Here is a 111,077-nt window from a genome sequence, read left to right on the forward strand (position 1 = left end):
CGGGTCGGAACTGTCGTTGGACGTGATGGATCGGCAGGCGGACGCTGCGGTCATGACCACCACCCTGCCGGCCCGTACCACCGCGAGGATGGCCGCCCTCGTCCGTGAGATCCGTTCCGTCGTCGACCGGGGTCTGGCCCCCGACCTGACCGCCTACCTGGTCGGTGAGCTGCTCTCCCCGCACCTGGGCCGGGGCGACCTCCTCGCCCCGGCCCAGCAGGAGGGCGATCCGGAGCGCTACCGGCAGCACGTCCTGCACGCCGAGCCGGACGGGTCCTTCTCCGTGGTCGCGCTGGTCTGGCTGCCCGGCCAGGAGACCTGTATCCACGACCACGTCTCCTGGTGCGTGGCCGGGGTCCACGAGGGCCAGGAGAGCGAACGGCGCTACCGGCTGGCCGCCTCGGCGGGCGGCGCGGCCCGGCTGGTGCCCACCGAGGACGTGGTGAACGGACCGGGAGAGGTGTGCGGGTTCGCCCCGCCCGGTGACATCCACCGGGTGCGCAACTCCTGTACGGACAAGGCGATATCGATCCACGTCTACGGCGCGGACGTGTCCCGGCTGGGCACCAGCATCCGTCGCGTGTACCGGCTCCCGGCGGAGTGACGGCCCTGATGGCCCTCCTCAACAGGCCCCGGAGCAACGGGCGGAGCGCGGGAGTTCGGCATGTTTCACGTGAAACACGCTCGCCCTGGCCGGGGTTGGCCATGGCTGCCGGAGGTGTCCTCGTGGCCTGGGGCGTCCACCGGATCCTCCCCGCGGTGCCGATGCTGACCGCCTCGGTGGTGCTGGGCATCGCGGTGGCCCATCTCCCCGGGGTGCGCACGGTCGTCCGGGGCCCCGCGCGCCCGGGGCTCTCGCTGGCCGGCCGGCGGCTGATGCGGATCGGCATCGTGCTGCTGGGGCTCGGCCTGGGCCTGGACCAGGTGCTGCGGCTGGGCTGGGCCACGGTGGCGATGGCGGCCGGCGTGGTGACCGCGACCTTCCTGGGCACCCTCTGGCTGGGCCGGCGGCTCGGGCTGCGCGGGGACCAGCCCCTGCTGATCGCGACCGGCTATGCGATCTGCGGGGCCTCGGCGATCGGGGCGGTCAGCGAGGTGTCGGGGAGCGACGAGGAGGACGTGGCGGCCTCGGTGGCCCTGGTGACCCTGTGCGGGACCCTCGCCATCGCCGTCCTTCCGCTGCTCCAGGGCCCGCTCGGGCTGTCGGACCCGGCCTTCGGCCGCTGGGTGGGGGCGAGCGTCCACGATGTCGGCCAGGTGGTGGCCACGGCCCAGACCGCCGGGCCCGGGGCGCTGGGCGAGGCGGTTCTGGTCAAACTGATGCGGGTGGCGATGCTCGCCCCGCTGGTGGCCGCGGTGGCCCTGGCCCTGCGGGCCCGGCGGCGCGGGACGCGGACCGCCTCGGGGCGCAGGCCGGCGCCGGTGCCGCTGTTCGTCGCCGGGTTCCTGGCGGCCGCGGCCCTGCGGACCACCGGCGCGGTGCCGGCGGAGGTCCTGCACTGGTCGCGTACGGCCCAGGAAGCGCTGCTGGCGGCGGCGCTCTTCGGGCTGGGGAGCGCGGTGCACCTGCCGACACTGGCCCGCACGGGCGGACGGGCCGCGCTGCTGGGGCTGGGGGCGTGGGTGGTGGTGGCCGGGGCGTCGTACGCGGGCGTGCTGCTCACCGTATGAGGGGGCCGGGGCAGGGGGCATGAGGGGCGGGCAGGACGCCGGAGGGCGCGGGGCAGGACGGCGTACCCCCGTCCTGGCCTGAACCCACCACCCCGCCATGACGCGGGCATGACAATATCGGGAAAGCCGTGTCACTCTGCCCCGGCAAGCCGATCCGCACCGACAGCACTTCATCCCCCACCCTGCCCGGACCCGACCGGTCCGGCGTGGCAGAAGGAGTCCTGCGTGAATCGACACCGCAAAGCCGCCTCCGTCCTGCTGGCGGCGGGCGCCCTGATCGCCGGCGCGCTGTCCTCCGCCACCCCCTCGGCGGCGGCCGCCGCCCCGGCGTCCTCCACCCCGCGGCAGACCGCGGGCTTCTGGACCGCCGAGCGGATGCGCGGCGCCACCCCGCTGGACGTGGACCCGGCCGCGGCCGGCCGTGCGGCCGCGACCGGCTCGCAGTCGCCGCCGGCGCGGGCGGCCGACCCGGTGACCATCGCCCCGACCGCCCCCTCCGCCGTTCCCGCCGCCTCCGCTCCGGCCTCGCCCACGGCGTTCCCGCAGGCCGGCGGCGCCTGGACGGGCGGCGGCGCGGTGGTGCGGACCTCGGGCCGGGTGTTCTTCACCTTCCAGGGCCGCACCGCCTCCTGCTCCGGCGACTCGATCACCAGCGCCAACGGCAGCACCGTGATCACCGCCGGGCACTGCGTGAAGTACCAGGGCTCCTGGCACACCGACTGGGTGTTCGTGCCGGCGTACGACAACGGCAACGCGCCCTACGGACAGTGGACGGCGACCAAGACCTTCGCCACCGACCAGTGGGCGGCGAACGAGGACATGAACAACGACGTGGGCTACGCCGTCGTGGCCCCGCAGAACGGCCGGACCCTCAGCCAGGCGGTCGGCGCCCAGGGCCTCCTCTTCAACGGTGGCTACACCAAGCGGATGTACTCCTTCGGCTTCCCGGCGGCCGCGCCCTACGACGGCACCAAGCTGGTCTACTGCAGCGGCACCAGCGGCAAGGACTTCCTGCTGACCAAGGACCACAGCCTGTCCTGCAACATGACGGGCGGCTCCAGCGGCGGCCCCTGGTTCCAGGACTTCGACGAGGCCACCGGCCTGGGCACCCAGGTCTCGGTGAACAGCTTCGGCTACACCTTCCTGCCGAACCGGATGTACGGGCCGCACTTCGGCCCGGAGGCGAAGGCGGCCTACGACAAGGCGCAGACCGCCTGACCCGCATCCGCGGGAGGCACCGGCCCCCGGAGCCCCCGGAGACCCCCCCGGACACCCCGGAAGCCCCCCGTGCCCCGGCCGCCCCGATCAGCGCGTGGCGCGATCGGGTCGGCCGGCAGTGCGGACTACCGGTGGGGTATCCGGGGCACGAGGTCCGACCGTCCGGCCACGACCTCGGCGATGTGGTCCCCGGAGACCTGGTTGTCCCCGTCCTCCACGGTGAAGTAGTCGCTGTGGCCGATCGGCCCGGTGGGAAACCTCTCCGCACCGAAGGCGGAGGAGGACGGGTCCTTGCCGAACCACACGTCGTCGTTGTCGTCGTCGAAGATGTCCCGGCCCAGGTCGACGCCGAGCTCTGCGCCCGCCTGCGCCATGCCGGGGCCGCCGGCGATGAACCCCGCGACCGCTCCGGCGAAGCCGAGCACCGAGGACGTCCCCGCCTCCTCCCTCGACGGAAGGTCGGTGATCGGGTCCTTGTCCGAGGAGCCCACGAAGACGTGCTCCCGGCCCACCTTCAGCTCCTCGGCGTCCTGGAGGCCGACCCCCGGACTGCCGACGAGCACGATGTCGTCGACGTACGGGATGCCTCCCGGCCGGTCCCGGGTGGCCTCGCCGATCACCAGCGTGCCGTACGAATGGCCGATGGCGGTGAGGTGCGGTCCGGCGTAGGTGCTGGTCGCGCCCAGACCCTCCACGAACGAATTGAAGGCCGGTGCCGCGGTCCGGGCGTTGTCCCTGTCCCCCACGTCGAGGGCGCCGTACGACGGTGTGCGGACCTGCGGGGTGTCGTAGCCGAGCCAGGCGATCGTGGACGTGGTCGAGTCCGGGTTGACCTGACCGGCCTTGATGGCGATGCCCTTGGCCCGGTTCAGGTCCCCGCTGGCGAAGCTGGTGTCCAGCCGGGTGTTGGTCCCCGGCACGTACACCCCCACGTTCTGCGAGGTGTCCGGGTTGTTGAAGGCGACGATCGCCCGGCCGCCGCCCTCCGCCCCGATGCCCAGCAGGAACATCGGGGGCACGCTGCCCTCGTTCAGCTTCTGCTGGATCCTCTCCAGGCCGGCGATCTTGGTCTCGGCGCTCGGGTCGCCGCTCGCCTCCAGCTGGAGGATCAGGGCGGGGAGGTACGCCCGGTTCGCCTCGTCACGGGCCGCCGCCGGTATGCCGTCGAGGTTGCCCACGATCTGCGGATAGAGCGCGATGTACTGGTTGCGCTGTTCCTCGGTGAGGTTCTCCCACCAGACCCTCCGCTCGTTCGGGGTCCTGTTCTGCGGGATGTCGTCGATCACGACGTCCCCGGCGGCCCACTTCAGAGCGGTCCGGTCGCCCGCGACATCGGCCCAGGTGTTCCGTGTGACGTCCAGCCCCGGCTCCGCCCTCAGCCGTGTGATCGACTGCTTGTACAGCCCATCCACGGCGCTCGCGGTCCTGAGCTCACGGGCGATCCGGACGGCCAGCTCGCGTGCCAGGGAGGCATGCGGATTCTTCCGTCTCGCCAGGTCCTCGAAGACGCTGCTGCCCATGCTCCCGCTCGACGTCCCGTCGACGGTGCCGGCGGGCTGGGGCTCGGCCCCGGGGTCCCCGGAGGTGAAGCCGGGGTAGCTGATGCTGCCGTCGTCGTGGACGACCAGCCCGGCGGTCTGGGCCTCGGCCAGGGCCTCCAGGACCCGGCGCTGGGGCCCGGTCAGCTCCTCCACGATGCCGTTCAGCGCGGTCTGGAGCATCGCGCACTCCGTGTGCACGTACTGGAAGTTGTCCTTCAGCCGGCCCAGCTGCCGGTAGGCGCCCGTCGCGGCCTCACCGTGCTGGCTGTCCCGGAGCGCATTGATCATCCGTGAGGTCACGAGGTCCCGGGCGGAGCGCGCCCGGTTGGCCGCCTCGGCCCATCCGTTCGCGGCCTCGGTCAGTTCACCGAGCCGCAGGTCCCGTAAGTCGGGCAGCGATACCATTCCCACCCCTCCCTGGTCAGTCCCGGGCGGCCGTGTGCCGGATCCGGGTGAACTGTCCGCCGATCTCCCGGTCGAGCTCCCCGAGCGTCAGGGCGACGCCCTTGAGGATCTCGCTCAGCCCGGCGCACTCGTCCCGGACGGCCTTCAGGCGGGTCTCCCACGAGTGCCGTACGCCGTCCAGCGCGAGCGCGGCGCCCAGCCCGCGCGTGTGCTCGGACAGGCCCTCGTGTGCCCGGGCGAGGCCGGTGATCGCCGCGTCGGTGCTGAACCGCAGGTCGGAGGCGGTGAGGGCCGCCGTGGTCCAGGGCTTGGGGCTGTGCTGGAGATCAGTGGTGCCGGGGCTCGCCGGCGATGTCCGCCCGACTGGTTCGGGTGCCACTTGTTGCCACTTCTCGGGAAGTTCCGCGGGCATGCGAAGGTCCACCTCTCGTCGGGGGGTCGAACGCGGATCCGGGCACAACGGCCCGACCGTACCGGCGATCGCGCCTCTCCGGACCCGGATCACCTCCCTCCGCACCCCCGGAGCCCGGTACTCTGTACCGGCCAGGTGGGTTGCCCGAGCGGCCTAAGGGAACGGTCTTGAAAACCGTCGTGGCGCGAGTCACCGTGGGTTCAAATCCCACACCCACCGCATGAGGCCGGCGAGCGTGCCGGCTCGAAGGGGTGTCCCCGACAGGGGGGCACCCCTTCGTCGTGTCCGGGGCCTGGCAGACCCTCAAGTGGAGTCGTTGCTTGTGACAAGCAACACGCGTAGATCCCTGTGTGACCGTACCAACGGTTTTGCGCCATATGGCCAATTGACATCCCGTCATGTGGACTGCCACTCTCCGCATGATCATTTTTCAGATGATCGTCATGCACGAAAAGAAAGAAGAGTGCAGTGCAGATCAAGCGCAGCATGAAGGTCGCGGTCGCCACCGGCGCCCTGATCATCGCGGGTGCCGCCCCGGCCCTGGCCACCACCGTCAACGTCAGCGGTGGCACGTGGGACTACGGCGCGGGCACCGCCACCGTCTGGTCGGACTTCTACCACGGCAGCAAGTGCCACGGCTCGACCTCGGTCGGCTCCTACATCGACAGCGACGAGGCCTCCGCGGGCTCGTGGTCGATCACCGCGGCCCCGGTGAAGCTGAGCGGCAACAAGTCGTACTACAACACCACCTGCTGATCCGGGGCCGGTCTCAGGCCCCGGCCCACTTCAGCGACGAGCCGTCCGTCCCGCGCCGCGCGGGGCGGGACGGACGGCTCTCCCCCTCCCCCCACACGAGCCGCGCTTCCGAAGTGCCCCAAGCCAGGTCGTAGATGCTGCACCGAGGTATCAAGTTCGCCCACGCCGTCGTACTGGCGTTCTCCGCGACCCTCTCCTTCCTGTTCCTCCGGAGCCTCGACGAGGACTGGGCCCTCGGGCACTCCGCCGTCGTCTGGGTGACGGACTCCGACGGCTCGGCCGGCGGCGCGCAGGTCGCCCGCGAGGTGGCCGCGTTCGCCGAGCGCAACCATGTGACGGTCGCCCGCGAGGTCCCCGACCTCAGGGCCCCCGCCGACCGGCGCCACCTCTACCTCGCGCCCGGAGGCCCGTACTCGGACTGGCTGCGGGACGGCTATCCCGAATTCAGCCGCGGCTTCACCACCGAGGTCCACCCCGTCGCCGACCTGGGGCAGCGCGACCCGCGCGGCTTCTACTACGTGTTCGGCAGCGAGGCCGCCGCCGACGCGCTGACCAGGACCTTCACCGGCCTCGGCCTGGTCGCGGCCGTCCACCAGCCCTTCTCCCTCGGTCAGCTGTCCATCGTCTACGCCGACGGCGCGCTGTACCGCTCCTTCTTCGTGGTCGCCCTCGCCATCGTGACGATGACCGGCGCGAGCGTCCTGCTCGGCGCCAAGGGCTACGGGGTGCAGCGGCTCCAGGGGAAGTCGTTCGGTCAGATCCTGCTGCGCGACATGCGGCAGCTGGCCGCCTTCTGGTCGGTCGCCGCGGCTGCCGTGTGCGCCGTGACCCTGGCGCTCCTCGGCCTCTACAACGGGCTGGCCTGGATCGGCCGGTTCGCGCTGATCGCCCTGGGCAGCACCCTCGCGCTCGGCCTCGTCGCCCTGGTCACCCACGCCGCCATGCTCTGGCTGACCTTCCAGACCGATGTGCTGCGGGCGCTCAAGGGCGAGCTGCCGGCCCGGGCCGCGTCGGTGAGCGCGTACGCCGTACGGATACCCGCGCTCGTCCTCGCGCTCGGCATCGCCACGTCCGTGGTCACCGCGGCCCAGGACGTGCTGGCCCGGCAGGAGAGCCGGGAGGCCTACGCGAGGATCGGCGAGGCCACCTCGATCCGCTTCAACGGCAGCCTGGCCAGCGACACCGCGCTGCGCGCCCTGGACGACAACGTGGGCCCCTGGCTGCGCCAGGCCGACCGCGACGGCCAGGTCGTCGTCGCCGGCCACCGCGACCTGCGGATGTCCGCGGGCATACCCGGGCTGACGGCGGGCGACCTGCTGATCGTCAACGAGACCTTCCTCGCGGAGCAGCCGCTCCTCGACCCGGCCGGGAAGCGGATCGCGCCGAAGGCCGCGGGCCGCGACCGGGTCCGGCTCCTGGTGCCGGAGAGGCTCGCGCAGCACACCGCCCGCCTCAAGGAGCTCACCCCGACCTGGCTGAGCCCGAGCGCCCCGGACAAGGTCGCCGCCGACCGGGTGACGGCCGTACCGTCGAAGGACGGACAGCGCGTCTTCACCTACAACCCGCGCGGCAAGTCGCGTACGTCGGCCAACCCCGGCGCGGACGACTCCCTGGTCACCGACCCCGTGGTCATCGTCTTCCCCAACGGTTCGCCCTACCTCAGCAACAAGGGCTACACCGGATACGCCTCCCAGCGCAGCGTCGTCTTCCACGACCCGGAGGACGTCACGGCCGGGGTCCGCAGCCGGCACCTCGAGTCCTACGTGACCGCCGTGACCCCCGTCGCCCAGGACGCCGCGCTCGAACTGCGCAAGGTGGTCGGGGAGTTCCGGCTCCAGCTGTTCAACCTGGCGGTGGCGGTCTCGGTGCTGCTGATCACCGGGGTCGGCGTCTGCATCGTCCACTCCCGGAAGAACGCGCAGGCGGTCTTCGCCCGGCACATCAGCGGCTGGACCTTCGTGGCCGTCCACCGTCCGGTCCTGCTGCTCGAAGGTCTCCTGGCCGTGCTGCTCGCCGTCTGGGTGCCCTTCCGGCTGTGGCAGCAGAACCAGGACGCCGCCCGGTACGAGGCCCTCGGCATCCCCGCGCCCCACCCGCCCGCCGAGCTCACCGGGCTCGACCTCGGCGTCACCGGTGTGCTCGTCGCCGTCGAGGTCGCGGCGGTGCTCGTGGCCCTCGCCGTGTTCCACCGCCGGATCGTCAAGGAAGGGGCGAGCGAGTCGTGACCCCCCACCCTCCCGCAGGAGTCTTCGCGTGATCGAAATCGAGAGTCTGTCCAAATCCTTCGGCCCGCGCACCCTCTGGTCCGGTCTCTCCTTCACGGTGGCGCGCCGCGAGATGCTGGCCCTCACCGGACGCAGCGGCTCCGGCAAGTCGACGCTGCTCAACTGCCTGGGACTGCTCGACGCCCCCAGCTCCGGGGCGATCCGCCACGAGGGCCGGGACATCACCCGCTTCGGCCCGCGCGCCACCCGGCACTACCGGCGCGACGTCCTCGGCTACCTCTTCCAGAACTACGCGCTGATCGAGAACGCGACCGTCGCCGCGAACCTGGAGGTCGCGATGAAGCCGCGGCGCGCCCGCAAGGGCGCCCCGACCGTCGCGGAGGCCCTGGAGCGGGTCGGACTGGGCGGCCGGGAGAAGGAAACGGTCCACCGGCTCAGCGGCGGGGAGCAGCAGCGCGTCGCCCTGGCCCGCCTCATCGTCAAGCAGCCCGCCCTCGTCCTGGCCGACGAACCCACGGGTGCGCTCGACCACGACAACACCACCCTGGTCGTCGACATCCTCCGCACGATGTGCGAGGAGGGCTGCGCCGTCGTCATCGCCACCCATGACGACGCCGTCCGCGACCGCTGTGACACGGTCCTGACCGTCGGGGACGCGACCCGCCCCGTGGCAGTGCAAGAAAGGCAGTCCGCATGAACGCCCGAGTCATCCGCCGCGCCGTCCTCGGCGCGGTCCTCCTGGCCGCCATCACGGCCTTCGCCCTCTACGGCACCCACGCCTTCACCCTCCTGGGCCGCCTGGGCCTCCATGCCCTCTGACACCGCCGCGGTCCTCCTTGCCGCGGTCCTCCTTCCCGTGCGCGGGACCGCCCGCTGACCTGGGCGTTCGGCGGAGTGCTGGGCCGGGCGGGTGGTGTTTGTCGGAAGATCGGCGCGGAAGGCGTTGATCGTCGGGTTGCATCCGCATCATGACGAATGTATGCAGATCCGCCCGTCCGAACATCGGGAAGTGAGGGGCCGTCATGGCTGGCAGCAGCAGGCTCGTGTCGATCCGGAGCGCCGTCACCGCCGTACTCGCCGCGCTCGTGGCGTTCTTCACCTCCTTCGTCTCCTTCGCCTTCGGGCCCTTCGGGGTCCTGGGGGCGGCGGCCGGCCGCAAGGCCGCCGTTCCGGGCGTGGCCGGCGGGGAGGAGGGGCTCGTGGCGGCCGGCACCGTCTACGGTGCTCCGCACGTCGTGCGGGTTCCGGCTCCGGTGCGGGTCCCGGCTCCGGTGCCGGTTCCGGCTCCCGCCCCGCTGCCGGTCCCTTCTCCCGCCGCGGCGGCCGACGAGTCGCCGGTCGGCTGTTCCGCCGCCCCGACGGGACGGGTGGGCGTGCCCCGGCAGGCGGGCGTACCGGCGCAGGGAGCCGTACCCGCACAGGCGGCCGTACGGGACCGGCGGCGGCGCCGGCGTGAGGCACTGCGCGGCGGCGGCTCGCTCCCGCCCACCCTGGCTCAGCGCATCCGGGCCGAGGCGCACGGCTCCTCCCCGGCCACCAGACGTCCGCTCTCCGGTGCCGATCTGCTGGACCTGTTCCGCTTCGACCGGATCTTCAGGCCCGTCGAACCGGAAGCCGCACCGGCGGCATAGCCCGGGGTGCGAGCCCCGGCGTGCGCCCGGGGCGCGCGGGGGGTGTGAAGCGTGCTGTTGCAGGGTCGTGGGCCCCTGGAGGTGCTGTTCCTCCGGGGCGATCGCGGCCCTTTTCGGCATGTGAGGGCCCGGTCCGTTGCCGGAACGCTTCACCCCTTGTGGGGCAGGGGTTGCCAGGGTGACAGGAGATCTGAACTGAGGCTCTGGGGGCGTGAATGAGGTTTATCCGATGTTGCTCATGCTTGCGGGGGAATAGCGCCGTCCGGGGTGGTTCGCCGGGGATTCGGTGGGCAACTCTGATCTCGCGACGTCGTCACCAACGACCGAGGCGGTCGGCCAACTGCCTTGGAATCAGCCCCACTTGTCCCACTTCGGGTCTCTGGAGGATATAGACATGGCAAGCATCCGTACCGCCCGCGTCATCGCAGCCGTCGCCGCTCTCCCGCTCGCCGTCGCCCTCTTCGGCGGCGTGGCCCAGGCCGACAACGGCTCGTTCGCGAACGACGGATCGAATGCGAGCGTCGCCAGCATCGTCGGCAGTGGTGTCGGCGGGAACAACAACGGGAACTCCGCCACCACGCAGCAGGTCGCCACCGGCTCGGGTGCGAGCAACCAGAACAACACCGCGCAGGTCAACGGCTCGGCGTTCACGGCCATCGACCAGTCGAACTCCAACGTCGAGGTGAACTTCTTCCCCTGGTGGTAGAGCACCCGATTCCCTGAACTGCTGCGAGCGCCCGTGCGACCGGACCGGCTGGGGTCCGGTAGCGCGGGCGCTCCGCCGTTCCCGTCACCCGCTTTCCGTGCTGCTGTTCCCGCTCCGCCCTTCCCGTCCTGCCGTATCCCCGGTTCCCGTTCCCTCCTTGACATCCCCGAGCGATCTGACGGACAGTCAGATTCACTCGTCCGATGCCGGGAGGCCCGTGCCGTGCACCTAGCCCCGACCGAAGGCCAGCTCCGGCTGCGCGCCGAACTGCGCGACCACTTCCGCCGCCTGATGCCGGACGGCCCGCCCCCCGCCCAGGACCCGGACGCCCAGCGCGCCCTGCTCCGCCGGATCGGCGCCGACGGCCTGCTCGGCCTCGGCTGGCCCGTCGAGTACGGCGGCCAGGGCCGCGGCCCCGACGAGCAGTTCGTCTTCTTCGACGAGGCGTACCGGGCCGGCGCCCCCGTCTCCATGGTGACCCTCAACACCGTCGGCCCGACCCTGATGAAGTACGGCACCCGGGAGCAGAAGGACTTCTTCCTCCCCCGCATCCTCCGGGGCGAGCTGGTCTTCGCCATCGGCTACTCCGAGCCCGAGGCCGGCACCGACCTCGCCGCCCTCCGCACCAGAGCCGTCCGGGACGGCACCGACTGGGTGATCGACGGGCAGAAGATCTTCACCTCCAACGCCCAGAACGCCGACTGGATCTGGCTGGCCTGCCGCACCGACCCCGGAGCCCCCAAACACAAGGGCATCTCGATCGTGCTGGTCCCGACCGACGCCCCCGGCTTCTCCTGGACCCCCATCGACACCGTCGGCGGCCTCACCACCACCGCCACGTACTACGACGCCGTCCGCGTGCCCGCCGGCCACCTGGTCGGCCCCGAGCACGGCGGCTGGGGACTGATCACCAACCAGCTCAACCACGAGCGGGTCGCCCTCGCCGCCATCGGCATGCAGGCGGAGGACTTCTACGCCGCCGCGCTCGACCGGGCCCGTACGCCCGAACCGGACACCGGGGAGCGGCCGGCCGACCGGCCCTGGGTGCAGGCCCGGCTCGCCGAGGCGCACGCCAGGCTGGCCGCCGTACGACTGCTCAACTGGCGGCTGGTCCAGGACGTCGGCGCCGGCACCCTCGCGCCCGGTGACGCCAGCGGGGTGAAGTTCCTCGGCACCGAGACCACCGTCGACGTCTACCGGATCTGCCAGGAGGTCGTCGGCGAGGAGGCCCTGGTCCGCGGCCCCGGGGGCTTCGGCGGGGGCGAGCTGGAGCGGATGAACCGGGCCGCCCAGATCAACACCTTCGGCGGCGGGGTCAGCGAGGTCCAGCGGGAGATCGTCGCGATGATGCGGCTGGGGATGAAGGGACGCAAGCGGTGAGCGACGGCCTGGAACAGCGGCGCGACGACCTGTACGAGCGGCTCCGCGCCTTCGAGGGGCGCGCCGCCGCCACCGGCGGCACCGGCAAGGACCCGGTCAACGAGCCCATGATCCGCCACTGGTGCGAGGCGATGGGCGACGCCAACCCCGCCTACACCGGACCGGACGCCATCGCCCCGCCGGCCATGCTCCAGGCGTGGACGATGGGCGGCCTGTCCGGCCACACCGACGGAACCGGCCGCTCCACGGCCTACGACGAACTCCTCTCCCTCCTCGACGGAGCCGGCTACACCTCCGTGGTCGCCACCGACTGCGAGCAGGAGTACCTCCGCCCGCTGCGCCCCGGGGACACGGTCACCTACGACGCGGTCATCGAATCCGTCTCCCCGCGCAAGACCACCAAGCTGGGCACCGGCCACTTCGTGACCACCCGCATGGACATACGCACCGCCGGCGGACGGGAGCTCGCCGGGACCCACCGCTTCCGCATCCTCAAGTACGCCCCGGCCGCACGCCCCGCCAGGCGCCCGCTCCGCCCCCGCCCCGTGATCAACCGCGACAACCGGGGCTTCTGGGACGGGGTCGCGGAACACCGGCTGCTGATCCAGCGCTGCGTCGCCTGCGCCGCCCTCCGCTTCCCCTGGCTGCCGGGCTGCAACGACTGCGGCAGCCCCGACTGGGACACCGTCGAGGCGTCCGGCGCCGGCACGGTCTTCTCCTGCGTGGTGATGCACCACCCGCCGTTCCCCGCCTTCGCCCCGCCCGGCCACGACTCCGGCGCGCCGGGGGGCGGCCCCTACGCCGTCGCGCTCGTGGAGCTCGCCGAGGGCGTCCGGATGATCAGCAACGTCACAGGTGTCCCCTACGACAAGGTGCGTATCGGCATGCCCGTCCGGCTGGAGTTCCTGCGCGTGGACGAGGAGCTCGAACTCCCCGTGTTCCGGGCGGAGGAGGACTGATGGACTTCCGTCCGACCGAGGAGCAGGCCGCGGCCGCCGGCCTCGCCGCCCGGATCTTCCGGGACCTCGCCACCCACGAGCGGCTCGCCGCCGCCGGCACCGGCAGCGACGCCGAACTGTGGAAAGCCCTGACCACCGCAGGACTGCCCGCCGCCGTACCCGACATCGGCCTGCTCGGCCTGGTCCTGCTGCTGGAGGAGCAGGGGCGCACCACCGCCCAGGTGCCGCTCGCCGCCACCTGCGCGTACGGGATCCTCGCGGTCGCCGCGCACGGCAGCGCCGAGCAGCGCGCCCGGCTGCTGCCCGCGTTCGGCGAGGGCGCGGCCGTCGCCACCGGGGCCTTCCCCGCCCGCGGGCGCATCCGGTCCGACGGTGACGGCCGGCTCACCGGCACCGTCCCGGCCGTCCCGTGGCTGCGCGACGCCACGCACGTCCTGGTGCCGGACGCCGACCGCGCGCTGTGGCTCGTACGGACCGACGCGCCCGGGGTGGCCGTCGCGGAGGTGGACACCACCGCGCCGTGGTCGGCCGGCCGGCTGACCCTGACCGGTGCGCGGGGCGAACGCCTCGGGACGGGCCCCGACGCCCACGACCAGGTGCTCCGCACCGCCCGGACCGCCTTCGCCGGACTGCAGGCCGGGGTGTGCGCCGGGTCGCTGGCCCGTGCCGTCGAGTACACCTCCACCCGCGAGCAGTTCGGCCGGCCGCTCTCCACCAACCAGGGGGTGCAACTGCGCGCCGCCGACGCCCACATGGACACCGAGGCGATCCGGGTCACGGCGTACGAGGCGGCCTGGCGCTCGGACGAGGGCCTGCCCTTCGCCGAGCACGCCCTGACCGCTGCCTGGTGGGCCTCGGAGGCGGGCAAACGGGTCGTCCACGCGGGCCAGCACCTGCACGGCGGCATGGGCGCCGACCTGGACCATCCGGTCCACCGGCACTTCCTCTGGGGACGCCAGCTGGACGCGTACCTGGGCTGCGGCAGCGAGCTGCTGGCCGAGCTTGGCGCCGTACTCGCGGACGCTCCGCACGACGCGGACGCCCCGCACGACGCGAAGGCCGCGCACGACGCGAAGGCCGCGCACACCCCGGACACCCCGCACGACGCGAAGGAGCAGCAGCGATGAACGTCGGCGACAGCCTGCCCCCGCTGGAGATACCGGTGACCCGCACGCTGATCGTCGCGGGCGCCATCGCCTCCCGCGACTACCAGGACGTGCACCACGACGCGGAACTCGCCCGGCAGAAGGGCTCCCCGGACGTCTTCATGAACATCCTGACCACCAACGGCCTGGTCGGCCGGTACGTCACCGACCACCTCGGCCCGCACGCCGTCCTCCGCAGGATGGCGATCCGGCTGGGTGCGCCCAACCACCCCGGCGACACCATGGTCCTGCGCGGCACCGTCACCGCCGTCGACGGCGGCACCGTGGAGATCCGGGTCACGGGCGCCAACGGCCTGGGCCACCACGTCACCGGCACGGTCACCGCGGACATCACCGCGGAGGTGGCGGCATGAGCGTCCGCACCCGGGACTCCCTCGGCGGCCGGGCCGCCATCGCCGGCATCGGAGCCACCGAGTTCTCCAAGGACTCCGGCCGCAGCGAACTCAAACTGGCCGTCGAGGCCGTGCACGCAGCGCTCGACGACGCCGGGCTCGGCCCCGACGACGTGGACGGCATGGTCACCTTCACCATGGACACCAGCCCCGAGATCACCGTCGCCCAGGCGGCCGGGATCGGAGAGCTGTCCTTCTTCTCCCGGATCCACTACGGCGGCGGCGCGGCCTGCGCCACCGTCCAGCAGGCGGCACTCGCCGTCGCCACCGGAGTCGCCGAGGTCGTCGTCTGCTACCGGGCCTTCAACGAGCGCTCGGGCCGCCGTTTCGGCTCCGGGGTGCAGCAGCGCGAGCCCTCGGCGGAGGGTGCGGCGCTCGGCTGGTCGCTGCCCTGGGGCCTGCTCACCCCGGCCTCCTGGGTGGCCATGGCCGCCCAGCGCTACCTGCACCACTTCGGTCTGACCCCGGACGCCTTCGGCCATGTGGCGGTCACCGCCCGGCGGCACGCCGCCAACAACCCGGCCGCGTACTTCCACGGCAAGCCCATCACCCTCGCCGACCACGCCGCCTCGCGGTGGATCGTCGAGCCGCTCCGCCTGCTCGACTGCTGCCAGGAGACCGACGGCGGACAGGCGATCGTCGTGACCACCGCCGAACGGGCCCGGGACCTGCGGCACACCCCGGCCGTGATCACCGCCGCGGCGCAGGGTGCGGGCCGCCGCCAGGAGGGCATGACCTCCTTCTACCGCGACGGCCTGACCGGCCTGCCGGAGATGGACGTGGTCGCCCGCCAGCTGTGGCGGACCTCCGGACTGCGGCCCTCGGACATCGACGTGGGCATCCTCTACGACCACTTCACCCCGTTCGTGCTCATGCAGCTGGAGGAGTTCGGCTTCTGCGCTCCGGGCGAGGCCGCCGACTTCGTCGCCGCCGGGGCGCTGCCGCTCAACACCCACGGCGGCCAGATCGGCGAGGCGTACCTGCACGGGATGAACGGCATAGCGGAAGCCGTCCGGCAGCTGCGGGGGACCTCCGTCAACCAGGTGGCGGACGCCGCACACGTCCTGGTCACGGCCGGAACCGGCGTGCCCACCTCGGGTCTGGTCCTGGGTCGCCCCTGAACGCCGCGGCCGACCCGCCCACCCCGCGGCCGACCCGCCCACCCCGCGGCCGACCCGGCTCCGGGGCGGAGCAGGACCCATCAGGAGACAGACCCCGGAGAAGTCCCCGAAAGAAGACCGGGGGGCGCGTTCCCCTCCGACTTCAGTAGGTGGGGCAGGCCCTACCCCTACAACCTGAGACGGACCCCCCTTCGGCACCTGGGGCCGATCCCAGGGGGGTGCCCCGCCTCCTAGCGTGGAGCCATGACCACGCCTGTGTGTACAGAAGCCTCGCTCCCGGCGACGTACCCGACGTTCCCGGCCTATTCGTCGTTCTCGTCGTACGTACGGACCCGCGGTACGGCCCTGATGCGCACCGCGCGCTCGCTCACCGCGAACCCCTGCGACGCCGAGGACCTGCTGCAGACGGCCCTCGCCAAGACCTATGTCGCCTGGGACCGGATCGAGGACCACCGGGCCGTCGACGGCTACGTCCGCCGCGCCCTGGTCAACACCCGCACCTCGCAGTGGCGCAAGCGCAAGGTGGACGAGTTCGTCTGCGACGAGCTGCCCGAGACCGAGGTCCCCGCGGCCACCGACCCCGCCGAGGCCCAGGCCCTGCGCGACGCGATGTGGAGGGCGGTCACCCGACTGCCCGACCGGCAGCGCGCGATGGTCGTCCTGCGTTACTACGAGGACCTCAGCGAGGCCCAGACCGCCGAGGTGCTCGGGGTCTCCGTGGGCACGGTGAAGAGCGCCGTGTCCCGGGCCATAGGCAAGCTCCGTGAGGACCCGGAGCTGAACCTGGAGTGCTTCGCGTAAGTCGCGGAGTGTTTCACGTGAAACGTCGCGTGTTTCACGTGAATCGTCGCGTGAAACAGGGTGCCGTCTGATGCGAGGAAGCGGAACGGCGCACCGGCTCGTACCCCCCGTTCATACTCCTGGGTAGTGACAGACCAATCGGTATGTGAGCAGAATCTGCACGACGGCAGAGCCGCCGCAGACCGCCGTGAAGTCGCAGCGCCCCCGGGAGGACGCTTTGCTGAGCACCATGCAGGACGTACCACTGCTCGTCAGCCGCATACTGCAGCACGGCATGACGATCCACGGCAGGTCCCGGATCACCACGTGGACCGGCGAGGCCGAGCCGCACCGGCGCACCTTCGCCGAGGCCGGCACCCGTGCGCACCAGCTCGCCCACGCCCTCCGGGACGAGCTCGGCGTCCGGCCGGACGAGCGCGTGGCCACCCTGATGTGGAACAACGCCGAGCACGTCGAGGCGTACTTCGCGATCCCGTCCATGGGCGCCGTTCTGCACACCCTCAACCTGCGGCTGCCCCCGGAGCAGCTGGTCTGGATCGTGAATCACGCGGCCGACCGGGTGGTCCTGGTCAACGGCAGCCTGCTGCCGCTGCTGGTCCCGCTGCTGCCGCACCTGCCGACGGTGGAGCACGTGGTCGTCTCCGGCCCCGGCGACCGCTCCGGCCTGGACGCGCTGCCGGTGCGGGTGCACGACTACGAGGACCTGATCGCCGGCCGCCCGACCCGCTTCGACTGGCCGGAGCTGGACGAGCGCCAGGCCGCCGCCATGTGCTACACCTCCGGCACCACCGGCGACCCCAAGGGCGTGGTCTACTCCCACCGTTCGGTCTACCTGCACTCCATGCAGGTCAACATGACCGAGTCGATGGGCCTGACCGACCGCGACACCAGCCTGATCGTGGTCCCGCAGTTCCACGTCAACGCCTGGGGCCTGCCCCACGCCACCTTCATGACCGGCATCGGCATGCTGATGCCCGACCGCTTCCTCCAGCCCGCCCCGCTCGCCGAGATGATCGAACGCGAGAAGCCCTCGCACGCGGCGGCCGTCCCCACCATCTGGCAGGGCCTGCTGGCCGAGGTCACCGCGAACCCGCGCGACCTGACCTCGATGAAGCAGGTCACCATCGGCGGCTCGGCCTGCCCGCCCGCGCTGATGGAGGCGTACGACCGGCTGGGCGTCCGGCTCTGCCACGCCTGGGGCATGACGGAGACCTCCCCGCTGGGCACCATGGCCCACCCGCCGGCCGGCCTGTCCGCCGAGGAGGAGTGGCCGTACCGGATCACCCAGGGCCGTTTCCCGGCGGGCGTCGAGGCCCGGCTGGTCGGCCCGGGCGGGGACGTCCTGCCCTGGGACGGCGAGTCCGCGGGTGAGCTGGAGGTCCGAGGGAACTGGATCGCCGCCGCCTACTTCGGCGGGGTCGGCGCGGAACCGGTGCGCCCCGAGGACAAGTTCAGCGAGGACGGCTGGCTCAAGACCGGCGACGTCGGCGTGATCACCTCGGAGGGCTTCCTCACGCTCACCGACCGCGCCAAGGACGTGATCAAGTCCGGCGGCGAGTGGATCTCCAGCGTGGAACTGGAGAACGCGCTGATGGCCCACCCCGAGATCGCCGAGGCGGCGGTCGTCGCCGTCCCCGACGAGAAGTGGGGCGAGCGGCCCCTGGCCACGGTCGTCCTCAGGGACGGCGCCACCGCCGACTACTCCGCCCTGCGCGAGTTCCTCGGCGGGACCATCGCCAAGTGGCAGCTGCCGGAGCGCTGGACGGCCGTCGACGCGGTGCCGAAGACGAGCGTCGGCAAGTTCGACAAGAAGAAGATCCGCGAACTGCACCGGCTGGGGCAGCTGGAGGTCACCACGCTCGACTAGGCCGGGCGTACGGTCCCAGCCCCGGCCGTACGATCCAGCCCCGGCCGTACGGTCTCAGCCGCGGGTCAGCCAGCCCCGCAGCAGCCTGCTGACCGCGGGCATCGCCACGTACGTCATCAGGGTGCTGAAGACGACGGTGAAGGCGGCGGTCCGCAGCACGAAGTTCAGGTCCACCAGGATCGGTCCGAGCACCGCGTTGCCCGCCAGCGAGATCGGGAAGATGGCCAGCCCCGAGCTGATCGCCATCTTCCAGCGGGGCGGCGCGGGCCGGACCGATCCGGGCTTGGCGAACCAGGTCTCCATGCCGTGCAGTTCCCGGCGGGCGATCTCGGTGTGGTGGTGGCCCTCGCAGTTCGCGAACCACACGGCCCGCTCGGGCGAGTCCTGCCACGCCTCGAACGCCGCCTGGTCCCGGAACCGGTGCACCAGGAACCACGGCGCGCCCTCGGCTGCCGGCCGGAACAGCCCGTACCCCAGGTGGTCGGGGAAGCCCGCGGCGGTGTCCAGGATGCCGCGCGCCCACGTCTCGAAGGACTCCTCGTAGCCCGGCTCCACCTGCCGGGCTATGAGGAGGGTGACCTCGCCGTTGTCGGCGGGTACGGGCTTCTCGGTGCGATCGGTGATGGCCATTCCGACAGAGTGGCTAATTCGTTCCGATCTTGGCCAGTAGGTCCACGATGCGGCCCTGCACCTCGGCGGTGGTCGACCGCTCGGCGAGGAACAGCACGCTCTCCCCGGAGGCCAGCCGCGGCAGCGCTTCCGCCTCGATGGCGGTGGCGGTGTAGACGACCAGCGGAGTGCGGTTCAACAGTCCGTTCGCGCCCAGCCAGTCCACGATCCCGGCCCGTCGCCGGCGGACCTGCATCAGGTCCATGACCACCAGGTTCGGGCGCATCCGGGTCGCCAGGTCGACGGCGTCGGTGTCCGCGCCGGCCCGGCCCACCTGCATGCCGCGCCGCTCCAGGGCGGCGGTGAGCGCCCCGGCGACCTCGTCCTTCTCCTCGATCAGCAGGACCCGGGAGGGGTGCTGTTCGCTGTCGCGCGGTGCCAGCGCCTTGAGCAGTACGGCCGGGTCCGCCCCGTACGCCGCCTCCCGCGTGGCATGGCCCAGTCCGGCCGTCACCAGTACGGGCACCTCGGCGGCCACGGCCGCCTGCCGCAGCGACTGCAGCGCGGTCCGGGTGATCGGCCCGGTCAGCGGGTCGACGAACAGCGCGGCGGGGAACGCCGCGATCTGGGCGTCCACTTCCTCGCGGGAGTGCACGATCACCGGGCGGTAGCCGCGCTCGCTCAGCGCCTGGGTGGTCGCGACGTCCGGCGCGGGCCAGACCAGCAGCCGGCGCGGGTTGTCGAGCGGCTCCGGGGGCAGTTCGTCGTCCACGGGCTGCGGCACCGGCCGGTTGACCACTTCCACGGCTCCGCCCGGGCCGTCCAGCGGCTCGGGCCCTTCCGCGGCCCCCGCCTCCGGGGCGCCTATGGCGAAGGCGCGGCCCTGCGGGGCGGGTTCGGCGAGCCGCCGCCGCCGGCCGGAGCCGGAGGCGGGCGCGGCGGACGCACCGGCCGGGGCGGCCGCCGCGGGGTCGCTGCCACCGCCCTGCCCGAGCGTTCGGACGGGGACGGGCACGGACCGGTCCGGGTCGTCCTGCGGCTGCCGGGCCGCAGGTACGGCGACGTGCTGCGTGGCGGGTCCGTCCTCGGTCGCGCTACGGGCGGCCGGCACCGGCCACACCGGCGCGTCGGGCGTGCCGTCGGTCGCGGGCAGGGCGCGGCGCCGGCCGGTTGGGTGCGGCCGGTCCGGGCCGTGCGGGTCCTGGCCGGTGGTCCCGTCGGCGCTCGCGTGGGTCTCCTCCGGGGCCTCGGGGCTGGCGAGTGCGCGCCGGCCGCGGCGCCCGCCGGGGCCGGTCTCGCCCGCGGCACTGCCGGCGGAGGCACCCGCGGAGGGACCGGCCGGGGGCAGCGCGAACCCGCCGGGCGGCGCGGCGGCGGGGGCCGCGGCGGTACGAGCCTCCGCGGCGCCCTGCGGACCGGCCGGCAGGGCGAAGCCACCGGGGGGTGCGACGGGCGCGGAGGCCGGCGCGGGTACGCCGACGGGGCTCATGCCCTGCGGCGCCACCGGCTGCGGACCCGTGGCCCGGGACCCGTCGGGCCCGGCGGACGCCGGCTGCTGCGGTCCGGCGGGCAGCGCGAAGCCGCCGGGCGGCGCGATCGGAGCCGCGCCCGCCTCGGGACCCCCGGCGGACGAGGGCGACGACGAGGACGGGGAGGACGGGGAGGACGAGGAAGACCGGTCCTGGGTCGGCGCCAGGGCACGCCGCCGCCCCACCGGCGGAGCCACGGCCTGCGCGAGCACGGGGCCACCGGGAGGCACGGGCGCTCCGGGAGGCACGGGCGCTCCGGGAGGCACGGGGGCACCGGGAGCCACGGGCGCACCGCCGGATACGGGCGCGGCCGCACCCGGAGGCACCGGCGCACCGAGCGGTACGGGAGTCCCCGGCGGTACGGGCGCTCCCGGCGCTACGGGCACCCCCGGAGGCACCGGCGTCGCCGGAGGCACGGAGCCCGCAGCGGGCAGGGCCGGCAGTGCCCGCCGGTCGCCCCCGCCGGGGCCCCCGGCCGCATGGCCGCTCTCCAGGGCAGTGCCGGCGCCAGTGCCGGTTCCGGCGTTGTCGCCGTCCCGCCCGCGCCGCCGCCCGGTACCCAGCCCGGCCGGGTTCACCGGCGCCTGGGCGAGCTCGGGGCCCGTCGGACCGGCCGCCCGGCGCCGTCCCGACGGCAGCGCGAGCGCGCCCCCGCCGGACTCGGGCTCCGGGTTCCGGTCGTCCACGCCGTCCTCCAGGAAGGCGTCGACCCCGCGCCGCCCCCGCCGTCCGGACCCCTGCGCGGGCCCGCCGGGCACCCCGGCTCCGTCCGCGGGCTCCGGTTCGGGCTCCGGTTCGGGCTCGGGCTCCGGCTCGGGCTCCGGTTCCGGGTCGGGCAGGGTGACCGTCCCGGCCCCCTTGCCCAGCGGCAGCTCCAGCACGTACGCACCGCCCGGCGCGCCCGGCACCTCGACGGTCTGCAGCACACCGCCGTGCGCGGCCACCACACCCCGCACGATCGGCTCGTGCACCGGGCTCCCGCCGTCGTAGGGCCCGCGCACCTCGATCCGCACGGCGTCCCCGCGCTGGGCGACCGCGACCACGATCGTCGAATCCGTGTAGCCGCTGCCGGCCGGTGTCTTGCCCGTGGCGTCGACCCCGGCCACATCCGCGATCAGGTGCGCGAGCGCGGTCGAGATGCGGTCCGGGTCGATCTCGGCCTCGATGGTGGGCGCGTGCACCGCGAACTGCGCGCGGCCCGGCCCGATCAGCTCCACGGCGCCGTCGACACCGGCGGAGACGACCTCGTTGACCATCACCTTCCGCTTGGTGAGCCGGTCCCGGCCCGCGTCCAGCCGCTGGAAGCCGAGCACGTTGTCCACCAGCGTGGTCATCCGCGAGTACCCGGCGGCCAGGTGGTGCAGCAGCTGGTTCGCCTCCGGCCACAGCTGGCCGGCGTCGTCCGCCGCCAGGGTGGCCAGCTCGCCGCGGAGCTCCTCCAGCGGTCCGCGCAGGGCGTCCCCGAGCACCGCCATCAGCTGCTTGTGCCGCGCGGCCAGGGCGTCGTAGGGCCGCCGGTCGGTGAAGGTCATCACCGCGCCGACCAGCTGGTCGCCGTCCCGCACCGGAGAGGTGGTGAGGTCCACCGCGACGGCCTGGCCGGCCTTGTTCCACAGCACCTGCCCGCGCACCCGGTGCTTGCGCCCGCTGCGCAGGGTGTCGGCGAGCGGCGACTCATCGAAGGGGAACGGCGAACCGTCCGCGCGGGAGTGCTGGATCAGGCCGTGCAGCTCGCGGTTGCCGAGGTCGGTGGCCCGGTAGCCGAGGATCTGGGCGGCCGCCGGATTGACGAGCACGACCCGGCCGTCGGTGTCGGTGCCCACCACGCCCTCGGCGGCGGCCCGCAGGATCATCTCGGTCTGCCGCTGCGACCGGGCCAGCTCGGCCTCGGTGTCCACGGTCCCGGAGAGGTCGCGCAGGACGAGCATCAGCAGCTCGTCGCCGGTGTATCCCTGGTGCGGCTCGCGGTAGGCGTCCCGGCCGTCCAGACTGGCGCTGGTCACCTCGGCGGGGAACTCGCTGCCGTCCGTACGGCGCGCCGTCATCCGGGTCGGTTTGCTGCCCAGGCCGTCCTCGTCGCCGGGGCGGCGCATGGAGCCGGGGATCAGCTTGGAGTCGAATTCGGGCAGCAGGTCCAGCAGGCCGCGCCCGACGAGCCCGGTGCCGGGGCTCTCCATCAGTTCGAGCGCGATCGAATTCGCGTTGACGACCGTGCCGTTCGCGTTGACGAGCAGCAGCGCGTCCGGCAGAGCGTCGAGTATTGCTGCGAGGCGAGCAGCGCCTCGGGATGGCCTGCTGCTCACGACGAGCTTCCTCCCTGACCACGACGACCGGCATGACTCGGGAGGAGTCTAAGGCCACCTGACCGGGGCGGGGCGGCGGATCGTGGTCCCCGTCACAGCATCCCCCGCATCCTCCCAGGTCAGGAACGCGCACTCGGAAGCACAGGTTCCAAGTCTTTCCAGCGGCTGATCTCACAACCGTTTTTCCTGCTGAACGAGGCGTCGATCCGGCGCCCCTGCCAGCTGCCGGTGATCCGCGCGACGGCCCGGCCGCCGTACACCCCCGAGCACACCTCGTCGGGCGGGACGGGTGCGAAGGGGTCCTTGCCGGCCTGCGCGAACCGGTCGAGCCGCGCGCACGCCCGCCGGGCCTCCGGGTGCGTTCCGCCCGCCGGCTCGCACTCCAGCGTGAACGTCCCGTTGGCCACGCGGGACGCCCCGTTGTGCTCCACGGTCACCGTGAGCCGGTCGGGCGGAGGAGAGAGCAGCCCCCCGAGCGGCGGCAGCTGCGGGATCGGTCCGGCGGCCGCCGCCGCGGCGGCGAAGGCGGAGGCGGCGAGGGCGGCGAGACGCATCGGGATCTCCAGGTTCATCCGGTACGCCTGCTCAACGAGAACCGGCCGCCGACGTTCCGCGGGCCCACCCCTAAAGGCTTTGCTCTGGTGCCGCCACGCCTAGTACCGTGGGAGCGGATTGGTGACCGGGCCTGGGCCTGTGTCATCATCTGCACGCACCCTCGTACGCGGGGGTGTGCTGGAGGCGTCGCCTAGTCCGGTCTATGGCGCCGCACTGCTAATGCGGTTTGGGCTTTACCGTCCATCGAGGGTTCAAATCCCTCCGCCTCCGCGCTGTGATCACCGAAGCCCCGGTCCTGACGGACCGGGGCTTCGGTCGTTCCACGGGCTTCGGTCGTTCCACCGGGCTTCGGCCGCTCTGCCGGGCTCCGGACCTTCCGGGCCGCACCCGACCGGCCCCGCCCCCTCGGTTCTTCTCGGTTCTTCTCCGAGCTCTCCGACTCTTCGACCCTTCGACGCTTCTCAGCCGTCCGGCGCAGCCGCCGCTCCCCGGCCGGAGCCACCCCCTCCACGCGTTTCCGCAGGTCAGAGGTGGTTTGGGTAATGGATTTCGCGTCCCGGCGAGGTCCATGTATTGTTGTTCTCGCAAGGCCAACGGGGCGAAAAACCCCGGGAAGCACAAGCACTCGTAGCTTAACGGATAGAGCATCTGACTACGGATCAGAAGGTTGCAGGTTCGAATCCTGCCGAGTGCACAGCCCAAGAGGCCCCGGACGGAAGTCCGGGGCCTCTTGCGTTGCGCGGTTTAGGATCCGGGCATGGTGATGACCGTGGAGGACGTGGATCTGTTCGAGGCGGCGCGGGGGCGGCTGGAGGCCATTGCCTATCGGCTGCTCGGGTCGGCCGGTGAGGCCGAGGACGCCGTGCAGGAGACGTTCCTGCGGTGGCAGGCCGCCGATGCCGGGCGGATCGAGGTGCCGGAGGCCTGGCTGACCAAGGTGCTCACCAACCTGTGCCTGAACCAGCTCGGTTCGGCGCGGGCCCGGCGGGAGAACTACGTGGGGCAGTGGCTTCCGGAGCCGCTGCTCGACGGGGACCCGATGCTGGGGCCGGCCGACACCGCCGAGCAGCGCGAGTCGGTTTCGTACGCGGTGCTCACGCTGATGGAGCGGCTGTCCCCCAACGAGCGGGCCGTGTACGTGCTCAGGGAGGCGTTCGACTACCCGCACCGGGAGATCGCCGAGATCCTCGACATCAGCGAGGCCGCGAGCCAGCAGATCTTCCACCGCGCCAAGAAGCACATTGCGGACGGCAAGGCCCGTACCGAGATCGACCAGGCCGTCGCCCGGAGGATCGTCGAGGAGTTCCTCGCGGCCGCCACCAGCGGGAAGACCGAGCCGCTCGTGCGGCTGCTCACCGGCGATGCCGTTGCGATCGGCGACGGCGGCGGGAAGGTCCCGGCGCGGGCGAAGGCGTTCGAGGGCGCCCTCGCCGTCGCGAAGTTCATGCGGGGGCTGTTCAAGCCCGCGGAGCACAAGCGGGCCATGGTCGGCGGCTCGCCCGCGATCCACGTCACGACCGCCAACGGCGGCCCCGCCGTCGTGGCGGTCGTCGGGGAGCGGGTCGTCGGCATCATGTGCCTGGAGGTCACCGCCGAGGGCATCGCCGCGTTCCGCAACCAGGTCAACCCCGACAAGCTCGTCCGTGCGACCGAGGTGTGGACGGCGGCCGGCGGCCACGGGGAGCCCCTGCTCGCCCTCTGAAGCCGACCGATCCCCCTCCCTCCGGGTGTGACGTGCTTCACAGCCGGGGCCTGTCAGGAAACGGCGGGCTGTCCGGTTCAAGGGGCGTAACCGCGTCCGACAACGGCCGGAACCGCACAGACAGGAGCAGGGACATGCAGCACCGCATCATCGTCCTCGGTGCCGGATACACCGGAGCAGTCGCGGCCGGCCGCCTCGCCAAGCGGCTGCACGGGGACGACGTCGCCATCACCCTCGTCAACGCAGAGCCCGACTTCGTCGAGCGGGTGCGGTTGCACCAGCTCGCGGCCGGCCAGGACCTCAAGGCCCGCCCCTTCGACGAGATGTTCGCGGGCACCGGCGTCGTGCCGCTGCTCGCGAAGGTCACCGGAGTGGACGTCGACCGCAAGACCGTCGCCGTCGTCGACGGGGACGGCGGCGCCGGGGAGCTGGAGTACGACACCCTCGTCTACGCGCTCGGCAGCGGCTGGGACGACCGCGGCGTGCCCGGTGCCGCCGAGTACGCCCACCAGATCGCGAGCCGCGCCGGGGCGCTGCGGCTGCGGGAGCGGCTGGCCGGCCTGGCCGCCGGGGAGCCGGTGGTCGTGGTCGGCGGCGGTCTGACCGGCGTGGAGGCCGCGACCGAGATCGCCGAGGCCCGCCCGGACCTCGACGTCGCCCTCGCCGTCAGCGGCGGCCTCGGCGACTGGCTGTCGCCCAAGGGCCGCGGGCACCTGCGGAAGGTCTGCGACGGCCTCGGCATCACCGTCCACGAGCACGCCGCCGTCACCGCCGTGGCCGCCGATCACGTCACCACCGGGGACGGCGCAGTCGTACCGGCCGCGGTCACCGTGTGGACCACCGGCTTCGCGGTCCACCCGATCGTGCGGGCCACCACCCTGGAGGCCGGCGACACCGGCCGGATCGTGGTCGACCAGACGATGCGCTCGGTCTCGCACCCGGACGTGTACGCCGTCGGCGACGCGGCCCTCGCGACGGGGCCGGGCGACAAGCCGCTGCGGATGTCGTGCGCCTCGGGCGTCCCCATGGCCTGGCAGGCCGCCGACGCCATCGCGGCCCGGCTGACCGGCGGGAAGATCCCCAGGACGCCGATCCGGTACTTCAACCAGTGCATCTCGCTGGGGCGCAAGGAGGGCCTGATCCAGTACGTGACCGCCGACGACCGCGCCGTCGGTGCCGCCCTCACCGGCCGGTTCGCCGCCGTCTACAAGGAGCTGGTCTGCAAGGCCGCGGCCTGGGGCGTCGCCAACCCGACCATGGGCCTGCCGGTGCGCCGCCGGCACGTCGCAGGAGGGGCGGCGGAGCGGGCGGGAGCGGCAGCGGGCGCCGCCACCGCCGCGGCCACCGCCCGCGCTTCGGCCTGACGGCCCCGTCCTGACGGAGCCCCGTCCTGGCAGCGGTTCGGAATGACCGGGCCTCACCCCGCGAGGACGCGGGGCAGGCCCGTCACCGACACCACCAGGGAGTACAGCGAGGTGGTGGCCGTGATGAAGAGGCGGTTGTTGCGGGGGCCGCCGAAGGCGATGTTGGAGACCGGCTCGGGGACCCGGATGCGGCCGATCAGGGTGCCGTCGGGCGCGTAGCAGTGGACGCCGTCCTCCATCGCCGCCGCCCACAGCCTGCCGCCGTCGTCGAAGCGGATGTTGTCGAAGCGGGCGCGCGGGCGGCCGGCGGGTGCCTCCGCGAAGACCTTGCCGTCCGAGAGGGTGCCGTCCTCGCGGACGTCGAAGACCCGTATGTGGTTCTCGCGGGTGTCGGACACGTACAACTGCCGTTCGTCCGGGGAGAAGACAAGGCCGTTCGGGCCACCGAAACCGTCGGCGGCCAGGCGGACCTCCCCGGTCGCCGGGTCGGCGCGGTAGACGTTGCGGGCCCCGATCTCGCTCTCCGCCCGCACCCCTTCGTAGTCGCTGGTGATCCCGAAGTCGGGATCGGAGAACCACACCGAGCCGTCCGAGCGGACCACCGCGTCGTTGGGGCTGTTCAGGCGGCGGTTGCCGTAGTGGGTGGCGATCGGGGTGACCGTCCCGTCCGGTTCGGTGCGGCTGACCCGCCGGCCGCCCTGCTCGCAGGTGATCAACCGGCCTTCGCGGTCCAGGGTGTTGCCGTTGGGGTGACCGGCCGGGGAGCGGAACGGGCCCACCGTGCCGGTGGGTTCGTCCCAGCGCAGCAGCCGGTCATTGGGGATGTCGCTCCACACCAGCTGGCGCCAGGCCGGCAGCCAGAGCGGGCCCTCCGCCCAGCGGCAGTCGTCGTGGAGGCGTTCCAGCCGCATGTCGCCGTTGGCGCAACGCCCGGTCCGGAAACGGTCGTCCAGGATCTCGTACAGGTCGGGATCCGCCACTTGGGATGACATCTTCTCGATCTCCTTGATCGCCGAATTGTGTTCGGTCGTGATCGAGATTGCCGGATGCGGTACGGTCCTGGCAAGGATGTGGTCGAGGAGGCCGGGAAGGCCCGGGAGGCCGGGGAGGCCTGAGGAGGCTCATGGACGGGATCGACCGGGCGATCGTCGCGCGGCTGCAGGAGGACGCCGGGCAGTCGTACGCCACCCTCGGCGCGGCGGTCGGGCTGTCGGCCGGCGCCGCGCACGAGCGGGTGCGGAAGCTGCGCGAGCGCGGTGTCATCCGGCGCACCACCGTCGACGTGGACCCGGCGGCCGTCGGCAGCGGGGTGCTGGCCTTCGTGATGGTGGACGCGAACGCCTGGATGGGGGACTCCGCGGAGCATTTCGCGGCCATCGCCGAGATCCAGGAGGCGCACGTCATCGCCGGCAGTGCGTCCGTGCTGGTGAAGGTGCGGACCTCCACCACCGAGCAGCTGCAGGACGTGCTGCGCCGGCTCTACGCCATCGACGGGGTCAGCGGCACCCAGGCGACGGTCGCCCTGGAGACCTTCTTCGAACGGCCGCTGCCCCTGTGACCGCCGCCGCTGCCCCGGGGTCCGCCGCCGCGGCGCCGGTCTGGCGGTGCACGGGCCCGCGCTGGAGCGACGGCCGGCCCGGTATCGGCTGGTACGCCGCCGGGCGGGGCGACCGGGTCAGCGTGCTCCCGTACGGGCGGCGCCTCGCCTTCACCGGCACCGGGGAGCGGCGCTGCACCGGGGTGCGGCGGGGCGGCCGGCGCACCCCGTGCCCCACGGCGGCACCGGTTCCGGCCGCGTCCGGTTCCGCGCAGTGCGCCGAGTGCGCCCGGCTGGACCGCTCCTTCTCGGTGGCCGCGGACACCCGTGCGGCCGACCCGCGGCCCTACCGCGTCTACCTGGCCTGGTTCGGGCCCGGCCTGCTCAAGGTGGGGATCACCGCGGAGGAACGCGGCACCACCCGGCTGCTGGAGCAGGGGGCGGTGGCCTGGAGCTGGCTCGGCCGGGGCCCGCTGATGGCGGCCCGGCGCACCGAGGAGCTGCTCCGGGCTGCCCTGGGGGTGCCCGACCGGATCCCGTACGCGCGCAAGCGGGCCGTACGCGCACAGCTGCCGCCCGCCGCCGAACGGGAACGGGAGGTGGCCCGCCTGCACGGCCTGGCCGCCGCGCTGCCCGGCCGGCCGGACTCCCTGGAACCGCTGCCCTGCGCGGTGGTCGACCACGGCGGGGCGTTCGGGCTGGCCGCGCTCGGCGTACCGGCTGAGTCGGCAACACCCGCTGTGTCGGCAACACCGGCCGAACCCGCCGCGGGGAGCGGGGCGCGGCCGGCTCAGGTGCTCGCGGCCATGGCGGACGGGGGGACCGTCGCCGGGCTGCTGGTGGCCGCTGCCGGGCCCGACCTGCACTTCGCGGACGGCCTCGTGGTGGACGCCCGGCTGCTGGCGGGCTGGGCACTGACCGCCGCCGGGCCGGACGCCGTGACCTCCGGGGTCCCCCTCGCCGCCCTGCCCGCGCCGCCGCCGGAGCCGGGGCGGCAGGACGGGCTGTTCTGAGGCCCTCCGCGCCCGGCCGCCGGTGCCGCCGGGAGGCCCGCCGAAGGTCAAATCTTGGATCCCTTTGCCCTCCCGGCGGGCTTTGCTGTGGACACGTCCGGATCAACGAACGGAGAGTGGGCCCATGACCATTCGACCCCTTCCGGCGTTCGAACCGCCGTACCTGATGACCGTGTTCACCTCTGTCCGCACTGCCGGAGCCGGCGAGGGCTACCCCGAGGCGGCGGCCCGTATGGACGAGCTGGTGAAGGAGGTCCCCGGCTACCTCGGCCACGAGAACGCGCACACCCCGGGCGGGCTCAGCATCACCGTCGCCTACTTCCGCGACGAGGAGTCCCTCACGGCCTGGCGCACCAACCTCGAACACCGGCAGACGCAGGCGCGGGGGATCAAGGAGTGGTACGAGAGCTACACCCTGCACGTCGGCACGGTGGAGCGCACCAGTGAGTTCGTCCGAGACCACTGAGGGGGCCGCCGCCCAGAGGGCCGCAGCCGAGGGGGTCGTGGCCGAGGGGGCCGTGGCCGAACCGGCCGGAGCCGCCGATGGGGAGGACGCGGCACGGACCGCCGCCGCCGTACGGCGCTTCCGCGACCGGCTGGGCCTGCCCGGCCTGGTCGACGTACACACCCACTTCATGCCCCGCCGGGTGCTGGACAAGGTGTGGCACCACTTCGACTCCGCCGGCCCGCTGACCGGGGTCGAATGGCCCATCGCCTACCGGCACGAGGAGGAGGAACGGGTCGCGCTGCTCCGCGGGTTCGGCGTCCGGGCCTTCACCGCCCTCCTGTATCCGCACAAGCCCGCGATGGCCGCCTGGCTGAACTCCTGGTCGGCCGGATTCGCGGCCAGGACGCCCGACTGCCTGCACACCGCGACCTTCTTCCCGGAGGACGGGGTGGCGGACTACGTGCGCCGGGCGGTCGACGGCGGTGCGCGGATCTTCAAGGCCCACCTCCAGGTCGGGGCGTACGACCCGAACGACGGCCGGCTGGACCCGGTGTGGGGGCTGCTCGCAGAGGCCGGGATCCCGGTGGTGGTCCACTGTGGGTCCGGCCCGGTGCCGGGCCCGCACACCGGGCCGGGGCCGGTCGCCCGGCTGCTCGCCCGGCACCCCCGGCTGCCGCTGGTGGTCGCCCACCTGGGCATGCCGGAGTACGGGGCGTTCCTCGGCCTCGCCGACCGGTACCCGGAGGTCCGCCTGGACACCACGATGGTGTTCACCGACTTCGCCGAACGGCTCGGCGGCTTCCCACCGGAGGAGCTCGGCCGGCTGGCCGCGCTGGGGGACCGGATCCTGCTCGGCACCGACTTCCCCAACATCCCCCACCCCTACGACCACCAGCTCGACGCGCTCGAACGGCTCGGCCTGGGCGACGACTGGCTCAGGGCGGTCTGCCACGACAACGCGGCCCGGCTGTTCGCGCTCGACGCGTAGGCCGGATCTTCCGGATCAGCCCGGGTCTTCCGGATCAGCCCGGGTCTTCCGGATCGGGCCCGGAGGGACGGCAGGTCCCGGGTGCGGCGGCGGCGCACCCGGGGCACGCCGGTTTCTCAGGAGATTCACAGGAACCCGCAAGAGCGCTCTCAGAGGCCGCGGGGAGCGTGTTCCCCATGACCGCGATGACGACCTCCCACGCGTCCACGTCCACCGTCACCGGCCCGCACCGGGACCGGGCGGGCGCCGGGGCCCTGGTCCGTCCCGACGGGGGGCCCTGCCGGGTCCTCGTCGTGGACGACGAGGCATCCCTCTCCGAACTGCTCTCCATGGCCCTGCGCTACGAGGGCTGCGAGGTCCGCACCGCGGGTGACGGCGCCGCCGCCCTGCGGGCGGCCCGCGCCTTCCGGCCGGACGCCGTCGTCCTCGACATCATGCTGCCGGACATGGACGGCCTGACCGTCCTCTCCCGGCTCCGCCGGGAGCTCCCGCAGGTGCCGGTGCTGTTCCTGACCGCCCGGGACTCCGTGGAGGACCGCATCGCGGGCCTCACGGCCGGCGGGGACGACTACGTGACCAAGCCGTTCAGCCTGGAGGAGGTCGTGGCCCGGCTCCGCGGGCTGATCCGCCGGGCCGGTGCGGCCCAGGCCGCGCGGGGCGAATCCGTGCTGGTCGTCGGTGACCTCACGCTGGACGAGGACAGCCACGAGGTCACCCGCGGCGGCCGGGAGATCCGGCTGACCGCCACCGAGTTCGAGCTGCTGCGCTACCTGATGCGCAACCCGCGCCGGGTGCTCAGCAAGGCGCAGATCCTCGACCGGGTCTGGTCCTACGACTTCGGCGGTCAGGCCAACGTGGTCGAGCTCTACATCTCCTACCTGCGGCGCAAGCTGGAGAGCGGTCCCGGTCTCAGCCCGATGATCCACACCCGGCGCGGTGCCGGCTACCTGATCAAGCCGGGCGAGTAGTGCGGGGGCCCGGGGGTGTCCGGCTCCGGTCCGTGCTGCGCCGGCCGGCCCGGCCCTGGTCGCTGCGGACCCGGCTGGTGGTGTCCGCCGTAGCCCTGATCGCCGTCGTGGGCGCGGTGATCGGCACGGTCACCACCCTCGCCCTGCGCTCGTACCTGGTGACGCAGCTGGACGCACAGCTGCGCACCGCCGTGGAGATGTCCTCCCGCGGCCCCGGGACGAGGCAGGGGCACGAGGTGCCCCCGGCTCCCTACCTCAGGTTCCCGCCCGGTACGCCGCTCGGTACGGCCGTGATCCGGCTGGGCGCCGGCGGGGGCCCGAGCGGCGCCCGTTCCGTCTCCGACGAAGGCCCCGCCAACGAGTTCAACACCCCGCTGGAGGAGGCCCAGGCCAAGGCCCTCGCGGCCGCCGTACCGCGCGCCCGGGACGGCGCGGTCGACACGGAGGTGCCGGGGCTCGGCCGGTACCGGGTACGGGCCGCCCCCGACGGCTCGCTCGCCCTCGCCTTCCCCCTCTCCGGGGTCGACTCCACCGTGAGCACCCTGGTCTCCGTCGAGGTGTGCGTGACCCTGGCCGGGCTGATCGCCGCCGGCCTGGCCGGGCAGGCCCTGGTCGGGGTCGCCCTGCGCCCGCTGCGCAGGGTCGCCGCCACCGCCACCCGGGTCTCAGAACTGCCCCTGCACAGCGGCGAGGTGGCCCTGCACGAGCGGGTCCCGGACGCCGAGGCGGACCCGCGGACCGAGGTCGGCCAGGTCGGGGCGGCCCTCAACCGGATGCTCGGGCACGTCGGCTCCGCCCTCGCCGCCCGCCAGGAGAGCGAGACGCGGGTCCGGCAGTTCGTCGCGGACGCCAGCCACGAACTGCGCACCCCGCTGGCCTCCATCCGCGGGTACGCCGAACTCACCCGCCGGGGACGGGAGGAGACCGGCCCCGACACCCGGCACGCCCTGAGCCGCATCGAGTCCGAGGCGACCCGGATGACCGGGCTGGTCGAGGACCTGCTGCTGCTCGCGCGGCTGGACGCCGGACGCCCGCTCAGCCGCCGGCCCGTGGACCTCGCCCCGCTGGTCGTGGACGCGGTCGGCGACGCCCGGGCCGCCGGGCCGGAACACCGCTGGCGGCTCGAACTCCCGCAGGAACCCGCCCCCGTGCGGGTCGACCCGGCGCGGATCCAGCAGGTGCTGGTCAACCTCCTCGCCAACGCCCGTACGCACACACCGCCGGGCACGACGGTCACCGCGCGTGTTTCACGTGAAACATCGGGCGGTGGCGGCAACGGCGACGCCGTCTGTGGGTGGGTGCGGATCGAGGTGGCGGACGACGGGCCGGGCATCCCGCCGGACCTGCTCCCCCACGTCTTCGAACGGTTCGCGCGCGGCGACGCCTCCCGTTCCCGGCAGGCCGGCTCCACCGGCCTGGGCCTGGCCATCGTGCAGGCCGTGGTCACGACCCACGGCGGGCGGGTCGGCGTACGGAGCGAGCCGGGAGACACGCGGTTCGAGGTCCGGCTCCCGCTCGCCCTGCTGCCCGTGGACGTACCGGAGTTCCCGGAGGAGCTCGTACAGGAGTCCTCACAGGCGCAGCACAGGCTCGGCACACGGCCGTGACAGCCCGCGCGGTGAAGGTCGGAGCATGCCGACCGAAACGACTCTCCCGCGCCGTGAGCACCTGACGCCCCGCGCCCCAGGCGAGCCCGTACTCGACGTGGTGGTACCGGTCTTCAACGAGGAGAAGGACCTCGAGCCCTGTGTCCGCCGACTGCACGAGCACCTCACCCGGACCTTCCCCTACGCCTTCCGGATCACCGTCGCCGACAACGCGAGCACCGACCGGACACCGGAGATCGCCGCCGGGCTCGCCGCCGCCGTGCCCGGCGTACGCAGCGTCCGGCTGGAGCAGAAGGGCCGGGGCCGTGCCCTGCGGACCGTCTGGTCCGGGTCCGAGGCGCCCGTCCTGGCCTATATGGACGTGGACCTCTCCACCGACCTCAACGCCCTCCTGCCGCTGGTCGCCCCGCTCATCTCCGGCCACTCCGACCTGGCCATCGGCACCCGGCTGGCCCGGACCTCCCGGGTGGTCCGGGGCGCCAAGCGGGAGTTCGTCTCCCGCGCCTACAACCTGATCCTGCGCTCCTCGCTGGCGGCCCGCTTCAGCGACGCCCAGTGCGGGTTCAAGGCCATCCGCCGGGACGTCGCGGAACGGCTGCTGCCGCTGGTCGAGGACACCGGCTGGTTCTTCGACACCGAGCTGCTGGTGCTCGCCGAGCGGGCCGGACTGCGCATCCACGAGGTGCCGGTGGACTGGGTGGACGACCCCGACTCCACCGTGCACATCGCCCGCACCGCCGTCGAGGACCTGAAGGGGGTCTGGCGGGTGGGCCGGGCACTGGCCGTGGGGGCGCTGCCGCTGGACCGGCTGGCCCGCCCCTTCGGGGACGACCCGAGGGACCGTGACCTGACCGGGGTGCCGCGGGGACTGGCCCGGCAGCTCCTCGGCTTCTGCGTGATCGGCGTCCTCTCCACCCTGTGCTACCTCGCGCTGTACTCGCTGTTCCGGCTCGGCACCGGGGCGCAGACGGCCAACGCGGCGGCCCTGCTGCTGTCCGCCGTCGCCAACACGGCGGCCAACCGGCGGCTCACCTTCGGCGTCCGCGGCCGCGAACGGGCCCTGCGGCACCAGGCGCAGGGGCTGCTGGTCTTCGGCATCGGGCTGGCGCTGACCGCCGGTTCGCTGGCCGCGCTCGGCGCCGCCACCGACCGCCCCGCGCACGGCACCGAACTCGCCGTCCTGATCACCGCGAACCTCGCCGCCACCGTGCTGCGCTTCCTGCTCTTTCGCTCTTGGGTCTTCCCCGAGCGCCGGGCCACGACCGCCCCGATCCGGGCGACGACCGACCCCATCCGGGCCACGACCGCCCCGATCCGGGCCACGACCGACCTGAAGGACCACACCCGATGACCACCACGCACCGACCGCGCTGGGAGCGCCCGGCGCTGGCCGCCCTGCTCCTGGCCACGGCCGTACTGCTGCTCTGGAACCTCAGCGCGTCCGGCTACGCCAACTCCTTCTACTCGGCGGCCGCGCAGGCCGGCGGCGAGAGCTGGAAGGCGTTCTTCTTCGGCTCCTCGGACGCCGGCAACTCCATCACCGTCGACAAGCCGCCCGCCGCACTCTGGCCGATGGCCCTGTCGGTCCGGCTGTTCGGGCTGGGCGCCTGGCAGATCCTGGCCCCCCAGGCACTGATGGGGGTGGCGACCACGGCGGTGCTGTACGCCTCCGTACGGCGGCAGTTCGGGCCGGGGGCGGCGCTGCTGTCGGGCACGGTGTTCGCGCTGACGCCGGTGGCCGCGCTGATGTTCCGCTTCAACAACCCGGACGCGCTGCTGGCACTGCTGCTGACCACGGCCGTGTACTGCGTGCTGCGGGCGATGGAAGGCGCCCGGACGAAGTGGCTGGTGTGGGCGGGGGTGGCGCTGGGCTTCGCCTTCCTGGCGAAGACCCTGCAGGCCTTCCTCGTCCTGCCGCCGCTGGCCCTGCTCTACGCCGTCTGCGCGCCGACCCGGCTGCGCCGACGGCTGGGCCAGCTGGCGCTGGCGGGTGCCGCGATGGTGGTCGCCGGCGGCTGGTGGGTCGCGGTGGTGGAGTTGTGGCCGGCGTCTTCCCGCCCGTACATCGGGGGCTCGCAGACGAACTCCTTCCTGGAGCTGACCTTCGGCTACAACGGGCTCGGCCGGCTCAACGGCGACGAGGTCGGCAGCGTGGGCGGCCGTGGCAGCGGTGGCACGGGGCCGGTGCTCAGCGTGGAGGTCCCGTACGGCGCGCAGGCGCCGACCGGTCCGGGCTTCCGCGGCGGCGGTGGCGGTGGCGGCTGGGGGGAGACCGGGATCGGCCGGCTGTTCTCGGACGGGGTGGGCGGCCAGATCTCCTGGCTGCTGCCGGCGGCGCTGGTGCTGCTGGTCGCCGGCCTGGTGGTGACCTGGCGGGCCCGGCGGGCCAGCGACTCGCTGGAGAGCATGGGCCGGGCGGCCTTCCTGGCCTGGGGCGGCTGCCTGCTGGTCACCTGTGTGGTGTTCAGCTGGATGCAGGGCATCTTCCACGAGTACTACACGGTGGCGCTGGCGCCGTACGTGGCGGCGCTGGTCGGCATGGGCGTGGCGGTGCTGTGGGAGGAGCGGCACGGGTTCGCCGCCGCGGCTGCCCTGGCCGGGGTGACGGCGCTGACCGCCTGGTGGTCGTACGTGCTGCTGTCGCGCTCGCCGGACTACCTGCCGGGGCTGCGGTGGGCGGTGCTGGCCGGTGGGCTGGTGGCGGCGGGCGGCCTGGCGGCGGCGGGCCGGGTGGGCCGTCCGGTCGCGCTGGGCGCGGCGGGGCTGGCGCTGGGCGCGGCGCTGGCGGGGCCGTCGGCGTACTCCCTGACCACGGTGGACACCGCGCACACCGGCTCCATCGTGACGGCGGGCCCGTCGGTGGCGGGCGGCTTCGGCGGAGGCCGGGGCCCGCGGATGTTCCGGGCCGGCGAGGGCGGACAGCCGCCGGGCGGCTTCGCCGGCGGGCGGGGCGGTGTGCGGGGCGCCATGCCGATGGGGCCGGGCGGCGGCCGGATGGTCCCCGGCGGCCCTGGCGCCGGCACCGGCACCGGCCCGCAGACGGGCGGAGCCACCGGCCCGCAGACGGGCGGAGCCACCGGCCCGCAGACGGGCGGGGCCACGGGCACGGGCACGGACCTGGGAAGGGGCATGGGAACGGGCGGCGGCATGGGTGGTCTGCTCGACGGCGCCCGGGTCTCCGACAAGGTGAAGGAGATGCTCCGCGAGGACTCCGGCCGGTACACGTGGGCCGCGGCGGCCGTCGGAGCGCAGAACGCGGCGAGCTACCAGCTGGCGAGCGAACGGCCCGTGATGCCGATCGGCGGCTTCAACGGAAGCGACCCGTCGCCCACGCTGACGCGGTTCCAGGAGTACGTGAAGGCAGGGAAGATCCACTATTACGTCGGCGGCGGCCAGGGCATGCGCGGCGGAGGCCCGGGCGGCTCCGGCAGTTCGGCGATCGCCGAATGGGTCGAGGCGAACCACACGCCCGTCGAGGTGGACGGCACCACCCTCTACGACCTGACCGCCCCGACCGGCTGACCCTGCGGGTCCCCCACACCACCCCTGCCCGAAACCGGGGCTCCGCCCCCGACCCGCCCCGTCGACGGTGTGTCAAAGCGCCGCAGGTGGAACGCCCTAGCATGAACAGGGCGGAGCCGGGCATGGCGGGTGGATGGCGGGCGCTTCAGGAGGGTGCTCCATGGTGCGGGAAGCGGGCCCGGTCGGGTTGGACCGGGAGCGGATCACCGGTGCCGCCGTGCGGTTGCTGGACGCCGAGGGGCTCGGGCGCTTCTCCATGCGGCGGCTCGCCGGGGAGCTCGGGGTCACCGCCATGTCCCTGTACTGGTACGTGGACACCAAGCGCGACCTGCTGGGGCTCGCACTCGACCGGGTCATCGGCGAGGTGCCCGTGGCGGCGGACGGAACGCAGGACGGATCGGTGGTCGGACCGGTGGTCGGACCGGTGGACGGACCGGTGGACGGACCGGTGGGCGACGGGCGCTGGGATCTGGGGTTGCGGCAGCTCGCCTGCGGGTACCGGCGGGTGCTCGCCGCGCATCCGTGGGCCGCACGGCTCGCCGCCGACTGCGACGAGGGCGGGCCGCACGCCCGGGCCCTGGACTCCGCCCTGCTGCGCCTGCTGGACGGCGCCGGTCTGGCCGGGCACTCCCGGGCCGGCGCCCACCTCGCCGTGGCGCACTTCCTCCGCGGGTGCGGGGGCGCCGGCCGGCGCGTTCCGGAGGGGGCCTTCGGGGCCGCCCTCGACGTGCTCATCGCCGGAATCACGGCCAAGGCCCGGGGCCCGGCCGGCGAGAGGGTCTCTGGGATGCTCGGAGCATGACAGATCTGGCCACCATCGACCTGCAACCGGTCATCGCCGGGCAGCCCGACCCGCTGCTCTTCGCCACCGTCTCGGGCGCGCACCTCTACGGCTTCCCGTCCCGCGACTCCGACGTGGACCTGCGGGGCGTGCACCTCCTCCCGGCCGAGGAGCTCCTGGGCCTGCGCGAGCCGGAGGAGACCCGCTCCCGGATGTGGACGCGCGACGGGGTCGAGATGGACCTCGTCACCCATGACCTGCGCAAGTTCGTCCGGCTGATGCTGCGCCGCAACGGCTACGTCCTGGAGCAGCTGCTCTCCCCGCTGGTCGTGCACACCAGCGGTACGCACGCCGAACTCGTCGCCCTCGCGCCCGGCGTGCTCACCTCGCACCACGCCCACCACTACCGCGGCTTCGCGGAGACCCAGTGGCGGCTGTTCGGCAAGACCGGCGAACTCAAGCCGCTCCTCTACACCTTCCGGGTGCTCCTCACCGGAATCCACCTGATGCGCAGCGCCGAGGTCCAGGCCGATCTGCCCACCCTGACCGGCGAGGTCGCGGAGGCGCCCTCCTACCTGTCGGAGCTGATCGGGGCGAAGAGCGCCGCCGAGCACGGGGCGCTGGAGCCGACGGGGGTCGCCCGGGAGCGCATCGCCGAGGACGTGGAGCGGCTGCGCGCCGTACTGGACGACGCGCAGGCCGCCACCACGCTGCCGGACCGCCCCGGCGAGCGGGTGCACCACGACCTGCACGGGCTCGTGGTGCGGTCCCGGCTCTCCGCCGCCCCCGCCTGATCCGGACGGGCCCTATACGGGCTGCTCCTCGCCGGCCGGCTCACGCTCGGCGGGGGTGCGGCCCTTCAGGGCGACTTCCTTGATGAAGAGCACCAGGAGCAGCGCGGCCAGCGCGGTCGGTGCCGCGTAGAGGAAGACGTCGCCGACGGCGTGTCCGTACGCCGACTCGAACACCTCGCGGAACGGCGCCGGGAGCTTGTCCAGGTCGGGGATGCCGCCCCCGGCGGTGCCGCCGTGGCCCAGGGCCGCCGCCTTCGGGCCGAGTTCCGTCAGGCCGTCCTTCACGTAGCCGGTGACCTGGTGGGCCATGATCGCGCCCAGCGCCGAGACGCCCACCGCGCCGCCGAGCGACCGGAAGAAGGTGACGACCGAGCTGGCCGCGCCCAGCTCCTCCGGAGCCACCTGGTTCTGCGTGGCGAGGACGAGGTTCTGCATCATCATGCCGAGACCCAGGCCGGTGAGGGCCATGAAGCAGGCGATGTGCCAGTACGGGGTGTCGTGGCGGAGGGTGCCCAGCAGGCCCATGCCGGCCGTCAGCAGCACACCGCCGGCGATCAGCCACGCCTTCCACTTGCCGGTCTTGGTGATGATCTGGCCGGAGACGGTCGAGGAGACGAAGAGCCCGCCGATCATCGGGATGGTCAGGATGCCGGACATGGTCGGCGACTCGTTCCGGGCCAGCTGGAAGAACTGGCTGAAGAACACCGTGCCCGAGAACATGGCCACGCCGACGAAGAGCGAGGCCGCCGAGGCGAGGCTGATGGTCTTGTTGCGGAAGAGGTGCAGGGGAATGATCGGGTCGCTCGCCCGGGACTCCACTAGGACGAACAGGGCGCCCAGCGCCACCGCGCCGACCGTCATCGTGTACGTCTGCCAGGACAGCCAGTCGTACGAGTCCCCGGCCTGGGTGACCCAGATCAGGAGCAGCGAGACCGCGGCGCTGATCAGGGAGGCGCCGAGCCAGTCGACCTTGACCTCGCGCCGGACCACCGGGAGCTGCAGCGTCCGCTGGAGCACGATCAGCGCGATCACCGCGAAGGGCACGCCCACGTAGAAGCACCAGCGCCAGCCCAGCCACTCGGTGTCGGTGATGACACCGCCGAGGAGCGGGCCGCCGACGGTGGCCACGGCGAACACGGCACCGAGGTAGCCGCTGTACCGGCCGCGCTCGCGCGGCGGGATCATCGCGGCCATCACGATCTGGGCGAGGGCGGACAGGCCGCCGACGCCGATGCCCTGGACCACCCGGCAGGCGATCAGCATGCCGGTGTTCTGGGACAGGCCGGCCACGACCGATCCCAGGACGTAGATCACCAGGGATATCTGGACCAGCAGCTTCTTGCTGAAGAGGTCGGCCAGCTTGCCCCACAGCGGGGTGGCGGCGGTCATCGAGAGCAGGGCGGCGGTGACCACCCAGGTGTACGAGGACTGGGTGCCGCCGAGGTCGGTGATGATCTGCGGCAGGGCGTTGGAGACGATCGTGGAGGACAGGATCGCGACGAACATGCCCAGCATCAGGCCGGAGAGGGCCTTCATGATCTGCGGATGGGTCATGGTCATGGTGGTGGTGCCGCTGTCGGGCGGTGCGGGCGCGGCGGTCGTGGCCATGGGTGTCCTTCGTGTCCTTGGGGTCGGCGGCAGCGGCAGTCGGCAGCGGCCGGCCATGGCCGGCCGCAGTGAGCAGCGGGCCATCGCGGTCAGTGGTCAGTGGTCGGCGGTCGGCTGCCGTGGGTCAGGGGGCAGGGATCAGCGGTCAGCGGTCAGCGGTCGTCGGACCGTCCGCGGACGGCGGCCCGAAGCTCCGGCGCAGCCGCGCCAGCAGCGTGCTCAGTACGTCGACGTCCGCGGCGGGCCAGTCGGCCAGCGCCCCTTCGAGCGCGGCCGTGTACCGGGCCGCGAGCTCGGCGAGCAGCAGCCGGCCCGCCGGGGTGAGCCGGAGGATGCGGCAGCGGGCGTCGGCCGGGTCGGTCTCCCGGTCGATCCAGCCGCGCTCGGCGACGTGGGCCACGTGCCTGCTGGTCACCGAGATGTCCACGGCGAGCAGCTCGGTCAGCCGACCCATCCGCATCTCGCCGTGCCGGTCGAGCACGGTGAGCACGGAGGCGGGGCCGGGCGGGCAGTCGGCGGGGAGGGCGCGGGCGAGGTCGCGTCTGACCGCGCCGATTCCGCTGAGCTGGCGGGCCAGCTCCTCGTACGGGACCGCGGGGACCGTCATGGAGCACCTCCCATCTTGTTGCTTGGGGCAACCATAGAAGAGGATGGTTGATACAGGCAAATGAATCATGGGGTGCGGGCGGTAAAGGAACCGGAAAACCCGCTAGGGTCCTGGTCCATGGCTGCACAGAGCAACGCACAGGGCCCCGAGGGCAACTACGACCCCGCGGGCAGCACCCAGATGTTCCGCGCCTTCGTGGACGAGGGCGAGCAGGCGGGTCCGGCGCCGGCCGCGGGCGGCCGACGCCGGCAGCAGTCCGGTGCGGGACCCCAGGTGGGCTGGCTCGCCTTCGGCGTCGCCATGCTGCTGCTGGTCGGCTGCGCGGCCTGGGTGGCCCTGCACTGACCCCTCGCGACCGGCCCCGCGACCGGCCCTTGCGGCTGACTCCTCGCGACTGACTCCTCGCGCCGCCCGGCCGTCGGCTACCGCCAGGTGGCCGTGACCTGCCGGGTGTCGATGTGCCAGCCCAGCGGTACCCGCCACGCCTCCACGCACACCGTGTAGGTCCGGTTCCGGGCCGCCCCGCCGGCGAGGGGTGCGGGCAGCGGCTGCTCGCTGGTGACCGTGCCCCAGCGCGCGCCGAGCAGGTCGCCGAGGATGTCGACGGTGAACGTCACCGTGCCTGAACGGACCGCAGTGCCACCGGTGTTGGTGAACCGTACGGTGACCTGCTCGCAGCGGCGCTCACCGGTGTCGGCCAGCGTGGGCGTGCCGAGCACCAGCTTCGCCGGGGAGGCCGGGGGCGTGGGGCCGGGCGCCGGGGCCGTCGGCGGCCTTCCCGTGGGCGGCTCCGTGGCGGGCGGTCTCGTGGGGGTGCCCGGCCGGGGTGGCGCGGGCGCGGTCGGATCGTCCGGGTCCGAGGGCGTTCCCGTGCCGGGGGGCGTTCCCGTGGCGGGAGGCGTTGCGCCGGGGGTGCCCGGCCGGCCGGGTCCGGGATCGCCGCCCGGGCCGGTCGTACCGGGCGGAGTGCCCGCCGTACCGCCCGTACCACCGGTGCCTGACGTTCCCGTCGTTCCGGTGGTGACGGTGGTCGTGGACGTCCCCGAAGCGCCGGACGGGCCCGCCGGGGAGCCCGCGGACGGCCCGGCGAGCGGCTGCAACTCCACCCCGCCCTCCGGCGGCACGGTCTGTCCCGCGGACCGCTCCGGGCCCGCACCCGCCCCGCCCACGGCCACGAAGCCGTCACGCCCCTGACCGCCGCAACCCGTCAGGGTCGCGGCGGCCAGGCACGCCGACAGCAGGGTGAGCGCTCCGAGCGGTCGCCTTCGCATCGCGCCAGTGTCACTGACGCTCCGTCAAATCTCCATACCCGGGCGGTGGGTGAACGGGTCGGCGGGCCGGCCCGCCGACCGGCTCATTCGCCGATCAGGCCCTGCCGCAGCTGGGCCAGGGTCCGCGTCAGCAGCCGGGAGACGTGCATCTGGGAGATGCCGACCTCCTCGCCGATCTGCGACTGGGTCATGTTGGCGAAGAACCGCAGCATGATGATCTGCCGTTCCCTGGGCGGGAGTTTGGCCAGCAGCGGCTTCAGCGACTCGCGGTACTCGACGCCCTCCAGCGCGGTGTCCTCGTACCCCAGCCGGTCCGCGAGGGAGCCCTCGCCGCCCTCGTCCTCCGGGGACGGGGAGTCGAGCGAGGAGGCGGTGTACGCGTTGCCGACCGCCAGGCCGTCGACGACCTCCTCCTCGGACACCCCGAGTACGGCGGCCAGTTCGGGCACCGTCGGGGAGCGGTCGAGGCGCTGGGCGAGCTCGTCGCTCGCCTTGGTCAGCGCCAGGCGCAGCTCCTGGAGCCGGCGGGGGACCCGGACCGACCAGGAGGTGTCCCGAAAGAATCGTTTGATCTCGCCCACGACGGTCGGCATCGCGAACGTCGGGAACTCCACGCCGCGTTCGCAGTCGAACCGGTCGATCGCCTTGATCAGCCCGATGGTGCCGACCTGGACGATGTCCTCCATCGGCTCGTTGCGGCTGCGGAACCGGGCCGCGGCGTAACGCACCAGTGGCAGGTTCAGCTCGATCAGGGTGTCGCGTACGTAGGCCCGTTCGGGGCTGTCCGCGTCCAGGGCGGCGAGACGCTGGAAGAGGGAGCGGGAGAGGGTGCGGGTGTCGATGGCTTCCGAGCGGTCAGACGCCGTGGGTGCAGTGGAAGCCTCGCTCTTGACGAGCGTGAGCACCTTGGAGCTGCCCTGGTCTACGGACATGCCACCCCCTTGAGGTCGCGGACGGTCGCGTCGGGCGCGTCCGTCGGAGGAACGCAGCCTCAACCTGAATACCGGCGGCGGGGCTGCGGCAAACGCGGTTCCAGCAGAATGTCACATGTCGGCAACACGCTGTAGCGCCAAGTCGACATATCAGTGCAGCGACAGACGGGAATGAGCCCGATCTGTCGGGAAACCGGCCGAGCGATCTCCACCCGTTCCGGTTACGCCTCGATCCTGTTTGCGGATCGCAGGCGGGCGAAGCTCCGGGCGAGCAGCCGGGAGACGTGCATCTGGGACACCCCGAGCTCGGCGCTGATCTGCGACTGCGTCAGATTGCTGTAGTAGCGCAGCAGCAGGATCCGCTGCTCCCGCTCGGGCAGCTGTACGAGGAGGTGGCGGACCAGGTCGCGGTGTTCGACCCCGGCCAGCTCCGGGTCCTCGTAGCCGAGCCGGTCGAGCAGGCCGGGCAGCCCGTCGCCCTCCTGGGCGGCCTCCAACGAGGTTGCGTGGTAGGAGCGTCCCGCCTCGATGCAGGACAGCACCTCCTCCTCGGAGATGCGCAGCCGCTCGGCGATCTCGGGGGTGGTGGGGACCCTGCCGTGCAGCGTGGTGAGGTCCTCGGTGGCCGCGTTCACCTGGACCCAGAGCTCGTGCAGCCGGCGCGGGACGTGCACGGTCCGGACGTTGTCCCGGAAGTAGCGCTTGATCTCGCCGACCACGGTGGGCATCGCGAAGGTGGGGAACTGCACGCCGCGGTCCGGGTCGAACCGGTCGATCGCATTGATCAGCCCGATGGTGCCGACCTGGACGACGTCCTCCATCGGCTCGTTGCGGCTGCGGAACCGGGCGGCCGCGTAGCGGACCAGCGGGAGGTTGGCCTCGATCAGCGCCCCGCGCACCCGGTTGTACTCGCCGGTGCCCGGCTCCAGGCCCTTCAGCTGCCCGAAGAGGACCTGGGTGAGCGCCCGGGTGTCCGCGCCCCTGCCGGCCGGTCTGGCGGGGGCCGGGGGCTCCTCGGGGGACTCCTGCTGGGGTGGCACCTGAGGCGCAGAACTGGCCGGCACGGTCACGCCACCCCTTCGATGTCAATGCGGTCGCTCAGCACGGCCGCAAACTTGCAAAAGCGGTCATAGCATCACAAGAGATGTGCACCGTGTGCAAGCACCGTATATCGCCGTGTTGAGGGCAAGTTGGACATTCTGCGGGCTGTTGTGGTGATGTTTCCGGGGGCGGGTGCGCGTAAGGCCCCCCACGTGTCTTCGGTGGAGGGCCTGCGGGCCGCAGGGCGGTCCGGGAAAACGGACCGGCGTACGGACTCAGGTCACCAGTTCGGTCATGAACTCGCCGATTCCCTTGGCGGCATCGGATATGCCCTGAAAGCCGATTTCCACCAACTCGGCGGCCCTCTTGGGCTGGGTGATGATGACGAAGAGGGCGAACACGGTGAGCGCGCCCGTGATGAGCTTCCTGGTGTCCACGAGCGGTTTCGGCCTCCCCTGCCGGTCCTGCTGAGTCGGGTGAGTCTAACCCGGTCGGGTTCGGCACTCACCCGGTCTTTAAGGACCAACGGCCCGCGGACCGGGGACCTTCGCCGCCTGCCGTGCGGCGGGCGGAAGCGCAGGATTGTCCGTGTGCCCCCCGGTTCTGGCAGGAAACCGGAGGGACGGGGAACGGACCTCACTGCGGGGTTCCGGGCCGCACGCTTCCCCCCTGACGGCGGCCCGGACCTTCGGTCCTTCCTCGCCGGGGGGAGCGGCTCGCCCCCTGTGACCCCGCTTCCCCCGTCCCCACCCGCGAAGGCCCCGGCTCAGGCCGGGGCCTTCCGTGCGTTCCCGGGGGCCGTACGGGCCTGCCCGTGGGCCGTACGGGCCCCTACTCGAGGGCGCCGGTCAGGCCGATCACCGGCTCCACCTGGGAGACCAGCGGCGCCAGCTGGTTCGGCACCTCCATCAGCGCGTTGGCCTGGTTCAGTCCGCTGTTCAGCCGGCCGCCGATCTCCTGTACGGAGCGCGGCTGGGCGCCGGCGGGCATTCCGGAGGGCTGCGGCAGGTCCGGCAGGGCCAGGGGGGCACCCACCGGCAGGGCGGAGGCGGTGGGGGCGGCGAGGCCCGCGGCGGCCCCCGCGAGGGCGAGGGCGGCGAGCATGCGCTGGGTCTTGGTCATGCCGTGACAACGGCCCCGGCGCGGGGGCGGTCACGGCGGACACGCACGAGAGCCCCGGTTCGTACGAACCGGGGCTCTCGTCCAGAGCGGTGGTGGAGGGATTTGAACCCCCGATGGGTTGCCCCATACTCGCTTTCGAGGCGAGCTCCTTCGGCCACTCGGACACACCACCGAGAGAGATCCTAGCCCACCCCGGGGAGTGCTTTGCAAATCCGTTCCGCGTGGTTCCGCTCACCCCGCCCGCGCGGCCGGGGTCACCGCCCCCGGAAGAAGGCGGTGAGCAGGGCGGAGCACTCGTCCTCCAGCACCCCGCGGATCACCTCGGGCCGGTGGTTGAGCCGCCGGTCCCGTACGAGGTCCCAGAGCGAGCCGGCCGCGCCCGCCTTGTCGTCGCCGGCTCCGTAGACGACCCGCGCGACCCGGGACTGCACGAGGGCCCCGGCGCACATGACGCACGGTTCCAGGGTGACCACCAGGGTGCACCCGGGGAGCCGCCATTCGCCGAGCTCCGCCGCGGCGCGGCGCAGGGCCAGCACCTCGGCGTGCGCGGTCGGGTCGGAGCCGGCCTCCCGCTCGTTGTGGCCGGTGCCCAGGACGGCGCCGTCCGGGCCGAGCACGACGGCGCCGACCGGTACGTCACCGGCCGGCACCGCGCGGGCGGCCTCGGCCAGCGCCAGGCGCATGGCGTCCCGCCACGGGTCCCGTACGGGATCGGGGGCGTGCGCGTCCCCGGTCCCGTACGCCTGCGTGTCCCCGGCGGGGTGTGGACGGCTCACCTGGTCCACTAGCGGACGGTCTCCAGGACGTCGGTCGCGCCCAGCGCCTCCGCGAGCTCGCCGAGGGCGTCCTCGTCCAGCGTGAGCAGCTGCTTGCGGCTCACGCCGAGGTCGGCCAGCAGGTCGGGGTCCCCGAGCGGGCCGGCGGGGGCCCGGTCGGCGCCGGTTCCCGCCGCGCCGTCGTCCTCGTCCTCGTCGTAGGAGGCGGCGACCTCCTCCTCGCCGTCCTCGGTGCCGTCGAGGTCCAGCTCGTCCAGCTCGTTGTCGTCGTCCCCGTCGCTGCCCAGCAGCTCGTCGGTGAGCATCGAGCCGTAGGAGCTGCGGGCGGCCGGCGCGGCCTGCGAGACGAAGATCCGCGGGTCGTCCTCACCATCGACGCGGACGACGGCGAACCAGCCGCCCTCCTGCTCGATGAAGGCGACCACCGTGTCCTCGTCGACCGCGGCGGCGCGGGCGAGATCGGTCAGATCGGTCAGCGACTCGACGTCGTCGAGTTCCATGTCGCTCGCTTCCCACCCGTCTTCGGTGCGCGCGAGCAGTGCGGCGAAATACACCGTGACTCTCCCACTGGTCATAGGCGTGATGCCGGTTGGAGGTCCCCCCGGCCGGAGGCCGGAGGGTGGAACGGCCGTCGTGCTTGGCGTTTCGTGCCCCGCCCCATCGGCATCGTGGCAGAAACAGCGGCTTTGCGAGAGGTCTTCCGCGCTTGCGTCGTGCCGTGCCGCCTGCGCGGAGGGCAGCCGGGCGGGCTGTCGTAGGGGATGCGGCGGTTGCCGCCGCGGGTCGCGCCGGGGCGGCGCCGGGCCCGCGGGGGCACGGTACCGCGCGGTGCCCACGGGCCCGCGGGCGGTCCGCGGCGGCTACCAGCGGAAGGTGCGCATGCGCATCTGCTGGCGCATCCGCGCCGCCCGGGCGCGCCGCGGCTGGACCCGGTCCCGCAGTTCCCGCGCCTCGTTCAGATCGCGCAGGAACTGGGCGCGGCGGGCCCGGCGCTCCGCCGTGGTCTCCGGCGTATCGGGTTCCTTCTCTTCCGTCATCGGCTGCGTGCTCGGCCGGTCGTCCGGCATCGGCCACCGTCCCGCCTGGTACGTGGTCCTCCTCCGCGTCGCGGAGCAGACCCCCCGCGACCACCTTCCCCCGGACCGGCCGCTTGATGCCAGAGTCTCCGGCGGGTCTCCCGCAGCCGTTTTCCGTCCACCGCGGGTTCCCGTTCCCGTCCGTCCCGGGTTCCTGTCAGGTCGGCCCGGCGGCGGCGTGCGCGCAGGCCGGGGCGGTCTCACATGCCGGTCGTCGCGGTTACTGTGGGGTCATGCGGATTCACGTCGTCGACCACCCCCTGGTCGCGCACAAGCTGACCACCCTGCGCGACAAGCGCACCGATTCCCCGACCTTCCGGCGGCTCGCCGACGAGCTGGTGACCCTGCTCGCGTACGAGGCCACCCGGGACGTGCGCACCGAGCAGGCCGACATCGAGACGCCGGTCGCCCCGACCACGGGCGTGAAGCTGTCCACCCCGCGGCCGCTGATCGTCCCGATCCTGCGGGCGGGCCTGGGCATGCTGGACGGCATGGTCCGGCTGCTGCCGACCGCCGAGGTGGGCTTCATGGGCCTGGTCCGCAACGAGGAGACCCTGGAGGCCTCCACCTACGCGACGCGCATGCCGGAGGACCTCTCCGGTCGCCAGGTCTACGTCGTGGACCCGATGCTGGCCACCGGCGGCACGCTGGTCGCTGCGATCCAGGAGCTGATCAAGCGCGGTGCCGACGACGTCACGGCCGTGGTGCTGCTGGCCGCGCCGGAGGGCATCGAGGTCATGGAGCGCGACCTGGCGGGCCAGCCGGTGACCGTGGTCACCGCCTCGGTCGACGAGCGGCTCAACGAGCGCGGTTACATCGTCCCGGGCCTGGGCGACGCGGGCGACCGGATGTACGGCGCGGCCGAGTAGCCATGGCGTACGGCCGCACGGCGTAGGGCCTCACGGCGTACGGCGCAGGGCGTACGGCGGCCGGTCAGGCCTGCGGCGCGGCCGGGAGCGGCCGCGCCGGGCCGGGCCTCAGCACTTGCCGGAGGGTGCGGGCGAGGGCTGGGCCAGGGCGGCCATCGCCTTGTCCGCGGTCTCCTTGGCGGTCAGCGCCGTGAAGCCGGTGCCCAGGATCAGGTCGATGTCCGCGGTCTCGCGGGTGTCGGTCTGCTGGGTGGTGCCGGCCAGTTGGGTCGCCAGCACGGAGTAGGCGGCCTTGTCGGTGCGGGCCGAGCCGAGCAGTATCCCGGGCCCGGGGACCTTCTTGTCGAAGTCGGCGGGCGCGTTGCCGACCTTGCCGATGACGAAGCCGCGTTTCTTCAGCTCGTCGCCGACGGCCTTGGCCAGTCCCGCGCGGGGCGTGGCGTTGTACACGTTGACCGTGATCTGCCCCGGCTGCGGGAGCACCACGGCGGGGGCCTTGGAGGCCGCGGCGGGCACCGCCTGTCCGCCCTGCTTGCCCTGGCCGGCCCGGGTGCCGTGGACGCAGTCCTTGCCGGCGGCGGTCTTCTTGCCGTCTCCGCCGAACACGCCGACGAGCTGGAGCGTCCCGTAGCCGAGCAGGCCGAGCGCCATGACGGCGCCGATCACGGCGAGCACGATCCGGCGGCGGCGCCGGGGACGGGAGAGGCGGGGGTAAGCGGTTCCCGTTACGCGGTACTTTCCGCCCATGCCGGGGGGAGTGAGCATGCTCATGGGCGCAGCGTAGTGCTGCCCGGTGACGATGCCTACTAAATGATCTGCTGATAGTGCAGAGCAGACCCGAAAGGCGCAATCAGCCCAGTTCGAGTACCCGCGCGTGCAGTACCTGGCGCTGTTGCAGGGCGGCGCGCACGGCGCGGTGCAGCCCGTCCTCCAGGTACAGGTCGCCCTGCCATTTCACGACGTGCGCGAAGAGGTCTCCGTAGAACGTCGAGTCCTCGGCGAGCAGCGTTTCGAGATCCAGCTGGCCCTTGGTGGTCACCAGCTGGTCGAGCCGGACCGGGCGCGGCGCGACGTCCGCCCACTGCCGGGTGGTTTCCCTGCCGTGGTCGGGGTACGGCCGCCCGTTTCCGATGCGCTTGAAGATCACACGGAAAGCCTACCGGTCCCGCGCCTGCGGGCGCAGCCTCGCGACGGTGATGCAAAGGTGTCAAACAGGGCTATTCCGGGAGTGAGATATGAGCGACAGCACCCCGCGGACCCCGGCGACCGGGGCCGCGGCCGGAACGGCGGCCGGGGCGGAGGCGATCGCGGCCGGGTACGCGTTCACCGGACCGGCGCTCGACCTCGGTGCCTTGCTGTGGGACGGCGCCTGTCGGCCGGAACACCAGGTCCGGGTGCCGTTGTCGATGCTCAACCGGCACGGGCTGGTCTCCGGTGCGACGGGCACCGGCAAGACCAAGACCCTCCAGCTGATCGCCGAACAGCTGTCGGCGAACGGCGTGCCGGTGTTCCTCGCGGACGTCAAGGGCGACGTGTCGGGCATCTCGGCGCCCGGCGTGCCCGGGGAGAAGGTCGCCGGACGGGCCCGGGAAGTGGCCCAGGAGTGGGAGCCGGCCGGATGCCCGGCCGAGTTCTACGCACTGGGCGGTATCGGTACGGGAATTCCGGTGCGGGCCACGGTCACCAGCTTTGGCCCCGTTCTCCTGTCGAAAGTGCTGGAGCTCAACCAGACACAGGAGCAGTCCCTCGGGCTGATTTTCCACTACGCCGATTCCAAGGGCCTGGAACTGATCGACCTGAAGGATCTCCGGGCGGTCGTCGCATTCCTGGTGTCGGACCGCGGAAAGGCGGAACTGAAGGGGATCGGCGGGCTCTCCACGGTGACCGCGGGCGTGATTCTCCGGGCCCTCACGGCATTCGAGCAGCAGGGCGCCTCCGAATTCTTCGGCGAGCCCGAATTCGACACGAGCGAATTCCTGCGGACCGCCCCCGACGGGCGCGGGGTCGTGTCCGTACTGGAGTTGCCGGCGGTCCAGGACAAACCGCAGCTGTTCTCCACGTTCCTGATGTGGCTGCTGGCCGACCTGTTCCACGACCTGCCGGAAGCCGGCGATCTCGAACGCCCGAAGCTGGTCTTCTTCCTGGACGAGGCGCACCTGCTGTTCAGCGGGGCGTCGAAGGCGTTCCTGGCGTCCATCACCCAGACGGTGCGGCTGATCCGGTCGAAGGGGGTCGGGGTCTTCTTCGTGACGCAGACGCCCAAGGACGTGCCCGCCGACGTGCTGGCGCAGCTCGGCAACCGGGTGCAGCACGCGCTGCGGGCCTTCACCCCGGACGACGCGAAGGCGTTGCGGGCCGCCGTGCGCACGTTCCCCGATTCGGAGTACGACCTGGAGGAGCTGCTCACCCGGCTGGGGACGGGAGAGGCCGTGGTCACCGTGCTGAGCGAGAACGGTGCGCCGACGCCGGTGGCCGCGACCAGGCTGCGGGCCCCGCAGTCCCTGATGGGCCCGGTGGACGCGGCCGCGCTGGACCGGGCGGTGAAGTCCTCGCTCCTGTGGCCGCGGTACGCGGAGCCGGTCGACCGGGAGTCGGCCTACGAGCGGATCAGCGCCGAGCAGGCGGCCGCGGAGGCCGGGGCGGAGGCCGCGGCGGCCGCGGCCGAGGAGGAGAAGCGGGCGCGGGCCGCGGCGAGGACGGCGGCGAAGGCGCCGAAGCCCGAACCCTCGCTGGCCGAACAGGTCGTGGGGAGCGGCCTGTTCCGCTCCCTGGCGCGGTCGATCGGCACCCAGCTGGGCCGGGAGATCTCCCGCTCGGTCTTCGGCACCGCCCGGCGGCGCCGCTGAGGCGACGGGCGGATGGGCCGGTGCGGGGCCGGTGCGACCGGTGCGGGGCCGGTGCGGCCGGTGCGAGGCCGGTGCGGCCGGCCGGGCGCCCGGCGGCTCAGCGGGTGCGCGAGCTCCACACGGTGCTCTCCGCGTAGTGGTTGTCGTACACCGGGGAGGAGTCCTTGATGTCCTGCACGGTGGCCTCGCCGGCGCTGACCCGGCCCAGCAGGCGGTAGTAGTCGAAGCGCTCCATGCCGGGGGTGAAGCCGACCAGGACCTGGGCGGTGGAGCCGGCGGTGGGCGCGAAGGCGTGCTTGGTGCCGGGCGGGACGGCGAGGAAGTCGCCCTTGCCCAGCGCGACGATCTCGTCGTCGACGAGGACGTCGAGGCTGCCGTCGATGACGAAGAAGAACTCGGTGGCCCTGGTGTGGAAGTGGACCGGCGCGCCGGCCGCGCCCGCCTCGAACTCGGCGGTGTTGCAGGTCAGACCGGGCTGGTCGGCTAGCAGGGTGATCAGACTGCCGGGGGCGTCGGAGATCTTCTCGGCGTCGGCGTCGCGGGTCAGGAGGGGCGAGGTCTGCGAGCTCTGCGGGGTCTGCGGGGTCTGCGTCGTGTCCATGGCTTAAAAGTAGATCAAGGTGTGACTGGTCCACAGGTGCACTTGATGCATGGTTTTCCCGGTCAATTTCCTGTCGGTTCAGCCCTTGGGGGCCTTGCCCGCGGCCGCCGCCTTCGCGGCCGCCTTCGCCTCCTGCTTGTGGGCGCGGACCTTCGCCAGGGACTCCGGGCCGGTGATGTCCGCCGCCGAGCGGTAGACGCCCGCCTTCCCGTAGCCGCCCGCGGCCTCCCGCCAGCCCTTGGGGCGTACGCCCAGCTGCTTGCCCAGCAGGGCCAGGAAGATCTGGGCCTTCTGCTCGCCGAAGCCGGGCAGGGCCTTCAGCCGGGCCAGCAGCTCGTCCCCGGTCCGCACGTCCGACCAGACCGCCGCGGCGTCGCCGTCGTAGTGCTCGACCAGGTACCCGCACAGCTGCTGGATCCGCTTCGCCATCGATCCCGGGTAGCGGTGCACGGCCGGCTTCTCCGACAGCAGCGCGGCGAACGCCTCCGGGTCGGCGGCCGCGATGGCGTGCGCGTCCAGGTCGTCGGCGCCCATCCGCCGGGCGATCGTCCACGGCCCCGAGAACGCCCACTCCATCGGTACCTGCTGGTCCAGCAGCATGCCCACCAGCGCGGCCAGCGGGCTGCGGCCCAGCAGCTCGTCGGCCTCCGGCTGCTGCGCGAGCCTCATGGTGATGTCCATGCCTCCAGCCTGCCCCGTGGCCCGGCTCCGCGCGCGGTTGTCAGAGCCCCGGCCTAGCGTGTCTACCGAGCGGACCGTGGCACCCGAGCGGACACACGCGACAGGAGTGGATCCACCATGACCGACTTCCCCGAAGGCGCGCCCTGCTGGGCCGATGCGATGTTCAAGGACGTCGAGGGCGCGAAGCGCTTCTACGGCGAGGTGCTCGGCTGGACCTTCGGCGAGGCGTCCTCCGAGTACGGCAACTACACGCAGGCGTATGCGGACGGCAAGGCGGTGGCGGCCGTGGTCCCGCCCATGCCGGGCGGGGAGGACATGCCCTCGGCGTGGTGCCTGTACTTCGCCACCTCCGACGCCGCCGCCACCGCCGAGAAGATCAAGGCGGCCGGCGGCAATCTGCTGATGGAGCCGATGCGGGTCGGCGACTTCGGCACCATGCTGCTCGCCCAGGAGCCCAGCGGAGCGGTGTTCGGCTGCTGGCAGCCCGGCCTGCACCGGGGTTTCGAGAAGGTCGGGGAGAACGGCGCCTACGCCTGGGCGGAGGTGTTCACCCGCGACCCGGGCAAGGCCGACGGCTTCCTCAAGGCGGTCTTCGGGTACTCCGGCCAGAAGATGGAGACGGGCGAGGACCCGGATGCGGCCGGCATGGACTTCAAGGTGTTCAGCGTGCCCGGTCACGAACAGCCGGTCCTGGGGCGGATGAGGATGGGCGAGGAGTTCCCGCCGGAGGTCCCCCCGTACGTCCAGCTCTACTTCACCGTTCCCGACTGCGACGCCGCGGTGAAGAAGGCCAAGGACCTGGGCGGCGCCCTGCACTTCGGGCCGATGGACAGCCCGTTCGGCCGGTTCGCCGCACTGGCCGACCCCCAGGGTGCGGCCTTCGCGGTCATCGACATGTCCAGCACGTCGGGGGAGATGCCGCAGCTGACCGACGAATGACCGGCTGACCGGCTGACCGGCTGACCGGCTGACCGGGTGAGTGGACGGCCGGGTGCCGGGTGCCGGGTGAGCGGATGGCCGGTGGGCCCGACAGGGCCCCGTGGGGGCGGGGGGTTAACCCCCGCCCGATCCGGTGGGCGGCACCATCGGCGGCGGACGGCCGGGACGGCACGATCGTCGGTATGACTGCCGATCGCACCTCCCGCCCCCGTCCGGCCGCGGCCGCCACCGCCGTGGGCGTCGCCCTCGCCGTCGCCGCAGGACTCCTGCTCACCAGCGGCTGCTCGCTGCTGCCCGGGGACCGGAAGACCGCCGTCACCGATGCAGAGGTCACCGCCGCCGTCACGGCGGTGGACCTGCGGGACACCGGCTCCGGGGACATCACCGTCACGCCCGGGGACGGCCCGGGGGTCGCCGTGCACCGCACGATCCGCTACCGGGGTGGTGAGGTGCCCACCACCGGCCAGCGGGTCGCCGGAGGGGTGCTGACCTTCGGTGACGGCGACTGCGACGGCGACTGCTCCATCGACTACGAGCTCAGGGTGCCGGCCTCGGCGACGGTGAAGCTGCGCAGCAGCAGCGGGGACATCACCGTGACCGGGGTGGCCGCGGCCGACCTGCACGCCGACTCGGGCGACGTCCGCGCGGACCGGATCGCGGGCGCGCTGAAGGTGCGCACCTCTTCGGGGGACATCGCCGGCACGGCCCTGGCCGGGCCCGACGCCGACGCGCAGTCCTCCTCCGGCGACGCGCGGCTGGAGTTCACGGCGGCGCCCCGCTCCGTCTCGGCGAACACCTCCTCCGGTGACGTCACCCTGCGCCTTCCGGGAGGGCCCTACCGGGTGGACACCAGGACCGACTCCGGGGACCGCGAGGTCTCCGTGCCCACCGATCCGGCCGCGGAGCCGCGCCTCACGGTGAAGACCTCCTCCGGGGACGTCCGGATCGGGCCCCGAGGGGTCTGATCACCGCCTGATGTGGATCACGACGCGCAGGAGCGGGCTGGAAGGGTGGTTCCGGTTGGCGGATGAGACGGCCTGAGCGCGGCGCCGCGAACTCCGTTCTAGTGTCGGTGGTGTGACGTCCCGCCGGACGGCGCACCGCATCCGGACAAGAGGTCGAACGAATCATGAGCCTGAGCATCCGCAACCAGATCCCCGGCACCGTCACGTCCGTCGCCGTCGGCGAGGCCATGGCCGCGGTCAAGGTCCGTCTGGAGGGCGGCCAGGACATCACCGCCGCCATCACCGCCGACGCCGTGAAGGACCTGGGCTTCGCCGCGGGCTCCTCGGTGAAGGCGCTGGTCAAGGCCACCGAGGTGGCCCTGGCCACCGGCCCGGTCGAGGGCATCTCGATCCGCAACCAGATCAACGGCACGGTCGTCGACGTGGCCGCGGGCCCGGCCATGGCCTCCGTCAAGGTCGACGTGGACGGCGGCGAGCTGACCGCCGCGGTGACGGCCGACGCCGTCGAGGCGCTCGGCCTGGCGGCCGGCACCCGCGTCGTCGCGCTGATCAAGTCGACCGAGATCTCCCTGGCCACCGCCTGACCCCGGCCACCGCCTGACCCCGGTCACCGCGCGACCCTCAGGACCGGTCCATCGCGCCGAACCACACGTGCGTGACCGCGCTGACGTACCGCGCCCCGCACCGGTCCGAGGGCACCACCAGCTGGGCCCCCGCCTCGTCGAGGTCCTCCCCGTCGAGGCGGGTGGCCAGCAGCACCGGGTTGTCGGCGAAGTCCGCGTCCACCTCGGCCCACGCCAGCACCGTGTGGTGGCCGTCGCCCCCGTTCACCGTCAGCAGGAAGCGCGAGCGCTCCTTCCGCCGGCCCGCGTCGAAGCCCGGTCCCGCGTCCGCGACCACCTCGCGGAGCAGCGCCCCCTCGAACACGTGGTGCTGCGGGCCGTTCGTCGCGCAGTCGAACGTGACCTCCGCACGGTGCTGCGGCCAGGACCGCAGGTCCTCGACGGTGAGCTTCGCCGGGTGCTCCAGCTCCCCGTGCAACATGAGTTCGGCCATGGCTGAGTCATGCCCCGAACCTGACCGGCGAATCCTTATCTGCCAGCTTCAGGGCTTCCTACAGCTAGCAGGTTCATGGCCGATCGGTCGTCTGGGACTGCATCTTCAGCCACACCATGTCCCGGAGGACCGGTACCTCGGTGAAGCGCACCGAGGTCGCGTCCCGCAGCGCGTTCGTGAAGGCCGGGGCCACCGGGTTGAACGGGCTCTCGCTCATCGACTTCGCACCCAGCGGGCCGATCGAGTCCGAGGTCTCCGTGAAGTGGACCTCGGTGCGCGGGACGTCCGCGTACTGCGGCAGCCGGTAGCGGCGGAACGCCGCCGTGATGACCTCGCCGCGCTCGTCGATCCGCACGGTTTCGAACAGCGTCGCGCCGAGTGCCTGCGCCACGCCGCCCTCCACCTGGCCGAGGCACTGCATCGGGTTCATCACCTTGCCCGCGTCCGCCGAGTGCACGCTGCGCAGGATCTTCATCTCACCGCTGTCGGGGTCCACGGCCACCCGGAACCACTGGGCGTTGAACGCCACCGAGCGCGGGGTGCCGCCGAAGTGGCCCTCGGCGCTGATCTCGCTCGCCTTCCCCTTGGCGTGGGCCGCCTCGTAGAGCTCCTTGAGGGTGACCACCCGGCCCGCGCAGTCGAAGGCCTCGGGGCCGAGCAGGCACAGGTGCCGGGCGACCCCCGTGTGCTCGGAGGCGAAGGTCTTCATGCGTTCGGCCAGCGAGGTCGCGGCGAGCAGCACTGCCTTGCCCGCCACCACGGTGCCGGCCGACCCGAAGGCGCCGGTGTCGTGCCGGACCACGTCGGTGTCGGACTGGCGGACGGTCAGCCGGTCGGCCGTGGTGTTCAGCGCGTAGCCGGCGAGCTGCTTGTGGACCGTGGTGGTGCCGTTGCCGAACTCGGAGGTGCCGACCGCGATGTCGTACGTGCCGTCCTGGAGCAGGGTGAGGGTGGCGTCGGCGTAGTGTCCGCGCGGCGGACTCGTGGCGATCATCGACACGGCGGTGCCCTGGCCGGTCACCCAGCCCGGCGGCACCTTCTCGTGGCTGGTGTCCTCGGCGATGGCCTTGCGTATCACGGCGAGGCACTCGGCCAGGCCGTAGCTGGCGATGAACAGGTCGTCGTCGTGGCCGATCGGGGTGTGCATGTGGTCGAGCGGACCGATGATGTTCTTCTCGCGGAACTCCAGCGGGTCCATGCCCAGGCGCCGTGCCACCTCGTCCATCGCCGACTCCAGGGCGAAGGTGGTCTGGCCCAGGCCGTAGCCGCGGAAGGCTCCGGACGGGACGACGTTGGTGTAGACGGAGTACGCCTCTACCTTCTTGTGCGGGGCGTTGTAGATGACGAAGGACTCACCGGCGCTGTGGTACATCACGCCCGGGCCGTGGTTGCCGTACGCGCCGGTGTTGGACACGATGCGCATGGAGATGGCGGTGAGTTTGCCCTCGGCGCTGGCGCCCAGCTTGATCCTGACGGTGAACGGGTGCCGGCTGCTGGCGCCGTAGAACTGTTCGGCGCGGGTGAACTCCAGCTTCACCGGGCGGCGCAGCTGCAGGACGGCCAGGGCCACGATGTCCTCGGCGAACATCTCCTGTTTGCCGCCGAACCCGCCGCCGACGCGACCCGTGAACACCCGGACGTCATCCTCGCCGAGCCCGTACAGCGCGCACAGCGCCCGACGGGTCAGGAACGGGGTCTGGGTGGAGGACCGGATGGAGAGCCGCTCGCCGGTGCCGTCCTCCTTCGGTTCCATGTACCCGACGCAGCCGTGGGTTTCGAGGCTGGCGTGCTGCACGCGCTGGGTCTGGAAGGTCTCCTCGTAGACCACCGCGGCCTCGGCGAACCCTTGCTCCACGTCGCCGATCTCGCCGTGCACCTCGCCGGCCACGTTGTTCTCGACGCGGGCGATCCGGGCCTCCGGGCCCTTGCCCGCGTGGATGACCGGGGCGCCCGGGGCCATGGCCTTCTCCGGGTCGATCACATAAGGGAGTTCCTCGTACGTGACCTTGATCCGGCGGCAGCCCTCCTCCGCGGCGCCCTCGCTGTCGGCGACGACGGCGGCGACGCGCTGTCCGACGAACCGGACGACGTCGTCCAGCAGACGGGTGTCGTCGGGGTCCTCGTGGGGGTGCTCGTGGCGGGCGCTGGAGTAGAGGGTGTCCGGCACGTTCTCGTGGGTGAACACGGCGTGCACACCCGGTACGGCCATGGCCTCGGAGGTGTCGATCGCGAGGATCCGGGCGTGCGGGTGGGGGGACCGCAGCAGCTTCATGTGCAGCAGTCCGGGCACGGCGATGTCGAAGGTGTAGCGGGCGAGGCCGGCGACCACCTGCGGGGCGGCGGGTGCGGCGAGGTTGCGGCCGACGGCCTGGCCCGCCTCGGGCTCCTCGACGTGCTTCACGCCGCGGACGGCGTCTTCGATGGCGCGGTAGCCGGTGCAGCGGCAGATGTTGCCCTTGAAGGCGCGCGGCAGGTCGTCGAGCTTGCCGTCGTCGTGGCAGGTGCCCTTCTCGGCCTCCAGGGCGGCGGTGGTCATGATGAACCCGTTGGTGCAGAAGCCGCACTGGAAGCCCTGGGCCTCCAGGAACTTGCGCTGCACCGGGTGGAGCTCGCCGTCGGGATGGGCCAGGCCCTCCAGGGTGGTGACCACCCGGCCCTCGGCGCGGACGGCCGGGTAGAGGCAGGAGTGCACCGGCCGGCCGTCCACGTGGAGGGTGCAGGCGCCGCAGTCGCCCTGGTCGCAGCCCTTCTTCGTGCCGAACCAACCGCGTTCGCGGACGTACGTGCGCAGGCACTGGCCGGGCCTCGGCTCGTCCTGGAACCGCTGCTTGTTGATCTCGATCTCGTAGCTCATCGGGAAGCCTTCTCCAGCGTGAGTTCGGCGCGGATCTCCTCCGCCTGGCGCAGGGCCATGTGGCGCCGCCAGGCGGGCAGCCCGTGGATGTCGTCGAACCACTCGTCGGGGCGGACGGTGCCGTCGATCGCCCCGCGCAGCTCGGCGGCGGTCGGCCACAGGGCGAACCAGAAGCGGAAGGGGCGGGTCGTGGCGGCCGAGACGGTCAGGGCGAAGGAGCCGTCCCGCGGGTCGGCCGTGCCGATGACCAGGGAGGCGGAGCGGCCGAGGCCGTAGAGCGAGCACTGGCGGAAGGCGGTCCGGCACTCCAGCGAGCGGGCCGGGATGCGCACCGAGCGCAGCAGTTCGCCCTCGTTCAGGTCCTTGACGCCCGCGCCCCGGATGAACTCGGTGACGGGCAGCCGGCGGGTGGCGCCGTCCTGGCCCTGCAGGAAGACCGTGCCGTCGAGGGCGGCCGCGAGGGAGATGACCGGGCCGGCGGGCAGGCCGTTGCAGAGGTTGCCGCCGACGGTCGCCATGTTCCAGATCTTGAAGCTGGCCAGGAAGGCCCGGCAGCACTGCTCGACGAGCGGCGCGGCGGGCTTGCCCAGGGACCGGCCGAAGCGGGACAGCTGGGTGATGGTGCAGGTGGCGGCGATGTCCAGGGAGCCGTCGGGCTGCCAGGTCAGCGGCTCCCAGCCCATCCGGGAGAGGTCGACCAGGCGGCGGATGTGCGTCTGCGGTTCGGAGAAGAGGTACGTGCCTCCGCCGAGCCAGGCGTCGCCCGGGCGCCAGGGCTCGCGGCGGCGCCCGTCACGCACGTCGACCACGGTGTTGAGATCCATTTTCCGCCACTTCCCTTCGCCGGTAGTCCGCTGATGGCGCAAACCTCCCATTCAGTGAAGCAATGGGGGCGGGAGGGGCACGACTGTTCCGGGACACGGAAAAAGATGGACCTGCCGGACATATCTTTGGTGGATCATCCAAGAGCCTATCTGGCTGAAACGCCTTGCATTTACGATGGTGATTCAAGTATTCGCCTGGCGAATGTGGGTAACCCCCCGCCGCAAGGAGTCCCTGTCATGCACGTCCTCGATCTGCTCCAGTCCGACAACCTCGGCCTCAACCTGCTGTGGGGCGACCCGAACCTTCTCGGGCAGGAGGTCAGTGGGGTCACCGCCACCGATCTGGAGGACCCCGGGCGCTTCCTGGAGCGCGGCGAGCTCGTGCTCAGCGGCCTGGTGTGGTGGGCGCCGGACGAGCCGTCCCGCACCGAGCGGTTCGTCGCCGCCCTCTCGGCCGCCGGGGCCACCGCCCTGCTCGCGGGCGAGGAGACCCACGGCGGGGTGCCCGAGGACCTGGTGGCCACCTGCCGCGCCCACCGGATGCCGCTGGTCGCGGTGCCGGCCCGGACCAGCTTCCGGGCGGTGACCGAAACGGTGTACCTGCGGCGGTGGGGCGACCTCAGCCGCCGCCCCACCCGGCTGTTCGCCCTGCCCGAGAACGTCCGCAACGAGCTGAGCGCGCTGCTGGAGCGGGGTGCCGACCCGGCCGAGCTGCTGGACCGGGCCTGCGCCCACCTGGGCCGGCTCTCCTGCCACCTGCTGACCGCGAGCGGCCGCACGGTGGCCCGTACGCCGTCCGCCCCGCCGATCCCGGCGCGGCGGGCCGCGGACCCGGCCCGGCTGGGCGGGGTCTCGCTGCGCGTCGGCGCGGCCGGGTCGCCGTACGACGCCTGGGTGCTGCACGTGCCCGACCCGGACGCGGCCCCGCCGCGCGTGCTGCACGAGATCGCCGAGGTGTTCGCCCAGTACCGCGACGGCCAGGCCGGCCGGGAGGCGGTGGCCCGGCAGACCGGGGAGGAACTGCGGGGCCTGATCGAAGCGGGCGCCGCGGTGGATCCGGGCGTGCTGGAGGAGGCCCTGCAGGCGGCCGGGCTGCCGCCCAAGGGGCCCTACCGGGTGCTGGTGGCGAACTCGGGGGCGGCACTGGCCGAGGCGCTGGCACACCTGGACGGCGTCCGCGTGGTGGGGGAGTCGGTCGCGGTGCTCCACGAGGGGTACGGGCCGGGTGCCGCCGACACCATGGACCGGCTGCGCGCGGTCTGGCCGCTGCTGCGGTCCTGCCGCCCCGAGGCCGGGATCCGGCTGGGCGCGGGAGCGCAGGCGGCCGGGCCGGAGGACCTGCGGGCGGCGCTGCGCCAGGCCCGGTTCGCACTGTCGGCGGCCGACGAGCAGGAACCCGTACGCGCGGTGGACGACCTGGAGACGCTGTCCGAGCTGCTGGCGGGGGTGCCCCCGGAGGTCCGGGAGGTGTTCCGCGGGCGCATGCTCGGGCCGCTGGGGGACGGGATGCTGCGGGAGACCCTGGAGGTCTTCCTGGCGAACAACTGCTCCTGGACGCGCACGGCGGAAGCCATGCACCTGCACGTGAACACGGTGCACTACCGGATCGAGCGGGTGGAGGCGCTCACCGGCCGGGACCTCTCGCGGCTGGACCACAAGCTGGACCTGTACGCGGCACTGCGCTGCGCCTGACCGGTCGGGCCGAGACCCGACCGGTCGGGTCTCGGCCCGACCCGTCAGGCTTCGCCCAGCAGTGCGTCGGCGATGGCCGTACGGGCGTACAGGACCGACCGGCCGCTGCGGTGCGCGGTGACCAGGCGGGCGTCGCGCAGGGCGGTCAGGTGCTGCGAGACCCCGGCCGCCGAGAGGCCGCACAGCAGCGCCAGCCGGGTGGTCGAGGCGGGGGTGTCCAGCTCGGCCAGCAGCTGGGCGCGCGAGCGGCCCAGCACGGCGGCGACGGCCTCGGTGGAACCGGTCCGCCGCGGCTCCCACAGCATCCCGACTCCCCGGGCGGGATAGGCGAGTTGGGGCGGGTCCGGGGGCAGGATCCGGGTCAGGATCCGCGGCCAGGCGAACACCGACGGCACCAACAGCAGCCCGGAGCCCGCCTGGTCGCGGCTGAGCGAGCAGTGGCGGCGGAGCAGGGTCAGGGTGCCGTCGTCCCAGCGGACGTTCTCGTGCAGTTCGTTGAGCACGTGGGCGGAGCCGTGCTCGGCGACCTGGCGGGCACGGTGGAAGACGTCCGATTCCAGCAGCCGGCTGATCCGCGCCCAGTACGGTGCGAGCGCGATCTCCCAGTAGTGCGCGATCTCTTCCGCGACCTTGGCGAGTGCCTGTTCCGGCTCCTCGCGCAGCAGTCGGAGCCTGGTGCCGGACTCCCCGTTCGCGGCCAGCATGTCCAGATCGGACCGGACCCGTGCCGACGGGCTCCGCCGGATCAGCTCCAACTCCTCGGCCAGGGTGGGGAAAGGGCTTGCGGGCGTCGGGTTCAGGAAGTCGGCGAGGTAGCCGTCGGCGGGCACCAGGGCGGCGAGCCAGCCGCGGTCCAGTCCGGCGGCGGCCACCCGGGGGCGCACCTGGGCGGCCCAGTTCCGGTGCAGCGGGGAGGCGCCGGGATCGCGCAACACGCGGTAGCCGGTGACCACTTCCCACATCGGGGACACGGCGAACCGGGTCTGCGCGAGGTCCGCCGCGGAGAACGTCAGCTCCGATTCCATCCCGACTCCCCCTCAAGCCGTGCCGGATGCGCCCGTGCCGGATGCGCCCGTGCCGGATTCACCCGGATCGGATGCGCCCGGCTCGGATCCATTGGATTCGGTCTCAGCTTAATCAATCGGCGGCAGCGGCCACCGGCCCGCAGGCTCCTCCCATGCTCTCCAGCTTCCGCGGCCTCCCGCGCACCGTCTGGACCGTGTTCGCCGGCACCGTGATCAATCGCCTCGGGTACATGGTCACCCCCTTCCTGGTCTTCTTCCTCTCCTCGCGCGGGGTCACCGGCAGCGAGACGGCGTACGTCCTCGGCGCCCTGGGCGCGGGCAACCTGATCGGCCCGGCCGTGGGCGGCCTGCTCGCGGACCGCGTCGGACGGCGCCCGGCGATGCTGACCGGGCTGCTCGGCTCGGCGGTCGCGCAGGGCGCCCTGTTCGTGGCACCGGGCGTGCCGACCATGGCGGCGGCGGCACTGCTGATCAGCGCGGCCGGCGGGATGGTGGGCCCGGCGTCGTTCGCGCTGATGGCCGACACCGTCGAGGCGGAGGGCCGGCAGCGGGCGTACGCGCTGCTGGGCTGGGGCGTGAACATCGGCACGGCGGTCGCGGGCGTGCTCGGCGGGCTGCTGGCGGCGCGCGGGTACTGGCTGCTGTTCGCCGTGGACGCCACGACGATGGTCGTGTACGCGGTGGTGGTCGCGACCCGGCTGCGGGAGCCGGCCCGGCCGGCGGCCGGCGCACGTGGGAGCGGGTCCTCCGGCGGGGTCGGCTACGCGGTGGTGCTGCGGGACCGGCTGCTGCTCGGTCTGCTCGGTGTCTTCGGCGTCCAGCTGTTCGTGTACTCCCTCACCGAGGTGGCGCTGCCGATGGCCGTCCACGACAGCGGCCTGTCCCCGGCCGTCTACGGCGCGATGGCCGCGGTGAACGCCGTCCTGGTGGTCCTGCTGCAGCCGTACGCCACGGCCCGACTGGCGCACCTGCCGCAGCTCCGGGTGCAGTGCGCGGGCAGCGTGCTGATCGCGGTGGGCGTGGCCCTGACGGGCGTCGCCGACGGCATCGCCGGGTACGCCTTGTCGGTGGTGGTGTGGTCCCTCGGCGAGGTGGTGGTCGCGGGCATCGCGGCCGCGGCGGTGGCCAACCTGGCGCCGGCGCACGCCCGGGGCCGGTACCAGGGGGCGTTCGGCTGGGTCTGGGGCACGGCCCGGTTCGCGGCCCTGACCCTGGGCGTCACCGTGTACACGGGGCTCGGCGCGGCGGTGCTGTGGTGGACGGCCCTGGCGGCCGGCCTGTTCTGCTCGGCGGCGACCCTGGCGCTGGCCGGACGGGTGGCCAGGCGGACGGAGCACGAACTGGCGGCATGAGCGGCCCCCGGCCCGACAGGGGTGGGCCGGGGGTGGCCGAGCCGTCCGGGTGCGCCCGGAGTGCGCACCCGGACGGCCGGCGGTACGCATGGAGCACCATGGGAAATCTGTCCTGCAGATACGTCTGCTACCTCGCCGGCACTCCCGACCAGGTCTGGTACGCGCTGACCGATGCCGACCTGACGGCCGCCTACTGGGGCCACGCCAACGTCTCCGACTGGCGGCCGGGCTCCCCGTGGGAGCACCGGCGTACGGACGGCTCGGGCATCGCCGATGTCGTCGGCACCGTCCTGGAGAGCGTGCCGCCCACCCGTCTGGTCTCCACCTGGGCGCTGCCCGGGGACGCGGCGAGTGCGGCGGACCCGTCCCGGGTGACCTTCGGCATCGAGGCGTGGGAGGACCTCGTCCGGCTCACCGTCACCCACGAGAACCTGGCCGACGAGGCCGAGGTCGCGGAGGCGGCGGCCGGCTGGGCCGCGGTGCTGTGCAATCTGAAGACCCTGCTGGAGACGGGCCGTACGCTGCCGCAGCAGCCGTGGCTCTTCCCCGGGGGCCCGACCGGATGAGATCCGGTACCCGGGGGTCCACTTCCCGGGGGTCCACTTCCCGGGCGTCCACTCCCCCGGGCGTCCACTCGCCTGGGGTTCAGTCGCCCACGCTGAGCACGGCGAGCGTGATGTTGTCGGAGCCGCCGGCCTCGATGGCGGCCCGCCACAGGGCGAAGGCCGCCCGGCCGTCGTCCTCGGCGCCGGTCAGCAGCCGGTCCAGCTCCTCGTCGGGGACCGAGTCGGTGAGCCCGTCGGTGCAGATCAGGCAGCGGTGGCCGGCGGTCAGCGGCATCCCCACCAGATGCGGTGTGACCTGCTGGAACTCAAGGCTGCCGCCGAGCGTCTGGGTGACGATCGACGTGGTCCGCTGGCCCGGCCGGAGAGGCGGGCTGTCGTCGACGCTGACCTGCCGGAGCCCGTCCCGGCAGGTCTCGTAGACCCTGCTGTCGCCCACGTTGAAGGTGAGCAGCGAGTCGGCGAGGACGACGACGCCGGCGACGGTGGTCCCCATCGTCAGCAGGGCCGGATCGCCGTCGGCCGCCGCGTAGACGGCGTCGTTGCAGGCCTCGAGCCCCCGCCGGACCGCGTCCTCGCCGTCCAGGGCCGGGCCGAGCAGGGAGAGGTTGCGGACCACCAGGGCGCTGGCGACCTCCCCGGCGGGCTGCCCGCCGAGGCCGTCGGCGACGGCGACGCACAGCGGGGTGCCGCGGCGGAACACCAGGGTCTGCGGGTTCTCGGTGACGGTGCCGCACAGTGTCCAGGGGCCGATGACCAGGCTGTCCTCGTTGTGCTCACGGACCAGCCCGGCATGGCTCAGCGCGGTCACCGCGACGTACGGCGCCACCACACCCACCTCATCCCACCATTGTGGCGCCGGGGTCAGTCCTCCACCCACTCCACGAGCTGGATCACCACTCCGTTGGGGTCGGTCATCTGGAAGAGGCGCTCGCCCCACGGCTCTTCGCGCAGCGGCATGGTGATGGGCGCGCCCTCGGCCCGCAGCCGGGCCTCCTCGGCCTCCAGACCGGAGACGGTCAGCGCCAGGATCAGCCCGCTCGCGTTCTGGTCCCGCTGCTCGGGCGGGAGGACGTCGGTGCCGCGCCGCAGCAGGATGACGTCGACGGCGTCGTCGTCCCGGGTGAGGGCGACGAAGCCGTCGGTGGCCATGGCAACGCGGTAGCCGACGTGGGTGGTGAGGAAGTCCATGGAGGCGTCCACGTTGGCGACGGTCAGGGACAGGGTGGAAGCGGAAACGTTCACGGCGGCTCCTCGTACGGGTGCGGGTGCGGGTGTCGTGTGACGGGCGGGCTCAGTAGGTGCGGCGCGGCGCGTTGTGCCGTGTGGCGCGGGCGCTGGTCCCGGTGCGGCCGGCACGGGGCAGATCGCGTACGGGGCGGCGCGGGGCCGGGGCCGGCCCGTTGTCGGCGGAGGTTCCGGTGAACGCGGCGGCGAGGCGGATGCCGAGGTCGGTGCCGATGGTGCTGTTGAGGGTGGTGCCGACGGTGCCGTTGTTTCGCATAGGCAAGTTCTCTCTTCCCTTCAGCCGAACTTTACGACGGACGTAACTTTACGCACGGCCCGTCGAGGGGGTCAAGCGTAATTTTGCTATCGATGTAAGATTCGCCCATGGCCACCGAGAACATGGGACTCCGCGAGTCCAAGAAGCAGGAGACCAGGCAGCTGATCTCCGACCAGGCGACCCGGCTCTTCATCGAGCAGGGCTTCGAGCAGACGACCATCGCCGAGATCGCCGCTGCGGCCCGGGTCGCCAAGAAGACGGTCACCAACTACTTCGCCCGCAAGGAGGACCTGGCCCTCGACCACCACGAGGCGTTCACCGCGAGCCTGGCCCGCGCGGTGGCCGACCGGGCCGACGGCGAATCGCCGCTCGCCGCGCTCCGGCGGGAGTTCACCACCGCGCTGGACCGGTGCGATCCCGTCGCGGGCTTCACCGGCCCCGAATTCGCCCGCATGGTCGCGGACAGCCCGACCCTGACGGCCCGGCTCCGCGAACTCCACGACCAGCGGGAGGAAGTCCTCGCCGAGACCCTGGCCGCCACCGCCCCGTCCACACTTCCGTCCACGCTTCCGGCCCCGGCCCCGGCCCCGACCGGCTCCGGAGCGGGAGACGACGTTCCCGACTTCGCCTCCCGGGCGGTGGCCGCCCTCCTCGGCGCGGGCCACCGCCTCCTCTTCCGGCGCATCCAGGAACTCACCCTGGCGGGCCGTTCGAACGACGAGATCGCCACGATCCTGCGCCCCGAAGCCGACGGGGTCTTCGGTCTCCTCGCCGACTCCCTCGGCGAGGGCGGCGCGAGCGGCGAAGCCCCGTAGGGAGACCGCCCGTAGGGAGAACGCCCGTAGGAGTGATCACCGGTGCGCCTGCGTGAACGCCCAAGGTCCCTCCGCCCAGGATGCGCCCATGATCACTTCCACACCCCTGCTGCGCCGCGCCCTCGTGCCCCTCGTGGCGGCCGTCGCCCTGCTGACCACGGCAGGCTCCGCCTCGGCCGCCGCCTGGGAACCGTGCGGCTCGGTCATCACCGCCCCGCTCAACCCGCCGGCCGACCCCGACGACCCCTGCCCCAGCACCGACCCGGTGGTGTGCCGCATCCGCGTGCTCCCGATGGACCAGAAGGTCGAGGCCCAGCGCACCCGGATGAGCTACCACCGGCTGCTGGAGGACATGCACCAGACCGAGGCCGACATGCGTGCGGCGGGGGCCACCGACGAGGAGATCGCCAGGGAGCTCGTCGACATGCGCAACCAGGCCAAGGAGATCACCCGTGCCGGCATGACCCCGGAGGAGGTCCGCGTCCTGGAGGAGCGCAACCGGGCCAAGTACGGCAACCCCCTCGGCCCCACCGCCGACCAGCTCTACGCCAAGTACGGCACCTGGCAGCAGGTCATCGACGCCTCCATGCGCACCAGTTACGCCGTGGACCGCGAGCTGAGCCTGGAATACCGCCCCTGCCCGGTCACCACCACCGAAACCCCCACCCGGACCGCCGCCTAGCCCCTGCCTGGCCCCTGCCTGGCTCCCGCCCGGTCCCCGCCACGGGCCCGGACGGCGCACGCGGTCCGGGCCCCGGTCACCCGACAGGCGTGGAAGGGTGCTCAGCCCGGGAGTTCGCCGGCGGCCTTCTCGATCAGGTCGACGACCTGGCCCGGCCGGGAGGCCAGGGAGGCGTGGGAGGCGTCGAGTTCGACGATCGCCCGGGGGTCCATCCGCTGCGCCATGCGGCGCTCGTTGTCGGGGTGGATCATCCGGTCCTGGGTGGAGACCTGGTACCAGCTCGGCTTCTTCCTCCAGGCCGGCGCGGTCACGGTGTCCCCGAACGTCGAACCCAGCGGTGCCTTCTGGGTGACGGCCATCACCAGGGCCTCGTCGGCGGACAGGTCCTGGCAGAAGCTCTCCCGGAACCTGTCCTGCCTGATCCACAGGTAGCCGTCGGAGTCGGGTGCGATGTTGTCGAAGGCCGCGGGCGGCATCTCCTGGCTGATCTGCCCCGGGCTCTCGCCCGCGTCCGGGGCGAAGGCGGCGACGTAGACCAGCCCGGCCACATTGGGCAGGTCGCCGGCTTCGGTGATCACCGCGCCGCCGTAGGAGTGGCCGACGAGCAGGACCGGCCCGTCGATCTGCCGGACCATCCTGCGCGTCCGCTCGGCGTCGTCGGCGAGCGAGGTCAGCGGGTTCTCCACCGCGTGCAGCCGGCCGAAACCGCGCCGGTGCAGCTCGACGATGACGTTCGACCAGTGGGCGGCTCCGCCCCAGAAACCGTGGACCAGGACGATCGAGGGCTTGTCTGCCATGAGCGTGGACCGTTCTTCGAGGGGTGTGCTGTCTCGGGATCCCCCGGGTCTCTCCCCGCGCCCACGCTAGGCGTCCGCTGCGCGCGCCCGGCCACGGCCCACACACCGTGTCCCCCGATCGGCCGTCCTCCCGTCCGGCCCGGTGCGTCAATTCGCGCCGACCGCGTACCGGTAGGACACCCGGATGATCTGCCAGACCGTCTCCAGCTCCGCCGCCGTCCTGGGCCCGTAGACGAGCGTGACCGCCTGGACGGGGTGGTGCACGCCCCAGCCCGTGGCGATGACCTCGGCCTCGACCTCCGGCGGGAGCGTGAGGTGCAGCGAGCCGTCGTGGTGGGGATGGATGTGGGCCCACTCCCGGCCGCGCTGGAAGGCCTCGGCCGGGCCCGAGCCGACGCCCTCGGGCAGGAACAGCGCACGGGCGTGCGGCACGGAGACGAGCGTGGGGGACATGTACACGAAGGGCAGCGCCCGCATCCGTTCCCACAGTTCCTCCTGCAGCATGATCGGGGCGATCTGGGAGGCCTGGCCGTGCGGGGCGGGGCCGAAGACCTTCGGGGCGGCGCCGTCCCGGGGAGTCAGGGTGAGCATGGCGGTGGTCCTTTCCGGCCGGTGAGCCGGCCAGGCGCGGAGGGGCGACGGAGTACGGAACGTGGTGCTGCGGTGCTGTGGTGCTTCGGTGCGAGTGCGTCAGGCGTTCGTCTGCGCGGCGAGCCGGTCGAGCACGTGGAGGAGACCGGTGACGACCTCGGAGTCATCGGCGGGGTCGGTGGTGGCGAAGCGGGTGACGGATCCGGGGATGGAGAGCCGGGCGTCGTCGAGGACGATGCCGCCGGCGATCTCGGCGGCCTTGCGGGCCTCGTCCTGGGCCCAGATCCCTCCGTAGCTGCCGAAGGCGGTGCCGACGACCGCCACCGGCTTGTCCGTGATCGCCCCGGCCCCGTACGGCCGGGACAGCCAGTCGATCGCGTTCTTCAGCACGGCGGGGATGGTGCCGTTGTACTCGGGTGAGACGAGCAGGAGCGCGTCCGCCCGGGACACCGCGTCCCGCAGGGCCGTCGCCGCCTCCGGAGCGTCGCCCTCGACGTCGATGTCCTCGTTGTAGAAGGGGATCCCGGCGAGGCCCCCGTATATCTCGACGGAGATGTGGCCGGGCGCGTGCTTGACGGCCGCCTCGGCCAACCCGCGGTTGTGCGAGCCGGCCCGGAGGCTGCCGACGAGGGCGAGGACGCGGACGTTCATGGTCGGACTCCTTGCTGGGGGCCCCGGAGGGCGAGGGCCCCGGAGGGGGCTTCGCGGCGGCTGCCGCGAACCTGGTCCCGACCGTAGGACCGGGTGGCCACGGACCGGATCAGTAAGGTTTCTGGCAGCGGCTACGTATGCCCGCCGGGACCGGGGTGGGCGGCGAGGGGAACGAGCGGCGAGGGGGAGCGGCACATGCTCTACGGACGGCAGTCCGAGGAAGCGGCGCTGGACGCGCTGATCGATGCGGCGCGGGAGGGGCGCGGGGGCGCGCTCGTCCTGCGGGGGGAGGCGGGCATAGGCAAGTCCGCCCTGCTGGACCGCATCGGGTCGGCACCGGCGCACACGGCGCACACGGCGCACACGGCGGACGCTGCGACCACTGCGCACACGCCGCACACGGTGCTGCGGGTGACCGGCTGCGAGGCGGAGCGGGACCTCGTCGGCGCCGCCATGCTCCAACTGCTGTGGCCGGTACAGGGGGTGGTCGCGGAACTGCCCGGGCCGCAGGCGGCGGCGCTGCAGACCGTGCTGGGCGGGACCGCCGTACCGGCCGACCGCTACACGACCGGCCTGGCGCTGCTCACCCTGCTCGCCCGCCTCGCCGAGTCCGGGCCGGTGATCTGCCTGGTCGACGACGCCCAGTGGCTGGACCAGAGCAGCGCCGACGCCCTGCTGTTCGCCGCCCGCCGGATCTCCGCCGAACCGGTGGTGTTCGTCTTCGCCGCCCGGGAGGAGGGCTTCGACGCGCGCGGCCTCCCGGAGCTCTTCCTGCACCGTCTGGACCGGCAGACCGCCACGAGGGTGCTCGACCGGTACGACCTGTCCGCCTCGCGCCGCGAACAGGTGCTGGAGGAGGCCGACGGAAACCCGCTGGCACTCCTGGAGTTCGGCAGGGCCGACCGGACGTCAGGACCCTCCGGCGGGGAGCACGTCACCGAGCGGGTGCTCGCGTCCTTCCGGGCCGGGATCGCCGCGCTTCCGGCCGACGCCCGGCTCCTGCTGCTCACCGCCGCCGCGGACAGCAGCCGGGACCTGGCCTCCGTGCTGGCCGCCGTCGACGCGCTGGGCGGCAGCGGGGCGCCGGCGCTGGAGTCGGCGGAGCGGGCGGGGCTGCTCCGGGTCGAGGGAGGCCGGCCGGTCTTCCGGCACCCGCTGATCCGCGCCGCCGCCTACCGCAGCGCCGCCTCCGTCCAACGGGCACGTGTGCACGGCGAGCTGGCCGGGCTTGCGGCGGACCCCGACGTGCGCGCCCGCCATCTGGCCCTGGCCGCCCTGGGACCGGACCCCGTCGTGGCCGTGGAAGTCGCCCGGGCGGCGGACCGCGCCCGGGACCGTGCCGCTCCGGCCATCGCCTGCGACCTCTACCAGCGGGCCGCGGCCCTCTCCACCTCCGGGCCGGACCGCGGACGTCTGCTGTGCCGTGCGGCGGCCGCGGCGGTGGCCGCGGGGGACCTGCGCCTGGCCGCCGCCCTGGCCGAACGGGCCGCGCCGCTCGCCGGCACCGGGGCGGACCGGGCGGCCGTCGCCGAGGTCCGGGCCGCCGTGGAGTTCGAGCGCGGCGACCAGGCCGCCGCGGCGCGTCTCCTGGTCGCCGGCGCTCCGGAGGCCGACCCCGGGCCGGCGGCGTCGATGCTGCGCACCGCGGCGACGTACGCCTGGTTCTCCGGGGACGCCGGCTCGGTGCGCGCCTGTGCGGAACTCCTGCCCGGCGACCGCACCGTCGCGGGCATGGCCGGGCTGGTGGACGGCGACCACCGGGCGGGCCTGGCCGCGCTCCGCGCGGCCGCCGCCGAGGGCGGACCGGGCATGCGTCCGGTCTACGCCGCGGCCCTGCTCGGTGATGACGACCGGGTGGAGGAACTGGCCACCGCCGAAGTGGCCCGCAGGCGCCGGGCCTGCCTGGTGGGCGGGCTCCCGGAGGCGCTGCAGATGCTGGCCCGGCTACAGGTGATCCAGGGCCGGCACCGCGACGCGGAGGCATCGGTCGCCGAGGCCCGGGCCATCGCCGAGGACTGCGGGATGCCGCAGCGCGTGGGGCGGCTGGACGTGGCCCTCGCCCGGATCGCCGCGATCGAGGGAGACCCGGAGCGCTGTCGGCCGGTGGCCGGCGTGACCGTCGACGGCGGGGTCTCGGCCGCCTGCCTGTCCGGCCTGCTCGACCTGGGCCTGGGCCGCTACGAGGACGCGCTGGTCCGCCTGGAGTCGGCATGGACCCGGCCCGGCCACTACATGACGGTCCTGGTGGGTGCGACCGGCGATCTGGTCGAGGCCGCGGTGCGACTCGGTGTTCCCGAGCGGGCCCGGCACCCGTGGCAGCGCCTGGTGTCCTGGGCGGAGGCCGGGGGGATGCCCTGGGCCCGGGCCGTCGCCCTGCGCTGCGAGGCGCAGCTCACCGGCCGGGAGGAGGCCTTCGCCGAGGCCGGGCTGCTCCACGGGAAGGGCGGGCGCCCCTTCGAGGCCGCCCGCACCCTGCTCGCCCACGGCGAGTGGCTGCGGCGCGCCCGGCGCCAGGCGGAGGCGCGGGCCCGCCTGCACGGCGCCCTGGAGGTCTTCGAGCGCCTGCACGCCACTCCCTGGGCCGACCGCACCCGCGCCGAACTCCGTGCCGCGGGCGAGTCCGCCGTCCCGGCCGTCCCCACCGCCCGCGCGCTCGCCGACCGCCTCACTCCGCAGGAGCTGCAGGTGGTCCGGCTGGCGGCGGAGGGCCGCAGCAGCCGCGAGATCGCCGCGCTGCTCTTCCTCAGCCCGCGCACCGTCGAGCACCACCTCTACAAGGCCTACCCCAAGCTCGGCGTCCGCTCGCGCACCGAACTCGCCCGTCTCGACCTGGACTGAGAAACGCCAGAGGGCCGGACCGCTGATGCGGTCCGGCCCTCTGATCCGGCGGAGGATACGAGATTCGAACTCGTGAGGGGTTGCCCCCAACACGCTTTCCAAGTCTGTTTGCGCAGATGAGGGCCATATCCACCTGCGTTCACCTGCGTTCACGGACGTTCGTTGGCCCCCGAAGATCCGCAGCTTGCACGCTGGTGAACGCCGACGTACGTGGATGAATGAGACGGAAAGTGAGACGGGGCTACTCGGCCGCGGGCAACACAGGGTCTGTCGCGGTGGGCCGGCAGTGCGTGCCCCAGTACTGGGCTTCCTGGATGGCTATGCCCTGAAGTTCGGGGTTCGCGCGGATCTCATCGAGGACCTTCTTGATCGCGTAGTACAGGTAGGCGCCTTGCTCGTCGAGGTCGACGTGCTTCTCGCGCCCCGAGTCGCTTGACAACATGATCGGAATCTCGACGAACACAGACCCGGCGTTGAAATCGGTCACGTGGGCTCCCTGAGGTGTGCTTAGTGGGAGGCACAGGCTAGTGCTCCGGGGCCGTTCTGAGCGTGCCGTCTATGCGTCCTCGTCGCTACGCGGACCTGAGCAGCTGGCGGCCATCATGGGACCGCACATGGGGGGCCGAGTCATCAAGTGCGTCCAGCACGCGGACAGCGAAGACCTCCGCCATCGAATGCTCGACCTCACGAGGAGTGACCCACTCAACTGCCGTCGACTCTGACGAGGTCCGTTCCTCACCGCTGATCGGCCGGCACAGGAAGACCAGGGCGACCACGCCCCGGCTCATGTTCTTGTAGACCCCGGTCAGGCGCTCAACCGAGACGTTGATACCCGTCTCTTCCAGCACCTCTCGGATGACCCCGTCCTCCGGGCGCTCATGCAGTTCCAGCACCCCGCCGGGCGGCTCCCAGGTGCCGTTGTCGGCGCGACGGATTACGAGAACGCGGCCGTCGTCACGTACGACGATGCCCGCGACTGAGACCGAGTGAAGCGGCATCGACGCGCCCTCCGGGTAGCGTTGCTCATATACATGAGTCTAGGAGAAGCAGCAGGACATGAGCCCTACAACTTCCAGGGATTCCGGAAAGCCACGCTACCTACAGATCGCGGACGACCTCGGGCAGCAGATCAAGAACCTGGTCCTGCGGCCCGGTGAGCAGGTTCCCAGCGAGTCTGAGCTGATGGAGCGGTATGGCGTCTCTCAGGGCACCGTGCGCAAGGCGATGACCGAGCTGCGAACCACGGGCCTGATCGTGACGCACCACGGCAAGGGCTCGTACGTCCGGAGTCGGCCGCCGGTCCAGCGGAAGTCTTCCGAGCGCTTCCGGAGGTCGCACCGCACGGCGGGCAAGGCCGCGTACCTGGCCGAAGCCGAGCAGTCGGGCAGCGTTCCGAGCGTTCGAGTGCTCTACGTCGGCCCCATCGAGGCCCCCGACGAAATCGCGGAACGCCTGTCGGTACCGCCGGGCTCGAAGGTCCTTGCCCGCCGCCGGCTCTACTTCAGCGACGGCATCCCGACGGAAGAGGCGACGTCGTACCTTCCCTGGGACATCTCCAAGGACATCCCGGAGCTGTTCCAGGAGAACCCTGGTGGGGGCGGCATCTACGCCCGCCTCGAAGAGCACGGACACGTGCTCGCAGAGTTCGCCGAGACGATCCGTGTACGACTGGCCAGCAAGGCTGAGACGGCAGCGCTCAGTCTCAGCCCCGGATCGCCCATCATCCACCTGACTCGCAACGCTCGTTCGCAGGATGGCCGGATCGTAGAAGTCTGCGACACCCTCATGGCTGCTGACCAGTTCGTTCTCGATTACCGGATCCCAGCTGGAGACTGACGCTCTGGCTGGTTTCTAGCGGCTCCGATACCCCAGCACGGCTAGGCGGGTTGACTCATGTACATGAGTGGGTCCACTCTCTTACTCGTGACTCCTGCACATGAGTACATGTGCATAGGAGCTACGTAGCTGTGCAAAGGGGCCCGGGACAGAGCGGGCCGAGGGCGCATCCCGGACCCTGGTCATTCCGGAGGGCTTAGACCGAAAGGTCACGTCTCCGTACGCCTTCGCCAGACATGGCGGCTCTACCTGACACGGGAGCTGCAGCTCTGAAGGAGACATTCGCACTGCTCAGCCTCTTCGCTCGCTGGAGAGGCCGACTGCCTCCCCCGCCCGTCCCGCGCTTCGGCGCGGTACGGGCGGGGTTGCAGGGAGTCGGAGTTCTTCCTGCTTCACAACGACGCGCAGCCCCGGCGGGCCAACGCCGGGGCTGCTGTTCGGTCCCGTTCCTGTGTGAGAGGAGCAAGACCCAATGAAGACCATCGTTGCTGTTCAGGCGGTTGTTACCGCGGACTGGTTCGACCGTGAGCCGATGGGCGCGGAGCTGGATGCGATCGAGCTGGAGATGCCGGTCATCTCGGCGGAGGTCGACGAGCTCGACGTCAGGATCGCCCTGCTCGACCGTGTGCCGACCGAGCTGGACGAACGGCGCCTGCGCCGGGCCCGTCGGCGGGTGCTGGCCGAGCGCCGGACCCTGGCGGACAAGCTCGCGGCTCACTCGCGTCCGAGGGATGCGGCGTGAGTGGCCCGCCGTTCGGTGGGCTCTGGACGCCGATCGCCCCCGGCCGCGGTGGTGCGGGGGCAGGGCAGTGAGCGGCAAGGCGCGTGTCGCGCTGGTGGCCGCGCTGGTCGGTGTGGTCGGGATGGCGTTCCGGGTGTCCTGGAACGCGTTGAAGGACGTGGCCAAGACGATCGGGGCGGATGAGACCGCCGCGACCCTGTACCCGTTCGTGGTCGACGGGCTGATGGCCCTGGCTCTGGTCGCCGCGCTGGTCCTGACCGGACCCGATCGGCGGTTCGCGCTGCGGGTGCTGGCCTCCTACACGGCCGCCTCGCTGGTGCTGAACTACGTGCACGGACTGCACGGCCGATCGGCCGGCGACTGGAGTCGGCTCGCGGAGTTCGGTCCGGTGAACTGGGCGCTGGTGCTGCTGGCCGCGTCGCTGCCTGTCGGGTCGATCTACTTCGGATCGGATCTGGTCGGCAAGGTCCTCCACCACCGACCCCCCACCGACCCGATTGCGGAGGAATCGGTACAAGAATCGACAAAGCAATCCATTCCTGACCAGCCCGAGGCCCCCGAACCGCCCGCCCTGCCGGCTCCGGCGCCGGAGCTGATCGAGTCGGGCGACCTGCTGATCGGCACGGACGGAAAGCCGGTCGCGGTGCTCGCTGCCGATCGGCCGCGACCGCGTCGGGCGACCGGTCGGATCCCGGCAGCTGCCCGATCGACCCGACCGACCCGCACCCAAGACGAACTGCTCACCGAAGCGCGTGCTCTGACGGAGTCGTGGTCGGCGAAGGAACTGACAGCCGATCGACTCCGCCAGGCCCTCCGCACCTCTCCGGCCAACGGCCGGATGCTCCGGGACACCCTGCGCGCCGAGCGCGAGGACGGCACCGCTGCTGAGGCGGTGACTGCCTGATGGGCGCGATACCCGTCTACACCTGGCGGCTCGCACCGGACGGACTCGCCACCCGCCGGCAATTACGTGCCGCCGGACTTCGCCCGGGTGGCCAGGACGTCGTCGCAGAACTGCAGCGCCCCCGGTACCGGCGCGGCCCCTTGGTCGCCTACCTCTACCGGATCGACCTCGCCAAGCCCGTCCGGCCTATGACGGCCGCCATGCGCGCCGCGCTGGACCGGGCCAACCGTGCCCGGCGGACCTGCCCCACCTGCCGGCGGGACGCCGGATACGTCATCCCCGCCTCGCTCGGCGAATGCGTGCCCTGCGCCTACCCCGAGCCCTGAGAAGGGAGAACCAGTGTGAACCACCTGCCCGAGCCCATCCATCCGGCCTCCGTGGTCCGGCTCCCGGACGGCACCCACGTCTACGCCGACCAGCTGCCCGCCGCCTACTCCGGCCCGCAGGTCGTCCACCAGCACATCCACCAGGCACCGCCCGACCGAACCATCCAGCGCATCGCGCTCGGCTCCGGCATCGGCGCCGGCACTGTCGCGGCCGGCGTCTACTTCGGCCCCTTGCTCGTCGCGGCCCTGACCGCGATTGCGGCCAACTTCGCGTTCCTGGCGTTCCTGGCGCTGATGCTCGGCTGGGGCGTGCACACGGTCGTGAAATCCATCGGCAGTCCCGAGGGCGCGCAGGCCGCGAAGAACGTGGCTCGGGCGCGCCGTGGCCGCCGCTGACCGGCCCTCCGTCACCCCCTTCGTCCCGGATCAGGGAGTAGTCATGGAACGGCACGCTGTCCTCGGCGCCCTGCGCCTCCTGCTCGTCACGTTCGCCGGTCTCGCCCTCGGCGTGGCCCTGCTCGCCTTCCAGCGGCACGCGGGCCGCCAGGCCGGTTGGATCGCGTTTCTCACGGTCGAGACCCTGCTTGTGCTGACCGTCCTGCTCCGGCGTCGCCGCGGCTGACCGGTTGCCCGATCCACCCGGACCGCATGGTCCCCGGGTGGTGAGGGGAGCTGGGACAGCCCCGGCCCGGAAGGGAACCTGCCATGGCCCGCAACGACGACTACGACGACCTGCGGTTCTCCGACTTCACCACCGGCGAGAAGGCCGCGATCGTCTGGAACATCGCCCGGATGGCCAAGCGCGGCATCGCCAGCGAGACCGTCCACCTCGGCGATCTGAAGCGCAAGGTCGAGCGCATCGAGAAGAAGGCGCTCAAGCGCAAGGAGCAGGCGGCCGAGACCCGCCGCAACGGCAAGTAGCTGCGCCCCCGGGGCGGCCCGATTCCTTGGCCGGGACGGCCGCCCCGAGGCCCCTGCCCGCTCATCACGAGACAGGACTCCCCAGCATGCCCGAGAACGTCGTACCCCTCTTCAAAACCCCGACCGAACCGGCCCCCGCCGAACCGCTCACCCTCGTCCCGCCCGCCCCGGACCCGACGCTGACCGCGAAGTCCATCCGTCTCTTCAAGCGCACCGCGCGTGCCATGGCGGGCGCGGTGACGCACGACCGGACCCGCACCGCGGCCCGCATGTTCGCCCGCCACGGCCTCTACATCCTGGGCGGTGCCCGTATCGCGGGCCGCCGGGCCTGGGACGGCCGTACCGCTTCCCGGTATCAGCGGATGCTCCGCGCGGCCGAGGCGGCCGGACAGTGGGAGGAAGCCAAGGTCTGGGAGGACCGGCTCCACCGGTTCCGTTCCGACCGGCACCGCCGCCGCATGGACCTCATCACAGCGCCCCAGGACCTGGCCCGCAGTGCTGTCACCGGCACCGCGCTGACGCTGGGCGGCTTGCTCGCCCTCGGCTTGGTGCTGGCCATAGCCAATGAGGATCCCTCCGACATCCTCGGCCCGCTCGCCGCCGCCGTGGAGCTGGTCCGGTGGGTGACCGTGATCGCCACGGTGGTGTGGGGGCCGCTGGTCACCGTCGGCCCCTGGGCCGCCCTCGCCGCCCTGTGGGCACTGGGCAAGCAGCGCCAGACCGCACCCGCGTGGGTGCTGCCCGCGCAGGCCCGCGATGATGCCGGAGCCCCGATCACACCCTCGATTGTGGTCACCGCCCTGCGCGACCTCGGCGTCCCCGCCCTGCGCAACGCCATCAAGGACATGGGCGACGCCGGCGCCGCGATGCTCGGGCCGATCCGGATCGCCGGATGCGGCGTCGAGGTCGACGTCACGCTGCCCTCGGGTGTCTCCACCGCCGAGGTCCAGGGCCGTCGGCGGAAGCTGGCTGAGAACCTCGCCCGGCACGAGCACGAGGTGTTCATCACCATCCCGCAAGCAGCCCGCACCGTGCGGCTATGGATCGCCGACTCCGGCGCCCTCGACCAGCCGATCGGCCCCTCCCCGCTCGTTATCGACCAGACACTGAAGGCCGACTACCGCAAGGGCAAGGCTCCGTGGGGACAGGACCTGCGCGGGGACGCGGCCCTCATCAGCCTGTATCAGCGGCACCTGCTCATCACCGGTCTGTCCAACCAGGGCAAGACCGCCGCCCTGCGCGCTCTCGCCCTGTGGCTCGCCCTCGACCCCACGGTCGAGCTCCGTATCGCCGACCTCAAGGGCGCCGGTGACTGGGCCATGTTCGACGGGCTCGCCACCACGCTCATCCAGGGGCCGACCGATGACCACGTCATCGACGCCACGCTGATGGCGGAGGAAATGGTCGCCGAGATGGAGCGCCGTCTCCAGGCCCCGCCCGGGACCGTCTTCGAGCCGCTGATCGGCATCGTCGACGAAGCGCAGGTCGCGTTCATGTGCCCGGCCACCGGCGGCAAGGAAGACCCCCGCCCCTATGGCGGGTCCAAGGCCACCTCCCGGTACTTCATGGCCGCCCGGAAGATCCACAACCAGGGACGGGCCGTGGACGTGCTGCTGTTCGAGGGCACCCAGGACCCCACCGACCAGAACCTCCCCAAGCTCGTCCGCGAAGGCGCCCACACCCGAGGCTCTCTCGCCCTGGGCACGGAATCCCAGGCCCGCATGGCCCTCGGGGACAAGGCCGTTGACGGCGGAGCCGCCCCGCACCTGCTCCGGCAAGGGCTGGACAAGGGCACCGTGGTCGTCGCCTCGGACGGCATCAGCATCCCCGCCGGGCAGGCATCCATCACCGTGCGGACCCACTACATCGACACCGAGCAGGGCACCGCGATCGCCGACCGGGCCAAGGCCCTGCGCGGCGCGGTCGCCACCCGGGCCGCCGAACAGTCAGGTGAGGGCCTCGACCCGCTGGCCGACATCGCCGCTGTCCTCGGCGACAGCCCGCGGATGCGGACGCAGGAGGTCCTTGCCGGTTTGGCGAACCGTAACCCGGGCGCCTACCGGGAGTGGACGTTCGCCGACCTCAAGGACGTGCTCGACGCCGCTGGCGCCTCGCCCCGGAAGTCCGACGGGCGGATGGTCGTCGACCGCGCCAAGGTCCTTCGAGCCCTCGCCCAGCGCGACGCCGACAGCCCCGAAGCGGCCAGCGAGTAGCAGGGAGCCGCCCAGGGAGGCAGGGAGAACTCCCTACCCGCCTCCCTGGGGCACCTCCCTGACGCTGACCTGCACAAACACCCTCCCAGGGAGGCAGGGAGGCACCCCCGAAACAGGCCCCAGAACACCCCCAGGGCCCTCTTCGGCGCCCACTCGCCTGCCTCCCTGCCCGAGCTCAGCCGCCCCTTGTCAGGAAGGAGCACGACCGTGGTCATAGTCCTGATCCTCGCCCTCGGCGCCGCCCTCTACGGACTCCTGCGCCACCAGTACCTCGGCTACGGCTCCGCCGTCGTCGCCGTCCTGCTCGGGTTCCTCATCGGCTGCACCGAAGCCCGCGAACCCGTCCTCTACGCCATCACCGAACTCGTCCGCGCCATCCCCACCCAGTAGCAAGGAGAACCGCCCGTGTTCGAGATCCGCATCATCTGCGACCCCACCGACACCCCCACCATCACCGACCGGCTCGGCCGTGCCTTCACCACCGGCCCGACTCGGCGCCTTCCCTCCCGTACCCCCGGCAAGGAACGCCTGTACGTCACCGCGGACCACCGCACTGAGGACACCAGCGTGTGGCCGGCGCCGGAGGTCGCCTACACCAAGGCGCCCTCGGTCATCAGCGAGATCGGCTGGACGGCAAGGCACGTCCGCGACGGTCTCGGCACCGTCACCGGCGTCCAGAGCCGGGAGTTCTGGCTGCGCAAGGCCGCGCTGCTCGACCGCATCGCCCTCGGCGACGAGCAGGACGGACACGGTCCCGCAGACGCCTCCGACTTGGCCGTCGTGGCCGCCCGCCGCCTGATGGACCTTGACGGCACCAACGTCATCTGCGACCCGCGGTCCTACGTCCGCCAGCAGTACGCCCATTGGGCCAACCAGCACCAGTGAAGGGGCGACTTTAGTCTCGCCGGAGCACGGAGCCGGCCGCCCTCTGCGGATTTCGGCCGCACCCCAGGCCGCGAACCCGTCCACCCCGCCTTCACCGATTTCTGACCCGTTGCCATCTCCGAAAAGAGACCCCATGACCCGCACTGTTCTGCCCTGGTTCGAGACCCTGACCGACAGCGTGCACGCCCTCGGTGCTGCAGCCCGAGAGGCCCAACGCGCCTACCAGGCCGCGAGCATCACCAGCGACCAGTACGACCTTGACCGCCTGCGGTCCCATGACGGGGAGCTCGCCCTTCCCAGCCGACGGAGCACGGTGCCGTTCCGGCCGTACGACCACGCGCTGTTCGTCATCGCGGACCACCAGCGCACGCACGCGGACCGGCTCCGTCGGCTCTACGCCCAGACCACGGAGGGCTATGCCTACGGCGCCACCTGGGCCATCCGGCAGGTCCTCGACGGCCGGCAGCCGCCCGCGGTGGAGCTGGACCGCACCGACCAGGGGTCCTACGTCATCCCGGGCGAGGCGTACCCCAGCTCCCAGGCATTCGAGGCACTGAAGCGCTGGAGCGGCAAGACCGAGTTCGATCGCGCCCTCTCCGAGATGGAGCGCCTCGAAGCAGCCGCCGAGTACGCCAGCGACCTCAACGCGGAATACCACCTCGCCGACCACGAAGCATCCGCGATGCACGACGCATACCGCGTCGCGGAGGGCTTGCCCGAAGCCACGTACACGTACGGCCAACACGCCGAGACAGCCCTGCGCTTCGCCCTGCTCGAACCCCGCAAGCAGCACACCCACAGCTAGCTACGCCAAGGGCGGCCCCCTCTCACGCCAATGAACCGGGGCCGCCCTTGTCTCCCAGCACTCACGAGAACTGGAGAACGCCAGCATGACCCATCACCACCCGTCCGCGCTGCTGACCGCAGCATTAGCGGCAGCCGCCCGGGGCTGGCCCGTGATCCCACTCCGGCCCGGCTCCAAGGTCTCCGCCCTCCACGGCGAAACCGCCTGCCCCCGTACCGGAGACTGCGCCGACGGGCACGCCAAGCCCGAGCAGCGCGCTACCACTGACCCCGACCGGATCCGCGCCGCGTGGGCCACCCGCGCGTACAACGTTGGGCTCGCTACCGGCCCGGCCGGGCTGGTCGTCGTTGACCTCGACCCGCCCAAGCCCTCCGACCCGCCCGGCACCCATCACGGCCGCGAGATCCTCCACAACCTGTGCACGACCCTGGGCGAGACCCTCCCGGACACACACACCGTGGCCACCCCGTCCGGCGGGCTGCACCTCTACTTCACGGCCCCGCCCGACACCAGGATGCGCTGCACGGCGGACGTCCTCGGCCGGCACATCGACACCCGGGCGTGGGGCGGCTACGTCGTAGCCCCGGGCAGCATCACCCCGGCCGGACGCTACGAGATCACAGACGACCGGCCCCCCGCCCCGCTCCCCGCGTGGCTGCACGCCCGACTGACGGCCCCGCCCCGGATCAAGGCCGCCCCCCGCCTCCACATCTCCGGGGCCCCTGCCGGGCGGAGGGCCGCCTACGCCGCGGCCGCCCTGCGGAACGAGCGCCGGAACGTCGAGACAGCCGTTGAGGGTGATCGGAACAAGGTGCTCGTTCGGGCCGCGCGAGCCCTCGGGCGGCTGATCGCGTCCGGCGACCTCGACCGCCCGGAGGTCGAGGAGGCTCTTAGCTGGGGGGCGGAAGCGGCCGGCCTGAAGCCCTACGAGTACCGCTCCGCGATCACCAGCGCACTGAACTGGTCCATCGCCAACAACCCCAGCACCCGGGCGACGGCATGACCAGCCGCGAACCCCCCCGGCTAACAGCCAATCCGACAGCCCCACCGGGACCAGCCCCGCCGAACCGGCCCCCGCCCGAGACGGCAGTGGAGCGCCGAAAGTCGTCGCCCCTTGGGGCGTCCCTTCAAGCCCTGACCCGCGCCCGACCGATGGCCGGTACATCGTCGCCGTCCTGACCATCAGGGCCCCCTACCGCGCCGAGCCCACGGCGACCTCGGTGTGCCAGTGCGGCCAGCACGACGAGACCGCCACCGGCCCCCGGGACATCAAGGCACTCATCCAGCGCCACGACAACCACCGCGCCGTCTGCCCGCTCAGGGCTGCCCAGGAAACGAGGAACGCTGCATGACCCTCACCCACACCGAGCAGACCACCGAGACGACGCCCGGCGCGGTGCTGCTGGGCGACATCGAGCGGTTCCACCGACGGTTCAACGTCTTCCCCACCGAAGGCGCCTACGTCGCCGTGACCTTGTGGGACGCGCACGCGCACCTGCTCGACTGCTTCGACGCCACCCCGCGCCTGGCGTTCCTCTCCCCGGAACCCGGCTCCGGCAAGTCCCGTGCCCTGGAGATCGTGGAAACCCTGGTCCCCACGCCGATGGTGGCAGTCAACGCGTCCGCCGCCGCGCTGTTCCGGGCCGTGTCCATGGGCGAGGGACGGCCCACCGTCCTGTTCGACGAGATCGACACCGTCTTCGGCCCCAAGGCCGGAGACAACGAGGAACTGCGCGGGTTCATCAACGCCGGACACCGACGCTCCGGGGTGATGTACCGGTGTGTGGGGGACGGGGGCAATCAGACCGTGGTGCCGTTCCCCTCGTACTGCGCCGTCGCCGTGGCCGGACTCGGGTCCCTGCCGGACACGATCCTGACCCGCTCGGTCATCGTCCGGATGCGCCGGCGGGCCCGAAACGAGCACGCCGAACCCTTCCGCGCCCGACTCCACACCAGCGAAGGCCACGCCCTGAGGGACCGTCTCGCCGCGTGGGCCGACGCCGTGCGCGACCGGATCAGCGGCGCCTTCCCGGTGATGCCCGACGGGGTGACCGACCGGCCCGCGGACGTGTGGGAGCCGCTCCTCGCCGTCGCCGACGCGGCCGGAGGGGACTGGCCGGAGCGGGCCCGCGCGGCGTGCGTGGAGCTGGTCACTGCCTCGCAGGCCGACGACAAGAGCAGCCTGGGTGTCCGCCTGCTCACGGACCTACGCGACCACGTCTTCGGCGACATCCCGCGCCTGCCCACATCCGCCGTGCTCGAACAGCTCCGGGCGCTGGACGAAGCGCCCTGGGGGGACATCAACGGCCGGCCGCTCGACGCCCGCGGCCTGGGCCAGATGCTCCGCGAGTACACCACCGCCGACAGCCGCCCCGTCGTCGCCCGGAACATCAAGATGGGCGGCTCCGTCCTCAAGGGCTACTACGCCACCGACCTCGCCGACGCGTGGGCGCGGTACTGCCCACCCCCGACCCCCCTCCCCTGAAACAGCGCTACCAGCGCTACCGCCGCTACCTCGCAGGTCAGAGCATCCGCCAGAGGTAGCGGCGGCACCCGAGGTAGCGGAAGAACACCGCTACCCCCGCCGCCCCGGCCACCCGCCGGGGCGGCCCACTCATCCGCTACCGCTACCCCACCCGCTACCGAAAACAGGCTCCTGACCTGCGCGGTAGCGGAGTAGCGGCAGTAGCGGACATTTCAGGGAGGAGGGAACGAGGACGCATGCCTACGCCTGACCGCGAACAGCCCGACGACCCCACCTTGGTCCTGCTGACTGTGGAGGAAGCTGCTCGGCGCCTCCGTATTGGCCGGACCCTCTGCTTTCGGCTCATCGGCTCCGGCGAGCTGGAGTCCGTCCCTGTCGGCCGCCTCCGCAGGGTGCCGCCGGACGCGCTGAACGACTACGTAGCCCGTCTCCGCAGGACCCATGGCACCGCCGCGACTGCGGCCTGAGAGGACATCCGTGGAAGAGAAGAGCAAGCGCACCCGTCAGCCGAACGGTGGGTCGTCCATCTATTTCGGCAAGGACGGAAAGTGGCACGGGCGCGTGACCGTCGGCGTCCGGCCGGACGGCAAGCCCGACCGGCGGCACGTCGAACGGAAGACGCGTTCGGAGGTCACTCAGGCTGTCCGCGAGCTGGAGCGCCAGCGCGACGCCGGCACCGTGCGCAAGGCGGGGCAACAGTGGACCGTCAAGACGTGGCTGGAGCACTGGGTGGAGAACATCGCCAAGAAGTACGTCAGTGAGAACAGCTACGACGGCTACGAGGTCGATGTTCGGGTGCATCTGGTGCCCGGTCTCGGGGCTCACAAGTTGGAGCGCCTGGATCCGGAGCACCTGGAGGAGTTCTACGCCCGGATGCAGAGGAACGGCAGCGCCGCCGGGACCGCTCATCACGTCCACCGCACCATCCGGGTCGCCCTGAGCGAAGCGGTCCGTCGCGGCCACGTCGCCAAGAACGCTGCTGAGATCGCCAAGGCGCCCAGGCTCGAAGAAGAAGAGATCGAGCCGTACACCATCCAAGAGATTCAGAGCCTGCTCCTGGAGGCGTCGAAGCTCCGGAACAGTGCCCGATGGGTCATCGCCCTGGCACTCGGGCTGCGCCAGGGCGAAGCCCTCGGGCTGATGTGGGAGGACGTCTACCTTGGCGCCGGGTACATCCGGATCCGCAAGAACCGCCTACGGCCGAAGTACGCGCACGGCTGTGAGGACCCCTGCGGCCGGAAGCCCGGGTACTGCCCGCAGCGCGAACAGATCCGCCGCGAGTTCAAGAACACCAAGTCGCGCGCCGGCCGCCGGACGATCGGGCTGCCGGGACCGCTGATCAAGTTGCTCCAGAAGCACCAGGAGGAGCAGCGGCGAGAGAGGGACGTTGCCGCGGTGGAGTGGCAGGACAAGGGGTACGTCTTCGCTCAGCCGACCGGCGGGCCGCTCATCCCGAACACGGACTACCACCAGTGGAAGCAACTTTTGCAGGACGCGGGGGTGAGGGACGGGCGCTTGCACGACGCCCGTCACACCGCCGGGACGGTCCTGCTGCTCCTCCGGGTCCCCGATGTGGTGGTCGACGCCATCATGGGATGGGAGCCGGGAGGGTCTGCCCGGATGCGGGCCCGGTACATGCACGTGACCGGTCCGCAGCTGGCGACGGTCGCTCAGCAGGTCGGGGAAGCGCTCTGGGGTACCGGCGCCGGGGCGGCCGGAGAGGGCCCGCCAGACCGCAACTGAGACGGAAACTGAGACGGGGAAACGCCAGAGGGCCGGTCCGCTTGCGCGATCCGGCCCTCTGAGCTGGCGGAGGATACGAGATTCGAACTCGTGAGGGGTTGCCCCCAACACGCTTTCCAAGCGTGCGCCCTAGGCCTCTAGGCGAATCCTCCGCCGCAAACAATACAAGACGTTGAGGGGTGCTAGCGACCGTGATCGGCGGCGGTGGATCCGGGAGGGGGCGGAGTCGATCCGACGGCCATCCATCCGCTACCCTGGGGCCAGCCCCTCACGTGGCGCTATCTCACCCAACTCCCCCAGGGCCGGAAGGCAGCAAGGGTAAGTGGGCTCTGGCGGGTGCGTGGGGGGCGCTTGCGTTCCCGGGCGGGCCGGTGGCCGCCCGTTGTCGGCGGGCCCGGATAACCTCGTAAGCGTGTCGTCCCTTGCGCTGTACCGCCGCTATCGCCCCGAGTCGTTCGCCGAGGTCATCGGGCAGGAGCATGTCACTGCCCCGCTGATGCAGGCCCTGCGGAACAACCGGGTCAATCACGCGTACCTGTTCAGCGGTCCGCGCGGCTGCGGCAAGACGACCAGTGCGCGGATCCTGGCCCGCTGTCTGAACTGTGAGCAAGGTCCCACGCCGACGCCCTGCGGGGAGTGCCAGTCCTGCCGTGACCTCGCGCGCAACGGCCCGGGATCGATCGACGTCATCGAGATCGACGCCGCCTCGCACGGTGGCGTGGACGACGCCCGTGACCTGCGGGAGAAGGCGTTCTTCGGGCCGGCGAGCAGCCGCTACAAGATCTACATCATCGACGAGGCCCACATGGTCACCTCGGCGGGCTTCAACGCCCTGCTGAAGGTGGTCGAGGAGCCGCCGGAGCACCTCAAGTTCATCTTCGCGACCACGGAGCCGGAGAAGGTCATCGGGACCATCCGGTCCCGGACGCACCACTACCCCTTCCGCCTGGTCCCGCCCGGCACGCTCCGCGAGTACCTGGGCGAGGTGTGCGGCCGGGAGGGCATCCCGGTCGAGGACGGCGTGCTGCCGCTGGTGGTGCGGGCCGGTGCCGGGTCGGTGCGTGACTCGATGTCCGTGATGGACCAGCTGCTGGCCGGTGCGGCCGAGGCGGGTGTGACGTACGCCATGGCGACGTCCCTCCTCGGCTACACGGACGGCTCGCTGCTCGATTCGGTGGTCGACGCGTTCGCGGCCGGGGACGGCGCGGCCGCCTTCGAGGTGGTCGACCGGGTGGTCGAGGGCGGCAACGACCCGCGCCGGTTCGTCGCGGACCTGCTGGAGCGGCTGCGTGACCTGGTGATCCTGGCGGCGGTCCCCGACGCGGGGGAGAAGGGGCTGATCGACGCCCCCGCCGACGTGGTGGAGCGGATGCAGGCGCAGGCCCAGGTCTTTGGCGCCGCCGAGCTCTCCCGTGCGGCCGACCTGGTCAACACGGGTCTGACCGAGATGCGCGGGGCGACCTCGCCCCGGCTGCAGCTGGAGCTGATCTGCGCGCGGGTGCTGCTGCCCGCCGCCTTCGACGACGAGCGTTCCTTCCAGGCCCGGCTGGACCGGCTGGAGCGGGGCGCCGGTGCCGTGCTGTCCGCGGCGCCCGCCGGGGTTCCGGCGATGGGGTACGTGCCCGGGCCCGAGGCCCACGGGATGGCGCCGGCCGGCGCGCCGGTGCAGCCCGGCGGCGGTGTCGCGGCGGCCCGTGCCGCGGTGCGCGGCGGCGGCCAGGCGGCCCCGGCCGGGCCGGCTCCCGCCGAGCCCGCCCCGGCGGCCGTTCCCGTGACTCCGCCCGCCACTCCTCCCGCCGCTCCGCCCACGGCTCCTCCTGCGACGCCTCCCGCGGCCGTTCCGGTGGCCGCACCCGCGCCCGTCGCGGCGCCGGCCGCCCCGGCGCCCGGCGCCTGGCCGGGCGCGGCCCAGCCGGGGTCCGGTGCCCCGGCCGCAGCCGCACCCGCCCCGTCCGCACCCGCCCCCGCCGCGGGCGGTCCCGGTGCCTGGCCCGGTGCGGCCCAGCCCGGTGCCGGGGCCGCCGGCAGCCAGGCCGGTGCCTGGCCCGGCGCCGCCCGGCCGGGCGGCGGGATCCCCGCGGCCACCCCCGCGCCTCCGTCCGCCCCGCCCGCCCAGGCCGCTCCGGCCGCCGCCGCGCAGCCGGCCGCGCCCTCCCCCGGCATGGCCGCCGGGGCCGGCCAGGTGCAGGCCATGTGGCCGGGCATCCTGGAGGCGGTCAAGAACCGGCGGCGCTTCACCTGGATCCTGCTCAGCCAGAACGCGCAGGTCACCGGCTTCGACGGGAGCACCCTCCAGCTGGGCTTCCCCAACCCCGGAGCGCGGGACAACTTCTCCAGCAGCGGCAGCGAGGACGTCCTCAAGGCGGTCCTGGCCGAGCAGTTCCAGGTGCACTGGAAGATCGACGCCGTGGTCGGCGGCGGTGGCCCGGCCGCCCCGGCCGCCGCCTCCTACGCCGCCCCGGCCGCGCCCGCCTACCCCCCGCCCCCGGCCGCCCCCGCGCCGCAGGGCCACGGCTCCGTAGGTCAGGCCGCGCCCCCGCAGGCCGCGGTGGCGCCGCCCTCGCCCGTCCACGACGCGCCGCCGCCGGTCGCGCCCGAGGACGACGTCCCGGAGGACGACGACCCGGACCTCGTGGAGAGCGCGCTCAGCGGACACGACCTGATCGTGCGCGAGCTCGGCGCCACGGTGGTGGAGGAATACACGAACGAATAGGGCCACGGAATTGGGTGGCCGCACGAAGGTCCGTCGGGGGTGCGGGCTAGGCTGCACCCCGTGAAGGTCCTCGTCATCGGCGGCGGCGCCCGCGAACACGCCCTGTGCCGCTCTCTGTCCCTCGACCCCGACGTCACCGCGCTGTACTGCGCCCCCGGTAATGCGGGAATCGCGGATGTGGCCGAGCTGCGTGACGTCGACCCCCTCGACGGCGCCGCGGTCGCCGGGCTCGCGGCCGATCTCGGCGCCGGCCTGGTCGTCGTCGGCCCGGAGGCCCCGCTGGTCGCCGGCGTGGCCGACGCCGTCCGCGCGGCCGGCATCCCGGTCTTCGGCCCGTCCGGCGAGGCCGCGCAGCTGGAAGGCTCCAAGGCGTTCGCCAAGGACGTGATGGCCGCGGCCGGCGTGCCCACCGCCCGCTCCTACGTCTGCACCACGCCACAGGAGATCGACGACGCCCTCGACGCGTTCGGCGCCCCGTACGTGGTCAAGGACGACGGCCTCGCCGCCGGCAAGGGCGTCGTCGTCACCGAGGACCGCGACGCCGCCCGCGAGCACGCCCTCGCCTGCGACCGCGTGGTCATCGAGGAGTACCTGGACGGCCCCGAGGTCTCCCTCTTCGCCATCACCGACGGCGTCACCGTGCTGCCCCTGCAGCCCGCCCAGGACTTCAAGCGGGCCCTCGACGGGGACCAGGGTCCCAACACCGGCGGCATGGGCGCCTACTCGCCGCTGCCCTGGGCCGACCCCAAGCTGGTCGAGGAGGTCCTGGAGACCGTCCTCCAGCCGACCGTCGACGAACTGCACCGCCGCGGCACCCCGTTCTCCGGCCTGCTCTACGCCGGCCTCGCGATCACCTCGCGCGGCATCCGGGTGATCGAGTTCAACGCCCGCTTCGGCGACCCCGAGACCCAGGTGGTGCTGGCCCGGCTGCGGACCCCGCTCGCGAGCGTCCTGCTGAACGCCGCCAACGGCACGCTGGACGCCGAGCCCCCGCTGAACTGGCGCGAGGACGCCGCGGTCACCGTCGTGCTGGCCTCGCACAACTACCCGGGCACCCCGCGCACCGGCGACCCCATCGAGGGGCTGGACGAGGTCGCCGCGCAGGACGGGCCGGAGGCGTACGTGCTGCACGCCGGCACCCGCCGGGAGGGCGACGCCGTCCTCAGTGCGGGCGGACGGGTCCTCTCCGTCACCGCGACCGGTTCCGATCTGGCGCAGGCGCGCGAGCGGGCGTATAAGGCCGTGGCGCGGATCCGGCTGGACGGTGCGCAGCACCGCACGGACATCGCGGCCAAGGCGGCCGAAGGCGCTGACGGCCGCTGACCGGCCATTGAGCTGCCGGGAAGCCGGCGAGGAGCGCGGGCGGCGGGCCCGGGCGCGGTGGACGCGCCCGGGCCCGCCGCGTGCGACTGCATCCAGCCGCCTTCGAACGCACCCAGCTTTACCCAAAGCCATTCCATCGGGTGATCGATGTGCGCTTTGCCTGACGGCCCCCTCCGCCCCAACTAGGGTGCGGCGCAAGCGTTCCGGCGGTGGCCCGGTGCGAGTTCCGGCACATGGACCACCGGCATTGCGATGTCAGTGGCGAGTGTCACAGTGGGGGAGTGAGCAAAGCCGCCGCAGGGCAGAGGGGGTGAGGTCCGGCCGTGTCCGGAACCGGTTCGACCATGGAGTCGATCGTGGAGGTCGGCGCGCTGTCCGCGCGTCACCGGGCCCTTGCCGTGCTGCGGGTGCGCAGCAGGGCACTGGCCGTCGTACTGCTCCCCGCCGCCCTCGGGGTGGTGCTGGTGGCAGCCCTGACGACGGGAAGGCTGACCGGGGACCCCTGGCCCGCCGTGACCCTCGTCGTGTGCGCGGTCGCCGCGCTGGTGCTGCTGGCCGCGGGGATCTTCGCCGCGGTGGTGCACCGGGCGAGCCCGGCCGTCACGCCGACGGTGCCCGTCCCGGAGGCGGCCGCCCCCGATCTGTACCGGCTGGTGCGGGACCTGGCCGACCGGCTGGACGTGCCGGCGCCGTCGGCGATAGCGCTGACGCCGGACTGCGACAGCTGGCTGGAGGACCGCACCCACGCCGCCCACCGGCGCCAGGGCATATCCCCGGACGTGCCGCAGGCCGCCCCGGTGCTGGTCATCGGCTCCCCGTTCCTGTGGTGGATGCGCGTCGGCGAGCTGCGGGCCGTACTGGCCCCGGTGGTCGCCGGTACGGGCCCCTCGGCGCTGCCCGACATAGCGGAGGCGCGGCGGTTCGTGCGCGGCCTGGACGCGGCGGTGGACGTGGGCAACAGGCCCGGCCTGGGCTGGATCGCCCGCTCGGCCCGGCTGCTGCTGCGGCTGTGCCGCGAGGACGCGACCGAGATGGAGCGCGGGGTGGCCTCGGCCGCCTCGGAGCGGGCCCAGCGGGTGGACTACGGGCTGCGGATCGTCGCCCAGGAGCAGGTCGGGCTGGCCTACGCGGGCTGGGACCGGCTGCTGACCCGGGTCGCGCTGCCGGCCTGGCGGATGGGCCGCTGGCCGGCCCACCTGGACGCGGGCGTGGTCTCGGCACTGACCGAGCTGTCCCGCCGCGACCGGCTCGCCGAGGGGTTCACCTCCCGACTGGGCGAGCGGCCGGCCTGTGACCTGCTGGAACAGCCCGGTCTGGTCGACGAGGCGGCTTCGCTGCTGGCGGCCCGGCTGTTCCACGGCGGTCCGGCCGAAGCGGGGCCGGACTGGTCCCCGGTGGACTGGACGGCCTACCCGGAGGAGGTCGTGGACCGGAAGTGGCGCATGGAGGCCGCCCGGCTGCACGCCGCCCTGGACGCCGTCGCGGCACCCCCGGGCGTCGCCGCAGCCCCCGTGGCGCCGGCGGCACCCTCCGTCCCCGGCGGCGGGGACCTGTACGCCGGTCCCACCCTGGAGCGCGTACTGGCCCACCTGGCCGACGAGTGCGGCACGGCGGGGGAGACCCTGGCCGGGCGGCTCAGCGGCGACGTGGCCCGCCAGGAGCGGGCGGCCGGGGCGCAGGCGGCCAAGGCGCGCGGTTCGGACGCGGTGCCGCTGTTCCCGCTGCAGCCCCCGCGGACGGGCCGGGACCTGCTCGCCGACCATGTCACGGCCATGGTGTGCTGCGCCGCGGTGGACTCCGCCGGCGCCGCCCCGGGCCTGGACTGGCTCGACGGCCCGGTCCTGCTGGTCGGCGGCGAACGCCGCACCGACCTGGCCCCGCGGGTGCTGTCCCTGGTCGAGGACGGCGACGCGGCCCCCCTGCGCGACTGGCTCGCGGAGGTCGGCGTCCGCCCGGAGAAGCCGGTCCGCCTGGTCTGAGCCCCGCTCCGGCCGGGCGGCGCCGGCGTCCGCGGTGGCGTCCGCGGTGACGTCCGCGGTGAGCTCCTCGATGGCGGCTGCGGTGACGGCGGTGAGCGGAAGTGACGGCAGCAAGCGGATCTTGCCAGTCCGTTACCGTCAATTCGCGACGAACGGTGACGGAGTGCGTGCGTTATGTGATGTGCTGGGACCGGTCGCGGGCGACACCGCGACGACGTACGTCCACACGTTCGGGGGAGCGAGGGAGGGGAGCGGAATGGGTGCGGACCAGATCCGGCGCTGGGAGTCGGGTGCGCTCGCGCACGCGGTGACCGATCCCTTCGGGCAGGGACCGCTTCCGTGGTTCCGGGGCAGCGAGCTGTACTTCGACGACACCGGCCAGGTCGTGCCCTGGTACGTCGACCTGCCCGCGCCCCGTGCCGCCGGGGACGACCGCATCCGGCCCGCCGGCGGCCCCCGCACCGCGGACGACGTACACCGCCAGATCAAGGGCTTCGCCTCCACCGGAGCCGTCAGCCCGGGCGAGGCCATCGACTTCCACATCACCGTGGACCCGCCCCAGGAGTTCTCGGTCGACATCTACCGGATCGGGCACTACGGCGGCGACGGCGCCTCCAAGGTCCACTCCAGCCCCCGCCTGTCCGGCATCGTGCAGCCCGCCCCGCTCACCGCCGACCGCACCGTCTCCTGCCACCACTGGTGGCTCTCCTGGCGGCTCCAGGTGCCCGGCTACTGGAACGTCGGGGCGTACGTGGCCGTGCTCACCACCGCCGACGGCTACCGCTCGCACATCCCCTTCACCGTCCGGGACGACCACCCCGCCGACCTCCTCCTGCTGCTCCCGGACGTCACCTGGCAGGCGTACAACCTCTATCCCGAGGACGGCCGCACGGGCGCCAGCCTCTACCACGCCTGGGACGAGGAGGGCCGGCTGCTCGGCGAGCAGGACGCGGCCGTCACCGTCTCCTTCGACCGCCCCTACGCCGGGGCGGGCCTGCCCCTGCACGTCGGCCACGCCTACGACTTCATCCGCTGGGCCGAGCGGTACGGCTACGACCTCGCCTACGCCGACACCCGCGACCTGCACGCCGGACGGGTCGACCCCACCCGCTACCGCGGCCTGGTCTTCCCCGGCCACGACGAGTACTGGTCGGTGCCCATGCGCCGCACCGCCGAACGGGCCCGAGACCACGGCACCTCGCTGGTCTTCCTCTCCGCCAACACCATGTACTGGCAGGTGGAGCTCAGCCCCTCCCCCTCGGGAGTCCCCGACCGGCTGCTGACCTGCCGAAAACGCCGCGGGCCCGGCCGTCCGGCCCTGTGGCGCGAGGTGGACCGCCCCGAACAGCAGCTGCTGGGCATCCAGTACGCCGGCCGGGTCCCCGAGCCCGCCCCCCTGATCGTGCGCAACGCCTCACACTGGCTGTGGGAGGCCACCGGAGCGGTCGAGAACGACGAGCTCGACGGCCTGGTCGCGGGCGAGGCCGACCGCTACTTCCCGCGCACCCAGCTGCCCGTGCACCAGGAGCGGATCCTCCTCGCGCACTCCCCGTACCAGGACGGCGCGGGCCACCGCCGGCACCAGGAGACCTCCCTCTACCGGGCCCCCAGCGGCGCCCTGGTCTTCGCCTCCGGCACGTTCGCCTGGTCCCCGGCGCTGGACCGCCCCGGGCACGTCGACGAGCGGGTCCAGCGGGCCACCGCCAACCTCCTGGACCGGATCTGCAAACGCGACTGACCGGAATCCGCGCGCCGGACCGGCCGGACCCGAGACCCCCTGACGAGCACAGCCGACCGCGTGCGGGAGAATCGGTGTGCTCATACAGAACCACAGGGAGACCTCGTGTCCGGATTCGTAGTAAAGCCCGAGCCGGTTCAGGTTCCGGGCCTCATCCACCTCCACACCGGCAAGGTCCGCGACCTCTACCGTGACGAGGACGGCAACCTCGTCATGGTCGCCAGCGACCGCATGTCCGCCTACGACTGGGTCCTGCCGAGCGAGATCCCCGACAAGGGCCGGGTCCTGACCCAGCTCTCCCTGTGGTGGTTCGAGCAGCTCGCCGACCTCGTCCCCCACCACGTGGTCGGCACCGCCGTCCCGGCCGGCGCCCCCGCCGACTGGGAGGGCCGCACGCTCGTCTGCAGGAACCTCGACATGGTCCCCGTGGAGTGCGTGGCCCGCGGCTACCTCACCGGTTCCGGTCTGGCCGAGTACGAGCAGACCCGTACGGTCTGCGGGCTCGCCCTCCCCGAGGGCCTGGTCGACGGCTCCGAGCTGCCCGCGCCGATCTTCACCCCGGCCGCCAAGGCCGAGGTCGGCGAGCACGACGAGAACGTCTCCTACGAGGAGGTCGCCCGCCAGGTCGGCGCCGAGACCGCGGCCCTGCTGCGTCAGACCACCCTCGCCGTCTACGGCCGCGGCCGGGAGATCGCCCGCGAGCGCGGGATCATCCTCGCGGACACCAAGTTCGAGTTCGGCTTCGCCGACGGGGAGCTGGTGCTCGCCGACGAGGTGCTCACCCCGGACTCCTCCCGCTTCTGGCCGGCCGACTCCTGGGAGCCGGGCCGCGCCCAGCCGTCGTACGACAAGCAGTTCGTCCGCGACTGGCTGACCTCGGCGGCCTCCGGCTGGGACCGCAAGAGCGAGACCCCGCCGCCGCCGCTGCCCCAGGAGGTCGTCGACGCGACCCGCGCCAAGTACGTCGAGGCCTACGAGCGCCTCACCGGCCAGACCTGGGCGTAGCCACACCCGTGGCCGACCGCCGACCGCCGACCGCCGACCGCCGACCGCCGACCGCCGACCGCCGTCCGCCGTCCGCCGTCCGCCGGTCGGCCACGGCGGCCGGCCACGGCGCGGGAAGCCGTGCAACACGGGAAACGCAGAAGGCCCCGGTCGTGATGACCGGGGCCTTCCATCTGAGCGGACGACGAGATTCGAACTCGCGACCCTCACCTTGGCAAGGTGATGCTCTACCAACTGAGCCACGTCCGCAGGCGCCGTAGCGCGAGACCCACTATACCCAACCTCGCTCGCGTGCGAGACGAACTGCCGTGTGCCGGTTCTCCGCGCCGAGCTTCGCGGCCGCCGCCGAGAGGTAGTTCCGGACCGTTCCCTGGGACAGCGCGGCCCGTTCGGCGATCTCCGCGATCGGCGCCCCGTCCGCTGCGAGTTCCAGGACCTCGGCCTCGCGCGCGGTCAGCGGGGAGTCCCCGGCGCTGATCGCGTCGGCCGCCAACTCCGGGTCCACGTACCGGCCTCCGCCGTGCACGGCCCTGATGATCTCGGCGAGCTTCTGCGCCGAGACGGTCTTCGGCGCGAAGGCCCGCACCCCGGCCGACAGGGCCCGCTTCAGGTGTCCGGGCCGGCCGTGACTGGTCACGATCATGGTCTTGCAGTCGGGGAGTTCGGCCCGCAGCAGTGTGGCGACACTCACACCGTCCGCGCCCGGCATCTGCATGTCCAGCACCGCGACGTCCGGACGGTGGGCCCGGGCCATCGCCAGCGCCTCGGGCCCCGACGCGGCCTCGGCGACGACCAGCAGGTCGTCCTCCAGGGCCAGCAGTGCGGCGACCGCGCCGCGGATCAGGTGCTCGTCGTCGGCCAGCAGTACGCGTACGGGGCTCACGCCCGCACCCCCCGTTCAGTGATCCCGGTGGTCCCGTTGACCCCGGTGGTCCCGGCGGCATCCGCCGCCCCGGTCCTCGACGGCCCGGGGATCCCGGGCCCGTCGGCCTCCTCGTGCCGCAGTGCCGCCACCGGCACGTGCGCCGTCAGCCGGAACCGGCCCCCCGCGACCGTCCCGGCCTCCAGCGTGCCGTCGAGCACCGCCAGCCGCTCCCGCAGCCCCGCGAGGCCCGAACCGGGGCGCCCGGAGGGCTCCGTGGGCGCGCCGTCGTTCTCGACGACCAGCGCCAGCCCGCCGTCCCGCTCCGCGGCCAGCCGGACCAGGCAGCTGCGGGCGTCCCCGTGCCGGAGCACGTTGGTGGCGGCCTCGCGGACCACCCAGCCCAGCACGGACTGCACCGCACCGGGCAGTGCCCGCCGGTCCGCCCATTCCAGCCGGCAGTCGATGCCGGCCGCGGCCAGCACCCCGCGGGCGCCCTCCAGCTCCACCGCCAGGTCCGCCTCCCGGTAGCCGCGGACCACGTCGCGCACCTCGCGCTGGGACTCCTGGGCGATCCGCTGGACCTCGACCATCTGGTCCACGGCCTCCGGCCGGCCGCGCCGGGCCAGCTGCACCGCCAGCTCGCTCTTGAGCGCGATCACCGCCAGGTTGCGGCCCATCACGTCGTGCAGGTCCCGGCCGAACCGGAGCCGCTCCTCGGCCACCGCCAGCCGCGCCTTCAACTCCCGGGACCGCTCCAGCTCCCAGACGGTCTTCAGCAGCCAGCACGAGAACCCGCAGGTGAAGCAGATGCTGGTGCCGCCGATCAGCAGCCCGACGGTGTAGCCGAGTGCGGAGGCCGGGTCCCCGCCGAAGGCGAATGCGGCCAGACCGACCGCCACGGCGACGGAGGGCACCGCCCAGAACGTCTGCCGCATGTTCCGCATCGCCAGGGTCAGCGAGCCGAGGCCGAAGACCACCAGGCCGCTGATCACGGTGGGGGCGATCTGCGGATCCCCCTTCTCCCGGACGGAGTCGAGGAAGAGGAGCAGCAGGGTGGCCACCGCGGACACCGCGGCCAGTGCCACGGCCGGCCGCACCGGCCGCTCCCGCCGGTCCAGCGCCCAGTCCAGTCCCTGCTTGGACAGCACCCCGCACAGCACGGCGTGTCCCGCGACCAGCAGGGCCACGACCAGGTCGAGCGGTCCGGGGCTGCCGCCGGCCGACAGCACGGCCAGTCCGAGGGCCAGGATCTCGATCACCACGAAGCTGTGGAAGGACCACCGCGTGTACAGCTCGACCTTGGCCGCACTGGTGCGGCCGGTCCACCATCGGGTCAGCCCGGTCACCGGCCGACACCCCCCGTTCCCGATTCCGGCGGTCCGCCGCGGCCTAGCGCCGCGGTTCCCAGCGGAACCACCGCTGGACAGCAAACACGGTGATCATCATCCAGGCCAGGGTGACGACGGCCGCGGTCAGCAGCTCCTTGCCGTCCCCGGTGCCCGTCCACCCGGACCGGACCAGGGTCATCACTCCGCTCAGCGGCAGCAGTTCGCACAGCGTGGCCAGCTTGCCGGGCATGTTGTCCAGCGGCACGAACAGGCCGGAGCCGAGCGAACTGATCAGGAACAGCGGCAGGGTGGTGATGCCCGCGCTCTCCACGTTGCGGGTGAAGGCACTGGTCAGCGCGGACATCCCGGCCAGCATCAGCACGGCCGCGAGCACGCCCGCCACCAGCAGCAGCGGGTTGTCGGGGGTCCCGGCGTCCAGGGCGAGGGCACCGGCCACCGCCAGTACGGTCACCTGGACCAGCGCGAGGACCACGGCGGGCAGCGCACTGCCGGCGAGGATCTCCAGGTCCCCGGCCTCGCCGGTGCGCAGCCGCTTGAGGACCAGCTCCTCGCGCCGGGCCACGTAGGCCGAGACCAGGCTCATGTAGACGACCAGGAGCAGCACCATGCCGATGCCGCCGGTCACGGTGGCCGCGCCGAGGGCGGAGGCGCCGCCCTCCAGGTCGACCCCGCCGAGCGAGTTCCGCAGGATGAGGACCATCACCAGCGGCATCATCAGGGCGATGGAGAGCGTGGCCCGGTTGCGGACCAGCAGGGTCAGTTCGGAGCGGCCGAGGGCGAAGAGCCGGCCGGGGTTCAGGGTCAGCGTGTTCATCGGGCGCTCGCCATCGTGTCGGTGCGGTCGGTGCGGTCGGTGGATCCCGTACGGCCCGTGGAGCCGGGGGAGCCGGCCCTGTCGGCCGAGGTGCCGCGCCGGCTCTCCGCGATCTCCAGGAAAGCCTCCTCCAGCGAGGCGGACCGGGCGTCCAGGCCCAGGAGTTCCACCCCGGCCTCCTCGGCCCAGCGCAGCAGCACGCCCAGCGAGTCCTGCAGCCGGTCGGTGCGGATCTCCACCCGCCGGCCCTCGGCCGCCGCGCGCAGCGACAGCGGGAGCCGCGCCGCCGGCACTGCCTCGGGGAGCGTGAACCGGATCCGGGACGGCCGGGTGGCGGTCACCTCGGCCGGGGTCCCGGACAGCACCAGTTCACCCTCGTGCAGGATCGCCAGCCGGTCGGCCAGTTGCTCGGCCTCTTCCAGGTAGTGCGTGGTCAGCAGGACGGTGGTGCCTTCGGCGCGCAGCGTGCGGACCAGCTCCCAGGTGTCGCGCCGCCCCTCCGGGTCCATGCCGGTGGTGGGCTCGTCGAGGAAGAGCACCTCGGGCCGCCCCAGCAGGGCCAGGGCGAGGTCCAGCCGCCTGCGTTCGCCGCCGGAGAGCTGCTTGACGCGCACGGCGGCCCGTGCGGCCAGGCCGACCAGCGCGAGCACCTCGGCGCCGGGCCGGGCGCCGGTGGTGACCCCGGCCCACATCCGGACCGTTTCGGCGACCGTCAGGTCGGACGGGAATCCGCCCTCCTGCAGCATCACCCCGGTGCGCGGCCGCACCTTGGCTCGGTCCCGGTACGGGTCGAGTCCGAACACCCGGACCCGGCCGCCGCTCGGCGCGGCCAGTCCCTCCAGCAGCTCGACGGTCGAGGTCTTGCCCGCTCCGTTGGTGCCGAGCAGGGCGAAGACCTCGCCCGGGGCGACGGAGAAGGAGATGCCGCGGACGGCCTCGAAGCCTCCGGTGTAGCCGCGGCGCAGGTCGGTGACGTCGATCACGTGCTGGTCGGTGTGGGTCATGGATCCAGATTCCGGCCGGATCCGCGCCGACAGCAGTGCGCCGTGTCATGAACACCGATGACAAATGTCATGGGAGTGGCGGAGAACGCAGAAGACCCCGGTCATGATGACCGGGGTCTTCTTTACCGAGCGGACGACGAGATTCGAACTCGCGACCCTCACCTTGGCAAGGTGATGCTCTACCAACTGAGCCACGTCCGCATGCATCACGCGCCGCACCCTCTTTCGAGAGGTGCACCGGCGGTGCGAGCACCACTCTACCCGATCCACCGAGGTGGTTGGCAAAGAGATGCAGAGCGGGTGACAGGAATCGCACACTGCGCCTTCCCCCTGGAAGGGGGATGTTCTGCTACTGAACTACACCCGCACGACTTCAGGGCTTCTGACCTGCTGGTCTCTGGCCCCTCGGCGTGATCCACACACTAGCGGATGGAACCGGGTGCTTGGCAAATCGGCGGTCAGTGCGCCGCGTTGTAGGCCTCGTAGACCTTCTTGGGGATCCGGCCGCGCGGCGGCACCTCCAGGTTGTTGGAGCGGGCCCAGGCACGTACGACCGCCGGGTCCGGCGCCAGGGAGGTGTGCTTGTAGGTCTTGCCGGAGCGGGCCTGCCGGCGGCCGGCGGCGACGAACGGCGCGAGGCTCTTACGCAGTTTCTTTGCGTTGGCGGGATTGAGGTCGATCTCGTACGACTTACCGTCCAGCCCGAACACGACCGTTTCCGCTGCTTCTCCGCCATCGATGTCGTCGGAGATCGTGACTACTACGCGCTGCGCCACGGATATCGGCCCCTTCGTGCGACATCCGCGCCTCTGACGTGCGGGTATGTCGACCATGTGGATGTTTTGTAACAATGCGCCTTTCCCGGTTGAATCCCGGGGATTCCTTTGTACCGCGATTTCCGGCGCATTGCGACGCTCAGTTAATTATCTCCGCGTGTCCCGCCGCAATCCCGGGCGGGAGGTTTTCCGGTGGATTTTGCGAAGGGTTGGCGAAGTGGAGGATATCTACCCGCGTAGAAAATCCGGGCGGGTACGCTGAGGGAACCGCCTTGCACCAACCACCTCATCGGGAGTGCCAGTGGCACGCGTCGTAGTCGACGTCATGCTCAAGCCGGAGATCCTCGACCCCCAGGGCCAGGCGGTGCAGCGTGCACTGCCGCGCCTGGGCTTCGAGGGGATCGCCGACGTCCGCCAGGGGAAGCGCTTCGAACTGGAAGTGGAGGGCCCGGTCGACCAGGCCGCCCTCGACCGCATCCACAAGATGGCCGAAACGTTCCTCGCCAACACCGTCATCGAAGACTTCACCGTGAAGGTCGAGGCCTGAGGGTGACCACTCGCATCGGTGTCGTCACGTTCCCCGGAACGCTCGACGACCGTGACTCGCTGCGCGCCGTCCGCCTCGCGGGGGCGGAGCCGGTCTCGCTGTGGCACCGCGACAAGGACCTGCACCAGGTCGACGCGGTCGTCCTCGCGGGCGGCTTCTCCTACGGCGACTACCTGCGCGCCGGAGCCATCTCCCGCTTCTCGCCGGTGATGGAGACCGTCATCGAGCAGGCCAGGGCCGGCATGCCGGTCCTCGGCATCTGCAACGGCTTCCAGGTCCTCACCGAGGCCCACCTGCTGCCGGGGGCGATGCTCCGCAACAACCACCTGCACTTCATCTGCCGCGACCAGAAGCTGCGGGTGGAGAACGCGGAGACCGCGTGGACCGGCGACTACACCGCCGGCCAGGAGATCTCCGTACCGCTCAAGAACATGGACGGCCGGTACGTCGCCGACGAGCGCGTCCTCGACGAGCTGGAGGCCGAGGGCCGCGTGGCCTTCCGGTACGTGGACATGAACCCGAACGGGTCGCTCCGCGACATCGCCGGGATCACCAACGCCGCCGGCAACGTCGTCGGCCTCATGCCGCACCCCGAGCACGCGGTCGAGCCGCTGATCGGGACCGGCCGCACCGACGGCCTCCCGTTCTTCACCTCGGTCCTGAAGAAGCTGGTCAACGCATGAGCCTCGACACGGTCAAGAACGCGACGGAGACCCCGGACGCGGCGCAGCCCTGGAAGGAACTCGGCCTCAAGGAGGACGAGTACGCCCGCATCCGGGAGATCCTCGGCCGCCGCCCCACCGGCGCCGAGCTCGCCATGTACTCCGTCATGTGGTCCGAGCACTGCTCGTACAAGAGCAGCAAGGTGCACCTGAAGCAGTTCGGCGAGAAGGTCCCCGAGAACGACGCCATGCTCGTCGGCATCGGCGAGAACGCCGGCGTCGTCGACGTCGGCCAGGGCTACGCGGTCACCTTCAAGGTCGAGTCGCACAACCACCCGTCGTACATCGAGCCCTACCAGGGCGCGGCCACCGGCGTCGGCGGCATCGTCCGCGACATCCTCGCCATGGGCGCCCGCCCGGTCGCGGTCGTGGACCCGCTGCGCTTCGGCGCGGCCGACCACCCCGACACCAAGCGCGTCCTGCCGGGCGTGGTCGCGGGCATCGGCGGCTACGGCAACTGCCTGGGCCTGCCCAACATCGGCGGCGAGGTCGTCTTCGACTCCTGCTACCAGGGCAACCCTCTGGTCAACGCCGGCTGCATCGGCGTGATGAAGCACGAGGACATCCACCTCGCCAAGGCCTCCGGCCCCGGCAACAAGGTCATCCTCTACGGCGCCCGCACCGGCGGCGACGGCATCGGCGGCGTCTCGGTCCTCGCGTCCGAGACCTTCGACGACACCAAGCCCACCAAGCGCCCCGCCGTCCAGGTCGGCGACCCCTTCCAGGAGAAGCTCCTCATCGAGTGCACCCTGGAGATCTTCAAGGAGAAGCTGGTCGCGGGCATCCAGGACCTCGGCGGCGCCGGCCTGTCCTGCGCCACCTCCGAGCTGGCCTCGGCCGGCTCCGGCGGCATGCGGGTCGAGCTGGACACCGTCCCGCTGCGCGACGCGACGCTCTCGCCCGAGGAGATCCTCATGAGCGAGTCGCAGGAGCGCATGTGCGCGATCGTCGAGCCGCAGCACGTCGACCGCTTCATGGAGATCTGCGAGAAGTGGGACGTCATCGCCACCGTCATCGGTGAGGTGACCGACGGCGAGCGCCTGGAGATCTTCTGGCACGGCGAGCAGATCGTGGACGTGCCCCCGGGCACCGTCGCCCACGAGGGCCCGGTCTACCACCGCCCGTACGCCCGCCCCGACTGGCAGGACGCCCTCCAGGCCGACGACGCGGGCAAGCTGCCCCGCCCGCAGACCTCCGAGGAGCTCCGCGCGCAGGTGCTGGCCCTGGTCTCGTCCCCGAACCAGGCATCCAAGTCCTGGGTCACCGACCAGTACGACCGCTTCGTGCAGGGCAACACCGTCCTCGCGCAGCCCGAGGACGCGGGCATGGTCCGCATCGACGAGGAGTCCAACCTCGGCGTCGCCATGGCCACCGACGGCAACGGCCGCTACGCCAAGCTCGACCCCTACACGGGTGCGCAGCTGGCGCTGGCCGAGGCGTACCGCAACGTCGCCGCGACCGGCGCCAAGCCGCTCGCGATCTCCGACTGCCTGAACTTCGGCTCGCCGGAGGACCCGGGCGTCATGTGGCAGTTCGCCGAGGCCACCCGCGGTCTCGCGGACGGCTGCCTGGAGCTGGGCACCCCGGTGACCGGCGGCAACGTCTCCCTCTACAACCAGACCGGCGACGTCGCCATCCACCCGACCCCGGTCGTGGCGGTCCTCGGCGTCATCGACGACGTCAACCGCCGTACGCCGATGGCGTTCGCGGAGGCCGGCCAGCTGCTCTACCTGCTGGGCGACACCCACGCCGAGTTCGGCGGCTCGGCGTGGTCCCAGGTCGTCCACGACCACCTCGGCGGCATGCCGCCCAAGGTGGACCTGGCGCGCGAGAAGCTGCTCGCCGAGATCCTGATCTCCGCCTCCCGCGACGGCATGATCGACGCCGCGCACGACCTGTCGGACGGCGGCGTGGTCCAGGCGCTCACCGAGTCCTGCCTCAAGGGCGGCAACGGTGCGCGCGTGGTGGTCCCGGAGGGCCTGGACGCGTTCACCTTCCTCTTCTCGGAGTCCGCGGGCCGGGCCGTCGTGGCCGTCCCGCGCAGCGAGGAGCTCCGCTTCACCGACATGTGCGGCGCGCGCGGCCTGCCCGCCGCCCGCATCGGTGTGGTGGACGGCGACGCGATCGAGGTCCAGGGCGAGTTCACCCTCCCGCTGGCCGAGCTCCGCGAGGCCCACGAGGCGACCATCCCGGCCCTGCTGGCCTGAGGTCCCGCCCCCGTGGCGGCCTTCACGGCCGCCACGGGCCCGGCCCGGAACCGCACGGTTCCGGGCCGGGACCTCCGGCGTTCCGGGGCGGGCCTGCGGAAGTTCCGCGAGCGGCCGTTCCGGGGCGGAAGCGGCTGTTGCCGTTCCGTGGCGGAAACCCGCTTATCCGCGCCGTCTCCCGTCCGGATACTGACGGCGTGAGCGACCCCGTCAAGTACCTCCCTCCCGCCGCGATACCCGACGGCGGCGCCGCGGCCTGGCCGCTGCCCGAAGCCGAGCGCTGGCTGAAGGCCCGTACCCCCGTGCTGTTCGCCCCCGCGGTCACCTCGTGGGTGCTCGTACCGCTGGTGCTGCACGCGGCCGTACTGCTGGGCTGGAACGAGGACGAGGTCACCCGCGGCACCGTCTGGGACGGCTACGCACCGGCGGTGCTGCTGATCGCCCTGCCCCTGTGGTTCCGTTTCCTGCCGGGGGCCACCGTGGCGGCAGCGGCCGTGCTGGCCGGCACCGCCGCCCTGGACCTCCGGACACTCCCCGCGGCCGATTCCGCCGGGCGGGCGGGCAACTGGCTGGTGCTCGCGCTGGCCCTCTGGACGGCCACCGGCGCACTGCTGCGCCTGCGGGCCCGCCGGAGGCAGCGCGCCATCGCGCTCGCCGTGGCGGGCGAGGCCCGGCACCCGCTGCCGGAGGACCTCCCGGTGGGCCACCGCAAGCGCGGTCTGGACATGCTCCTGACCGGCGGCGGGCTCTGCCTGGCGGCGGCCGCCCTGCTGGTCTGGGCGCTGGCCGAGGACCTGGGCGCCGCGGAGCCGGGCTCCTACGACGGCACCGGTCAGCAGATCCTGGCCCTGCTCCTGCTCGTTCCCGGCACCACCGTCCTCGGCCGCGGCGCCACCGCCCGCGCCGCCGCCCGACGACTGCACCGCGGCCCCCAGCCCGTCCTCCGCATGGGAGTGCGCTCCCGGTTCGGGGTCGACTGGGTCTATCCGGACGCCCGCACCACCGACACGCGCCCGCTGCTCACCTACGCCGACCGCTTCGCCAACGGCCACACCCGGGGCAACGGCAGGCTGCTGCTCAGCGCCTCCGAGGAACACCTGCGCCGCAAGCACCACGACATCGACTCCTCCGCAGAGCCCTACGAGGTGCTGCTGTACGGGCTGCCGCACGAAGGTGCCGAGCTGGTGCTGGAGCACGCCGAGTACGGGCACTCCGGCACACGGCTGCGCTCCGCGGCCAAGGCCGCGCCCGCCCGCGACCTCTACCGCAAGGACAGGTACCGGTGGCGGGCGGCGGGCTCCTCGTACCGCATGAAGAGGCGCAGGCAGGAGGCCGAGGACAAGGAACGGCGCCGCAAGGCGGGCGCCTCCTCCTCGGGCGGCTGCGGTTCCTCGTCGGGCTGCGGCAGCTCCTCCGGCTGCGGGAGCTCCTGCGGCAGCAGCTGCGGGGGCGGCTGCGGCGGCGGGGACTGATCGGGCAGACTCGCGGCATGCCACCGAAGACGCGCAGCTACGACCCGGCCCGGACCAAGGCGGCCGTACTGGCCCAGTTCGGCCATGTCGCCGACGCCGTACGCGGACTGACCGGGGAACAGCTCGCCGCCCCCTCGGGCGTCGGGGAGTGGACCGTACGGGACCTCGCCGCGCACATCGCGTGGGCCGTGGGCTCGCTCGCCGGAGCCGCCGCCCGGCCGCCGGCGGAGAAGGCCGAGCTGACCGTACGCACCTGGCCGTTCGCCACCGAGCCCCTCGCGGACCGCATCTCGGGCGCGCACCGCAGGGACGGGGAAGAGGACGGGGCGGCGGACCTGGACGCCCTGTACGCGCGGACCGGGGAGCGGTTCACCGAGCTGCTCGGCGTGCTGCCCGGGGACCGGCTGCTCGCGCTGTGGATCGGCGGCATGACGGTGGCCGACTTCGTCGTGACCCGGGTGGTGGAGCTGGTCGTGCACACCGACGACCTCAACCGGGCGCTGGGGCTGGAGATCCCGCTCGACCGGCAGGCGCTGGCGGCCTGCGTACGGGTGCTGGCCGACGCGCTCGCGGAGAAGGCTCCGGGGGGCGCGGTGGAGGTGCGGATCCCGCCGTTCGCGGTGGTCCAGTGCGTGGAGGGTCCCCGGCACACCCGGGGCACCCCGCCGAACGTGGTGGAGACCGACCCGCTGACCTGGATCCGGCTCGCGACCGGGCGCACCGGGTGGGCGGCGGAGCTGGCCGAGGCGCGGGTCAGCGCCTCCGGGGAACGGGCCGACCTGGCCGGCCTGCTGCCGGTCATGAGCTGACGGGACGGGCCGGCGGAACCGGTTGCCGGGCGGCCACGTCGGAGGGGCATGAGGATCCCCAGCCGAACCTCCCGAGCCTCCCGAACCTCCCGGTCCAGCCGATCCGGTCGATCCGGCCGAACCTCCCGAGCCGTCCGGACCGTCCCCGTCCTCCTGGCCGCCGTACTCGCCCTCGCCTCCTGTGGTGACGCGGGACAGGACCGTCCCACCGGCCCGGAAGCCGGGCGGACCCTGACCGAGGGCACCTGGTCGGTCGAGTCGCTGAGCGTGGGCGGCCGCACGCTGGAGGCACCCCCGCAGGCCGAGATCAAGATCGGGCCCGGGGCGGCGGAGGCGGACGTCGCCTACGGCTGCAACGGCGGGGTCGCCGAACTGTCCGCCGAGGACGACGGCCGGGCCGTCACGGTGAAGCAGGGCCCGCGCACCATGACGGCCTGCCCGGACCTCGCCTTCGAGAACGCGTTCGCCGACCTGTTCAAGGGCCGGCTGGCGGTCGCCCGCACGGGCGACGCCCTGACCCTGACCGCCCCCTCCGGGGACCGGATCTCGCTCGGCTCCGCGCCCCGCCCGCCGGCTCCGACGCTCACCGGCACCCGCTGGAGCGTGGACTCGCTGATCACGGGCGAGACCGTGTCCTCCGTGCCGGCCGGCGCGGAGGGCCGGGCCGAGCTGACGATCGCCGCCGACGGGGCGGTGACCGGCAGCCTGGGCTGCAACCGCTTCAGCAGCAAGGCGGTGGTCGACGGCCGGGAGATCACCTTCGGTCCGGTCGCCGCCACCCGGATGGCCTGCACGGGCCCGGCCGGAGAGGTCGAGCGGGCCTTCTCCGCACTGCTCCGGCGCGGGCCCCTGCGGTACGCCGTCCAGGACGACGCACTCACCCTGACCGCGGCCGACGGCACGGGCCTGCGCGCGAAGGCCCGCACGGGGCGATGAGGGACTGGTCAGACGTGGGCGGTGCCGCCGTCCCGCGCCATGGCGGCGGCCACGGCGCGGCGGTTCGCCGTCCACAGCTCCTCGGACACCTTGGGCAGGGCCTCGTCCCACAGCGGGAGGCAGCTGCCGCGGAACTGCAGCACGCCCTCCGGCCGGGCGAAGAAGAACAGGTGCAGGTGCGCCCCGCCGTCGCCCCACCGGTTCACGTGCACCCGGGCGATCCCGCCGAGCGAGAGCAGGGCCCGCTCGACCCGCTGGATCATCGGACCCAGCTCCGCGGACCGCTCGGCCGGCAGGTCGGACAGGTCGTGGTGGCCCCGGGGCACCAGCTTGACGATCGCCGGCATGGCGCCGTGCTCGTCGACCAGCCGCCAGTGGCCGTCCGTCCACAGGGAATCGGCGTCGGTGAAGGAGCACGGCACGCAGCCCTCCGGACCGTGCTCCCCGTTCCGCGGGGGCTCCGGCAGCGTGGGTGGCTGCAGGGCCCGGACGCGGATGTCCCCCTCGTAGGGGAAGACGTCCCATTCCTGGATGCCTTGGTCCTGGAAGGGAAGGGCCTCTCCGATCGGGAGTTGCCGCAGGTACGCGCTGGGTTCGGTCATGCGGTGATCATGACAGCGGAAGATCAGCCCGGGTAGGGCAGCAGCGTGCCGTCGGTCTTCTCCCAGGCCGCCCGCAGCTCCGCCAGCCGGGCCGGCTGCACGGCGGCCTTGTCGGCCTGCTCGCGGACGTCCCCGGCCAGGTCGAAGAGCTGGTCGCGGCCGCTCTTGCCGCGGTAGTACTTCCAGTTGCCGCGGCGCAGCGCGCGCTCGCCGCGCACCCGCCAGAACAGGTCCCGGTCCGGGGCCCGCTCGCCGCGCAGCAGGTAGCCGGCCAGGCTCGCGCCGTCCAGCGGGTACGCGGGATGCGGGCGGGCGCCGGCGAACTCCAGCAGGGTGGCGGTCCAGTCGGGGGTCACCAACGGGACCCGGCTGGCCTGGCCGCCGTCGATCCGGGCGGGCCAGCGCAGGATGTTGGGGACCCGGATGCCGCCTTCCTGGAGGGAGGCCTTGTTGCCGGACAGCGGCCAGTTGTGGGAGAAGCGCTCGCCGCCGTTGTCGCTGGAGAAGACCACGACGGTGTTCTCCTCCTGCCCCGACCGCTTCAGGGCCTTGAGCACCTCGCCGACGGACCGGTCCAGGTCCTCGACCATCTCCGTGTACTTCTCGACGGAGCCGCCGTCCTGGTGCCACAGGGCGCGGCCGTCACCGGCCTTGATCCGGCGGGTGATCTCGGCGCTCTGCTCCGTGTCGCCGTCGGCGATCCACGGCCAGTGCGGGGTGGTGAAGTTCAGGTTGAGCAGCCAGGGCTTGGCGTCGCGGCCGCGCGGGCGGGAGACGTACTCGCTCGCCCGCTCGGTGATGATCCGGGTGTAGTAGCGCAGGTCCTTGTACTCGGCGTCGCCCTCGTAGAGGTCGTACTCGCCGCCGAGGCCCAGCTTGGAGTAGTACTCCAGGGCGCCGCCGAAGTTGCCGAAGAACTCGTCCCAGCCGGACCGGGTCGGGCTGTAGTCGGGCAGGTAGCCGCAGTGCCACTTGCCGATCAGCGCGGTGGCGTAGCCGGCGTCGCGGAGCAGGGACGCGAGGGTGGGGTGGGTGGGCTCCAGGCCGGCGGACTTGTCCGCGATCGGCTCGGCGAGACCGCCCTTCGTACGGCCGGGGTAGCGGCCGGTGTAGAGGCTGAAGCGGGTGGGGGAGCAGGTGGCGGAGCCGGAGTAGGCGTCGGTGAAGCGGACGCCCTGGCGGGCGAGGCGGTCGAGGTTGGGGGTGTTGATGTGCGGGGCGCCGTACGAGGACAGGTCGGCCCAGCCGAGGTCGTCGCCGAGGATGAAGAGGATGTTGGGGCGTCGGGAATGGCGTCCGCGGGACGCGACGAAGTCGCGCTCGGCGGGGCCGGTGCCGGTGCCGGAGCCGGGGGCTGCGGCGGCCGGGCCGGCCGCGCCTATCGCCGCCGCGGCGGCGGTGGCTCCGACGGCGCCCACGGCGCCACCGAAGGCGCGGCGCGACAGGGGGGAGGGGGACGGGCTGTTGTGGCTGGACACGGGTGTGCGTACTCCTGGGCAGGACGGGTGGGTTGACGTACGTTGCGCTCCCGCTGCGCGGCGCCTTTCCCCACCCCGCCCCTTTCCCGAAACCGTGGCCTGCGGCCCCGGACCCCGCTCCACAGCGGTGTCAGGGGCGCGGGGAACCGCGCGACCGGCCACGGCCGGCCCGCGGACGGACACGGGGGCAGGGCCCGGAACGGGGTCCGGGGCAGAGCCCCGGTTGCGGGAAGGGGCGGGGAGGGGAAATGCCCCGCAGGGAACGCCCTACGAGGGCCGACAGAGCCCGCCCACGGGACGCCCGAGGCGGCCCCGGGCAGACCGAGGCAAGGCGCAGGATCGCTGCACCACACCGGGGTTACGCCGGAAGCCCGCAACAGGGCGACGCGGAGGACGCCCGCGCCGGGCTACAGGCCGACTGCGGCCGAGCGCAGTGATCAGGCGGCGCAGCGACAGATCGCGCTGGCGACACGGACCAGGTCAACGTGTCGGCGCTCGACGAGGGTGACGGTGCGGTCACCGAGGGGCTGCATGGCACGGGAGCCTCCCTGACGCACCCCGCAGTGTCAAGATCGGTATCCGGATACCGAGACACGCGTAGACGGTCACCCTTCGTGCTGTGACATTTCCCGGGGCGTCCCCAATTCGGACCAGTGGTCGACGTCGCCTAGACTCGGTGTTGTGCCTCGTGGTGATGGACGACTCAACCACGACCTGCTCCCCGGCGAGAAGGGCCCCCAGGACGCTTGCGGCGTCTTCGGTGTCTGGGCTCCGGGTGAAGAGGTCGCCAAGCTCACCTATTTCGGACTGTATGCACTGCAGCACCGTGGACAAGAGTCCGCGGGAATCGCTGTGAGCAACGGTTCCCAGATCCTCGTCTTCAAGGACATGGGCCTCGTGTCCCAGGTCTTCGACGAAACCTCCCTGGGTTCTCTCAGGGGTCATATCGCGGTCGGTCACGCCCGCTATTCGACTACCGGCGCCTCCGTCTGGGAGAACGCCCAGCCCACCTTCCGGGCGACCGCCCACGGCTCTCTCGCCCTGGGTCACAACGGCAACCTGGTGAACACCGCCGAGCTCGCCGAGATGGTCGCCGACCTCCCCCGGCAGGACGGCCGCGCCACCCAGGTGGCCGCGACCAACGACACCGACCTGGTGACGGCCCTGCTGGCCGGACAGGTCGACGCCGACGGCAAGCCGCTGACCATCGAGGAGTCCGCCCGCGTGGTGCTCCCGAAGGTCAAGGGAGCCTTCTCGCTCGTCTTCATGGACGAGGGCACCCTCTACACGGCCCGTGACCCGCAGGGCATCCGCCCGCTGGTCCTCGGCCGGCTGGAGCGCGGCTGGGTGGTCGCCAGTGAGACCGCCGCCCTGGACATCGTCGGCGCCAGCTTCGTCCGCGAGGTCGAGCCGGGCGAGCTCATCGCGATCGACGAGAACGGCCTCCGCACCTCCCGATTCGCGGAAGCGAAGCCCAAGGGCTGTGTCTTCGAGTACGTCTACCTGGCCCGTCCGGACACGGACATCGCCGGCCGGAACGTCTACCTCAGCCGGGTCGAGATGGGCCGCCGCCTCGCCAAGGAGGCGCCCGCAGACGCCGACCTGGTGATAGCGACGCCGGAGTCGGGTACCCCCGCCGCCGTCGGATACGCCGAGGCCAGCGGGATTCCGTACGGCTCCGGCCTGGTGAAGAACGCCTATGTCGGCCGGACCTTCATCCAGCCGTCCCAGACGATCCGCCAGCTGGGCATCCGCTTGAAGCTGAACCCCCTGAAGGAAGTCATCCGGGGCAAGCGCCTGGTGGTCGTCGACGACTCCATCGTCCGCGGCAACACCCAGCGCGCGCTCGTCCGGATGCTCCGCGAGGCCGGCGCGGCCGAGGTCCACATCCGGATCTCCTCCCCGCCCGTGAAGTGGCCCTGCTTCTTCGGCATCGACTTCGCGACCCGCGCCGAGCTGATCGCCAACGGCATGACCGTCGAGGAGATCGGCACCTCGCTGGGCGCCGACTCCCTCGCGTACATCTCCCTCGACTCCATGATCGAGGCGACGACGATCCAGAAGCCCAACCTCTGCCGTGCCTGCTTCGACGGCGAGTACCCGATGGAGCTGCCCGATCCGGAGCTCCTCGGCAAGCAGCTGCTGGAGACCGAGCTGGCCGGCGGTACCGACGCCGCCGACGCGCTCCGTCGTCCGTAGCGGGACGGGTCACGGGCCGTCCGGTCCGTGACCGCCCGTAACCCCTCACGCAGTACGACACGAAAGTTCTCTCTCCCATGTCAGAGACCACCGGTGCCAGCTACGCGTCCGCGGGCGTCGACATCGAAGCGGGCGACCGCGCCGTCGAGCTCATGAAGGAGTGGGTGAAGAAGACCCAGCGCCCCGAGGTCCTCGGCGGCCTCGGCGGATTCGCCGGACTCTTCGACGCCTCCGCCCTCAAGCGCTACGAGCGGCCGCTGCTCGCCTCCGCCACCGACGGGGTCGGCACCAAGGTCGACATCGCCCGCCAGATGGGCGTGTACGACACCATCGGCCACGACCTGGTCGCCATGGTGATGGACGACATCGTCGTCTGCGGTGCCGAGCCGCTGTTCATGACGGACTACATCTGCGTCGGCAAGGTCCACCCGGAGCGGGTCGCGCAGATCGTCAAGGGCATCGCCGAGGGCTGTGTGCTGGCCGGCTGCGCGCTGGTCGGCGGCGAGACCGCCGAGCACCCGGGCCTGCTCGGACCGGACGACTTCGACGTGGCCGGGGCCGGCACGGGTGTGGTCGAGTACGACGCCCTGCTCGGCGCCGATCGCATTCGGACGGGTGACGCGGTCATCGCGATGGCGTCGTCCGGCCTTCACTCGAACGGGTACTCGCTGGTCCGGCACGTCCTCTTCGACCGGGCCGGACTGTCCCTGGACCGGGAGGTCCCGGAGTTCGGCCGGACCCTCGGCGAGGAGCTCCTGGAGCCGACCAAGATCTACTCGCTGGACTGCCTGGCCCTCACCCGTACGGCCGAGGTGCACGCCTACTCGCACATCACCGGCGGCGGCCTCGCGGCCAACCTGGCCCGGGTGATCCCGGACCACCTGCATGCCACCGTCGACCGTTCGACCTGGACCCCGGGCGCGGTGTTCGACCTGGTCGGCAAGGCCGGCCGGGTGGAGCAGCTGGAGCTGGAGAAGACCCTGAACATGGGCGTCGGCATGATGGCCGTCGTACCGCAGGAGTCGGTGGACGTGGCCCTGACCGTACTGGCCGACCGCGGGGTCGACGCCTGGGTCGCGGGCGCGATCACCGAGCGCGGCGACCACGCCGAGGGTGCGGCCCTGACGGGTTCCTACGCGAGCTGAGCAGCGCCGAAACCCGGTCCGGGGCGATGCCCTGGACCGGGTTTCAGTGTGTGATGCCTCGTGTGCGAAGCGGTGAGCGAGGTGGGCGCGTCAAGCGCCGCGACGATGCTGCGACGGGCCGGACTCGTCGTCCTCGTCCTCGTCGTCATCGTTGTACAGCTCCGCGTAGCGGGCGTACGGGTCGTCCTCGTCCTCGTCGTCGTCCTCGAACGGCTCGCCATTCGGCGGCTGCTGCGAGAGCGGTTGCGAAGTCGATGCGCCCAGCTCGCTGGCCAGACGCGTCAGATCAGTCCCGCCGCTGCTGTACTTCAGCTGGCGGGCGACCTTCGTCTGCTTGGCCTTTGCCCGGCCGCGCCCCATGGCTCGACCCCCTCGGTGACGGGGCTCGACGGCCCCAGAGTCTTGACACGCGTTCATGGTTCGGAGCGGGCTCTCCGTGGAGAGACCGTCCTTAGGGCTTTAACGGTACCTGCTTCCGCGGCCATACGGTACGCCGCCCGCATGACGTGCCCCGTCGCAGTGACCATGAGACGCCCTGTACTCGCTGGTCAGCTGCGATTTTAACCCTTTATTGGCGGGCGACCCGCCGAAGTGCAGTGAGTCTTCTCTCGCCGCACCCCGGCGGGCGCAACCAGGGGGTCTTGACGCCTACGCCTTACGGGCGGCGGCGCGGGCGTCCGCCATCCGCTGCTCGGCGATCCGGTCGGCCGCGGCGGCCGGCGGAATCCCATCGGCCTTCGCGCGTGCAAAGATTTCGAGCGTGGTGTCGAAGATCTTGGTCGCCTTGACCTTGCACCGGTCGAAGTCGAAGCCGTGCAGCTCGTCGGCGACCTGGATCACGCCGCCCGCGTTGACCACGTAGTCGGGCGCGTAGAGGATCCCGCGGTCCGCGAGGTCCTTCTCGACGCCTGCGTGCGCGAGCTGGTTGTTCGCCGCGCCGCAGACCACCTTGGCGGTCAGCACCGGCACCGAGTCGTCGTTCAGGGCGCCGCCCAGCGCGCAGGGGGCGTAGATGTCCAGGCCCGGCGTGCGGATCAGGGCGTCGGTGTCGGGCGCGGCCGTGACCTTGCCCGGGTGCTTGTCGAGGATCCGCTGCACCGACTCCTGGCGGACGTCCGTGATCACGACCTCGGCGCCGTCCGAGAGGAGGTGCTCGACCAGGTAGTGGCCGACCTTGCCGACGCCCACCACGCCGACCTTGCGGCCGCGCAGGGTCGGGTCGCCCCACAGGTGCTGGGCGCTGGCGCGCATGCCCTGGAAGACGCCGTAGGCGGTGAGCACCGAGGAGTCGCCGGCGCCGCCGTTCTCGGGGGAGCGGCCGGTCGCCCAGCGGGTCTCGCGGGCCACCACGTCCATGTCGGCGACGTAGGTGCCGACGTCGCAGGCGGTGACGTAGCGGCCGCCCAGGGACTCGACGAACCGGCCGTAGGCCAGCAGGAGTTCCTCGGACTTGATCACGTCGGGGTCGCCGATGATCACGGCCTTGCCGCCGCCGTGGTCGAGCCCGGCGAGGGCGTTCTTGTACGACATGCCCCGCGCGAGGTTCAGCGCGTCGAGGACGGCCTCCTCGTCGGAGGCGTACGCGTGGAAGCGCGTGCCGCCGAGGGCGGGGCCCAGCGCGGTGGAGTGGATGGCGATGACGGCCTTGAGACCGGTTTCACGGTCCTGGCACAGCACGACCTGCTCGTGGCCGCCCTGCTCCGTGCGGAACAGGGTGTGCAGGACGCCGTCGGTCATTTCGGTCACGGTGGTGACTCCCATGGAAGAGATGCGGCGGTGACCCTCCTGAGGGTGGGGAGAGTCTGTAGGAGCAGCGTAAGACCTGGGCGGTCGGGCGCGGAGGGGAGTGGCCCGGATCACCCTCCCGGACGTCGTCCCGGGGTACCCCCGTCCCGCGGAGTAGGCCGGGTGTGCGCGGAGTAGCTCCGGGCGGCGCGGGGGAAGAGTCGTGGGTGAGCGAATCCAGCGATCTCCCGGTCCCCTCC

At 72.7% G+C, this 111,077-nt stretch carries 111 protein-coding genes, 8 tRNA genes and 1 other RNA gene (1 of these 120 cut by a window edge); 73 read left to right on the forward strand and 47 right to left on the reverse strand.

The features are described 5' to 3' along the window. Window positions 1–52 precede the first annotated feature (52 nt). From AB0O36_RS09690 to AB0O36_RS09700, 3 genes are all read left to right on the forward strand, one after another. On the forward strand, window positions 53–604 hold the full coding sequence (locus tag AB0O36_RS09690; RefSeq protein ID WP_365106565.1) for a cysteine dioxygenase family protein: 552 nt from the start codon (window positions 53–55) through the stop codon (window positions 602–604). A 101-nt stretch (window positions 605–705) separates the two neighbouring features. Continuing rightward, on the forward strand, window positions 706–1,671 hold the full coding sequence (locus tag AB0O36_RS09695) for a putative sulfate exporter family transporter (RefSeq protein WP_365106567.1): 966 nt from the start codon (window positions 706–708) through the stop codon (window positions 1,669–1,671). Between the two features lie 225 nt (window positions 1,672–1,896). Continuing rightward, window positions 1,897–2,889, forward strand: coding sequence for a peptidase (locus AB0O36_RS09700; protein WP_365106570.1), 993 nt, complete (start codon window positions 1,897–1,899; stop codon window positions 2,887–2,889). A 125-nt stretch (window positions 2,890–3,014) separates the two neighbouring features. Here the strand turns inward: AB0O36_RS09700 and AB0O36_RS09705 are convergent, their stop codons facing one another. Together AB0O36_RS09705 and AB0O36_RS09710 are read right to left on the reverse strand one after the other, a co-directional pair. Further along, complete coding sequence (locus AB0O36_RS09705) at window positions 3,015–4,835, reverse strand: alpha/beta hydrolase (protein WP_365106573.1); 1,821 nt, start codon at window positions 4,833–4,835, stop codon at window positions 3,015–3,017. Window positions 4,836–4,851: 16 nt separating this feature from the next. After that, the gene (locus AB0O36_RS09710) at window positions 4,852–5,247 is read right to left on the reverse strand and encodes a hypothetical protein (RefSeq protein ID WP_365106574.1); all 396 of its coding nucleotides are present in this window, start codon (window positions 5,245–5,247) and stop codon (window positions 4,852–4,854) included. Between the two features lie 134 nt (window positions 5,248–5,381). Between AB0O36_RS09710 and AB0O36_RS09715 the strand changes: the two genes are divergently transcribed. The 14 genes from AB0O36_RS09715 (at window position 5,382) to AB0O36_RS09780 (ending at window position 18,251) form a co-directional block, all read left to right on the forward strand. Continuing rightward, window positions 5,382–5,466 (forward strand) — tRNA-Ser (locus AB0O36_RS09715). A gap of 249 nt (window positions 5,467–5,715) precedes the next feature. Then, a complete protein-coding gene (locus tag AB0O36_RS09720; protein WP_365106577.1) occupies window positions 5,716–6,003 on the forward strand; it encodes a lactococcin 972 family bacteriocin in 288 nt (95 codons plus the stop codon). A gap of 134 nt (window positions 6,004–6,137) precedes the next feature. Further along, entirely contained in the window at window positions 6,138–8,228 is a 2,091-nt protein-coding gene (locus tag AB0O36_RS09725; RefSeq protein WP_365106579.1) for a hypothetical protein, read from the forward strand. A gap of 28 nt (window positions 8,229–8,256) precedes the next feature. After that, on the forward strand, window positions 8,257–8,925 hold the full coding sequence (locus tag AB0O36_RS09730; protein ID WP_365106582.1) for an ATP-binding cassette domain-containing protein: 669 nt from the start codon (window positions 8,257–8,259) through the stop codon (window positions 8,923–8,925). After that, complete coding sequence (locus tag AB0O36_RS09735; RefSeq protein WP_365106585.1) at window positions 8,922–9,047, forward strand: hypothetical protein; 126 nt, start codon at window positions 8,922–8,924, stop codon at window positions 9,045–9,047. The genes AB0O36_RS09730 and AB0O36_RS09735 overlap by 4 nt, the downstream gene beginning before the upstream one ends. Window positions 9,048–9,250: 203 nt before the next feature. Then, window positions 9,251–9,859 carry a DUF6344 domain-containing protein gene (locus AB0O36_RS09740; protein WP_365106588.1) on the forward strand — a complete coding sequence of 203 codons (609 nt, stop codon included), beginning with the start codon at window positions 9,251–9,253 and terminating at the stop codon, window positions 9,857–9,859. Between the two features lie 394 nt (window positions 9,860–10,253). Beyond that, a complete protein-coding gene (locus AB0O36_RS09745) occupies window positions 10,254–10,565 on the forward strand; it encodes a hypothetical protein (RefSeq protein WP_365106590.1) in 312 nt (103 codons plus the stop codon). 222 nt (window positions 10,566–10,787) lie between these two features. Then, entirely contained in the window at window positions 10,788–11,945 is a 1,158-nt protein-coding gene (locus AB0O36_RS09750; RefSeq protein ID WP_365106593.1) for an acyl-CoA dehydrogenase family protein, read from the forward strand. After that, the gene (locus AB0O36_RS09755) at window positions 11,942–12,904 is read left to right on the forward strand and encodes an OB-fold domain-containing protein (RefSeq protein ID WP_365106596.1); all 963 of its coding nucleotides are present in this window, start codon (window positions 11,942–11,944) and stop codon (window positions 12,902–12,904) included. Before AB0O36_RS09750 ends, AB0O36_RS09755 begins: the two co-directional genes overlap by 4 nt. Continuing rightward, window positions 12,904–14,031 (forward strand): acyl-CoA dehydrogenase family protein, encoded by a 1,128-nt coding sequence (locus AB0O36_RS09760; RefSeq protein ID WP_365106599.1) that lies wholly within the window; start codon window positions 12,904–12,906, stop codon window positions 14,029–14,031. Before AB0O36_RS09755 ends, AB0O36_RS09760 begins: the two co-directional genes overlap by 1 nt. Further along, on the forward strand, window positions 14,028–14,423 hold the full coding sequence (locus AB0O36_RS09765) for a MaoC family dehydratase (RefSeq protein WP_365106602.1): 396 nt from the start codon (window positions 14,028–14,030) through the stop codon (window positions 14,421–14,423). Before AB0O36_RS09760 ends, AB0O36_RS09765 begins: the two co-directional genes overlap by 4 nt. Continuing rightward, the gene (locus AB0O36_RS09770; protein WP_365106605.1) at window positions 14,420–15,583 is read left to right on the forward strand and encodes a lipid-transfer protein; all 1,164 of its coding nucleotides are present in this window, start codon (window positions 14,420–14,422) and stop codon (window positions 15,581–15,583) included. Before AB0O36_RS09765 ends, AB0O36_RS09770 begins: the two co-directional genes overlap by 4 nt. A gap of 243 nt (window positions 15,584–15,826) precedes the next feature. Then, window positions 15,827–16,384, forward strand: a complete 558-nt coding sequence (locus tag AB0O36_RS09775) for a SigE family RNA polymerase sigma factor (protein WP_365106607.1) — start codon at window positions 15,827–15,829, stop codon at window positions 16,382–16,384. A gap of 217 nt (window positions 16,385–16,601) precedes the next feature. Further along, window positions 16,602–18,251 carry a long-chain fatty acid--CoA ligase gene (locus tag AB0O36_RS09780; protein ID WP_365106916.1) on the forward strand — a complete coding sequence of 550 codons (1,650 nt, stop codon included), beginning with the start codon at window positions 16,602–16,604 and terminating at the stop codon, window positions 18,249–18,251. Window positions 18,252–18,305: 54 nt separating this feature from the next. Here AB0O36_RS09780 and AB0O36_RS09785 read toward each other — a convergent pair whose 3' ends face one another. The 3 genes from AB0O36_RS09785 to AB0O36_RS09795 all read right to left on the reverse strand — a co-directional run bounded on the left by AB0O36_RS09785 (window position 18,306) and on the right by AB0O36_RS09795 (window position 23,264). Further along, window positions 18,306–18,881, reverse strand: a complete 576-nt coding sequence (locus AB0O36_RS09785; protein ID WP_365106610.1) for an antibiotic biosynthesis monooxygenase — start codon at window positions 18,879–18,881, stop codon at window positions 18,306–18,308. A 13-nt stretch (window positions 18,882–18,894) separates the two neighbouring features. Beyond that, window positions 18,895–22,692, reverse strand: a complete 3,798-nt coding sequence (locus tag AB0O36_RS09790; protein WP_365106613.1) for a PAS domain-containing protein — start codon at window positions 22,690–22,692, stop codon at window positions 18,895–18,897. A 119-nt stretch (window positions 22,693–22,811) separates the two neighbouring features. Next, a complete protein-coding gene (locus AB0O36_RS09795; protein WP_365106616.1) occupies window positions 22,812–23,264 on the reverse strand; it encodes an SSI family serine proteinase inhibitor in 453 nt (150 codons plus the stop codon). Between the two features lie 162 nt (window positions 23,265–23,426). Between AB0O36_RS09795 and AB0O36_RS09800 the strand changes: the two genes are divergently transcribed. From AB0O36_RS09800 to AB0O36_RS09815, 4 genes are all read left to right on the forward strand, one after another. Further along, window positions 23,427–23,517 (forward strand) — tRNA-Ser (locus AB0O36_RS09800). A gap of 351 nt (window positions 23,518–23,868) precedes the next feature. Further along, a tRNA-Arg gene (locus tag AB0O36_RS09805) sits at window positions 23,869–23,941 on the forward strand. Window positions 23,942–24,004: 63 nt separating this feature from the next. Further along, window positions 24,005–24,949: an RNA polymerase sigma factor SigJ gene (gene sigJ / locus AB0O36_RS09810; RefSeq protein WP_365106619.1), complete on the forward strand. Its 945-nt coding sequence runs from the start codon at window positions 24,005–24,007 to the stop codon at window positions 24,947–24,949. A 134-nt stretch (window positions 24,950–25,083) separates the two neighbouring features. Beyond that, on the forward strand, window positions 25,084–26,313 hold the full coding sequence (locus tag AB0O36_RS09815; RefSeq protein ID WP_365106621.1) for an FAD-dependent oxidoreductase: 1,230 nt from the start codon (window positions 25,084–25,086) through the stop codon (window positions 26,311–26,313). 53 nt (window positions 26,314–26,366) lie between these two features. On the opposite strand, the gene AB0O36_RS09820 is transcribed toward AB0O36_RS09815, so the two are convergent. After that, entirely contained in the window at window positions 26,367–27,305 is a 939-nt protein-coding gene (locus AB0O36_RS09820; RefSeq protein WP_365106624.1) for an SMP-30/gluconolactonase/LRE family protein, read from the reverse strand. Window positions 27,306–27,436: 131 nt separating this feature from the next. Here AB0O36_RS09820 and AB0O36_RS09825 point away from each other — a divergent pair, with 131 nt between their 5' ends. From AB0O36_RS09825 to AB0O36_RS09870, 10 genes are all read left to right on the forward strand, one after another. Continuing rightward, entirely contained in the window at window positions 27,437–27,871 is a 435-nt protein-coding gene (locus tag AB0O36_RS09825) for an Lrp/AsnC family transcriptional regulator (RefSeq protein WP_365106627.1), read from the forward strand. Between the two features lie 83 nt (window positions 27,872–27,954). Beyond that, on the forward strand, window positions 27,955–28,863 hold the full coding sequence (locus AB0O36_RS09830) for a DUF2797 domain-containing protein (protein ID WP_365106919.1): 909 nt from the start codon (window positions 27,955–27,957) through the stop codon (window positions 28,861–28,863). A gap of 124 nt (window positions 28,864–28,987) precedes the next feature. Beyond that, window positions 28,988–29,329: an antibiotic biosynthesis monooxygenase gene (locus AB0O36_RS09835; RefSeq protein WP_365106629.1), complete on the forward strand. Its 342-nt coding sequence runs from the start codon at window positions 28,988–28,990 to the stop codon at window positions 29,327–29,329. A 130-nt stretch (window positions 29,330–29,459) separates the two neighbouring features. Then, window positions 29,460–30,299, forward strand: coding sequence for an amidohydrolase family protein (locus AB0O36_RS09840; protein WP_365106921.1), 840 nt, complete (start codon window positions 29,460–29,462; stop codon window positions 30,297–30,299). Between the two features lie 176 nt (window positions 30,300–30,475). Then, the gene (locus AB0O36_RS09845) at window positions 30,476–31,267 is read left to right on the forward strand and encodes a response regulator transcription factor (protein WP_365106632.1); all 792 of its coding nucleotides are present in this window, start codon (window positions 30,476–30,478) and stop codon (window positions 31,265–31,267) included. Between the two features lie 32 nt (window positions 31,268–31,299). Continuing rightward, window positions 31,300–32,874, forward strand: coding sequence for a HAMP domain-containing sensor histidine kinase (locus AB0O36_RS09850; protein WP_365106635.1), 1,575 nt, complete (start codon window positions 31,300–31,302; stop codon window positions 32,872–32,874). A 25-nt stretch (window positions 32,875–32,899) separates the two neighbouring features. Then, on the forward strand, window positions 32,900–34,225 hold the full coding sequence (locus AB0O36_RS09855; protein WP_365106637.1) for a glycosyltransferase: 1,326 nt from the start codon (window positions 32,900–32,902) through the stop codon (window positions 34,223–34,225). Next, entirely contained in the window at window positions 34,222–36,396 is a 2,175-nt protein-coding gene (locus AB0O36_RS09860) for a glycosyltransferase family 39 protein (RefSeq protein ID WP_365106639.1), read from the forward strand. The genes AB0O36_RS09855 and AB0O36_RS09860 overlap by 4 nt, the downstream gene beginning before the upstream one ends. A 160-nt stretch (window positions 36,397–36,556) precedes the next feature. Beyond that, window positions 36,557–37,198 (forward strand): TetR/AcrR family transcriptional regulator C-terminal domain-containing protein, encoded by a 642-nt coding sequence (locus AB0O36_RS09865; protein WP_365106642.1) that lies wholly within the window; start codon window positions 36,557–36,559, stop codon window positions 37,196–37,198. Continuing rightward, complete coding sequence (locus AB0O36_RS09870) at window positions 37,195–37,971, forward strand: nucleotidyltransferase domain-containing protein (RefSeq protein WP_365106644.1); 777 nt, start codon at window positions 37,195–37,197, stop codon at window positions 37,969–37,971. The genes AB0O36_RS09865 and AB0O36_RS09870 overlap by 4 nt, the downstream gene beginning before the upstream one ends. A 12-nt stretch (window positions 37,972–37,983) precedes the next feature. Here AB0O36_RS09870 and AB0O36_RS09875 read toward each other — a convergent pair whose 3' ends face one another. Beyond that, entirely contained in the window at window positions 37,984–39,579 is a 1,596-nt protein-coding gene (locus AB0O36_RS09875; RefSeq protein WP_365106647.1) for an MDR family MFS transporter, read from the reverse strand. 145 nt (window positions 39,580–39,724) lie between these two features. Next, a complete protein-coding gene (locus AB0O36_RS09880; RefSeq protein ID WP_365106649.1) occupies window positions 39,725–40,186 on the reverse strand; it encodes a MarR family winged helix-turn-helix transcriptional regulator in 462 nt (153 codons plus the stop codon). Between the two features lie 117 nt (window positions 40,187–40,303). On the opposite strand from AB0O36_RS09880, the gene AB0O36_RS09885 reads away from it, so the two are divergent. Then, window positions 40,304–40,531 carry a hypothetical protein gene (locus AB0O36_RS09885; RefSeq protein ID WP_365106652.1) on the forward strand — a complete coding sequence of 76 codons (228 nt, stop codon included), beginning with the start codon at window positions 40,304–40,306 and terminating at the stop codon, window positions 40,529–40,531. A gap of 77 nt (window positions 40,532–40,608) precedes the next feature. Here AB0O36_RS09885 and AB0O36_RS09890 read toward each other — a convergent pair whose 3' ends face one another. The 9 genes from AB0O36_RS09890 to AB0O36_RS09930 form a co-directional block, all read right to left on the reverse strand. Next, entirely contained in the window at window positions 40,609–41,457 is an 849-nt protein-coding gene (locus tag AB0O36_RS09890) for a hypothetical protein (protein WP_365106655.1), read from the reverse strand. An 83-nt stretch (window positions 41,458–41,540) separates the two neighbouring features. Continuing rightward, complete coding sequence (locus AB0O36_RS09895; protein ID WP_365106658.1) at window positions 41,541–42,389, reverse strand: RNA polymerase sigma factor SigF; 849 nt, start codon at window positions 42,387–42,389, stop codon at window positions 41,541–41,543. A 221-nt stretch (window positions 42,390–42,610) separates the two neighbouring features. Continuing rightward, entirely contained in the window at window positions 42,611–43,453 is an 843-nt protein-coding gene (locus AB0O36_RS09900; RefSeq protein WP_365106661.1) for an RNA polymerase sigma factor SigF, read from the reverse strand. Window positions 43,454–43,705: 252 nt separating this feature from the next. Beyond that, on the reverse strand, window positions 43,706–43,867 hold the full coding sequence (locus AB0O36_RS09905; RefSeq protein WP_365106663.1) for a hypothetical protein: 162 nt from the start codon (window positions 43,865–43,867) through the stop codon (window positions 43,706–43,708). A 394-nt stretch (window positions 43,868–44,261) separates the two neighbouring features. Next, window positions 44,262–44,552 carry a hypothetical protein gene (locus tag AB0O36_RS09910; protein WP_365106666.1) on the reverse strand — a complete coding sequence of 97 codons (291 nt, stop codon included), beginning with the start codon at window positions 44,550–44,552 and terminating at the stop codon, window positions 44,262–44,264. A gap of 87 nt (window positions 44,553–44,639) precedes the next feature. Next, window positions 44,640–44,724 (reverse strand) — tRNA-Ser (locus AB0O36_RS09915). Window positions 44,725–44,806: 82 nt separating this feature from the next. Beyond that, the gene (tadA, locus tag AB0O36_RS09920) at window positions 44,807–45,328 is read right to left on the reverse strand and encodes a tRNA adenosine(34) deaminase TadA (protein WP_365106669.1); all 522 of its coding nucleotides are present in this window, start codon (window positions 45,326–45,328) and stop codon (window positions 44,807–44,809) included. Between the two features lie 8 nt (window positions 45,329–45,336). After that, window positions 45,337–45,882: a hypothetical protein gene (locus tag AB0O36_RS09925; RefSeq protein ID WP_365106924.1), complete on the reverse strand. Its 546-nt coding sequence runs from the start codon at window positions 45,880–45,882 to the stop codon at window positions 45,337–45,339. Window positions 45,883–46,188: 306 nt separating this feature from the next. Beyond that, window positions 46,189–46,395: a hypothetical protein gene (locus AB0O36_RS09930; RefSeq protein ID WP_365106672.1), complete on the reverse strand. Its 207-nt coding sequence runs from the start codon at window positions 46,393–46,395 to the stop codon at window positions 46,189–46,191. A gap of 242 nt (window positions 46,396–46,637) precedes the next feature. On the opposite strand from AB0O36_RS09930, the gene upp reads away from it, so the two are divergent. Then, on the forward strand, window positions 46,638–47,273 hold the full coding sequence (gene upp / locus AB0O36_RS09935) for a uracil phosphoribosyltransferase (protein WP_365106674.1): 636 nt from the start codon (window positions 46,638–46,640) through the stop codon (window positions 47,271–47,273). A 108-nt stretch (window positions 47,274–47,381) separates the two neighbouring features. On the opposite strand, the gene AB0O36_RS09940 is transcribed toward upp, so the two are convergent. After that, window positions 47,382–48,044: a LytR C-terminal domain-containing protein gene (locus tag AB0O36_RS09940; protein ID WP_365106677.1), complete on the reverse strand. Its 663-nt coding sequence runs from the start codon at window positions 48,042–48,044 to the stop codon at window positions 47,382–47,384. A 79-nt stretch (window positions 48,045–48,123) separates the two neighbouring features. After that, window positions 48,124–48,420, reverse strand: a complete 297-nt coding sequence (locus tag AB0O36_RS09945) for a type II toxin-antitoxin system VapB family antitoxin (RefSeq protein ID WP_099173160.1) — start codon at window positions 48,418–48,420, stop codon at window positions 48,124–48,126. 88 nt (window positions 48,421–48,508) lie between these two features. Between AB0O36_RS09945 and AB0O36_RS09950 the strand changes: the two genes are divergently transcribed. Continuing rightward, window positions 48,509–50,119, forward strand: a complete 1,611-nt coding sequence (locus AB0O36_RS09950) for a helicase HerA-like domain-containing protein (RefSeq protein ID WP_365106680.1) — start codon at window positions 48,509–48,511, stop codon at window positions 50,117–50,119. Between the two features lie 97 nt (window positions 50,120–50,216). Here AB0O36_RS09950 and AB0O36_RS09955 read toward each other — a convergent pair whose 3' ends face one another. After that, window positions 50,217–50,720 carry a cupin domain-containing protein gene (locus AB0O36_RS09955; protein WP_365106683.1) on the reverse strand — a complete coding sequence of 168 codons (504 nt, stop codon included), beginning with the start codon at window positions 50,718–50,720 and terminating at the stop codon, window positions 50,217–50,219. A gap of 78 nt (window positions 50,721–50,798) precedes the next feature. Then, a complete protein-coding gene (locus AB0O36_RS09960) occupies window positions 50,799–51,401 on the reverse strand; it encodes an HhH-GPD-type base excision DNA repair protein (RefSeq protein WP_365106686.1) in 603 nt (200 codons plus the stop codon). 117 nt (window positions 51,402–51,518) lie between these two features. Between AB0O36_RS09960 and AB0O36_RS09965 the strand changes: the two genes are divergently transcribed. The 3 genes from AB0O36_RS09965 to AB0O36_RS09975 all read left to right on the forward strand — a co-directional run bounded on the left by AB0O36_RS09965 (window position 51,519) and on the right by AB0O36_RS09975 (window position 53,889). Then, window positions 51,519–52,340: a VOC family protein gene (locus tag AB0O36_RS09965; protein WP_365106689.1), complete on the forward strand. Its 822-nt coding sequence runs from the start codon at window positions 51,519–51,521 to the stop codon at window positions 52,338–52,340. Between the two features lie 182 nt (window positions 52,341–52,522). After that, window positions 52,523–53,305, forward strand: a complete 783-nt coding sequence (locus tag AB0O36_RS09970) for a DUF4097 family beta strand repeat-containing protein (RefSeq protein ID WP_365106692.1) — start codon at window positions 52,523–52,525, stop codon at window positions 53,303–53,305. Between the two features lie 164 nt (window positions 53,306–53,469). Then, window positions 53,470–53,889, forward strand: a complete 420-nt coding sequence (locus tag AB0O36_RS09975) for a TOBE domain-containing protein (protein WP_365106695.1) — start codon at window positions 53,470–53,472, stop codon at window positions 53,887–53,889. Window positions 53,890–53,926: 37 nt separating this feature from the next. Here AB0O36_RS09975 and AB0O36_RS09980 read toward each other — a convergent pair whose 3' ends face one another. From AB0O36_RS09980 to AB0O36_RS09990, 3 genes are all read right to left on the reverse strand, one after another. Further along, window positions 53,927–54,361, reverse strand: coding sequence for a molybdopterin-dependent oxidoreductase (locus AB0O36_RS09980; protein ID WP_365106698.1), 435 nt, complete (start codon window positions 54,359–54,361; stop codon window positions 53,927–53,929). A 73-nt stretch (window positions 54,362–54,434) separates the two neighbouring features. Further along, the gene (locus AB0O36_RS09985; RefSeq protein ID WP_365106701.1) at window positions 54,435–57,215 is read right to left on the reverse strand and encodes a molybdopterin-dependent oxidoreductase; all 2,781 of its coding nucleotides are present in this window, start codon (window positions 57,213–57,215) and stop codon (window positions 54,435–54,437) included. Then, window positions 57,212–58,039 (reverse strand): FAD binding domain-containing protein, encoded by an 828-nt coding sequence (locus tag AB0O36_RS09990; RefSeq protein WP_365106703.1) that lies wholly within the window; start codon window positions 58,037–58,039, stop codon window positions 57,212–57,214. Before AB0O36_RS09990 ends, AB0O36_RS09985 begins: the two co-directional genes overlap by 4 nt. Before the next feature lie 237 nt (window positions 58,040–58,276). Between AB0O36_RS09990 and AB0O36_RS09995 the strand changes: the two genes are divergently transcribed. Next, window positions 58,277–59,731: a helix-turn-helix domain-containing protein gene (locus AB0O36_RS09995; protein WP_365106706.1), complete on the forward strand. Its 1,455-nt coding sequence runs from the start codon at window positions 58,277–58,279 to the stop codon at window positions 59,729–59,731. Window positions 59,732–59,775: 44 nt separating this feature from the next. Here AB0O36_RS09995 and AB0O36_RS10000 read toward each other — a convergent pair whose 3' ends face one another. Next, a complete protein-coding gene (locus tag AB0O36_RS10000) occupies window positions 59,776–60,756 on the reverse strand; it encodes a DUF5937 family protein (RefSeq protein WP_365106709.1) in 981 nt (326 codons plus the stop codon). Window positions 60,757–60,908: 152 nt separating this feature from the next. Between AB0O36_RS10000 and AB0O36_RS10005 the strand changes: the two genes are divergently transcribed. Then, window positions 60,909–62,108, forward strand: coding sequence for an MFS transporter (locus AB0O36_RS10005; protein ID WP_365106711.1), 1,200 nt, complete (start codon window positions 60,909–60,911; stop codon window positions 62,106–62,108). Between the two features lie 98 nt (window positions 62,109–62,206). Continuing rightward, window positions 62,207–62,674 carry an SRPBCC domain-containing protein gene (locus tag AB0O36_RS10010; RefSeq protein ID WP_365106714.1) on the forward strand — a complete coding sequence of 156 codons (468 nt, stop codon included), beginning with the start codon at window positions 62,207–62,209 and terminating at the stop codon, window positions 62,672–62,674. A 79-nt stretch (window positions 62,675–62,753) separates the two neighbouring features. Here AB0O36_RS10010 and AB0O36_RS10015 read toward each other — a convergent pair whose 3' ends face one another. From AB0O36_RS10015 to AB0O36_RS10025, 3 genes are read right to left on the reverse strand one after another with little or no spacing between them, the layout of a single operon-like run. Beyond that, on the reverse strand, window positions 62,754–63,503 hold the full coding sequence (locus AB0O36_RS10015; RefSeq protein ID WP_365106717.1) for a protein phosphatase 2C domain-containing protein: 750 nt from the start codon (window positions 63,501–63,503) through the stop codon (window positions 62,754–62,756). Between the two features lie 32 nt (window positions 63,504–63,535). Next, window positions 63,536–63,916 (reverse strand): VOC family protein, encoded by a 381-nt coding sequence (locus AB0O36_RS10020; protein ID WP_365106720.1) that lies wholly within the window; start codon window positions 63,914–63,916, stop codon window positions 63,536–63,538. Window positions 63,917–63,965: 49 nt separating this feature from the next. Further along, on the reverse strand, window positions 63,966–64,181 hold the full coding sequence (locus AB0O36_RS10025) for a hypothetical protein (protein ID WP_365106722.1): 216 nt from the start codon (window positions 64,179–64,181) through the stop codon (window positions 63,966–63,968). 101 nt (window positions 64,182–64,282) lie between these two features. Here AB0O36_RS10025 and AB0O36_RS10030 point away from each other — a divergent pair, with 101 nt between their 5' ends. Together AB0O36_RS10030 and AB0O36_RS10035 are read left to right on the forward strand one after the other, a co-directional pair. Next, a complete protein-coding gene (locus AB0O36_RS10030; RefSeq protein WP_365106724.1) occupies window positions 64,283–64,990 on the forward strand; it encodes a TetR/AcrR family transcriptional regulator in 708 nt (235 codons plus the stop codon). Between the two features lie 88 nt (window positions 64,991–65,078). Beyond that, window positions 65,079–65,672 (forward strand): hypothetical protein, encoded by a 594-nt coding sequence (locus AB0O36_RS10035; RefSeq protein WP_365106727.1) that lies wholly within the window; start codon window positions 65,079–65,081, stop codon window positions 65,670–65,672. Between the two features lie 101 nt (window positions 65,673–65,773). On the opposite strand, the gene AB0O36_RS10040 is transcribed toward AB0O36_RS10035, so the two are convergent. The 3 genes from AB0O36_RS10040 to AB0O36_RS10050 form a co-directional block, all read right to left on the reverse strand. Then, a complete protein-coding gene (locus tag AB0O36_RS10040; protein WP_365106728.1) occupies window positions 65,774–66,469 on the reverse strand; it encodes an alpha/beta hydrolase in 696 nt (231 codons plus the stop codon). A gap of 147 nt (window positions 66,470–66,616) precedes the next feature. After that, window positions 66,617–67,060, reverse strand: coding sequence for a luciferase family protein (locus AB0O36_RS10045; RefSeq protein WP_365106731.1), 444 nt, complete (start codon window positions 67,058–67,060; stop codon window positions 66,617–66,619). Between the two features lie 99 nt (window positions 67,061–67,159). Continuing rightward, window positions 67,160–67,711, reverse strand: coding sequence for an NADPH-dependent FMN reductase (locus AB0O36_RS10050; protein ID WP_365106733.1), 552 nt, complete (start codon window positions 67,709–67,711; stop codon window positions 67,160–67,162). A gap of 195 nt (window positions 67,712–67,906) precedes the next feature. On the opposite strand from AB0O36_RS10050, the gene AB0O36_RS10055 reads away from it, so the two are divergent. After that, the gene (locus tag AB0O36_RS10055; RefSeq protein WP_365106736.1) at window positions 67,907–70,549 is read left to right on the forward strand and encodes a LuxR family transcriptional regulator; all 2,643 of its coding nucleotides are present in this window, start codon (window positions 67,907–67,909) and stop codon (window positions 70,547–70,549) included. Between the two features lie 241 nt (window positions 70,550–70,790). Here the strand turns inward: AB0O36_RS10055 and AB0O36_RS10060 are convergent, their stop codons facing one another. Continuing rightward, on the reverse strand, window positions 70,791–71,036 hold the full coding sequence (locus tag AB0O36_RS10060; protein ID WP_365106739.1) for a hypothetical protein: 246 nt from the start codon (window positions 71,034–71,036) through the stop codon (window positions 70,791–70,793). Window positions 71,037–71,121: 85 nt separating this feature from the next. Beyond that, window positions 71,122–71,547, reverse strand: coding sequence for an NUDIX domain-containing protein (locus AB0O36_RS10065; protein ID WP_365106742.1), 426 nt, complete (start codon window positions 71,545–71,547; stop codon window positions 71,122–71,124). Window positions 71,548–71,605: 58 nt separating this feature from the next. Between AB0O36_RS10065 and AB0O36_RS10070 the strand changes: the two genes are divergently transcribed. From AB0O36_RS10070 to AB0O36_RS10140, 15 genes are all read left to right on the forward strand, one after another. Next, window positions 71,606–72,385: a GntR family transcriptional regulator gene (locus AB0O36_RS10070; protein ID WP_365106745.1), complete on the forward strand. Its 780-nt coding sequence runs from the start codon at window positions 71,606–71,608 to the stop codon at window positions 72,383–72,385. Window positions 72,386–72,857: 472 nt separating this feature from the next. Continuing rightward, complete coding sequence (locus AB0O36_RS10075; RefSeq protein WP_365106748.1) at window positions 72,858–73,127, forward strand: DUF6284 family protein; 270 nt, start codon at window positions 72,858–72,860, stop codon at window positions 73,125–73,127. A gap of 67 nt (window positions 73,128–73,194) precedes the next feature. After that, the gene (locus AB0O36_RS10080) at window positions 73,195–74,031 is read left to right on the forward strand and encodes a DUF2637 domain-containing protein (RefSeq protein ID WP_365106751.1); all 837 of its coding nucleotides are present in this window, start codon (window positions 73,195–73,197) and stop codon (window positions 74,029–74,031) included. Further along, on the forward strand, window positions 74,031–74,357 hold the full coding sequence (locus AB0O36_RS10085) for an RRQRL motif-containing zinc-binding protein (protein ID WP_365106754.1): 327 nt from the start codon (window positions 74,031–74,033) through the stop codon (window positions 74,355–74,357). Before AB0O36_RS10080 ends, AB0O36_RS10085 begins: the two co-directional genes overlap by 1 nt. A 15-nt stretch (window positions 74,358–74,372) precedes the next feature. Continuing rightward, entirely contained in the window at window positions 74,373–74,753 is a 381-nt protein-coding gene (locus tag AB0O36_RS10090) for a DUF6251 family protein (protein ID WP_365106757.1), read from the forward strand. A 43-nt stretch (window positions 74,754–74,796) separates the two neighbouring features. Then, window positions 74,797–74,979 (forward strand): hypothetical protein, encoded by a 183-nt coding sequence (locus AB0O36_RS10095; RefSeq protein ID WP_365106760.1) that lies wholly within the window; start codon window positions 74,797–74,799, stop codon window positions 74,977–74,979. 83 nt (window positions 74,980–75,062) lie between these two features. Further along, on the forward strand, window positions 75,063–75,278 hold the full coding sequence (locus tag AB0O36_RS10100; RefSeq protein ID WP_365106763.1) for a DUF6257 family protein: 216 nt from the start codon (window positions 75,063–75,065) through the stop codon (window positions 75,276–75,278). Between the two features lie 86 nt (window positions 75,279–75,364). Then, window positions 75,365–77,491, forward strand: coding sequence for an ATP-binding protein (locus tag AB0O36_RS10105; protein WP_365106766.1), 2,127 nt, complete (start codon window positions 75,365–75,367; stop codon window positions 77,489–77,491). 207 nt (window positions 77,492–77,698) lie between these two features. Continuing rightward, window positions 77,699–77,881: a hypothetical protein gene (locus AB0O36_RS10110; protein ID WP_365106769.1), complete on the forward strand. Its 183-nt coding sequence runs from the start codon at window positions 77,699–77,701 to the stop codon at window positions 77,879–77,881. A 15-nt stretch (window positions 77,882–77,896) separates the two neighbouring features. Further along, a complete protein-coding gene (locus tag AB0O36_RS10115) occupies window positions 77,897–78,376 on the forward strand; it encodes a hypothetical protein (RefSeq protein ID WP_365106772.1) in 480 nt (159 codons plus the stop codon). A 133-nt stretch (window positions 78,377–78,509) separates the two neighbouring features. Continuing rightward, window positions 78,510–79,181, forward strand: a complete 672-nt coding sequence (locus AB0O36_RS10120) for a hypothetical protein (RefSeq protein ID WP_365106775.1) — start codon at window positions 78,510–78,512, stop codon at window positions 79,179–79,181. An 85-nt stretch (window positions 79,182–79,266) separates the two neighbouring features. Beyond that, entirely contained in the window at window positions 79,267–80,184 is a 918-nt protein-coding gene (locus AB0O36_RS10125) for a bifunctional DNA primase/polymerase (protein ID WP_365106778.1), read from the forward strand. A gap of 345 nt (window positions 80,185–80,529) precedes the next feature. Then, entirely contained in the window at window positions 80,530–81,666 is a 1,137-nt protein-coding gene (locus AB0O36_RS10130; RefSeq protein WP_365106781.1) for a DUF3631 domain-containing protein, read from the forward strand. Between the two features lie 236 nt (window positions 81,667–81,902). Further along, complete coding sequence (locus tag AB0O36_RS10135; protein ID WP_365106784.1) at window positions 81,903–82,133, forward strand: excisionase family DNA-binding protein; 231 nt, start codon at window positions 81,903–81,905, stop codon at window positions 82,131–82,133. A 10-nt stretch (window positions 82,134–82,143) separates the two neighbouring features. Then, on the forward strand, window positions 82,144–83,409 hold the full coding sequence (locus AB0O36_RS10140; RefSeq protein WP_365106787.1) for a site-specific integrase: 1,266 nt from the start codon (window positions 82,144–82,146) through the stop codon (window positions 83,407–83,409). 64 nt (window positions 83,410–83,473) lie between these two features. Here AB0O36_RS10140 and AB0O36_RS10145 read toward each other — a convergent pair. Further along, a tRNA-Ser gene (locus tag AB0O36_RS10145) sits at window positions 83,474–83,561 on the reverse strand. Between the two features lie 107 nt (window positions 83,562–83,668). Here AB0O36_RS10145 and ffs point away from each other — a divergent pair. From ffs to AB0O36_RS10175, 6 genes are all read left to right on the forward strand, one after another. Then, window positions 83,669–83,767: signal recognition particle sRNA small type (gene ffs / locus AB0O36_RS10150), an RNA gene on the forward strand. Window positions 83,768–83,821: 54 nt separating this feature from the next. Next, window positions 83,822–86,122: a DNA polymerase III subunit gamma and tau gene (locus tag AB0O36_RS10155; protein ID WP_365106790.1), complete on the forward strand. Its 2,301-nt coding sequence runs from the start codon at window positions 83,822–83,824 to the stop codon at window positions 86,120–86,122. A gap of 60 nt (window positions 86,123–86,182) precedes the next feature. After that, complete coding sequence (gene purD / locus AB0O36_RS10160) at window positions 86,183–87,445, forward strand: phosphoribosylamine--glycine ligase (protein WP_365106793.1); 1,263 nt, start codon at window positions 86,183–86,185, stop codon at window positions 87,443–87,445. A 344-nt stretch (window positions 87,446–87,789) separates the two neighbouring features. Beyond that, entirely contained in the window at window positions 87,790–89,424 is a 1,635-nt protein-coding gene (locus tag AB0O36_RS10165) for a hypothetical protein (RefSeq protein ID WP_365106927.1), read from the forward strand. A 256-nt stretch (window positions 89,425–89,680) separates the two neighbouring features. After that, window positions 89,681–91,162: a N,N-dimethylformamidase beta subunit family domain-containing protein gene (locus AB0O36_RS10170; protein WP_365106796.1), complete on the forward strand. Its 1,482-nt coding sequence runs from the start codon at window positions 89,681–89,683 to the stop codon at window positions 91,160–91,162. 105 nt (window positions 91,163–91,267) lie between these two features. Then, the gene (locus AB0O36_RS10175) at window positions 91,268–92,167 is read left to right on the forward strand and encodes a phosphoribosylaminoimidazolesuccinocarboxamide synthase (protein ID WP_365106799.1); all 900 of its coding nucleotides are present in this window, start codon (window positions 91,268–91,270) and stop codon (window positions 92,165–92,167) included. Between the two features lie 176 nt (window positions 92,168–92,343). Here the strand turns inward: AB0O36_RS10175 and AB0O36_RS10180 are convergent. The 8 genes from AB0O36_RS10180 to AB0O36_RS10215 all read right to left on the reverse strand — a co-directional run bounded on the left by AB0O36_RS10180 (window position 92,344) and on the right by AB0O36_RS10215 (window position 96,975). Next, a tRNA-Gly gene (locus AB0O36_RS10180) sits at window positions 92,344–92,416 on the reverse strand. Between the two features lie 22 nt (window positions 92,417–92,438). Continuing rightward, window positions 92,439–93,050, reverse strand: coding sequence for a response regulator transcription factor (locus tag AB0O36_RS10185; RefSeq protein WP_365106802.1), 612 nt, complete (start codon window positions 93,048–93,050; stop codon window positions 92,439–92,441). Next, entirely contained in the window at window positions 93,047–94,378 is a 1,332-nt protein-coding gene (locus AB0O36_RS10190) for a histidine kinase (protein ID WP_365106805.1), read from the reverse strand. The genes AB0O36_RS10185 and AB0O36_RS10190 overlap by 4 nt, the downstream gene beginning before the upstream one ends. A gap of 43 nt (window positions 94,379–94,421) precedes the next feature. Then, window positions 94,422–95,195 carry an ABC transporter permease gene (locus AB0O36_RS10195; protein WP_365106808.1) on the reverse strand — a complete coding sequence of 258 codons (774 nt, stop codon included), beginning with the start codon at window positions 95,193–95,195 and terminating at the stop codon, window positions 94,422–94,424. Next, a complete protein-coding gene (locus AB0O36_RS10200) occupies window positions 95,192–96,199 on the reverse strand; it encodes an ABC transporter ATP-binding protein (protein WP_365106811.1) in 1,008 nt (335 codons plus the stop codon). Before AB0O36_RS10200 ends, AB0O36_RS10195 begins: the two co-directional genes overlap by 4 nt. Window positions 96,200–96,327: 128 nt before the next feature. Next, window positions 96,328–96,400: transfer RNA gene (locus AB0O36_RS10205), tRNA-Gly, on the reverse strand. A 94-nt stretch (window positions 96,401–96,494) separates the two neighbouring features. Further along, a tRNA-Gly gene (locus AB0O36_RS10210) sits at window positions 96,495–96,566 on the reverse strand. Window positions 96,567–96,657: 91 nt separating this feature from the next. Beyond that, window positions 96,658–96,975, reverse strand: coding sequence for an Lsr2 family protein (locus AB0O36_RS10215; protein WP_365106814.1), 318 nt, complete (start codon window positions 96,973–96,975; stop codon window positions 96,658–96,660). Window positions 96,976–97,270: 295 nt separating this feature from the next. Here AB0O36_RS10215 and purS point away from each other — a divergent pair, with 295 nt between their 5' ends. The 6 genes from purS to AB0O36_RS10245 all read left to right on the forward strand — a co-directional run bounded on the left by purS (window position 97,271) and on the right by AB0O36_RS10245 (window position 103,668). Then, window positions 97,271–97,522, forward strand: coding sequence for a phosphoribosylformylglycinamidine synthase subunit PurS (gene purS, locus AB0O36_RS10220; RefSeq protein ID WP_008740952.1), 252 nt, complete (start codon window positions 97,271–97,273; stop codon window positions 97,520–97,522). A 2-nt stretch (window positions 97,523–97,524) separates the two neighbouring features. Continuing rightward, window positions 97,525–98,205 (forward strand): phosphoribosylformylglycinamidine synthase subunit PurQ, encoded by a 681-nt coding sequence (gene purQ / locus AB0O36_RS10225; protein WP_365106817.1) that lies wholly within the window; start codon window positions 97,525–97,527, stop codon window positions 98,203–98,205. After that, window positions 98,202–100,451: a phosphoribosylformylglycinamidine synthase subunit PurL gene (gene purL, locus AB0O36_RS10230; RefSeq protein WP_365106820.1), complete on the forward strand. Its 2,250-nt coding sequence runs from the start codon at window positions 98,202–98,204 to the stop codon at window positions 100,449–100,451. The genes purQ and purL overlap by 4 nt, the downstream gene beginning before the upstream one ends. Window positions 100,452–100,648: 197 nt before the next feature. Beyond that, on the forward strand, window positions 100,649–101,923 hold the full coding sequence (locus AB0O36_RS10235) for a hypothetical protein (RefSeq protein ID WP_365106823.1): 1,275 nt from the start codon (window positions 100,649–100,651) through the stop codon (window positions 101,921–101,923). A gap of 17 nt (window positions 101,924–101,940) precedes the next feature. Beyond that, complete coding sequence (locus tag AB0O36_RS10240; protein ID WP_365106826.1) at window positions 101,941–102,732, forward strand: sterol carrier family protein; 792 nt, start codon at window positions 101,941–101,943, stop codon at window positions 102,730–102,732. A 48-nt stretch (window positions 102,733–102,780) separates the two neighbouring features. Continuing rightward, window positions 102,781–103,668, forward strand: a complete 888-nt coding sequence (locus AB0O36_RS10245) for an META domain-containing protein (RefSeq protein ID WP_365106829.1) — start codon at window positions 102,781–102,783, stop codon at window positions 103,666–103,668. A gap of 8 nt (window positions 103,669–103,676) precedes the next feature. On the opposite strand, the gene AB0O36_RS10250 is transcribed toward AB0O36_RS10245, so the two are convergent. From AB0O36_RS10250 to AB0O36_RS10260, 3 genes are all read right to left on the reverse strand, one after another. Continuing rightward, on the reverse strand, window positions 103,677–104,270 hold the full coding sequence (locus AB0O36_RS10250) for a hypothetical protein (protein ID WP_365106832.1): 594 nt from the start codon (window positions 104,268–104,270) through the stop codon (window positions 103,677–103,679). 23 nt (window positions 104,271–104,293) lie between these two features. Next, a complete protein-coding gene (locus AB0O36_RS10255; protein WP_365106835.1) occupies window positions 104,294–105,748 on the reverse strand; it encodes a sulfatase-like hydrolase/transferase in 1,455 nt (484 codons plus the stop codon). A 437-nt stretch (window positions 105,749–106,185) separates the two neighbouring features. Next, on the reverse strand, window positions 106,186–106,281 hold the full coding sequence (locus AB0O36_RS10260) for a putative leader peptide (protein ID WP_365106838.1): 96 nt from the start codon (window positions 106,279–106,281) through the stop codon (window positions 106,186–106,188). A 148-nt stretch (window positions 106,282–106,429) separates the two neighbouring features. Between AB0O36_RS10260 and purF the strand changes: the two genes are divergently transcribed. Continuing rightward, window positions 106,430–107,947, forward strand: coding sequence for an amidophosphoribosyltransferase (gene purF / locus AB0O36_RS10265; protein WP_365106840.1), 1,518 nt, complete (start codon window positions 106,430–106,432; stop codon window positions 107,945–107,947). 77 nt (window positions 107,948–108,024) lie between these two features. Continuing rightward, window positions 108,025–109,092, forward strand: a complete 1,068-nt coding sequence (gene purM, locus AB0O36_RS10270) for a phosphoribosylformylglycinamidine cyclo-ligase (RefSeq protein ID WP_365106843.1) — start codon at window positions 108,025–108,027, stop codon at window positions 109,090–109,092. A gap of 90 nt (window positions 109,093–109,182) precedes the next feature. Here purM and AB0O36_RS10275 read toward each other — a convergent pair whose 3' ends face one another. Together AB0O36_RS10275 and AB0O36_RS10280 are read right to left on the reverse strand one after the other, a co-directional pair. After that, window positions 109,183–109,452 carry a DUF3073 domain-containing protein gene (locus AB0O36_RS10275; RefSeq protein WP_365106846.1) on the reverse strand — a complete coding sequence of 90 codons (270 nt, stop codon included), beginning with the start codon at window positions 109,450–109,452 and terminating at the stop codon, window positions 109,183–109,185. Between the two features lie 288 nt (window positions 109,453–109,740). Continuing rightward, window positions 109,741–110,838, reverse strand: coding sequence for a Glu/Leu/Phe/Val dehydrogenase dimerization domain-containing protein (locus AB0O36_RS10280; protein ID WP_365106849.1), 1,098 nt, complete (start codon window positions 110,836–110,838; stop codon window positions 109,741–109,743). 206 nt (window positions 110,839–111,044) lie between these two features. On the opposite strand from AB0O36_RS10280, the gene AB0O36_RS10285 reads away from it, so the two are divergent. Then, window positions 111,045–111,077: the start of a hypothetical protein gene (locus tag AB0O36_RS10285; protein WP_365106852.1), read on the forward strand. 822 nt of this gene lie beyond the right edge of the window; only the first 33 of its 855 coding nucleotides appear in the window; its start codon is at window positions 111,045–111,047; its stop codon lies beyond the right edge, outside the window.

It is taken from the genome of Streptomyces sp. NPDC089799 (assembly GCF_040684755.1).
Taxonomy (GTDB): Bacteria; Actinomycetota; Actinomycetes; order Streptomycetales; family Streptomycetaceae; genus Streptomyces.

Excerpts from the sequence above, each read along its gene's own strand:
- AB0O36_RS09845 (WP_365106632.1), top strand. The coding sequence starts at position 30,476 with ATGACCGCGATGACGACCTCCCACGCGTCCACGTCCACCGTCACCGGC.
- AB0O36_RS09950 (WP_365106680.1), top strand. The coding sequence starts at position 48,509 with ATGAGCGACAGCACCCCGCGGACCCCGGCGACCGGGGCCGCGGCCGGA.
- AB0O36_RS10010 (WP_365106714.1), top strand. The coding sequence starts at position 62,207 with ATGGGAAATCTGTCCTGCAGATACGTCTGCTACCTCGCCGGCACTCCC.
- AB0O36_RS10055 (WP_365106736.1), top strand. The coding sequence starts at position 67,907 with ATGCTCTACGGACGGCAGTCCGAGGAAGCGGCGCTGGACGCGCTGATC.
- AB0O36_RS10125 (WP_365106778.1), top strand. The coding sequence starts at position 79,267 with ATGACCCATCACCACCCGTCCGCGCTGCTGACCGCAGCATTAGCGGCA.
- AB0O36_RS09875 (WP_365106647.1), bottom strand. The coding sequence starts at position 39,579 with ATGGCCACGACCGCCGCGCCCGCACCGCCCGACAGCGGCACCACCACC.
- AB0O36_RS09985 (WP_365106701.1), bottom strand. The coding sequence starts at position 57,215 with ATGAGCTACGAGATCGAGATCAACAAGCAGCGGTTCCAGGACGAGCCG.
- AB0O36_RS09955 (WP_365106683.1), bottom strand. The coding sequence starts at position 50,720 with ATGGACACGACGCAGACCCCGCAGACCCCGCAGAGCTCGCAGACCTCG.
- AB0O36_RS09740 (WP_365106588.1), top strand. The coding sequence starts at position 9,251 with ATGGCTGGCAGCAGCAGGCTCGTGTCGATCCGGAGCGCCGTCACCGCC.
- AB0O36_RS10170 (WP_365106796.1), top strand. The coding sequence starts at position 89,681 with ATGGGTGCGGACCAGATCCGGCGCTGGGAGTCGGGTGCGCTCGCGCAC.
- AB0O36_RS09910 (WP_365106666.1), bottom strand. The coding sequence starts at position 44,552 with ATGACCAAGACCCAGCGCATGCTCGCCGCCCTCGCCCTCGCGGGGGCC.
- AB0O36_RS09960 (WP_365106686.1), bottom strand. The coding sequence starts at position 51,401 with ATGGACATCACCATGAGGCTCGCGCAGCAGCCGGAGGCCGACGAGCTG.
- AB0O36_RS10075 (WP_365106748.1), top strand. The coding sequence starts at position 72,858 with ATGAAGACCATCGTTGCTGTTCAGGCGGTTGTTACCGCGGACTGGTTC.
- AB0O36_RS10085 (WP_365106754.1), top strand. The coding sequence starts at position 74,031 with ATGGGCGCGATACCCGTCTACACCTGGCGGCTCGCACCGGACGGACTC.
- AB0O36_RS10130 (WP_365106781.1), top strand. The coding sequence starts at position 80,530 with ATGACCCTCACCCACACCGAGCAGACCACCGAGACGACGCCCGGCGCG.
- AB0O36_RS10035 (WP_365106727.1), top strand. The coding sequence starts at position 65,079 with ATGATCACTTCCACACCCCTGCTGCGCCGCGCCCTCGTGCCCCTCGTG.
- AB0O36_RS09785 (WP_365106610.1), bottom strand. The coding sequence starts at position 18,881 with ATGGCCATCACCGATCGCACCGAGAAGCCCGTACCCGCCGACAACGGC.
- upp (WP_365106674.1), top strand. The coding sequence starts at position 46,638 with ATGCGGATTCACGTCGTCGACCACCCCCTGGTCGCGCACAAGCTGACC.
- AB0O36_RS09760 (WP_365106599.1), top strand. The coding sequence starts at position 12,904 with ATGGACTTCCGTCCGACCGAGGAGCAGGCCGCGGCCGCCGGCCTCGCC.
- AB0O36_RS10050 (WP_365106733.1), bottom strand. The coding sequence starts at position 67,711 with ATGAACGTCCGCGTCCTCGCCCTCGTCGGCAGCCTCCGGGCCGGCTCG.
- AB0O36_RS09940 (WP_365106677.1), bottom strand. The coding sequence starts at position 48,044 with ATGAGCATGCTCACTCCCCCCGGCATGGGCGGAAAGTACCGCGTAACG.
- AB0O36_RS09975 (WP_365106695.1), top strand. The coding sequence starts at position 53,470 with ATGAGCCTGAGCATCCGCAACCAGATCCCCGGCACCGTCACGTCCGTC.
- AB0O36_RS10000 (WP_365106709.1), bottom strand. The coding sequence starts at position 60,756 with ATGGAATCGGAGCTGACGTTCTCCGCGGCGGACCTCGCGCAGACCCGG.
- AB0O36_RS09860 (WP_365106639.1), top strand. The coding sequence starts at position 34,222 with ATGACCACCACGCACCGACCGCGCTGGGAGCGCCCGGCGCTGGCCGCC.
- AB0O36_RS09980 (WP_365106698.1), bottom strand. The coding sequence starts at position 54,361 with ATGGCCGAACTCATGTTGCACGGGGAGCTGGAGCACCCGGCGAAGCTC.
- AB0O36_RS09970 (WP_365106692.1), top strand. The coding sequence starts at position 52,523 with ATGACTGCCGATCGCACCTCCCGCCCCCGTCCGGCCGCGGCCGCCACC.
- AB0O36_RS10165 (WP_365106927.1), top strand. The coding sequence starts at position 87,790 with ATGGAGTCGATCGTGGAGGTCGGCGCGCTGTCCGCGCGTCACCGGGCC.
- purM (WP_365106843.1), top strand. The coding sequence starts at position 108,025 with ATGTCAGAGACCACCGGTGCCAGCTACGCGTCCGCGGGCGTCGACATC.
- AB0O36_RS09735 (WP_365106585.1), top strand. The coding sequence starts at position 8,922 with ATGAACGCCCGAGTCATCCGCCGCGCCGTCCTCGGCGCGGTCCTCCTG.
- AB0O36_RS10195 (WP_365106808.1), bottom strand. The coding sequence starts at position 95,195 with ATGAACACGCTGACCCTGAACCCCGGCCGGCTCTTCGCCCTCGGCCGC.
- AB0O36_RS09965 (WP_365106689.1), top strand. The coding sequence starts at position 51,519 with ATGACCGACTTCCCCGAAGGCGCGCCCTGCTGGGCCGATGCGATGTTC.
- sigJ (WP_365106619.1), top strand. The coding sequence starts at position 24,005 with ATGGTGATGACCGTGGAGGACGTGGATCTGTTCGAGGCGGCGCGGGGG.
- AB0O36_RS10260 (WP_365106838.1), bottom strand. The coding sequence starts at position 106,281 with ATGCAGCCCCTCGGTGACCGCACCGTCACCCTCGTCGAGCGCCGACAC.
- purL (WP_365106820.1), top strand. The coding sequence starts at position 98,202 with ATGAGCCTCGACACGGTCAAGAACGCGACGGAGACCCCGGACGCGGCG.
- AB0O36_RS09710 (WP_365106574.1), bottom strand. The coding sequence starts at position 5,247 with ATGCCCGCGGAACTTCCCGAGAAGTGGCAACAAGTGGCACCCGAACCA.
- AB0O36_RS10275 (WP_365106846.1), bottom strand. The coding sequence starts at position 109,452 with ATGGGGCGCGGCCGGGCAAAGGCCAAGCAGACGAAGGTCGCCCGCCAG.
- AB0O36_RS09815 (WP_365106621.1), top strand. The coding sequence starts at position 25,084 with ATGCAGCACCGCATCATCGTCCTCGGTGCCGGATACACCGGAGCAGTC.
- AB0O36_RS10250 (WP_365106832.1), bottom strand. The coding sequence starts at position 104,270 with ATGACCGAACCCAGCGCGTACCTGCGGCAACTCCCGATCGGAGAGGCC.
- AB0O36_RS10135 (WP_365106784.1), top strand. The coding sequence starts at position 81,903 with ATGCCTACGCCTGACCGCGAACAGCCCGACGACCCCACCTTGGTCCTG.
- AB0O36_RS09930 (WP_365106672.1), bottom strand. The coding sequence starts at position 46,395 with ATGCCGGACGACCGGCCGAGCACGCAGCCGATGACGGAAGAGAAGGAA.
- AB0O36_RS09820 (WP_365106624.1), bottom strand. The coding sequence starts at position 27,305 with ATGTCATCCCAAGTGGCGGATCCCGACCTGTACGAGATCCTGGACGAC.
- AB0O36_RS09995 (WP_365106706.1), top strand. The coding sequence starts at position 58,277 with ATGCACGTCCTCGATCTGCTCCAGTCCGACAACCTCGGCCTCAACCTG.
- AB0O36_RS09880 (WP_365106649.1), bottom strand. The coding sequence starts at position 40,186 with ATGACGGTCCCCGCGGTCCCGTACGAGGAGCTGGCCCGCCAGCTCAGC.
- AB0O36_RS10240 (WP_365106826.1), top strand. The coding sequence starts at position 101,941 with ATGCCACCGAAGACGCGCAGCTACGACCCGGCCCGGACCAAGGCGGCC.
- AB0O36_RS10120 (WP_365106775.1), top strand. The coding sequence starts at position 78,510 with ATGACCCGCACTGTTCTGCCCTGGTTCGAGACCCTGACCGACAGCGTG.
- AB0O36_RS10005 (WP_365106711.1), top strand. The coding sequence starts at position 60,909 with ATGCTCTCCAGCTTCCGCGGCCTCCCGCGCACCGTCTGGACCGTGTTC.
- AB0O36_RS09895 (WP_365106658.1), bottom strand. The coding sequence starts at position 42,389 with ATGTCCGTAGACCAGGGCAGCTCCAAGGTGCTCACGCTCGTCAAGAGC.
- AB0O36_RS10245 (WP_365106829.1), top strand. The coding sequence starts at position 102,781 with ATGAGGATCCCCAGCCGAACCTCCCGAGCCTCCCGAACCTCCCGGTCC.
- AB0O36_RS10070 (WP_365106745.1), top strand. The coding sequence starts at position 71,606 with ATGAGCCCTACAACTTCCAGGGATTCCGGAAAGCCACGCTACCTACAG.
- AB0O36_RS09855 (WP_365106637.1), top strand. The coding sequence starts at position 32,900 with ATGCCGACCGAAACGACTCTCCCGCGCCGTGAGCACCTGACGCCCCGC.
- AB0O36_RS10045 (WP_365106731.1), bottom strand. The coding sequence starts at position 67,060 with ATGCTCACCCTGACTCCCCGGGACGGCGCCGCCCCGAAGGTCTTCGGC.
- AB0O36_RS09695 (WP_365106567.1), top strand. The coding sequence starts at position 706 with ATGGCTGCCGGAGGTGTCCTCGTGGCCTGGGGCGTCCACCGGATCCTC.
- AB0O36_RS10095 (WP_365106760.1), top strand. The coding sequence starts at position 74,797 with ATGGAACGGCACGCTGTCCTCGGCGCCCTGCGCCTCCTGCTCGTCACG.
- AB0O36_RS10200 (WP_365106811.1), bottom strand. The coding sequence starts at position 96,199 with ATGACCCACACCGACCAGCACGTGATCGACGTCACCGACCTGCGCCGC.
- AB0O36_RS09890 (WP_365106655.1), bottom strand. The coding sequence starts at position 41,457 with ATGCGAAGGCGACCGCTCGGAGCGCTCACCCTGCTGTCGGCGTGCCTG.
- AB0O36_RS09745 (WP_365106590.1), top strand. The coding sequence starts at position 10,254 with ATGGCAAGCATCCGTACCGCCCGCGTCATCGCAGCCGTCGCCGCTCTC.
- AB0O36_RS09795 (WP_365106616.1), bottom strand. The coding sequence starts at position 23,264 with ATGAACCTGGAGATCCCGATGCGTCTCGCCGCCCTCGCCGCCTCCGCC.
- AB0O36_RS09775 (WP_365106607.1), top strand. The coding sequence starts at position 15,827 with ATGACCACGCCTGTGTGTACAGAAGCCTCGCTCCCGGCGACGTACCCG.
- AB0O36_RS09870 (WP_365106644.1), top strand. The coding sequence starts at position 37,195 with ATGACAGATCTGGCCACCATCGACCTGCAACCGGTCATCGCCGGGCAG.
- AB0O36_RS10040 (WP_365106728.1), bottom strand. The coding sequence starts at position 66,469 with ATGGCAGACAAGCCCTCGATCGTCCTGGTCCACGGTTTCTGGGGCGGA.
- AB0O36_RS09825 (WP_365106627.1), top strand. The coding sequence starts at position 27,437 with ATGGACGGGATCGACCGGGCGATCGTCGCGCGGCTGCAGGAGGACGCC.
- AB0O36_RS09705 (WP_365106573.1), bottom strand. The coding sequence starts at position 4,835 with ATGGTATCGCTGCCCGACTTACGGGACCTGCGGCTCGGTGAACTGACC.
- AB0O36_RS10030 (WP_365106724.1), top strand. The coding sequence starts at position 64,283 with ATGGCCACCGAGAACATGGGACTCCGCGAGTCCAAGAAGCAGGAGACC.
- AB0O36_RS09690 (WP_365106565.1), top strand. The coding sequence starts at position 53 with ATGACCACCACCCTGCCGGCCCGTACCACCGCGAGGATGGCCGCCCTC.
- AB0O36_RS10065 (WP_365106742.1), bottom strand. The coding sequence starts at position 71,547 with ATGCCGCTTCACTCGGTCTCAGTCGCGGGCATCGTCGTACGTGACGAC.
- AB0O36_RS09725 (WP_365106579.1), top strand. The coding sequence starts at position 6,138 with ATGCTGCACCGAGGTATCAAGTTCGCCCACGCCGTCGTACTGGCGTTC.
- AB0O36_RS09835 (WP_365106629.1), top strand. The coding sequence starts at position 28,988 with ATGACCATTCGACCCCTTCCGGCGTTCGAACCGCCGTACCTGATGACC.
- AB0O36_RS10100 (WP_365106763.1), top strand. The coding sequence starts at position 75,063 with ATGGCCCGCAACGACGACTACGACGACCTGCGGTTCTCCGACTTCACC.
- AB0O36_RS09865 (WP_365106642.1), top strand. The coding sequence starts at position 36,557 with ATGGTGCGGGAAGCGGGCCCGGTCGGGTTGGACCGGGAGCGGATCACC.
- AB0O36_RS09765 (WP_365106602.1), top strand. The coding sequence starts at position 14,028 with ATGAACGTCGGCGACAGCCTGCCCCCGCTGGAGATACCGGTGACCCGC.
- AB0O36_RS09885 (WP_365106652.1), top strand. The coding sequence starts at position 40,304 with ATGGCTGCACAGAGCAACGCACAGGGCCCCGAGGGCAACTACGACCCC.
- AB0O36_RS09990 (WP_365106703.1), bottom strand. The coding sequence starts at position 58,039 with ATGGATCTCAACACCGTGGTCGACGTGCGTGACGGGCGCCGCCGCGAG.
- AB0O36_RS09770 (WP_365106605.1), top strand. The coding sequence starts at position 14,420 with ATGAGCGTCCGCACCCGGGACTCCCTCGGCGGCCGGGCCGCCATCGCC.
- AB0O36_RS10105 (WP_365106766.1), top strand. The coding sequence starts at position 75,365 with ATGCCCGAGAACGTCGTACCCCTCTTCAAAACCCCGACCGAACCGGCC.